Source organism: Nocardia sp. XZ_19_369 (assembly GCF_015355715.1).
GTDB lineage: Bacteria > Actinomycetota > Actinomycetes > Mycobacteriales > Mycobacteriaceae > Nocardia.
Window position 1 is genome coordinate 401069 of record NZ_JACVED010000004.1, and the last position, 114107, is coordinate 515175.

A 114107-nucleotide genomic window follows, 5' to 3' on the forward strand; every position below is an offset into this window, starting at 1 on the left:
TTGAACGCCATGAGCAGCAGATGATCCGGATCAGAGAGATGGACGAGCCCCGGTCCGTTGTTATGGATAACCGGGACACTTGGTATGCAGGCCCTCGTCCGGGCGACAAGTGCTGGCCGGCCGTCGTGGACATACTTCACGCCCAGGGTTGGGAGGCGGTCCCCTCGATCAGCGACTTGAACGACTGTTCGACTCGTATCGTCTCGTTGCTGAGCCACCCGAAGGAAAAGAGTTTCTCGACTCGAGGTCTTGTCGTCGGCTACGTCCAGTCCGGTAAGACCACAAATTTTACCGCAGTCATGGCGAAAGCGGCCGACCGGGGTTACAAGCTCTTTATTGTACTGGCTGGTATCCATAATGGCTTGCGACGCCAGACCCAGGCCAGGTTGATACAGCAGCTTGTCGAGCCGAATCCCAGTCGCTGGACCCAGATTACCGACCTGGACCGAGACTTCAGACCTACGGCCAATCCGGCAAGCTTCTTCGGCAAAGCAAACAAAACGCACGTGCTGTGTGTAGTTAAGAAGAACGCTCCAGTACTGCGGAAGCTGACTAAATGGCTGGAGAATGCCTCAGGCTATCTGATCGACTGTCCGGCACTGATCATTGATGATGAAGCAGACCAAGCTACTGTGGCGACGAAGTCGATCAACCCATTGATCAGGCAAATTCTTGACCGGCTGCCCAAGTCTGCGTACGTTGGCTATACTGCTTCGCCCTTCGCGAATCTACTTATCGACCCTTCCGTGAAGGATTTGTATCCGGAACATTTCATCGTCAGCTTGCCCAAGCCGAGTGGTCATTTTGGTACGGAGGTTCTCTTCGGCCGGTATGCGCTGGATGGCGAGGACCCTTCGGAGGTCGACGATGGGTTCGATATGATACGCATCATTCCAGATAAGGATGTCGAGTTCGTCAGACCTAAAACCAAGGCTGATGTAGACGGATTCGCACCTGAGTTGACTCAGACACTGACCAGCGCTTTGCAGTACTTTTGGATGACAACGGCGGCCCGTCGTGTTCGCGGGTCCGGAAACCCACATTCAACGATGTTGATCCATACCAGTGTTCGTACCTCGGTTCACAACAGCTTCCGAGGTCCGCTCGAAAATTTTCGCAGTGAACTTGCAATGAACCTGTACGACCCTAATATCAGGGACGATTTGAAGTTTCTCTGGGACAGCGAGACCAAGCGGGTGCTCGCAGAAGATTTCAGAGAGTCACCCGTCAGCTTTGACCAGCTGCTCCTCGAGCTCCCGGGCGTCTTGGCTGACTCCCGGGTTGTTATGGACAACTCGGAGAGTATTGACCGCCTGGACTATGAGAACGGCCCGGTGGTCGCCGTAGTCGTCGGCGGAAATACGTTGTCACGTGGTTTGACCCTCGAAGGCTTGTCGGTTAGCTATTTTGTGCGCGCTGTGTCGGCATATGACACTCTGTTGCAGATGGGTCGTTGGTTCGGCTATCGGAACGGATACGCTGATCTGCCGAGGATCTGGATGACGGCGGAGATCGAAGATTGGTTCCGGCACCTGGCGACTGTGGAGACAGAAATGCGCCGTGATATTGATATATATCTCACGGAAAATAAGTCTCCGCGTGAATTTGCTGTACGGATTCGTACGCATCCCGCCCTCAGGGTGACAGCCGCCGCTAAAATGAAAGACGCGGTGGTGGCGGCTTCCGCCTACGGAGGATTGCGAATCCAGACACACTACTTCCACACCAAATCGGATTGGTTGCTTGCGAACCAACGAGCCACCAGCCAGCTGGTTGTGGATGCTCTCAGGAGCGGGCAGAGAACAGAGGCGCATCCAAACAAAGGTCGCTACATATTCCACAACGTAGCCAGCGACTTCGTTCTTCGCTTTCTTCGTGACTATCAGTTCCATGAACGGTCGCTGGAGTGTGATTCAAAACTTATCGTTGACTATATCGAGAAACGAATACGAGTCGCTGGTTCGTTGCGTCAATGGAATGTGGCCATTGTCGGTAGGCCTGTCGGCGATCCTGATGAAAATTTCGAATTTACTGAAGGTGTAGCCGTGAGGCGCATTTCTCGCGCTCGTATGCGTACTTCGGAAGCCAACTTCGCAGACATAAAGACTCTGATGAGTCGACGTGACGCTGTAGTGGATATCAACGATGCTGATGTGGAAGATTGGGAAGAAAAGAAGATCGTAGCTGAGCGTGCAAAACGTCTCCCTAACACTGGCCTTGTTGTCCTTTATCCCATCGATAAGGCATCTCGACCCAGCAAGGGCAGGGAGGAATTCCGGTTGGCCCTCGATGCCGAAGAGCATGTGATCGGTGTCGGCTTGGTATTCCCACGTCCGGGCGAGCGAGATAGTGAAGTCGAAGGAGAGGTCAAATATATCTCTGCAGATCTGTCAGGTGTGGAGCGCGAAGAGGAGGACTACAGCGTTCTCGAAGCCGAGGATTCCGAATGACAGACGCGCTCCGAGACATCATCGACGAGCACTGGCGACTTCTGGAAGCGGAGACTGTCACCTCTGAGAGTGCTGTGCGGACATCCGAGCTACCGGTTGAGACAGTATGCGGCCCGCTGGTGGCCGCTGTGGATTTCGACGGTCGCCGCCACATCTTGGTTCCGGTGGACTCCCATCAGTCGGTCAGGAAAGGGTTGAACGGTCCGGCACTGCAGCTGAGAAAGCGAGCGCTGGAAACCGTGGAGTCGTATCAACAGTTCGCTGACCTCGGCTGTTTGCAGAAGGATCTGGATGAGGTGTTCACGTCACTGAGTGCGGAAATCCTGCAAGCTGTCGAGGTTTCGGCTGACAATCCGATCAAGGGGCTGTACCGGGTTCTGGACCAGTGGAAAGCGTTGTTCCAAGGAGTCGGTGTTCCCTTAGGGCCCCAAAAGCTTGCCGGCCTTTTCGGAGAACTCATTGTGCTGCAGCAGATGCTCGACATTGATCGTAGTGCTCATCGCCTGTGGCGAGGGCCGCTCGGTGGCCGCCACGACTTCGCATCCGGTGGGTCGGCCGTGGAGGTCAAAACCTCCATGATCACCGAGGGAAGGCGGGTGCGAATTCACGGCCTGGAGCAACTGGATCCACCTCCTGGCGGGGCTCTCGAGCTTGTTTGGTTGCGTCTGGAATCTACGTCCAGTAGAGGTGTCGGATTCCAGGATCTGGTAAACCAGGTGCTGAAGCAATGCGATGACGAGTATGCGGTACTCAGCTTGCTGGCTGCCGCAGGCTACCGTCCAGTTGATGCTGAACACTATCGGCAGTGCAGATTCGAGGTAGTCGAAGCGCGTTGGTATGGAGTCGATATCGCCTTTCCAAGGCTGACCAGAGGTGACCTCATCGCTGCGGGGGTCGTGATCCGAGTACAGGACGTCGAGTACACGGTCGAGTTGACTTCGGAACCACCTATCCCGTTGGACGAGCAGTCGGTCAGTCGGCATCTCCGTGCGATGATCGAGGAGTCGGCATGATCGCACCTGCATGGTTCTCCCAGCCGTACCCACCGGAGGGTGCCAGCGCCGCAGAGGGGATCAGGAACCAGCTGGGCAAACCTGAACTGGATCATCTCACGATTCTGGTCCGCGAGTCAGCTCAAAACAGTTGGGATGCACGGATATCCGACGATCGGACGGTCGACTATCGGATTGATCTTCGCACAATCAGCGCAGCGGACGCGCCTGCATGGCGAGAGCAATTCCTACGAGGGGTACCGGCTGAGGACCACCTTCCATTGCGAAAGGCTTTGACACAGCCAACAATCCGCGTCATGTCGATCTCCGACCGGGGCACCCGAGGACTCGGTGGACCGACTCGTGCGGATGTCATTTCCAGCACTCGCCGGGACTTCGTCACCTTTATGCGCAACATCGGTGAGCCACGAGACAGAGCACTGGGCGGTGGTACGTATGGATTCGGGAAGGGGATTCTTTACCTTGTCTCGCGCCCGGGCGTGATCCTGGTACATACGCGGTGCCAGGTAGATGGAGGATTCGAAACCCGACTCATGGGTGCCGCGCTATGGAAAAGCTATGACTTCACTCGGCTGGCAGATAATCGTCGATACACCGGACGGCACTGGTGGGGGGACACGACAGGCGATGTTGTAGAGCCATTGACTGGAGCGGCAGCGGAGTCGATGGCACGTGTACTCGGGCTTCAGGCATTCGGTGCATCGGAAACCGGCACGACGATCCTCGTGATCGACCCCAATCTGGAAGAACGAGAGCCCGCGCGTGCGGCAGGATATCTGGCAGACACCATCGCTTGGCACTTGTGGCCGAAGATGCTCGAGAACCGATCAGGGGTCCTGCCTATGCGGTTCGCCGTGACCTGTGACGGCATCAGTTACCCTGTGCCTGATCCCGCTGAAACTCGCCCGCTGAGCCTCTTCGTGGCCGCGTACCGGAAGCTGGCAGAGGTCGAGAGTAGAGAATTGTATTGTGGCAAGCCGAAGAAGCTGCTCGGCAAAATGGCGTTGGAAAAACGGGTTGTTCCGAAATTCGAGCATTCCGACGTAGCCGAGATGGTGGGTGTGTCGGGACTAACTCATCATGTTTGTCTCATGCGGCCGGCAGAGTTGGTAGTCAACTACTGGAGGGGCCCGAAGCCGCCCAGCGAGCTGGTGTCTTATGCCGGTGTCTTCCGAGCTGATGACGCGATGGACGAAATCTACGCAGCGGCTGAACCACCGACTCATGATGGTTGGAATCATCAGTCCCTCGAGCATCCGGACAGCACCTACGTGAGGACCACCTTCAAGCGGTTCGGTGAAGCGATCGAGGGCTTGCTCGACCTCCGCGGTGGCGTGGGGGTTGGCGCCGCGCAGGTATCACTTGGGGCTGCAAGCAGTAAGTTGTCCCCGCTGATAGGTGGTGCCTGGGGTATCGGCGCCGCTACCGATTACGGGCGCCCAGGTGACGTCCAGGCGCCGACTCCACGGCCGAGGCCCGGTCCGGCTCCGCGAGGGCGCGACGACGTTTCTGGGTCACCGGACGCTGAGGTCGGAAGCACGCCTGCGGGTCCCGGTGGATATGACGGCAAAGGAAGTGGCAATGCAACAGATGGGAGCCAGCCGTCAGCACCGCGGTACCGGCGGCCCAAGGTCGAGTACGTGGGTGACCCGTACCTCGATGAGTATTCGGGAGCGGCGGTTCTGATCCAGCCTTTTCGCTTACCCGTCCAGATCGTTCAACGCGTCAAAGCCGAAGTGGCTGTGGCCTTGACGACCGATGGGGGACGCGAGACAGATCCTCCTGCCGGCGCGGAGATGCCGGGCCTCGTCGGATGGGAGGACGACAGCGGCGTCCTGATTGCGTCTCCGACCTTCGTGATCGCCGGGGGCGACGGCAGGATATGGAAAGCGGTCGTTAAGCCCGCTGCCGACACTATGACTGATATTTCTCTCGGTGTAGAGGCGGTGAAGGGCTGATGGTGCAGCGTGCACTTCCGTATCGCACTCCGTCGGAGGCGGTTGTGACGGCCAAGAATTGGTTCTTGGTCATCGACGACGGAGAGATCCCGTTGCCTGAAGCGTTGCCGCACTGGGATTATCAGACGGACCTCACGCTACGGCGAGAGGTGCAGATCGATCTCGATCGTGCTCTCGCGGAGTCCCGTTTGGCTCCGGGGACGGAGCTCGCCCTCGCCGCTGTATGGACTGCCACCGGATCGAAGCTCAAGGGTACGGCGGCCAGGACAACCGTGCGCCAGTCCGGTTCGATAACGCTCGAAACACATTTGCCTGGCTCGGATCTCGGCGGTGTGCTGGTGTTGGATACAGCGCTTGTTCTGGCAAAGCGTCGGGTCGGTGCAGATCGTCCGGTCGCCGCGCGGCGCGCTGGTTCAGTGCTGTGGGGCGACCGTCGTCAAATGCGATTGCAAGGGGATGCGCCTCAGTTTCCCATGGCCGTCATCGATTTTGCCAAGACAAATTACTCCGAGGGCGCTGCTTGGCATCTGGATATCGGCACCAATCTGGAAGCAGCAACAATGGGCTCCCTCCTGCTACTTGTCAACGAGAGTAAGAACATAGCGGCAGAAGCCCTGAAAAATGCAGGAAACCCACGACTCCAAGACAAGATCGTGCTGTCGATGATCTACGGTGACATTGCCAGGGTGATGGTTGAGCATGCCTTGAGCCTTCCAGACTTCAACGATGACATGACGGTCCACGATGAAACGCTGGGCGCGACATTGCTCGAGCTGTTCGGGCGGCTGTTTCCGGATAGATCGATCGAGGATGTGCGCCTGCGCGCCCAACAGTCCCCAAGCCTGTTCGCGTCCGAGTTGCAGTCTGCGGTCCGTATTTTTGAGGATGTCGAGTGAGCTTCCTTTATCCGCGGCTACTCAGAGTTCCTGCCAGGGAGCTGGCAAAGCAGTACAGAGAACTCTCAGCGGCCGAGTTGGCCGGCAGCTGGACGACAAGTGATGAGTCGGCTGTCTATGTTGCTACCGGCGGGGATCGGGTGCCTGCCGCGAAGCTCGCTGACCTACGCGAACTGGTGGTCGATCTGGCACACAGTTCAGGATTCCCCAATGAACCTTCCGCACAACAAAAATCGTCGTTCGACCTTGCACTTGCCGTTCTGCTGCATTCTGAGATGGGGATCGATCCCGCTGAAGCCGCTGCAGGAGATATTTGGGCATTCCTCGCCTTGATCGTCCTGCCAGACGTCGCCCATTGGCGGTATCCGAACCCGCCCGGGGACCGGGTCCGCGGCACCGACCTGACACGCCACGTCTTCGGTCGGCTGTGGTGGCGCGCCTACCTGATATATGCACCTGAGGATGAGGAACCGTATGCGGCCTTGACCGTTTTGGGCGAGGCAGCGTTCGACCAGATTTATGCTCGCCGCACTGCCCTGGGCGGCAGTCCACATCTAGTCAAGTCGATCCTGCGGGTGTGGAACAGTCTTGACTTCCAAGACTTCTCGCGCGGTGTGACCGGCGTTTCCGAACGTGCGGTTCTTCAGGACTTCCTCAAGCGGTTGTTGCGGCTGGCACCGTTTGTCATCTTCGAAGCGGTAGAAGAACAGGCGCTGGTCACGGAGCTTCGAGCCGTTGCCGAGGAAGCACTCTCGGCAATGTTGGTGAACGCGGGAATGCCGCAAGAAGAGGCAGTGGTTCGGGTAGCTCATGTCTTGACGGACGCCGGAAGCGCCCCTCAGATCTCGCCGCTACCAGATTCCGTCCGTACTATGCGTCGTCGACGAGACAGTTCTGTCTCCAGGTCCATGTTCTCGCTTGATCCAGTCGCATCGACCGAGCACGCGGCAGCCGCAGAACCGCAACCGATCTGGCAGCAAGTTGTGCCGGAGGTCGAACCGCTTCAGTCGTATAAGGCATACGAAGGGCAGTCGTTCGGAGATCCACGAGAGCTCGGATTGAGGGCCCTCGCTGACGCCGTCACCGAAGTAGTGTCAGTGGAAGGCCCTGTCCGAGCGGAGCGTGTATATCGGCTGATCACCCGCCTGAACGGTGGCAGGCTACGGGACAACGCCCGGACTGCACTTGTCGAAGCGACCAAGTACGCGAAGCGCGAGAACATGATCGACGCGGAGAACCACTTGGGCCGCAACGGCTTCGCAGGCGCCACGTTGAGGCTCCCCGATCATCCGATCTGTGTCCTCCGTGAGCGTGGGCCACGGGAACTTGACGAGATACCGGAGCGTGAGATCGCGGCAGCTGTCCGTATGTTGCAGGAAGCCGAGCCAGATGTTGAGCTGGATGAGGTCATCAAACGTGTATCACTCTTGTTCGGATACGAGCGATGCACCCAAAACGTCTTTGAGGCAATAGCCGAGTCCACGGCACGATACCCGACCTGATGGCGGGCGGCACACGACATGCTGGCGCGGTGACTAGGCGCGGCCGCCGCCCTACGACGTTTGGAAAATTTGACCAAGCTGTTTCGGACCATGTTCGCACGAGGTCGCCTGCAGTTGTTCACAATCGCAGTTCGACCTGCGATCGAGTAATCAGCGTCGAACTTCCGTGACCTTTACGGGACGGTTTTCACGGCGGGAGAGTTCACAGGCCTCGGCTACGTAGAAGGCTTCGAGGGCATCCGTTGGGCTGCACGGGTTTTCGAGATCTCCGTTGACTACGGAGACGAAGGCGACCAGTTCGTCGGTGTATGCCCGACGGAAGCGGTCCATGAACCCCGGGTAGGCAGGGAAGGTGGAGGGGATGTAGTCGGGTTCGACTGAGGTCAGGGGGGAGCGGTCGTCCAGGCCGACGATGGCGTTGCCTTTGGAGCCCAGGGCTTCCAGTCGGACGTCGTAACCTGCTCCGTTGTAGCGGGTCAACGAGACGGTGGCGAGGGAGTCGTCGTCCAGGCGCAAGAGCACTGCGGCGGTGTCGACGTCTCCTGCTTCGGTGAAGAAGGGTTCGCCGCGGTTGGAGCCGGTGGCGTAGACGGAGACGATTTCACGGCCGGTTACCCAGCGGATGATGTCGAAGTCGTGGACTCCGCAGTCGCGGAAGATGCCGCCGGAGCGGGGGATGTAGTCGGCGGGGGGTGGGGTGGGGTCGAGGGTGGTGGCTCGGAGGGTGTGGAGCCAGCCGAGGGAGCCGGAGGTGATGGCGGTGCGGGCGGCTTGGTAGCCGGCGTCGAAGCGGCGTTGGAAGCCGATTTGTACTGGGGTGGGGGAGTTTTGGATGTGGTCTAGGACTGCGAGGGTGCCTTCGATGTCGGCGGCTACTGGTTTCTCGCAGAAGACGGGGATGCCTGCGTCTACGGCGCGGCAGATTAGTTCGGGGTGGGAGTCGGTGGCGGTGGCGATGATGAGGCCGTCGAGGTCGGCGGCGAAGAGGGTGTCGAGGTCGGGGGTGAATTCGAGGCCGAGCTTGGTGGCGGTGGTGCGGGCTCGGTCGGGGTCGGCGTCGGCGACGAGGACGTTGGCTACGTTGGGGAGGTTTTTGAGAGTTTCGGCGTGGGAGGTGCCGATGCGGCCGGTGCCTGCGAGGCCGAGGGTGACGGCTTTGTGGGATGTCATCGACTTTCCTCCTGGTGAAATCTCGACGTGCGGTGCGGAAATGCCTGGGGCAGTGAAAGTTTCAGTGAGTGGGGGCGCTCGTGGTCGCGCGGACGACGAGGGAAGGCTGTAGGCGGCGCCGGACCGGGGCGGTGCGGTCGGCGCGCAGGCGTTCTGCGAGGGCTTCGATTGCGAGACGGCCCATTTGGAAGCGGGGCTGATCGATCGTGGTGAGGGAGACGTGGCGGAGTGCGGCCAGGGAGGTGTTGTCGTAGCCGACTATGGAGACGTCGTCGGGGACACGCAGCCCAGCTTCTTCCAGTGCGGACATGGCGCCGACGGCGTTGAAGTCGTTGCCGCAGACCAGGGCGGTGGGGAAGTTGTCGCGGGTGAAGAGGTTGAGCAGTTTCTGGACGGCGGCCAGGCCCGCGGAGTCGGTGTGCTCGCTCGGGATGACCATCGGTTCGAGGCCGTGCCGTTCCATCGCGGCGCGATAGCCCCTGCGGCGGGGAGCCGCGGTGAACGCGGTGCCGCCGTCCAAATGCACGATGCGTCGATGGCCTAGGGAGGCAAGGTGATCGACGGCGAGCGCGGCACCTGTTTCGCCGTCGTCGTTGATGGTGTCGACGTCCGTGATGGCGGTGCTGCGTGACACCAGGACCAGCGGAGCCTGTTGTGCCGCATCGCGAATGGCGGCGGCGGGCAGGATGGGGGAGAGCAGGATGATGCCGCCGGGGCGGAAGGCGAGCAGGCTTTCCAGCGCGGTGCGTTCGCGGGCGGCGCTGCGGCGGCCGGTGTTGAGGATCAGCTCTAGGCCGGATTCCTGTGCGGCGGTGTCCATTCCCTCGACGACGTCGGCGAAGAAGGCGTTGCGCAGGTCGGAGACCATGACGCCGACGATGTTCGAGGTTCGGCTGGCCAGCGAGCGCGCCATGATGTGCGGCTGGTAGCCGAGGTCTTTCGCGGCCTCCAGCACGGCGCGGCGCCGATGGTCGCTGACCTTCGGTGAATTGCGCATGACGAGGGAGACGAGAGCGCGCGAGACGCCGGCGCGTTCGGCGACGTCTTCCATGGTGGGTCGCGCCATGTCGCCTCCGTTCCGCGTTCGATGAGCCGTGCCGTGTCGGACGTTACAAGGTCGGCGCGCGCTAATCAATAGAGCGCTCTAATCTGACAATCTTCATTGGTGAGTTGCCGGCGTATCTGCTGGAAGCGCGGATATTACCTGGTAGTAGCGATATTCTGGACAACGCGGAACCTCTTGACACACTATGACCCACGTTACATAGTTGGAGCGCTCCAATCGCTTGGAGCGCTCCAACTCGACATCGAAGGTCGGAGAAGTCCTGATGACCGAACCGCTCTACCCGCTGCGCATCGCGGCCGCCCCCATCTCCTGGGGAGTGTGCGAAGTTCCCGGCTGGGGTCATGTGCTCGACGCGCGCACCGTGCTCTCGGAGATGGCCGCACTCGGCTTGTCCGCGACCGAACTGGGCCCGCCCGGCTATCTTCCGCGTGACCCGGACGAGTTACGGTCGCTGCTCGAAACATTCGGCATCGCCGCGGTGGGCGGGTTCCTGGCGCAGGTGCTGCACGCGGAGCCGGAGCAGGCGATCGCGGCGGCGAAGGAGACCGCCACGCTGTTCGCGGCGACCGGCGCCGACGTGCTGGTGCTCGCCGCCGCGACCGGTCTCGGTGGCTACGACGCACGCCCGCAACTCAGCGAGTCCGAGTGGCGCACGCTCATCGACACCGCCGCCGCGATCCGCGACGTCGCCGCCGAGTGCGGGCTGCGCACGGTGCTGCATCCACACGTCGGCACGCATGTGGAGACCGAGCCCGAAGTCGAACGCTTCCTTGCCGATTCCGATCTCGACATCTGCCTCGACACCGGTCACCTGTTGATCGGCGGCACCGACCCGGTGCAGCTCGCACAGCGACACGCCGGTCGCATCGGGCACATTCACTTGAAGGACGTCCGCAGCGCGGTCGCCGACGAGGTACGCGGCGGCACAGTGGAATACAGCGAGGCCGTACGGCGCGGCCTGTATGCCCCGTTGGGAGAGGGCGACGTCGACATCGCCGCGCTGGTGAGCAGCATGCACGCCGCCGGATACCGGGGCTGGTATGTCATGGAGCAGGACACCGCCCTGCAGCCGACCGACTCGGCGGAGCTGCCGAGCCGGGATACCGAACGCAGCCTGCGGCACCTCGCGGGCCTCGTGGCCGCACGAATCTAGTGGGGAAGTGATGACAACGATGTCTCTACGACTCGGCCGAGGATGGCAGCGATCGCGCCGCGTGCTGCCATGGCTCGCCGCCGCCACGGTGCTGGCCGCCTGTAGCGGGCCGGGCGCCGACGTGCCCGCCCCGACCAACTCGCCGGTGGCCGCAGGAAAATTGAACTCCGTCGCGGTGGTCACGCACGGCAGCCCCGGCGACGCGTTCTGGAACGTCGTCAAGAACGGCGCGGAGGCGGCGGGCAAGGATCTCGGCGTCCGGGTGGAGTACAACTCGGCCGGTGATCCCGGTCAGCAAGCCAAGCTGATCGACAACGCGGTGGCGCAGGGCGTGGACGGGCTCGTCGTCTCGATGGCCAACCCGGACGCGTTGCGCCCCTCGATCGAAAAGGCCGTCACCGCAGGCATTCCGGTGGTGACCATCAACTCCGGCGAGAACGAGAGCGTCAAGTACGGCGCCATCGGCCATGTGGGACAAAGCGAGTCGCTGGCCGGCCAGGCGGCGGGCAAGCGGCTGGCCGATGCCAAGAAGACCAAGCTGCTCTGCGTGATCCACGAGGCGGGCAATATCGGCGCTACCCAGCGGTGCGACGGCGCGACCAAGGCCTTCGGCAACGGCACGACGCTGCAGGTCGACATCAACAACCCGACCGACGCGCAGTCCCGGATCAAGGGCGCGCTGGAGGCCGACAAGACCATCGACGCGGTGCTGACGCTGAATTCGCAGGTCGCGGCGCGTGCGGTGGACGGGGTGAAGGAATCGCAGTCCGGCGCGACGGTCGCGACGTTCGACCTCAATACCGATGTGGTCGAGGCCATCCGCGCGGGCAAGCTGCTGTTCGCCGTCGACCAGCAGCAGTACGAGCAGGGCTATCTGCCCGTGGTGCTGCTGCAGGCCTACCGGACGAATTTGAACACCGTCGGTGGTGGCGCACCGGTGCAGACGGGTCCGGCCTTCGTCGACAAGGACAACGTCGATGCCGTCGCCGCGCTCGTGGCACAGGGCACCCGCTGAGGTCAGGGAGTAGATGAAATGACTGTTGCCACAAAAGCATCCGAGGCCGCACCGGCCGCGCAACCGCAGGGGCCGACGCTGATGCAGCGGCTGATCGTCCGGCCGGAGATCGGTGCCGCGCTCGGCGCGCTGCTCGTGTTCGTGTTCTTCTCGATCATCACCGAGCGGTTCCTGAGCCCGCTGGGCATCGCCACCTGGCTGGACGACTCGTCCACCCTCGGCATCATGGCGGTCGCGGTGGCGCTGTTGATGATCGGCGGTGAATTCGATCTGTCGGCCGGCGTGATGACCGCGTCGACCGCGCTGGTCACCGCGCTGCTCGCGGTACATGCGGGCTGGAACGTCTGGTTCGCGTTGCTCGCCTCGCTGATATTGGCGTTGCTGGTCGGCGCGTTCAACGGGTGGCTCGTGATGCGCACCGGCTTGCCGAGTTTCATCGTCACGCTCGGTACTTTCCTTGCGCTGCAAGGCCTGAACCTCGGCGTGACCCGACTGGTCACCGGAACCGTTCAGGTGTCCGGGATTCGGAGCGCCGAGGGCTACAACTCGGCAGGCTGGGTCTTCGCCTCGACGTTGAACATCGGTGACGCCCGCATCCAAGCCTCGGTCATCTGGTGGATCGTACTGACCGCGATCGCCGCGATCGTGTTGGTGCGCACCAAGTTCGGCAACTGGATCTTCGCGGTCGGCGGCTCGCTGACCAACGCGCGGGCCGTCGGCGTCCCCGCGGACCGGACGAAGATCGTGCTCTTCATGACCACCGCGTTCGCCGGCTGGGTGGTCGGCTCCTGCGGCATCCTGCGTTTCGCCAGCGTGCAGGCGAACCAAGGGGTGGGTTTGGAGCTGCACTACATCATCGCCGCTGTCGTCGGCGGTTGCCTGCTCACCGGCGGGTTCGGCTCGGCGATCGGTGCCGCCATCGGCGCCCTCATCTTCGGCATGGCACGCCAGGGAATTGTGTTCGCGCGCTGGGACAGTGACTGGTTCATGCTGTTCCTCGGCGTGCTGCTGCTGGCGGCGGTGTTGGTCAACAACAGATTCCAGAAGCGAGCCGAAAGGGTACGCCGATGAGTGCACCAGCACAGTCGACGAGTGGGGCGACCCCGCTCATCGAGGCCGTTGATATCGGCAAGAGTTACGGCGGCGTCGTGGCGCTGGAGGACGTGTCGACCGTGGTCAACGCGGGGCAGGTCACCTGCATCCTCGGCGACAACGGCGCTGGCAAGTCCACGCTCATCAAGATCCTGGCGGGGGTGCACCAGCACGACCGCGGCGAGTTGCGCATCGACGGACAACCGGTCCGGATGTCTTCGCCGCGAATGGCTTTGGATCACGGCATCGCGACGGTCTACCAGGATCTCGCGGTGGTGCCACTGATGAGCGTCTGGCGCAACTTCGTGCTGGGTTCGGAGCCGACCACCGGCTTCCTGCGCCTGCTCGACCGTCGCAAGGGCCGCGAGATCGCCCGGCAAGGGTTGGCGGACATGGGCATCGAGATCCGCGATATGGAGCAGCCGGTCGGCACACTGTCCGGCGGGCAGCGCCAATGCGTGGCCATCGCGCGGGCGGTGCACTACGGCGCCAAGGTGCTGATCCTGGACGAACCCACTGCCGCACTCGGCGTGAAGCAGGCCGGGGTGGTGCTGAAATATGTTGTCCAAGCGCGTGATCGCGGCCTCGGCGTCATCCTGATCACGCACAATCCGCACCACGCCTTCCCGGTCGGTGACCGTTTCCTGCTGCTGAAACGCGGCACGATGCTCGGCTCGTACGAGAAGGACGAGATCGACCTGTCGGAGCTCACGAGGCAGATGGCGGGCGGCGCCGAACTGGATGCGCTGCAGCACGAACTGCAGCGGGTCGTGTCGTGAACAGCGCACCGCGGCGAAAGGTGTTGCCGTGACCGGTTTGGAAGCGTTGACCATCGGACGCGTCGGCGTGGACCTGTACCCGCAGCAGAGCGGCGTCGGCCTGGCCGAGGTCGAATCCTTCGCGAAGTTCCTGGGCGGCACCGCGACCAACGTCGCGGTCGCCGCCGCGCGACTGGGCCGCCGCAGCGCCGTACTGACCAAAGTCGGCCCGGACGGCTTCGGCGACTACGTGCGAACGGCCCTGGCGGACTTCGGTGTCTCGGCGGACTACGTGGGCACGGCGCCGGAACTCCTGACGCCCGTGGTCTTCTGCGAGCTGAAGCCCCCGGCCGACCCGCCGCTGCTGTTCTACCGCGCGCCCATCGCGCCGGACCTCACCCTCACCGAGGACGAGGTGCCGTGGGAGGTGGTGGATTCGGTTCCGCTGCTGTGGGTTACCGGCACCGGCGTGAGCGCGGAGCCAGGACGCAGCACCCAGCGCCGCATCCTCGAACGACGGAATCGCCGCGGGCACACCGTGCTCGACCTCGACTACCGGCCGATGTTCTGGCCGGATGTCGACACCGCCAGAGCCGAGATCGGCTGGATGGTCGACCACGTCAATGTGGTCGTCGGCAACCGCGCCGAGGTCCAAGTCGCCGTGGGGACAGCCGATCCCGACGAGGCCGCCGACCGCCTGCTCGCGCGAGGGGTCCGGCTCGCGGTGATCAAGCGCGGCGCCGAGGGCGTGCTCGTGGCCACCGAATACGAACGGTGGACGGTGCCGCCGTGCCGCGTCGAGGTGGTCTGCGGCCTCGGCGCGGGCGACGGTTTCGGCGGTGCGCTGATCCACGGCCTGCTCGCGGACTGGGATCCACACCGCATCGCCACCTACGCCAATGCCGCGGGCGCCCTGGTGGCGTCTCGGCTGGCCTGCGCGGACGCCATGCCGACGGATTCGGAGATCGAGGACCTGCTGTGCCGCTGAGGCGGCGCACGAGACAGAAATGGAGAACCTACGGTGCATTTGACCGACGAACGCTGGCGTGAGCTGCTGCGCGTCCGCGCGACGGACCCGGCGGCGGTCGAACGGGCTTATGCGAAACGAGTCCGCCGCCCGAACCTGCTGGCGGACAAAGACACTCTGTTCCTGGTCGCCGCGGACCACCCGGCCCGCGGCGCCCTCGGCGTCGGCTCGGACCTGACCGCCATGGCGGACCGGCGGACGTTGCTGGAGCGGCTGCTGATCGCGCTGGCCCACCCGGACGTCGACGGCGTGCTCGGCTCGCCGGACGTGGTCGAGGAGCTGCTGCTGTTGGATGCGTTGGACGACAAGGTCGTCATCGGATCCATGAACCGGGGCGGGCTTGCCGGCGCCGAGTGGGAGATCGACGACCGTTTCACCGGGTACGACGCCGACTCGCTCGCCCGGTTCCGCCTCGACGGCGGCAAAATGCTGCTGCGCCTTGTCGATTCGGACGCGGGCACGGTGCCGACCTTGCAGGCGTGCGCACAGGCGGTCTCCGAACTCGCGGCGAACGGGCTCATGGCCATGGTCGAGCCGTTGCCGTACCACCGCGACGAATCCGGCGCCCTGGTGATGGCCAAGGACGCGCCTGCCCTGTCCCGGGCGATCACCGTAGCCTCCGGCCTCGGCGTCACCTCCGCCTACACCTGGCTGAAGATCCCTGCCCCGCAGGATATTTCGGTCCTCGACGCGACGACGCTGCCGGTCGTCGTCCTGGGCGGAGCCCCCTCCGGCGACCCGATCGCCGACCTCGCGTTCTGGGACGGCGCCCTCGGCCACGACGTGGTGCGCGGCCTGGTCGTCGGCCGGACCCTGCTGTATCCGCCCGACGGCGACGTGGGCGCAGCCGTCGACGCAGCCGCCAAGATGCTGAAGGAGACGCGATGAATACGGATATGAATCGAGGCGGGGATTGCGATGAGGCTGCATAGACCGGCTGGAACCCTCAGCGAGGGCAACGATCCGATCCGGCTGACCCCGGACGACGCCGGATGGACCTACACGGGTCTGCGGGTGCTGCGCCTGGCCGCCGGGGAGACCCGAAAGCTGGAGACCGGCGAGTACGAAGCGTTCGTCTTGCCGCTGGCCGGCGCGTGCACCGTCCGTGTCGACGGCATGACGTTCGAATTGACCGGCCGGGAATCGGTTTTCACCAGGGTGACCGACTTCGCGTACATCCCCCGCGACGCCGAGGTCGAACTGACCGCCGACGCGGCGGTGGAGCTCGCCCTGCCCATGGCGCGCTGCGCCAACCGTCTCGACCCGAAATATGGCCCCGCGGAACAGGTCCCGATCGATATCCGCGGCGCGGGCCGGGCCACCCGTCAGGTCACCAACTTCGGGGTCCCCGGCATCTGGGACCACGCCGACAAACTCAACGCCTGCGAGCTGATCACCCCGGACGGCAACTGGTCGTCCTATCCGCCGCACAAGCACGACGAGGCGAGCGACTGCGAGGTAGTGAACGAGGAGATCTACTACTTCCGCATTGCCGGACGGGACGGCGCCACTCCGTCACGTGACGGATTCGGAATCCACCGGACCTACACCTCGGACGGCGAGCTGGACGAGAACGTCGTGGTCCGCGACGGCGATGTCTTCCTCGTCCCGCGCGGCTACCACGGCCCCTGCATCGCGGCTCCGGGCTACCCGATGTACTACCTGAACGTGCTCGCCGGCCCCGCCCCGGAGCGCTCGATGGCCTTCTGCGACGACCCGGTACACAGCTGGGTACGCGGCACCTGGGACACCGAAGTCCGCGATCCGCGCTGCCCGATCACCAACCACGAAGGACGGCTCGGATGAAACTGACTGCGGCACAGGCGCTGGTGGCCTGGCTGGTCGCCCAACGCTCCGAAACCCTCGACGGTCGCGAAGTGCCGTTGTTCCCGGCCGTTTTCGGCATCTTTGGGCACGGCAACGTGCTCGGCCTCGGCACCGCGCTGCACGAGCGCAGGGATGAAATCCCGGTCTGGCGTGGGCACACCGAGCAGGGCATGGCCCTGGCGGCCGTCGGTTATGCCAAGGCGACCCATCGGCGGCAGATCGGCGTGGCCACCTCGTCGATCGGGCCCGGTGCGCTGAACATGGTGACCGCCGCCGGTGTCGCGCACGCCAATCGCCTTCCGCTGCTGCTGCTTCCGGGTGACACCTTCACTACCCGCGCCCCCGACCCGGTGCTCCAGCAGGTCGAGCACTTCGGCGACGCCACCGCCACGGTCAACGACGCCTTCCGTGCGGTGAGCCGGTACTTCGATCGGATCACCCGCCCAGAGCAGTTGATTTCCACGCTGCCCCAGGCGGTTCGGGTGCTCACCGACCCGGCCGAGGCCGGTCCGGTAACCCTCGCACTACCCCAGGACGTCCAGGCCGAGACCTACGACTTCCCCGACGCCCTGTTCGAACCGACCGTGCATCGCATCCTGCGCCCGCGCGCCGACGAGCGCTCGCTGGCCGACGCCGCCGCGGCGCTGCGTCACTCCGCGCGGCCGCTGCTGGTGCTCGGCGGCGGTGTCCGCTACTCGGGTGCGGGCCGTACGGCGCTCGAATTCGCTGAGCGCCATGGGATTCCGCTCGTGGACACGACAGCGGGCCGGACCCTCGTGCCGCACGACCATCCGCGCTACGCCGGCCCGCTCGGCGTCACCGGCTCGACCTCGGCGAACAAGATGGCCGCCGAAGCCGACCTGGTCCTCGCCGTCGGCACCCGCCTGCAGGATTTCACCACGGCCTCGTGGACGCTCTTCGCACCCGACGTCCGCCTCGTCACGATCAACACCGCACGGTTCGACGCCGTCAAGCACGGCGCGCTCGCGGTAGTCGGCGACGCGGCCGCGACGGTCCGCGATCTGGCCGATCACCTGGGGGAATGGCGCGTCGAACCCGAATGGTCCGCCCGCGCCGCGGCTCAGCGCGGCACCTGGGACGCCCACATCGATAAGCTGCGTGCTCACACTCCGGGCACACCCAGTTACGCCCAAGTCGTGGGCATCGTCAACGAGCTCAGCGGACCGAACGACTACGTCATGACCGCCTCGGGCGGCATGCCCGGCGAGCTCGTCGGCGGTTGGCGCGCCACCGGCGGCGCGCCGAGCATGGACGTGGAATACGGCTTCTCCTGCATGGGTTACGAACTCGCCGGCGCCTGGGGTGCGGCCATGGCGCACACCGACGGCCTGGTCACCACCATGCTCGGCGACGGCTCCTACCTCATGCTGAACTCCGAACTGTTCTCCGCGGCCTTCGCCGGGCACCCGTTCGTCGCGGTCGTCTGCGACAACGACGGTTACGCGGTGATCGCCCGTCTTCAGGAGGGGCAAGGCGGCGCACCGTTCAACAATTTCTACGCCGACTGCCGCAGCGCCCACGACGAGCCGCCGCGGGTGGACTTCGCCGCGCACGCTCGGGCGCTGGGCTGTGCCGTCTTCACCGCCGCCGACCTGTCCGAGTTCCGCGACGCCTACGCCGGCGCGCGGGAGGCCGCGGTCCGCGAATCCCGCCCGGCCGTCCTGGTGATCCGCACCCAGCCGTCGTCCTGGACCGAAGCCGGCGCCTGGTGGGAGGTCGGTGTCCCCGAACATCTGTCCGGTCGCGCCGCCTATGCCGCGGCGAAACCGCGTCAGGTGCGCTATCTGCAACCGTGAACCGGGGACGAACGTGGGGGCTGCGCGACGGGGCGGAAAGTCGTAGGATGACTTAGCGGCGCAGTGCTGCGCTGGTAGTGATGGCCCTTGCGGCACAAGGTAACTGGACGTGGGCCGGCATCGGCGACCACTTGCGTCGAGAAGGGGAAAAGCCTGTGCGGACCGAGGCGATCAGAGCGGGTCGGTGACCCTCAACCGGGTCGACCACACAGCGTTGGCGCTGTGGGCGGCCGCATGCGCCGAGCATGTGCTGCCGCTGTTCGAGCGCGACCGGCTGCAGGACCGGCGACCGGCCGCGGCGATCGAGGCCGCCCGAGCGTGGGTGCGCGGTGACCTGACGATGCCGGAAGCGCGCCGAGCTGCCTTCGCCGCCCATGACGCGGCCCGTGAGACCACCGGACCCGCTGCTTTCGCCGCGCGAGCGGCCGGGCACGCCGCGGCGACCGCCCATGTCGCGGGCCACGCGGTGCATGCGGCGAACTATGCGATGCAGGCGGTGCAGGCCGATTCGTCGGAGGGGGACGACGAACGCGCCTGGCAGCAAGCTCAGGTTCCCGAACGTCTGTTTCGGGTGGTTTTCCCGGATCGGGGCCTGTCAGAGCATGGGAGGTGAAGGCAACAACCCCACGTCAGCGTTGTATTGCTCACAGTTGACGGGGGAAGATGTGGAGAAATTCGTCGGATCATGGCATCGTTGATCTACGAGACCAGGGCATTCCATTTGCCAGAATCTGGCTCGTCTACAGAAAGTATGAAATGGCTCAGGGCATTGTGAAGTGGTTCAACAGCGAGAAGGGCTTCGGCTTCATCGCGCAAGACGGCGGAGGCCCCGACGTCTTCGTGCATTACTCGGCCGTTAGCGGCGCGGGTTTCCGGTCCCTCGATGAGGGGCAGCGCGTGGAGTTCGAAATCGGCCAGGGCCAGAAGGGCCCGCAGGCGCAGGACGTTCGCGTTCTCTGATTCGCTCCCAAGCTTTCGAAAGGCCCCACACCGGCATGGTGCGGGGCCTTTCCCCATTTCGGGGGACTTCTCAGGCCTTGCTGAACTGCACATGGGTGACCGCGGGGGAGCGGACCGCCGAGCTGACCCGGTAGCCGAGCAGCGTGCCGAGGTCGTCGTAGAGTCGCTCGCCGCCGCCGAGCAGGATCGGCACGACAGCCAGGTGCAGCTCGTCGACCAGACCGGCCTGCAGGAACTGACGCACGGCCGATGACCCGCCGCCCAGCCGAACATCCTTGCCGTCGGCTGCCTCGACTGCCTGCTTCAGTACTTCTTCCGGGGTGTCGTTCACGAAGTGGAACGTGGTCCCGCCTGTCATCGGCAGCGAAGGCCGCGGGTGATGAGTCATCACGAAGGTGTCGTGGTGGTAGGGCGGGTTGTCGCCCCACCAGCCCTTCCACTCCTCGTCCGGCCACGCGCCGCGGATCGGGCCGAACATGTTGCGGCCCATGATGGTTGCGCCGATGCCGACATCGCCGGTGGCGACGAATTCGTCGTCGACACCTGCCTCGCCACCCTCGGTGCCCGACAGCTGGTGCCAGGTCCTGGTGGTGAACATCCACTCGTGCAGGGACTCGCCGCCTTCGCCGAGGGGATTGTCCGGGCTCTGATTCGGCCCTGCGACGTAGCCGTCCAGTGAGATCGCCAGGTTGTGCACGCGGAGCTTCGGCATGGTGATGTCTTTCTCTCTACTGATTGCAGTTTGCAATCGCTTGTGCACAGGCTAAGGGCAACTGGTTGTATATTGCAAGCAGTAGTTCGAATTGATTTCGCGAGAAGGAGCGGTGGATGCGCGATGAGGGACGCTCGGGCTGCCCGATCAACGCGACGATCGAAGTGATCGGCGATCGGTGGACCCTGCTGGTGCTGCGGGACGTGATGTTCGGCAACCGGCGCTATTTCCGGGAACTGCTGGCCGGCTCGGAGGAAGGCATCGCCTCGAACATCCTGGCCGACAGGCTAAAGAAGCTGGTCGCGGCGGGCATGCTCAGTCGCGCGGACAGCAGGCCTGGTCAGAAGGTGGAGTACCGGCTGACCGAGCCTGCTATCCAGCTGGTGCCGATCATGGCGCAACTCGGGGCCTGGGGGTTGCGGCACCGGCCGACCACCAAGCGACTGCGGGTGCGGGCGGAGTTATTGGCGGAGGGCGGGCCGGAGCTGTGGGCGGAGTTCATGGCTGAACTTCGGGAGTCCCACTTGGGGATCCCCCGCCCGGACCAGGACCGGCCGACCGCCACGCACCGGCTCGCCCAGGCATACGCGGCGGCCGTCGCCGACTCGTGAGCGGTTACTGCTGCGCCTCGGCGCGGAAGAACTCCGCGGTGAGGCTACGGGCGCGGTCGAGGTCCGGGTCCGCAGTCTTCGGGAAAGCATCTGCCGCCAGGGCGAATTCGGCCTCGATGAACGCGGCGATCGGCACTGGCACTGTCCCGCTGCCCATTTCGCGGGTGCGCGACTTGAGCTCGGTCAACTCCGCCACTGCCGCAACGAGTTCGGCGGGCAGCTCGCACTCGTCCATCAGGGTCGGCAGGTGCATCGGCGCCACCGCCGCGCCCGGATGTTCGCGCAGCCAGCGCAATGCCATGGCCGGGCGCAGCGAGTAGAAGACCTTCTTCAGTGATCGGTTGCGGTCGAACAACTCCCACTGCTTGGCACCCAGGTGCAGGTAGTGCCGGGCCACCCGGTCGCGGTCGGCGACCTCATCGGCCAAGGCGCGCAGGTCATCTCGGAACCGGGTATCGCCGCGGTACACGATCGGCGACATCAGCCACTCGATGAGCACGGCATTGCCCGCGACCAGCAGGCGCAGTGCCTTGGCCAGGTCCCAGCCGTTCACGTCGAGCAGACCGGTCAGCGGCGTCTCGATGACGTCGCGGGTGCGCCAGGGCGAGAGGTAGGTATCCAGGCTCGCGACGTAGACGAACCGGCAGTCGTAGTCGGAATCCGGCGACGGGAAACCCCAGGCGCGGCTGCCGCTTTCGATGGCGAGCCGGACCGAGACGCGCTGCTCGCGCTCGACTCGGTCCAGCTCGAAGTCGATGGACCCGACCACCGTCGGGTCCATCGAAGCGGGGATCGCGCGTAGGGCCATGCCGCCGATGCTAGGCGGCCGATGATCACGACCGCATCTGGTTTTCGGCTATCCGTGCAGCTCGCGGGCGGCTGACGGCGGCGATGGTCAGCGCGATGAGGACCAGCGCGCCGCCGAGCCACATCGCGGAGGTGACGCCGAACGCGTCCGCTGTGCGCCCACCCACGAACGCACCGAGGGCGATGGCGGCGTTGAAGACACCCGCGTTGAGCGATGAGGCCGCCTCGCGTGCGTTAGGTGCCGCGGCGAACGCCCAATTCTGCGAGGTGACCGACACCCCACCGTAGGACAGGCCCCACACCACCATCAGCACGACCGCGAGCCACAGCGAACCGCCGAGCGCCGGTATCAACAGCACGGTGACCGCCAGCGGTATCCCGATCGTGATCAGCGTCCGGCGTGGGCTGCGCACGCCCGCGGCGCCCGAGCCGAAATTGCCGAGGACACCGGCGATTCCGTACACCAGGAGCAGGGTGCCGATGGCGCTCGCGCCGATGCCGGTCACCTTCTCCAGCAGCGGGCGGATGTAGGTGTAAGCGGCGAAGTGGCCGGTCACCAGGAACGCGACGACCAGCAATGCCGTGCGTAACTGCGGTTCTCGCGTCAATCGCAGGGTGTCCCGAAGCGGAACTGCCTGCGTGGCAGCCAATCTCGGCAACAACACGGCGATCGCGAGCAGCAAGGCCACCGCGAGCCCGGCGGTGACGAGGAACGCCGCGCGCCATCCGGCGAGTGCGCCGATATAGGTCCCGGCGGGGACGCCGATCACCGAGGCCACCGCCACGCCGCTGTACACGAGCGCGGTAGCGGTACCGACCGACTTCGGCGGAACCAGGCGCGCCGCCATGCTCGCCGCGATCGCCCACACCCCGCCGATCCCCACCCCGACCAGCACCCTGGCCCCCATCATGACCGCGAAGTTCGGCGCCCACGCCGCGCCGACATTGCCCACCGTCAGCACCGTGAGTAGTGCGCAGAGCACGAGCCTGCGGTCGGTGCGGCCGAGCGCGGCGGTGATCAGCGGTGCGGACAGCGCGGCGACCAGGCCGGTGGCCGTCAGCGAAAGCCCCGCCGCACCCTCGCTGACCCGCAATGTCGCGCTGATCGGAGTGAGCAACCCGACCGGGAGCATCTCCGAGGTGACGACCGTGAACGTGGCCCCGGTCACGGCAGCGACGCCGAGCCAGCCGCGCAGTGCCGAATCGCGCCCTGCCGGTGCCGGACTCGCGATTTCTTCAACCTGTGTCATGACTCCAGCCAACTGATCATGCCGGGCGGAAACAACGGCGAAGGTCTCATCGTTCTATGAGCTGGACTAATCGACGGTGGAGAGGGAAGCCGATGAGCGAGGCGCGGTCATGAGTGAGCGCAGCGAACGAATCGTGTGCCAGTGCGCGCCGCGGATGACGGAGCCGAGCGCTAGCGAGGCGCGGTCATGAGTGAGCGCAGCGAACGAATCGTGTGCCAGTGCGCGCCGCGCATGACGGAGCCGAGCGCTAGCGAGGCGCAGTCATGAGCGGCTTGGAGGTGCGCGAGCTGGAGGCTTTCCTGGTGCTGGCGGAGGAATTGCACTTCGGGCGAGCGGGCGAACGGCTGTACGTCTCGCAGGGCCGGGTCAGTCAACTGCTGCGCGCGCTGGAGCACCGGGTGGGCGCGCGGTTGATCGAGCGCACCAGTCGCAAGGTCACGCTCACCCCGCTCGGCGCGGATTTCCTCGCCGACCTGCAGCCCGCGTATGCCGCGCTGCGTGCGACGGTGGACGGTGTCCGAGCCACCGCTCGCGGCATGGAGGGTGTGCTGCGCATCGGATTTCAAGGCTCGACCAGCGAGAATCTGACGGACGCTCTCGCGCTGTTCGCGCGCAGATTCCCGCATTGCGGCACCGAGGTGATCGAGATTCCGCTGGCCGACCCGTTCGGTCCGGTGCAGCGCGGCGAGGTGGATATCGCGGTGGTGCTGCTGCCGATGGGGGAGAGCGATCTCGTTCTCGGACAGGTGTTTTCGGAGCAGCCGCAGATGCTGGCGGTGCACAACGAACATCCGCTGGCGGCGCGGGCCAGCTTGTCGCCGGAAGATCTCGCCGAGTTCGCGTTGATCGGTGTGCGCGGGCCCGCACCGCAGTACTGGCGGCGCGCGCAGTCGCTGGATGTCACGCCGGGCGGTCGGCCGGTGCCGGCCGGTCCGGGCGTCGGCACCCTGCGGGAGGGGATCGAGTTGGTGGCGGCCGGTCAGGGCGCGATGCTGCTGTGCCATCCGACCGCCGTGTACCACGACCGGCCGGAGGTGCGCTTCGTGCCGGTGGCCGGGTTGGCGCACTCCCGGCTCGGCCTGGTCTGGCATCGCAACCGGGAAACCACCCGGGTGCGGGCATTTTCCCGGGCTGTCGCAGCGGCAGGCTGAGCGGCATTGCGGTGGCGGCGAACGGTATTGCGCGCCAGGTTTATCCAGGACTGATTCGGCAGCTGGATGCTGTTGTTCGGCGAGGCGCATACGACTGCTTGTAGTGAGAGCAATCGAGGAATTCGAGCACTTGTTACGCCGTATTCTGCAGCCGTCTTACTTGTCTGGAATGTCTGAATTCTGAGGCCCCTCTTATTCGGGTCCCATCGATTTCTCAGAAGATTGTCATGTTTACCGCCGTGGCCCTTCCCGTGCCTCGGTATCGACGCATACGACGTGGTCAAGCCCCTGGTTCTCCGGGCATCAACCCCAAATGGTCACCTGACCAGGTGTTCTTCGTGATGTGACTGTAACCTGCATCACTAAACAGCGAAAATTGGTAACCGACTTTGTCGAGACGTCGATGTCCCTTGTGTCAGCCAGTACAACTGGATGGTCTTTCAACGAAGAGGTATTTAAATGATCCCCGTTATCATCGACACCGGTAGCGCTGCCCTCGGCGGTTTCCTGGACACCTTCGGTGCCGCTCTCCACGGAATCGTCAACACCCTGTGGACGGGATCCTTCGGCGGCCGCTGAATCAACGTGATGGTCGAGTGATCGACCGGGTCTCGCGCTCATGAGCGCGATTCCGGAGAGGGCCCCGCACCCGAGTGGTGCGGGGCCCTCCTCGTTTGTCAGTGGGCCTGCGCGGTGACGTCCAACCGGGCGATCTCGGCTGCGACCCGGGCCGGATGGGTCAACTGTGGGTAGTGGCCGGTGCCCTCGATGACGATCGGTTCGCGCGGCACCGCTACCGAGAGGGGGTCGTCGGCGCCGACGACGATCCGCACCGGCACGGTGATCCCCGCGAGCAGTTCCGTCAACTCGTGTCGCCGAGCGGGTGCGCCGGCCCGCCGGAGCGCGGCGACCGTACGAGCTGCCACCCCTGGCCGCCGCAAGTTGACGGCCGCATCTGTCGCCGCGCCGACGGGGATACCCAGCCGAGCTGCCAAGGCGGCGGCCGACATTCGCCGCAACGCCACCGCGGTCAGCGGAGAACGCAGCAGCCAGCCGGTCGGCGGCTGTAGAAACGCGGGCGACACCAGGACAACGCCGGCGATGCGCTCCGGATGCGCCGCCGCGTACCGAAGCACCGGACCGCAGCCGAGCGAATGGCCGACCAGCACCGGACGACCGCGCACGGAACTCATCAATCGCGGTAGCACCTCATCGATGTCGCCCGGTGCCGACCGCCCGAGACCGGGCAGGTCGGCGACCAGGCTCGGTGCTTCGAGCGCCGTTCGCACCGCCGACCAGGAATCGCTGTCGACCGGCAGTCCGTGCAACAGCACATACTCGGGATTCTCCAGATCCCCGGAAACCCAAGTGCCGTCGACGAATCCGGCGGTCGGATCGGCCTCGGCGGCACCGAACCGGCTCGACACCAGATGATCGGCCCAAGCGCGCAGCACGGTCTCGGTGTGCGGCATGGTGATTCCGGCCCGCCGTGCGACCTCTTCCGCGGCCGTGGTGTCGTAGCGGTCGTCGGCGATGAACGGCAGTGACTCGGGATCGGCGCCGGTGAGCGCCCGCGGCAGCTTCTGGATGACACTGACCGGAATCGAGAAGCGCGGCGCGCGCACACCCAGATGTCGCGCGAGCAGCCGAATCAGGTCCGGCAGCACCGGGGTTCGGGGATCGAGCACCGTGAAGGATCGGCCCACCGTGTCGTCCTGACTCGGCAGGGCGGTCAGGAAGGTCGCGAAGTAGTCCAGATCGACTATCGGAAGGAAGGTTTCGCGACCGCCGGGGATCGCCGCGAGTCTGCCGTGCCACAGATCCGCGACAATGCTTGCGAGCCCGACGTATTGGCCGGGGCCGAGCACGCTGCTCGGGTTGGCGATGGTGAGCGGAATGCCGCGCTCGGCCGCCCGCCGTCGCAGCATCGGGTCCGACTCGACCTTGGAGGCCTCGTAGGCCCCACGCTCGTAGCGATGTTCGCCGGAATCCTCGACGGTGATGCGATAGCCGGTGATGTGGACGACGCGCCGCAGGGCGGGCAGTTCCGCCGCCCAGTCGAGCACGTTGAGCGCACCGGTCACGTTCACCGCGTATGCGTCGTCCTTGTCGAGGCCGAAAGCGAAACGCGCCGCGCAGTTGTAGACGTCGTGGATGCCGGAGGTGTCGAGTTCGGCAGGCAGGCCTAGATCTTTCGCGGTGATGTCACAGGGGACGACGCGAAGCCGGGTCTGGTCGACAGCGCGTGACTCCAGCCATGCGGCGAGTCTTTTCTCGCTTCCCGGCCGCAGCGCGGCCGTGACGGTCCCACCTTGCGTCAGCAGCTGTTCGACTACGGTGCGGCCGATGAACCCGGCGGCGCCGACAACGATGCTGGCGGTCATAGATCTCTCCTTAATAGACCGGTCTACATATTCTGTAGACCTGCGAAAACCTTTGGTTTAACGCCGGATCAGAGCATCGTGCGAATCGTCCGCGCCACCCGCTCGAGCGGCTCGCGGCTGCGCTGCGCCCGAGCCAAGAGCAGAGCGCCCTCGATCATGGCGAGGATCGCCGCGGCCAGGTCCGCCGCATCCGAGCGGCCGTCGGCCTGCAATCGAATGCGCAGCGCCTGCTCCCATGCTCTGTACGCAGCGGCGCATTCGGCTTGGATCGTGTCGTTCGCCGCGGAGACGTCGAGGGTGACCGTGGCGACCGGGCAACCCTGGTGCCAGTCGGAGGCTTCCAGCCGATCGCCGAAAGCGGCGAGCAAGCTGGTCGCCGCGGCCGCGGTGTCACCGGGTGCGACCGCGTCGATCAGCGCGGTGATCTCGTTGCCCGACTGGGCGACGGCCGCCGCGACGAGCTGGTCCTTGCCGCCGGGGAAGTGGAAGTACAGCGAGCCGCGCGGTGCGCCGCTGGTCTCGATGATCTGGTTGAGGCCGGCGCCGAAGTATCCGTGCTTCTCCACCAATCCGCGCGTGGCGTCGATCAGCTTGCCGCGCGTCTCGGTTCCTTTGGCACCCATGCCGGTAACAGTAGACCGGTCTGCATAATTTGACCAATGGGTCATACTGACGACGGCCGCCTTACCAGGGGGTAGCACATGCCGAAACGACGCCCACTAAGCTGATCGGCGGTAATTGCCGACCCCTTTCCCCAGGAGTACTCCACAGTGAGCCAAGCAGGCCGTCCTGTTGTCCTGATCGCCGACAAGCTTGCCCAGTCGACCGTCGACGCGCTCGGTGACGGAGTCGAGGTTCGGTGGGTCGACGGCCCTGACCGCCCGGCTCTACTCGCCGCGGTCCCCGAAGCCGACGCACTACTCGTGCGCTCCGCGACCACGGTGGACGCCGAGGTGCTTGAGGCGGGCAAGAACCTGAAGATCGTCGCGCGCGCCGGCGTCGGCCTCGACAATGTCGACGTGCCCGCGGCTACCGAGCGCGGTGTCATGGTCGTCAACGCGCCGACCTCGAACATCCACACCGCCGCCGAGCACGCCGTCACGCTGCTGCTCGCCGCCGCGCGCCAGATCCCGGCCGCCGACGCGACGCTGCGTGAGCACACCTGGCAGCGCAGCAAGTTCAACGGCGTCGAGATCTTCGACAAGACCGTCGGCGTGGTCGGCCTCGGCCGCATCGGCCAGCTGTTCGCAGCCCGGCTTGCCGCCTTCGAGACCAAGATCGTCGCGTACGACCCCTACGTGTCGCCGGCCCGCGCCGCCCAGCTCGGCATCGAGCTGCTGAGCCTGGACGAGCTGCTCGAGCGCGCCGACCTGATCTCGGTGCACCTGCCGAAGACCCCGGAGACCAAGGGCATCATCGGCAAGGAAGCCATCGCCAAGACCAAGCCCGGCGTCATCATCGTCAACGCGGCGCGTGGCGGCCTGGTCGACGAGCAGGCGCTCGCCGATGCCATCAAGTCCGGCCACGTGCGGGCCGCCGGCCTCGACGTGTTCGAGACCGAGCCGTGCACCGACAGCCCGCTGTTCGACCTCCCGCAGGTCGTGGTGACCCCGCACCTCGGCGCGTCCACCTCCGAGGCGCAGGACCGGGCGGGCACCGATGTCGCCAAGTCCGTATTGCTCGCGCTCGCCGGGGAATTCGTGCCCGGTGCGGTGAACGTCACCGGCGGCAGCGTCGGCGAAGAGGTCGCGCCGTGGCTCGACATCGTGCGTAAGCAGGGCGCGCTGCTCGGCGCGCTGTCCGACGAACTGCCGGTCAGCGTCGAGGTGCAGGTGCGTGGCGAGCTCGCCGCGCAAGACGTTGCGGTGCTGGAACTTTCGGCGCTGCGCGGCATCTTCTCCGCACTGGTCGAAGACCAGGTGACCTTCGTCAACGCGCCGACCCTGGCCAAGGAGCGCGGCATCACCGCACAGGTGAACACCGTGTCGGAGAGCCCGAGCCACCGCAGCGTCGTCGACCTGCGCGCCGTGTTCGGCGACGGCCGCACCCTGAACGTGGCGGGCACGCTGACCGAGCCGCAGCAGGTGCAGAAGATCGTCAACATCAACGGCCGCAACTACGACATGCGCGCCGAGGGCCTGAACGTGGCCGTGCTGAACTACGAGGACAAGCCGGGTGCGCTCGGCAAGATCGGCACCAAGCTCGGCGAGGCCGGGATCGACATTCTCGCCGCACAGCTGAGCCAGGACGTCGACAAGGAAGGCGCGACGGTGATGCTGCGCGTCAACCGTGAGGTGCCCGCCGACGTGGAGTCCGCGATCGCCGAATCCGTCGGTGCCGCAAAGGTCGTCGTCGTCGACCTGTTCTGATCGAATGCCCGGACGCCGCGCACCGATCGGCACCGCGCGCACGACATCGTGCGCGGGAGTCGAAAAGGTGCGCGGCACTGGGAAATAGGGGCACTGAGCGCGGCCGGCCACGGTGCGGCCGGCGATATTGAACGGAGCGTTGTTGCAATGAAGCTTGCTGTCATCCCCGGCGACGGCATCGGACCCGAGGTCATCGCCGAGGCGCTCAAGGTGCTCGACGTGGTCCAGCCCGGTGTCGAGCGGACCGAGTACGACCTCGGCGCCAAGCGGTACCACGCGACCGGTGAGATTCTGCCGGACTCGGTGCTGCCGGAGTTGCAGCAGCACGACGCGATCCTGCTCGGCGCGATCGGCGATCCGTCGGTGCCGAGCGGCGTGCTCGAGCGCGGGCTGCTGCTGCGCACCAGGTTCGCGCTGGATCATCACGTGAATCTGCGGCCGTCCAAGCTGTTTCCGGGCGTGACCAGTCCGTTGGCGGGCACCCCCGACATCGATTTCGTCGTCGTCCGCGAGGGCACCGAGGGGCCCTACACCGGCACCGGCGGCGCGATCCGCGTGCAGACTCCGCACGAGGTGGCGACCGAGGTCAGCACCAACACCCGCTTCGGCATCGAGCGCGTGGTGCGCTACGCCTTCGCCAAGGCGCAGGCCCGCCGCAAGCACCTCACGCTGGTGCACAAGACCAATGTGCTCACCTTCGCCGGCTCGCTGTGGCAGCGCACCGTCGATGAGGTCGCGGCCGAATTCCCTGACGTGGCAACGGCTTACCAGCACATCGATGCCGCGACCATTCACATGGTGAACGACCCGGGCCGGTTCGACGTGATCGTCACCGACAATCTGTTCGGCGACATCATCACCGACCTCGCCGCCGCGGTCAGCGGTGGCATCGGCCTGGCCGCCAGCGGCAACATCGATGCCTCCGGCACCAACCCGAGCATGTTCGAGCCGGTGCACGGCAGCGCCCCCGACATCGCGGGGCAGTCCAAGGCCGACCCCACCGCCGCGATCCTCTCGGTGTCGTTGCTGCTCAACCATCTCGGCAATACCGAAGCGGCCGCCCGCATCGAATCCGCCGTCGCCAAGGACCTCGCCGCGCGCGCGGGCTCGGCCTCGACGGTCGAGATCGGCGACCGCATCGCCGCCATCGTCTGAGCGAAATCCCCTCAGGCCCTGTGCCGGAGCACTTCCGGTGCGGGACCTTTCGGGTACGTGTGAAACGCACGTGGCGTGGTAACCAGGGATTGAGTCCATGACGTTGCCGCACCAGGCCGCCCCGTCGAGGGACTACCTGGTGAAACGGAGGTTTCGGTGAACGGACGGCGCGGGAAGCAGCGGCCCCAGGTCGGCCCGTATGCCGGGCTGGACCTGCGCGACGTGCCCGGCGGCGGCAAGGGTTTCGAGCTCGAGGACGGCTGGCTGGTCGAGGTGAATGCCGGCGCTCGGCACAACCACGTGACGCAGCGGCTCGGCCGGTTCATCGACGCCGGCGCCGTCGGTGCTGCCGTGCATCTCTGCGTCGGGAGTGGCTGGGAGGTCAGCACGCGCAGCGGGGTGCGCAAGCCCGACATCATCGTGATTCCCCGTGAGGTCGCCCGGGCCGCGGTGGTCGCGGACGTGCCCAAGCGAGTTCCCGGATCCGAGGTGCGGCTGGCCGTCGAGGTCATCGCGCCGGGCAGCGGGACCGAACGCACCGACCGGGTGCGGAAGGTGCGTGAGTACGCGGCGGTCGGCATTCCGCAGTATTGGATCGTCGAGCATCAGCCCGATGTGCTGGTGCATCGGATGGTGTTGGGCGACGGCGGCTATGGCGCCGATCCCGTTGTCGGTTCCGGCAGTATCTTCGATGCGGTCGTCGACGCCGACAAGCCGTTCCGGGTCACCTTCGATCCCGCTGCGCTGCTTGCGGTTTGAAACCGACCGGGATCAACCCGTGCCGCGGTGGCGGCTCGGGCGGTGACTGATACCGACCGCGCGGCGGACGAACGCGACTGTCTCCGGGGCGATCTCGTCGAGGGGGCAGCCCGTATCGATGCGTTCGATGGCCCGCGCCAGTGCGCCGTCGATCAAATCGGCGGTCAGTTCGGGGTTCGGGTTGCCGAGCGCGGTCAGTGCCGACCGCAGCGGGGTGGCCAGTTCGCGGTGTGCGTCGGCCAGGTCGCGTCGGGCGGTCTCGTCGCGGGGGAGGATGCTACCGAGCACGGCGATGCGGTGCGCGCCGGATGCGGCCAGCGCCAAGGTGGTTCGCACGTAGGCCTCGACTTGGCCCGCGGCGGTCTCGGCCCGTTCGACCGTATCGCGCAGGCGCACGCCCCATTCCGTCAGCGCGTCCGCCACGATCCGGAACAGGATTTCGTCGCCGGAGCGGAAGTATTTATAGACGCTGCTGCGCGCCAGCCCGGCGGCCGCGCCGACCGTGGCGGGCGTCACCGCCTGCGGTCCGTTCTCTAGCAGCACCTCCCGGGCGGCGTCGAGCAGCGCGCGTTCCTGGTTCGCCCGGTGTTCGGCGACGGTCGGTGCGGCGATCCTCGGCATCGGGCTCCTGGTCCTGATAGCGACGGAATGTTTCCATACTACTCCTTGGCGACAAGGTGTCGCTAAATGCGACAGGGGCGGGGGTTGCGATGTAATCAGCAACGGCGCGCGAGGCTGCGCGATGTGTCGTGTTCAGTGGGCTGAATGGTGCATTTGTACTAAAAGTGTTGTGGCCTAGTCGTTCCCGACCTTCCACAGTGATGGTCGTCGCATCGGCCCGCGGGTCGCTGGCCCGGATCGGGCGTCAATCCGTCAGGGCTGGACGGTTATTGGGTGCGGCCGGTCGGTACCAAGGGGACGGCGGCTACCGCCAGCACGGCGGCCACCAGGTAGGCGGCCGCGAAACCGCTTGTGCTGATGAGCGCGCCGAACGCCGGCGGGACCGCGGCCATCGCCAGATTCTGGCCGGTGTTCTGGATGCCGAGGCCGCGGCCGCTCCAGTAGGGACCGGCGATCTCGGCGACGGCGGTGAAGGCCAGCCCGTTGTCGGAGACCGTGATCACCGAGGCGACGACGAGCAACGGGATTGCGGCCCACCACATGTGGGTCGCCGCCGCCAGTGCCAACGCGGCCATCGACAGCACGGCGGCGATCGCGACGGTGCGCAACGGGCCCAACCGGCTGCCGACGCGGTCGGACCAGGCACCCGCACCGATTCGTCCTGCGGCACCCAGGATTTGGGTCACGGTGACCAGAATGCCTGCGGCGGCCAACGACCAGCCCACGTCGCGGTGCAGCCACAACAGTGCGAAAGTCCACACGGTGCCCTGCGGTATGACCAGCAGCACAGAGACCGCGTGGATGCGCCACAGTGTCGAATCGCCGCGATAAGGATTGGCGCGCAACGCCGCATCGGTGCCGGCACCCGCGGGGCGCGGTGGATCGATGATGCCGATCAGGCAGCCCACCGCGGCGACGCCTGCCATCACCGCCGGCACCAAAATCGCCGCGGGCACACCGTATGTGGCCGCGACGGCGGGCACGGTCAGCGCGCCGACGGCGACGCCGAGCGGCTGGGCGGTCTGCCGAATTCCCATGGCCAGGCCCCGCCGATGCGGTGGGAACCAGCCGACGATGACGCGACCGCTCGCGCCGTTGGTGCTCGCGGCACCGATGCCGCCCAGGAACAGCAGTGCGCCCAAAGCGATGTCGTGCGTGGTGGTCGACGCGGCGACGCCGGCGATCAACATCAGCAGCGGACCGCCGATCAGCACTTTGCGCTCACCGATCCGATCGACCACGTACCCCCATGCGATCAATGTGCAGACCAATCCCAGTGTGGGCATTGCCACCAGCAGCCCCGTGGTGGCCAGCGGCATGCCCCGATCGGTCAGCGCGGGCAGCAGGAAGGGGACACCGTGCACGAAGACCGCGCTGGCGGCCTGCGCGAAGACGCCGAGGCCGAGCATGGACCACCGTCGGGTCTCCTGGATCTGCGGGACGGTAGCCATCGGCCTCACCTCGTGTCTCATTATTTGGGAACCAAGTCCCATTCAGTGAACGGCGAGACTTACGTTACACCGGCCGGGCAAGTGGATTACGGGCAGTGGATGTCGGCCTGCGCACAGCTGGCTCAACCCGCCGGTGCGCGGCCGTGCGTACCGCTCGGTTGGGCGCGTTCGGGCAGGTGGAAGCCGGTCGATAGACTGCCCGGCATGCGTCTAGGTCGAGTAGCCAGTCCCGATGGGGTCGCGTTCGTCAGCATCGAGGGGGACGGAAGCGACAGCATCGCGAAGGAAATCGCGGAACACCCGTTCGGTACGCCGACGTTCACCGGGCGGAGCTGGCCGCTGGCCGATGTGCGCCTGCTCGCGCCCATCCTGGCGAGCAAGGTAGTGTGTATCGGCAAGAACTACGCGGCGCACGCGGCCGAAATGGGCGGGCCCGCACCGGAAGATCCGGTGATCTTCCTCAAGCCGAACACCTCGATCGTCGGGCCGAACGCCCCGATCATCCTGCCGCCCAGCTCCTCTCAGGTCGACTACGAGGGCGAGCTCGCCGTCGTCATCGGCCGCCCGTGCAAGGACGTGCCCGCCGCCCGCGCGCTGGACGTGGTGCTCGGCTACACCGTCGCCAACGATGTGACCGCGCGTGATCAGCAGCGCCACGACGGCCAATGGACCAGGGGCAAGGGCTACGACACCTTCTGCCCGCTCGGCCCGTGGATCGAAACCTCCTTGGACCCCTCGGATCTGGAGATCGTCACCGAGCTCGACGGCGAAGTCCGCCAGCGCAGCCGCACTTCGCTTCTACTGCACGACATTCCGAAGCTCATCGAATGGATCAGCACGGTGATGACGCTGCTGCCCGGTGACGTCATCCTCACCGGCACGCCCGAGGGCGTCGGTCCGGTCCAGGCCGGCCAGCAAGTGTCCGTGACCGTGGAGGGCATCGGCACCCTCATCAATCCCGTTGCCGCCAAGCACCGCTAGTGACTGCTTGCCGGTCACTGGTAATGGTCAGCTAGTCGAAAGAGAGCCATGACTGAAGTACGGGTCCGCTTCTGCCCGTCGCCGACCGGGACGCCGCACGTCGGCCTGATCCGGACGGCGCTGTTCAACTGGGCCTACGCCCGGCACCACGGTGGAAAGTTCGTGTTCCGCATCGAAGACACCGATGCGGCACGGGATTCCGAGGACTCCTACCGCGCGCTGCTCGACGCGATGCGCTGGCTCGGCCTCACCTGGGACGAGGGCCCGGAGGTCGGCGGCCCCTACGAGCCGTACCGCCAGTCGCTGCGCAAGGACCTGCACCTCGATGTGGTCCGGCGGCTGCTCGAGGCGGGGGAGGCCTACGAATCCTTCTCCACCCCTGAGGAAGTCGAGGCGCGTCATCGCGCGGCCGGCCGTGACCCGAAACTCGGCTACGACAACTACGATCGCGAGCTCACCGCGCAGCAGATCGAGGCGTACCGAGATGCCGGGCGCCCCGCGGTGATTCGCCTCCGCATGCCCGACGAGGATCTCAGCTGGCACGATCTGGTGCGCGGCGAGACCACCTTCAAAGCGGGCACCGTGCCGGACTTCGCGCTCACCCGCGGCACCGGCGATCCGTTGTACACGCTGGTCAACCCGGTCGACGACGCCTTGATGAAGATCACTCACGTGTTGCGCGGCGAGGACCTGCTCTCCTCGACACCGCGCCAGCTCGCGCTCTACGGTGCCCTGCGCCGGATCGGCGTGGCCGACTTCACGCCGGAGTTCGGTCACCTGCCGTTCGTCATGGGACAGGGCAACAAGAAGTTGTCCAAGCGCGATCCCGAGTCGAATCTGTTCGTCCATCGGGACCGCGGATTCATCCCGGAAGGTTTGCTGAATTACCTGGCACTTCTCGGCTGGAGCATCGCAGACGACCACGACCTGTTCACCATGGCGGAGATGGTTGCTGCGTTCGACATATCGAAAGTAAATTCGAATCCGGCCAGATTTGATCAGAAGAAGGCGGATGCGCTCAACGCTGAGCACATCAGATTGCTGGAACCCGCTGATTTCGGCAACCGACTGCGCGAGTACCTGACCCAACATGGTCATATCGGCGCCGAAATCGATGAGAAGATCTTCGCCGCGGCGGCCGAACTCGTGCAGACCCGGATCGTCGTCTTGTCCGATGCTTGGGAACTGTTGCGTTTCCTGTTGGCGCCCGCCGAACAATTTGCGATCGACCCCGCCGCGGGAGCCAAGAATCTCGGCGCCGACGCAACCCCGGTATTGCAAGCTGCTATTACTGCGTTGGAGCCACTCGCGCAGTGGTCGACATCCGCTATAGAAGAAGCGCTGAAAACCGCGCTGATCGATGAACTGGGCCTCAAACCGCGCAAGGCATTCGCGCCCGTGCGCGTCGCGGTGACCGGATCACACATCAGCCCGCCACTGTACGAGTCGCTCGAACTGCTCGGCCGCGAAGCAAGCCTCGCGCGGCTGCGCTCCGCACTGGAGTGGTCGGCAACTGCCTGAAAACGGCGAAACAGGCCGAAAACATGGCTTTGACCAGGCGATTTGTAGTTAACCCGTAGCCGTTTGGTACTCTTCTTCTCGGCTCGGAACAAGGCCTCGCAGTCACCCAGACGCGAGGCTGAAAGACCTGGTCATTGGGGTATGGTGTAATTGGCAACACAGCTGATTCTGGTTCAGCCATTCTAGGTTCGAGTCCTGGTACCCCAGCGGAGAGATTGTTGTCGAGATCGGTTGCGCGGCCGAAATCAGTACAGCAGCTGGCGATTTGGTCGCCACGCTCCGGCCAGCTAAGCTAGCCGAGCCTCCTGATCGAAAGATCAACCAAAGGTGCTCCTCGTGCAAACGAGAAGCAGTCCTGGCCCCGTCGTCTAGCGGCCTAGGACGCCGCCCTCTCAAGGCGGTAGCGCGGGTTCGAATCCCGTCGGGGCTACACAGATGCAAGGCCTATGCCCATGGGGCATGGGCCTTGTCTGTTTCGCAATGTCTTTTGGGGGTGCAACCCCCAAACCCCGCCCGGCGGGCTTCGCCGCCCCCGGACCCCCGGCCGAGAGGCTTCGCCCTCGGCGCGCATGGGGGTTGGTGAGGTGGGGATCTTTCGTTTCGATGGCAGGGCAGGGAACCCCAGGTACAGCGAAGGCCCTCCGGTCGGTGACCGGAGGGCCTTTTTCGGCTGCGGGAGGTTATCCGCTCTTGCGGCGGAATTCGCGCTTGTGGCTGGCGCTGCCGTGGGTGGCGTTGGCGCCCTTGGAACGGCCGTCGAGGTGGTCGGCGGTGCGGGCGTTGTGCTGGTTTTTGCGGTCGAGCGCCTCTTTGAACTTGCGCTTCAGCTCGTCGGCGCTGGTGCCCTCGGTGTTGCTCGAGCTCGGGGAACTATCCGGTTCCGTCATCGCCGTCTCCTCGTGGTGGCGGCCGGGTGCCGCGGAACAGGTCCAGCGGGTTTCGGCCGATTGGTGTCGAACGGTTCGACGTTAGTCGCCGGAGGGGGGCGATGTCAGGTCGATATCGGGGCGCGTCGGGGGGCTGTGCCGCAACGCATAGGCGGGTCAGTCGAGGTATTGGGCGGTGGTGCCGCCGAGGGGGAGCTGGGGGAGGCCGAGCTTGCGGTGATCCCAGCTGCGAATGCGGTGTGCGACGACGCGGATGGCGGTGCGCTTGTGCAGCATGGCCTCGACCATCGGACGGACGTCTTCGCTGTAGGGGCCGGTGTAGCGCTCCCACACACTGACACCGACGGCGAAGAGCTTGTCGGGGTCGTCGACGATCTCGGCGTGACCCTCGAGGGAGACGCCGCGCAACTGGTCGTAGGTCTGGCCGGCCTCGATCATGCAGGTGATGCGCGGATCGCGACGTAGGTTGACGGCTTTCTGCGATTTGGCCTTGGTTTCGAACCACAGCTCGCCATCGATGAGCGCATACCACATGGCGGTCAGGTGCGGGGTGCCCTTGGGGCCGATGGTCGCCAGGGTGGCGATGCGGCTGCGCTCCAGGAACTCGGTGATCTCGGTGTCGGACATGACGATCTGTGCCCGTTGGTTGACTCCCATGGACTCACTCTAGAAGGTCATTTCTAGAACGTGTTATAGGCGCTTGTGTAGTGCTTCGGCGGCGGCGACCAGGTCGGCGGCCCAGCGTGCGCCGGGCCTGCGGCCCATGCGGTCGATCGGGCCGGAGGCCGAGACGGCGGCGATCACAGTGCCGCCGGCGTCGCGCACGGGGGCGGAAACGCTGGCCACGCCAGAGGCGCGTTCGGCCGCGCTCTGTGCCCAGCCGCGCTTGCGCACTTCGGTCAGCGCGCGTTCGCCGAAGACGGCGTCGGCGAGGATGGTGCGTTGCAGGTCGGGATCGGCCCAGGCGAGCAGCACTTTGGCGGCGGAGCCTGCGGTGAGCGGCAGTCGCGCGCCGACGGGGACGGTGTCGCGGAGTCCGACGGGCGGTTCCAGCGCTGCGACGCAGATGCGCGCATTGCCGTCCAGGCGGTACAGCTGGACGCTTTCGCCGGTGATCTCGCGCAACCGGGGCAGGATCGCCGACGCGGCCTCCAGCAGCGGATCGGTGGCGCCTGCGGCGAGCTCGGCGAGGGCGGGGCCGGGGCGCCACATTCCGGTGTTGTCGCGGGCCAGCAGCCGGTGCACTTCCAGGCCGACGGCCAGGCGATGAGCGGTGGCGCGGGGCAGGCCGGTACGGGCGCACAGCTCGTTGAGACCGCAGGGGTGCTCGGCGACGGCGTACAACACCGCCACTGCTTTGTCGAGGACGCCGATGCCGCTATGCTGTCTCATAGAACGATACTAGCGTCTCGGATGTTGGGAAATCCACTGCTGGGTGTTCCCCGCGCGGAATCTCCAACGGGGCATCCGACCTCGCATATCCGAAAACTTGTGCAGCCGCCCCCGCGCGCCCAGCCCGGACCGCGACCGGATGCTCGTCGAAAGGTGATCGAGAAATGGCACAGCCACGCACCATGGCCGAAAAGGTGTGGGAGCAGCACGTCGTAGCCCGCGGTTCGGGCGAGGGCGTCGGGCGCGAACCCGACCTGATCTACATCGACCTGCATCTCGTGCACGAGGTGACCAGCCCGCAGGCCTTCGACGGCCTCCGCGCGGCGGGCAGGCCGGTCCGGCGGCCCGATCTGACCATCGCGACCGAGGACCACAATGTCCCGACCGCCGACATCGATAAGCCCATCGCGGACCCGATTTCGCGCACCCAGGTGGACACACTGCGCCGCAACTGCGCGGAATTCGGTGTGCGCCTGCATCCGATGGGCGATCTGGACCAGGGCATCGTGCACGTCGTCGGCCCCCAGCTCGGCCTCACCCAGCCGGGAATGACGGTGGTGTGCGGGGACAGTCACACCTCGACGCACGGCGCGTTCGGTGCGCTGGCGATGGGTATCGGCACCTCCGAGGTCGAACATGTCCTTGCTACCCAGACACTCTCGCTGAGCCCGTTCAAGACGATGGCGATCACCGTGGACGGCACGTTGACCCCCGGTGTGACGAGCAAGGACCTGATTCTGGCTGTGATCGCCAAAATCGGCACCGGCGGCGGCCAGGGCTACGTGCTGGAGTACCGCGGCGAGGCGATTCGGGCCATGTCGATGGAGGCGCGAATGACCATCTGCAACATGTCCATCGAAGCGGGCGCCAGAGCCGGCATGATCGCCCCGGACGAAACGACCTATGAATTCCTCGAAGGACGCCCGCACGCGCCGCAGGGAGCCGACTGGACGGCAGCAGTGGCCGCCTGGGAAGCGCTGAAGACCGACGAGGGCGCGGTGTTCGACGCCGAGGTGCACATCGACGCGAGCGAGCTGACCCCGTTCGTCACCTGGGGCACCAACCCCGGACAGGGCGCGCCCCTTGGCGAATCGGTGCCGGACCCCGCCCAGATCGCCGATGAGACGGCGCGCGAGTCCGCCGCGAAAGCGCTGCGGTACATGGATTTGGAGCCGGGCACTCCGCTTCGGCAGGTCTCGGTCGACACCGTATTCGTCGGATCGTGCACCAACGGACGCATCGAGGATTTGCGTGCGGTGGCCGGTATTTTAAAGGGACGCAAGGTCGCCGACTCGGTACGAATGTTGGTTGTACCGGGGTCGATGCGGGTTCGCGCACAGGCTGAATTAGAAGGACTGGGCGAGATTTTCACCGCGGCGGGCGCCGAATGGCGGCAGGCGGGCTGCTCAATGTGCCTGGGAATGAATCCGGATCAGCTCGAACCGGGCCAGCGCTGCGCCTCGACGTCGAACCGGAACTTCGAGGGCCGGCAGGGCAAAGGTGGCCGTACGCACCTGGTTTCCCCGCTCGTAGCGGCCGCGACGGCGGTTCGCGGAACCCTGTCCTCGCCTGCGGATCTGGACTGACCGGACGCGATACCCCTACCGACTCAGGAGAATCAATGGAAGCCTTCACCGTGCACAAGGGGATCGGCGTGCCGTTCCGCCGTTCCAATGTCGATACCGATCAGATCATCCCGGCTGTGTACCTGAAGCGGGTGACCCGCACTGGATTCGAGGACGGACTCTTCGCCGCGTGGCGTAACGATCCGGACTTCATTCTGAACAACGAGCCGTACAACCGGGGAAGTGTGCTGGTAGCGGGCCCGGATTTCGGCACAGGATCGTCGCGTGAGCACGCCGTTTGGGCGCTGTCGGACTACGGCTTTCGGGTGGTGATCTCGTCCCGGTTCGCCGACATCTTCCGTGGCAATGCCGGTAAGGGCGGGCTGTTGGCCGCTCAGATGTCACAGAACGATGTCGAAATGCTCTGGAAGTTGCTCGAGGAACAGCCCGGACTCGAATTGGTTGTGGACCTCGAGGCGCGCACGGTGACCGCCGGAACCGCCGTGTTGCCGTTCGATATTGATGACTACACACGGTGGCGTCTGCTCGAAGGATTGGACGACATCGGGCTCACCCTGCGCCGCAGCGACACCATCGCCCAGTTCGAAAACGCAAGGCCAGCATGGAAACCCACTACCCTCCCGGCACGTATTTCGCAGTCCTAAACACCCCGGGGTGTTAGCTGGATGGCAAGGGGGCCGATAGCTGGACGTGTGCTAAACCACATGAATTTTGGCGTGGCACATAGACTCTTGCCCAAAGTGGGTTTACCGTGGTACCTAGTCGGTCCGACGACGGGCCATTAGTCTGCGGAGGATTCAATGAACAAGGCGGAACTGATCGACGTTCTGACCGAAAAGTTGGGTACTGATAGGCGCACGGCCACCGCGGCAGTCGAGCATGTGGTCGACACCATCGTGCGCGCGGTGCACAAGGGTCAGAGCGTCACAATCACCGGATTCGGTGTGTTCGAACAGCGCAAGCGTGCGGCTCGAGTTGCCAGGAACCCGCGCACCGGCGAAACCGTCAAGGTGAAGCCCACTTCGGTGCCTGCGTTCCGTCCGGGCGCTCAGTTCAAGGCCGTGATCGCGGGTAAGCAGAAGCTCGCCCAGAGCGGTCCCGCCGTCAAGCGCGGCGTGAATGCGCCGGTGGCGGCGAAGAAGGCGGCTGCCAAGAAGACGGCGGCCAAGAAGACCGCCGCCAAGAAGGCCACCCCCACGAAGGGCCCGGCCAAGACCACGGCGAAGAAGGCCGCCAAGAAGGCGCCCGCAAAGACCGCTGCTCGCAAGACGACCGCGGCCAAGGCGCCCGCCAAGAAGACGGCTGCCAAGAAGACGGCCGTGAAGAAGGCGCCTGCCAAGAAGGTCACCGCCGCCAAGAAGGCGCCGGCCAAGAAGGTCACCGCGGCCAAGAAGACGGTCGCCAAGAAGGCTCCGGCCAAGAAGTCGGCCGCCAAGAAGGCGCCCGCTCGCGGTCGCCGCTAGATACTGCGCCAGTACGGTATTGGCGCCGGGTGACCGGTCGTGCGGCCGAATCACCCGCTGTACCGATCGAACACGGCCCCGGAGGATGCCTCCGGGGCCGTTTCGGTTGTCTGGGGCTGTCTTTCAGGGGGCTGTTCCGGTGCTGCCGGGGGCGGCGGTCAGGACTTCACGACGTCGGAGTTCAGCGAGCGGTCCAGATGGTCGGCGGCGACCAGCTTGCGGTCGACGAACGAGAGCACCCACACACTGCCCTTGCGGTTGCGTGCGGACGGCAGCGCGATGCCGTCGCGCTCGGCCCACCAGCGCAGCAGATCCGGAATCACCTTGCCCTGACTGCACACAACGGGCACCTCGGTGTCCGAGACCAGTGCGACGACCCGCTGCCGCGCCTCGTCCTGCGCTGCGGCATAACCGGTTTCGGACAGCAGCGGTTCGAGCGTGATCTCGGCGCCGAGCTTCTCGGCCAGCGGTGTCACCGTCTGCACGCAGCGCACCGGATCGGCCGAATAGATCTCAGATGCCCCGAACGCCAGTAGATTCGAGACCAGAGCCCCTGCTTGGGCTTGGCCCGACCGATCCAGTGGGCGCAACGGGTCGGGACCGGAGAAGCGGTCTCGCCGACCGGCTTTCGCGTGCCGCACCAACAGCAGCGTGCGGGTTTCCGGTGGCAGCCGGGTGAACGCGCGCAGCACCTGCCGATCCATCGGGTAGGACAGCTGGTCCATCACCCGATCCAGCGGATACCAATTCAGTACGTCCACTTCATCATTGGCGGTGAACTCGCCGCCCGCCACCTCCGCCGCCCAGTAGTCGACCCGCTTCAGCTTGCGGTGCCCGGGCACCGGATAGGTGACGTGCCCGAGGTAGCGGCCCAGCTTGCAGTCCAGACCGGTCTCCTCGCGGACCTCGCGGACCGCGGCGAGCACCGGCGTCTCACCGGGATCGAGCTTGCCCTTGGGCAGCGACCAATCCTGGTACTTCGGCCGGTGCACCACGGCGATCTCCACGCCGCCGTTCGGCGCTCGCCGCCACAGCACCGCGCCCGCAGCGTGAATGTTGGCGGTAACACGGGGATCCCAGAAGGGGCCCCCTTCCATCTCGTACCCCGTAGCACCACTCACTGTTGTTCTGGCCTCCGCAGCCGCATGAGGAATTCTTGGTGGTCACGCACTTTGACATCGTCGTCGCCTGCGTGTTCGGGCCACGCGAGCCAATTGCCATCCGAGCTGAGTACCCAGCAGCGGGTGTTGGGATGCAGGGCGGAGTCGAAGACCTGCCCGAGTTGCTCGGTCAGTCGCGGATCCTTCACCTGCGCCATCACTTCCACGCGCCGGTCCAGGTTGCGGTGCATCATGTCGGCACTGCCGATCCAGTACTGATCCTGGGCCTGGAAGTGCATGACGCGCGAATGTTCGAGGAAGCGGCCGAGGATCGAGCGGACCTCGATGTTCTCGCTCATCCCCGGCACACCGGGGCGCAGCCCGCAGATACCGCGCACCACGATCTGCACCGGCACACCGGCCAGCGAGGCCCGATACAGCGCGTCGATGATCTCCTCGTCGACGATCGCATTGGCCTTCAACCGGATTCGGGCGTCCTTGCCCTCGGCGGCCAGCTCGGTCTCCCGCTGGATCCGCTCGATGATCCCGGCGCGCACGCCGTGCGGCGCGACAAGCAGGTTGCGGTAGTTCTCTTTTCGCGAGTAACCGGTCAGCGAATTGAACAGGTCGGTCAGGTCGGCACCGATTTCCGGTGCGGCGGTGAGCAATCCGACGTCCTCGTAGAGCCGCGCGGTCTTCGGGTTGTAGTTGCCGGTGCCGATGTGGCAGTAGCGACGGATGGTCGCGCCCTCGCGGCGCACCACCAGACAGGTCTTGCAGTGCGTCTTCAAGCCGATCAGGCCGTAGACCACGTGCACGCCGGCCTGCTCCAGCTGGCGCGCCCATTTGATGTTGGCCTGCTCGTCGAAGCGCGCCTTGATCTCGACCAGCGCGACCACCTGCTTGCCCGCCTCGGCGGCGTCGATGAGCGCGTTGACGATCGGGGAGTCACCGGAGGTGCGGTAGAGCGTCTGCTTGATGGCGAGCACCTGCGGGTCCGCGGCGGCCTGTTCGATGAACCGCTGCACGCTGGTGGAGAACGAGTCGTACGGGTGGTGCACCAGCACGTCGCCCTCGCGCAGTGCCGCGAACACGTTGCGCGGCGTCTCCCGCTCACCGAACGCGGGCGGGGTGGCGGGCACATAGGGCGCGTCTTTGAGGTTCGGCCGGTCCACGCCGTACACCTGCCAGAGGCAGGACAGGTCGAGCAGGCCGGGCACCTGGATGACGTCGCCGGGATCGACATCCAGTTCACGCAACAACAATTCGAGCATGTGCTCGGTCATGTCATCGGAGACCTCCAGCCGCACCGGCGAACCGAAGCGGCGGCGCGCGAGTTCGCGTTCCAGCGCCTGCAGCAGGTCCTCGTCGCGGTCCTCGTCCACCTCGAAGTCGGCGTTGCGGGTGATCCGGAACGAGTGCTGCTCAACCACTTCCATGCCGGGGAACAGCAGATCGAGGTGCGCCGCGATCAGCTCCTCCATCGGCAGGAAGGCGGCGATGGTCGAACCGGCGTCGGTGCGGCGCACCCGGACGAACCGATCTACGTTGTCCGGCACCTTGACTCGGGCGAAGTGCTCGCCGCCGGTGGCGGAATCCTTCACCGTCACCGCGAGATTCAGACTCAATCCGCTGATGTAGGGGAACGGGTGCGCCGGGTCCACCGCGAGCGGGGTCAGCACCGGGAACACCTGATCCTGGAAGTGGCCCGAGAGGCGTTGGCGCTCATCGTCGTTCAGGTCGGTCCAGTCGATGATCGCGATGCCCTCGGCGGTGAGCGCGGGCAGCACGTCGTCCAGGAACACGCGCGCGTGGCGCACGGCGATCTCCTGCGCGCGGGCGGCGATCAGCTCCAGTTGCTCGCCGGGCGAGCGGCCGTCCGCGGAACGCACCAGCAGACCGGTCTCGGCGCGGCGCTTGAGGCCCGCGACGCGCACCATGTAGAACTCGTCGAGATTCGACGCGAAGATGGCGAGGAATTTGGCGCGCTCCAGCAGGGGCAGCGACGCGTCCTCGGCCAGGGCCAGCACCCGGGCGTTGAAATCGAGCCAGCTCAGCTCGCGGTTGAGGTAGCGATCACGTGGCAACTGCGCGATCGTCGCGTCGGTCGGCACCGGACTCGCCGCAGGCGGCGGGGTAGGAAGCAACTTCTGTTTGACAACTTCCGTATCGCTCATGGCCGTACCTCGCTGGCGCTAGGCTCTGACAGGCGCGATAGACGCCGGCAGACGGTTAGCTCGCTTCGCTCACTCACGCCAACGATCATCCCCTACAAACCGGGCAGTGTGGAGCCCGACACTGTGATTGACGTCAGCATCACCTCACTCTGGCGATCTCCTAGCACACCCGGCGAACCGGCAGGTGAACACGATCCGGCCAGCCGATGTCGTGCAGCGCCACCCGGGTCGCACAGCCCGCGCCGAGCTCAATGGCCAGGTCCAGGTCGTCGGCCGTGTCCACATCCAGTCGCAACCCGGGCCACTCGCCGGCCAGATCGACCGCACCCGCCGCTCTGTGTTTGCCCGCCGAACCAGGGCCGAAACGGGGTTCGAGGGCGGCAATGGGGTCGCGGACAAGTAGCGCTGCGGTGCCGGTGCCCGCGTGATCGACCACGATCGAGCGCAGCCCGCGCGGGGCGACCGTCAGCACGTCGGCCAGTTCCTCCGGGCGCAGCGCGGGCAGGTCCGCCTGCAACGCGAGCAGATCGACCGGGCCGTACCGGTGCCGCAGCCCCGTCGCGGCGTCGGCGAGCGCGTTGTTCAACCCGTCCCGACCGGCGGTGCGTGGCTCCGGGTGCACCGCGGCGCCCATCGACAGGGCCAGATCGGCCACCGCCGGATCCGGCGTGACCACGGTGATCGAAACGATCTCCGGCACGGCCGCGGTAGCAGCGATGGTGTCGGCGAGCATGGCGAGGACCAGCCGGGCCCGGTGTTCCGGGCGCAGCCGGTCGGCCAGTCGGCTCTTGGCCTGATCGAGGCTCTTCACCGCGATCACGGCATGCACGGCGTGCGGGCGCATGCGTCCAATCCTTCCATGGCATATTGGGCAGATGACGAGGGCGGCAGTACTGGGCGCGGGATCTTGGGGGACCGCGTTCGCAAAGGTCTTGGCGGACGCGGGAACCGATGTCACCATCTGGGCGCGACGCCCCGAGGTCGCCGAAATACTGCACACCCAACATCGCAATCCGTCCTACCTCACCGATATTCCTTTGCCCCCGCTGAAAGCCACCCACGACCCCGCCGTGGCCCTCGACGCGGCCGACATCGTGGTTCTCGCGGTGCCGTCCCAATCCCTGCGCGTGAATCTCGAGCAGTGGAAAGGGCTGATCCCCGCGGAGGCGTCGCTGCTCAGCCTCGCCAAAGGCATCGAGAACGGCACGCTGCTGCGGATGAGTCAGGTGATCGCCGAGGTCAGCGGGGCCGACGCGAGCCGGGTCGCCGTGCTGTCCGGCCCGAACCTGGCCCGCGAGATCGCCGTCGGCCAGCCCGCGGCGACCGTGATCGCCTGCTCCGACGCCGACCGAGCCGTCGCGCTGCAGCACGCCAGCGCCACCGGATACTTCCGCCCCTACACCAACACCGACGTGATCGGCTGTGAAATCGGCGGCGCGTGTAAGAACGTGATCGCCCTCGCCTGCGGCATCGCCTCCGGAATGGGCTTGGGCGACAACACCGTCGCCAGCATCATCACCCGCGGCCTCGCCGAGATCATCCGCCTCGGCGTCGCCCTCGGCGCCGAACCCGCCACCCTCTCCGGCCTGGCCGGCGTCGGCGACCTCGTCGCCACCTGCACCTCACCCCTGTCGCGCAACCGCTCCTTCGGCCACGCCCTCGGCGCAGGCGGCTCCATGGAAACCGCCCAGGAAGCAACGCACGGCCAAGTCGCCGAAGGCGTCAAGTCCTGCACTTCCATCCGCGCCCTCGCCATCAAGCACGACGTCGACATGCCCCTCACCACCGCCGTGAACCAGGTCTGCCACGAAGGTATGGCCGTGCGGGAAGCCGTCGGCAATCTGCTCGGGCGACGGATCAAGCCGGAGTAGGCCACCCGCCCCTTGCAGTGTGGCCCGGGTCGGGCATCGTCTTCCACTGGTGAGTGTGGGCCGTACGGTGTTATGACGGGCGCGCACCACATTTGCTGTGGACACGGCGCGCCCGTGTAGCCTGCTCGGTTGTCGATGCAGGCTGAAACCGAGCGCGGATCAAGGCGGAAACACATGCGGGTAGCGGTGCTGTTTGGCGGGACGAACAGTGAGCGGGATGTCTCGATCGCGACGGCGGGTCAGGTATTCCGTGCGCTACGCGACCGTGGCCACGACGTCTCCGCCTTCGACACCACGGCGGGCAAGCTGAAGCCCAGCGACGAGGACCGGCTCATGGAGGCCACGGTGCCCGTCGAGCCGCCGGATCTCAGCATCATCCCCGGTGAAGATGTCACCATGCAGCTGCTCAGCGAGCCGGGTGGGTTGCGTTCCGTCGACGTCGTGTTCCTCGCGCTGCACGGCGGCACCGGTGAAAACGGCACGATCCAAGGGCTGCTCGATCTGGCGGGCGTGCCCTACACCGGAAGCGGCGTGCTGGCCAGCGCGGTGGCGATGGACAAGGACGTCTCCAAGCGGCTGTTCCGGCTCGCGGGTGTGCCGACGCCGGACTGGTACATGGTCGGTCCCGAGGCTGAATTCGACGATCAGCTCGGCTGTCCGGTGGTCGTGAAGCCGAACAAGCAGGGCTCCACGGTCGGATTGACGGTCGTCAAGGATCCCGCGTTGTTCGCCGACGCCGTGCGAGTAGCGCGCCTGCACGATGAAGAGGTGATGGTCGAGAAGTTCGTTCCCGGACGCGAATTCGTCATCGGGGTGCTCGGCGGCGAAGCGCTCGCGGTGGGCGAGATCATTCCGCAGGGCAGCGAGATCTTCGACTACCGCAACAAGTACCAGGTCGACGGCGCGGTGGAGATTTTCCCGGCCCAGATCTCCGATGCCCAAGCCGATGAGATGCGCAGCCTTGCTGTGCAGGCGCACAACGCGCTCAAGCTGGGCAACTACAGCCGCGTCGACTTCCGGGTGGACAGCGAAGGCCGCATGTGGTGCCTCGAGGCGAACACGCTGCCCGGGATGACCGCGACCAGCCTGCTCCCGCAGTCGGCGGCGGTTGTCGGCATCGATTTCGCCGAGCTGTGCGAGAAGATCTGTGAGAACGCGCTGACCAAGCGCTGATCAGCGGATCCTTACTCCGGTCGTTCGCGACTGATCCATGGGACGTGGTGCGGATGCCGTCATGTCCCGTTGGGTCAATTGGGGAGGGGGCCTGGGTCTAGGGGGGTGGCGGGGAGGTTGGCGGTGATGGTGTCGGAGACCGCTTGGAGGGGGGTGGGGCCGGAGCCGTCGGGGATGGTGAGGGCGATGTAGGTTTCGCGGTCGACCGCGAACCAGGTGCTTGCCTTGGCGGTTTGGTCGCGGGCCTCGAACCACTGGACGTTGTTCACGATCTGCAGGGCCGAGGCGCGGTTGAATTCGAGGGGGCGGTCCAGGCCGCAGCGCAGCACGATCGGGTCGCCGCCGTCGGTGCGCTGCCAGGCGCGGGTGGCCGGTGGGGAGGGTTCCACGAGGGTGGATTTGGTGAAGTCGCCGAGTTCGGTGGGCAGGGCGGGGAGCAGGGTGGTGCAGGCGGGGCCGGTGGCGGCGGGTGCGGGGACCGGGCCGAGGACCAGCGGTTCGCGTTCGACGGGGGCGCGGCGGGCGAGGATCGCGGCTACCAGGACGCCGACCACCAGGACGACCGGCAAGGCCACGGCGGTGGCGATGAGGGCGGGGGAGTACTGGCGGGCGCTCGCGGGCGAGTCGGCGGTGCTGCCATCAGGTTTCGCTGCGGCGGGCTCCGCGTCGACGGCGTCCGGTGAATCGGCTGCGGCTGCCGTGGTGGCATCGGTGGCCGGGGACTCAGCGGCGGTGTCCGACGAAGCGACAGGCTGGGCATCGGTGGTGCCCGGCTGATTCGCGGCAGGCCCATGGCCAGCGGCGGTGGGCTTGCCCGTCTCCTTCGCCGAATCGCGGTCCGACGATTCCGCCGCCATGCTCACCGATCCTTCCTGTCGCGCTGAATGGGCGGTCGGAGCCGCGGGAGGTGCGGCGGCGCGGTGACCGGCCCGGTAGTAGTCGATTGCCCTGAAAAGGGTACCTTCGGGTCGATTCCAGTCGGCAGCGCGTCGGAAAGGACCGGTCATCAGCGAGCACACGGGGCCGAGGACGGTGCGTGAACTGGGGGAGTTCGCGCTGATCGACCGGATCAACCGCGGCCGGGTGCAGGCGCCGGGGGTGCTGCTCGGGCCCGGTGACGACGCCGCGATGGTGGCCGCGCCCGACGGGCGGTTCGTGGTCACCACCGACATGCTCGTGCAGGACCGGCATTTCCGGCTCGACTGGTCGAGTCCGGTGGATATCGGCCGCAAGGCGATCGCGCAGAACGCGGCCGACGTGGTCGCGATGGGCGCGTGGCCGAGCGCGTTCGTGGTGGCGCTGGGCTGCCCGGCCGACACTGCGCTGGACGTGATCGATGGCCTGACCGAGGGGATGTGGGCGGAGGCGGCCCGTGCGGGCGCGTCGATCGCGGGCGGTGACCTGGTCCGCAGCCGAGACCTGGTCATCTCGGTGACCGCGTTCGGTGACCTGCGCGAGCGGGCGGCCATCACGAGAGCCGGTGCGCGCGTGGGGGACACGGTCGCCGTTGCGGGCCGTCTGGGTTGGTCGGCCGCCGGCCTCGCGATACTGACGACAGGTGCCGAAGCCGACGACTTCGCCGAAGCGCTTGCCGCACATCGTGTCCCACAGCCACCGTATGCGGCGGTGCTCGAAACGCTCAGCGACAGCTTGAACTCGCTCACCGACGTATCCGACGGCCTACTCGCCGATCTCGGCCATATCGCCACCGCCTCCGGCGTCGCCATAGACCTGGATTCGTCCGCATTGCACGACCCCGAACTCGAAAACCTCGCCACGCACCTGGATGCTGATGCGGCGCAATGGATTCTGTCCGGCGGCGAGGACCACGCGTTCGTCGGCACCTGGTCGGCAGGGTCCGAGCTGCCCACCGGATGGGCGCCGATCGGCCGAGTGTCGGCCGGTCACGGCGTCACGGTGGACGGCGTACCCCCCTCGGGCAGCGCCGGGTGGGAATCGTTCAGTGGGGCGGACTCGGCGTCCGGGAGCGAACCACGATAAGTTGTGCGGTCATGGGCGCGAAACCACTGTCGGAAATCATGGATCCGGGATGGGCGAAGGCACTCGAATCGGTGGCGGATCGGATTTCCGCCATGGGCGAGTTTCTGCGCGAAGAGAACGCGGCGGGCCGCGGCTACCTACCATCCGGTGAGAACGTGCTGCGCGCCTTCCAGCGTCCGTTCGAGGCGGTGCGCGTGCTGGTCGTCGGCCAGGACCCGTACCCGACGCCCGGCCATGCGATGGGACTGAGTTTCTCTGTGGCACCGGATGTTTCGCCGGTCCCGCGCAGCCTGGCCAACATCTTCGCCGAGTACACCAAAGATCTCGGCCACCCGACGCCGTCCTGCGGTGACCTGAGCCCCTGGTCCGATCAGGGCGTGCTGATGCTGAACAGGGTGCTGACGGTGACCCCCGGCCAGCCCGCATCGCATCGTGGCAAGGGCTGGGAGGCGGTGACCGAGCAGGCGATTCGCGCGCTGGTCGCCCGCGACGAGCCGCTGGTCGCCATCCTCTGGGGTCGGGACGCGGCGACGCTCAAGCCGACCCTGGTCGGGGCCGAGGTGCCCTACATCGAGTCCGCGCATCCGTCGCCGCTGTCGGCCTCGCGTGGCTTCTTCGGTTCGCGCCCGTTCTCCCGAGTGAACGAACTACTCGACGAACTGGGTGCCGAACCCGTTGACTGGCGCCTGCCTTGAGCAGGCGTCTGTGTGTGATCTACCTAGATTGAAATTCGAGTGAGGAGCTTTTCCATGCCCAACACCACCGTTCGCGGCGCACTGCGCGGCACCACCGCCACCCTGATCATCTGTGCCGCCCTCGCGGGTGGCGCCGCGACCGCGAGTGCGGCGGGCCTGCCGCTGGAGCAGGCCACCGAGACCACGTCCGCCCCCGCGGACACCGCCTCGACGCAGATCGGCGAGGAATTCACCTCCAACGGCTCCTCCACCATCTCCTCCTCGGTCAACGCCAAGGTCGCCTGCCTGCTGCAGCGCACGCTGAGCGCGTCGGGCAAGTGGGACTGCTGAGTTAGCGAGGCTCGCCCGCGAACCGTAACCGGTTCTATGCGATCCTCGATTCGTGAGTAAAGCTAACAAACTTCTCGAGCCCGCACCATTGCGGCTGCGCGGCTCGGGTGGGATCGAGCTGGTCGCGGACCAGTTCGGCCCGGCCGACGGTCCGCTCGTCGTCTTTCTGCATGGCGGCGGGCAGACCAGGCACTCGTGGAAACAGACCGGCGCGAAGCTGGGTGCGGCGGGCATGCGCGTCGTCACGCTGGACGCGCGCGGACACGGCGACAGCGCATGGTCCGACGCCGCCGACTATCGCCGCGACACCATGGTGGCCGACCTGCTGCTCGTGCTCGAACAGCTCGGTGCGCCCGCCGTGGTGGTGGGGGCGAGCATGGGCGGCATCACCGGCCTGCTCGCCACCGCCGAACCCGCGGGCACGGCGATCAGCGCGCTGGTGCTCGTCGACATCGTGACCAGACCGGAGCAGGCCGGTGTCGCGCGGGTGATCGACTTTCTCGGCAAGCACCGCAACGGCTTCGACAGCCTCGAGCAGGTGGCCGACGCCGTCGCCGAGTACCTGCCGCACCGGCCGCGGCCGAAGAACACCGACGGCCTGCTGCGCAATCTGCGCCAGCGCGATGGCCGCTGGTACTGGCACTGGGACCCGGACATGCTGTCCCAGCGCGTCGAGGATCCGTCGGAGATGACCGACCAGCTGGAAGCCGCGGCACGCAAGCTGACGATCCCGGTGCTGCTGGTGCGCGGCATGCAGTCGGATGTGGTGAGTCCCGAAGGGGCAGCGGCGTTTCAGGAGCTGGTGCCGCACGCGCAGCTGGTCGAGATCGGCGGCGCGGCGCACACCGCGGCCGGCGACGACAACGACTCCTTCACCGACGCGGTCGCCAAGTTCGTCCTGCAAACGAGCGAATGAGCTAGCTGTAGTTGGGCTTTCGCTTCGCCACGAACGCGTCGACCCCTTCGCGACCGGTCGCGCCGTTGGCCGCGGCGGCGATCGCATCACGCTCGCGATCCAGCTGATCGCTCAGGGCCGACGAAGTGGACTGTGCCAGTAGGGTTTTGATGCTCGCGTAGGTGGATCGTGGTCCGGCGGCGAGGGTTCGGGCCAGCTGCAGTGCCTCGGCCTGTACTTCGTCGTCGGCGACCAGCCTGCTGAGGATGCCGAGCCGCACCGCCTCGTCGGCATCCAAAACCGCGTCGGTGAGTAGGATTTCACGGGCCCGGGCCAGCCCGACGATGCGCGGCAGCGTCCACGACATGCCGCCGTCGGGGCTCAGGCCGATGCCCGGGTAGGCGGGGCGCAGCTTGGTGCTCGGCCCGCCGAGCGCGATGTCGGCGGCGCAGACCAGGCTCATGCCCGCGCCCGCCGCCCAGCCGTGCACGCCGACGACCACCGGCACGGTCGTCGCGTCGAGCGCGCGCACGAAATGGTGCAGATCCGTTGCCAGACTGTAGATGTGGGCGGCCCGGTCGGTCGCTGCCGCGAAGCCGCGCACGTTGCCGCCCGCGCAGAAGTTGGCGCCCGTACCGGTCAACAGGACGGCGCCGACATCGCTGCCGAGCGACCGCAGGGCGGCCGTGCCCGCGACGATTCCGCCGAAGTCCATGGACGTGCCGTTGGCCGCGGTCGCGATGGTGATCTGCAGAACGCCGTCGGCGGTGCTCACGTACCCGGCTTGCTCGGTGGAGGTCATGGTCAGCACCTTATCGCGTGCGCGCGAGTGGGCTGTCTCACCGCTCGGCGCCGGGCGGGCGCACCATCCGGACCTCGATGGCAGGCGTGAACGCTTCGACCCGCCGGGTGCCGTCCAGCGCGAAACCGTGTTTGCGGTAGAAGGACTGGGCGCGCGGGTTCTCCTCGAAGACCCACAGCGAGCAGGCCGCCGAGGGGTCGACCGCGGCGCGCAGCAGATCGTGCGCGACGCCGGTGCCGTACCAGGACGCTCGGACGTACAGCGCGTTCAGTTGGAGCGGGGTCACCGGCGGATCGTCGAGACTTTCGCCCGCCGTCACGAAGCCGATCACTCGATCATCGGCGAGTGCCACCCACGTACGTCCGGGGTAGGCGACCCGCTGCCGCTCCCACTGCTCGGCGCGGCGCTCGACATCGAACGCGTCGAGCACATGCGCGGGCACCAGGCCGGGGTACGCCTCCCGCCAGCAGGCGATGTGGCATTCGGCCAGGCGGTAGGTGTGCTCGGCGGCGAGCGGCAGGATGCACCACTCGGGGTCGGTCATACCCGGCATTTTCACCCATCGATGACTACGCCCCGGACCACCCTTGCGGGTGCCGGGGCGTGCGTCGGTCTCTTACCGGTTCAGCCGAGGCTGAATCAGCCGCGAACGACCTTGCCTGCCTTGAGGCAGGAGGTGCACACGTTCATGCGACGGGTGTTACCCGGCGCAACCTGGGCGCGAACGGTCTGGATGTTCGGGTTCCAGCGACGGTTGGTGCGCCGGTGCGAGTGCGAGACCGACTTCCCGAAGCCGGGGCCCTTGGCGCAGACGTCGCAGACGGCAGCCATAGTCGCGAACTCCTTCATGTCATGTGGAGGACCGCCGCCCGCGGGCAGCATGTCCGGAAACAATGTATTGACGTACCCCTGCCGACTGACATCGGCCAGCGCAAACCGGCAACGGCCACGCGAGGCAACCCTGCAAGGGTAGCGGGACGGCCCCCGATCCACCAAACCGGGTCGCTTTCCGACGTTGCCGGAACACGAGGTGGGTACCACCAGTATGTCGGTACCGCCCGCTAACCTTGCGGGCGGTGCAGGTCTGACAAAGAAGGGGTGACGGTGCCCGGAGCGCGGGATGTGATGGACGGCACGGCGTTGCTGCGCTGGGGCCGCGCCTGCCTCGACGGCCTGGAGAACCGCCGCGAGGAGATCAACGCCCTCAATGTCTTCCCCATCCCGGACGCCGACACCGGCACCAACCTGCTCGCCACGATGCGCGCCGCGATGGATGCGGCCGCGAAGGCTTCGGCGACAGTCGCCGCGAGAGATGCGGCAGTCGCGAACGCATCCGCTCCGGCCGCCGCGAGCCCGGCACGCGATGTCGACGCTGCGAGGTCGGCACGCGATGTCGACACGGCGATGCCCGCTGCTGACGGATTCGCCGCAATGTCGGCGGATGATGTCGACGCTGCGGCCCAAGACCGCGGAATGTCGGCCCACGACGTTGCCGCCGCGATGGCGCGCGGCGCGACGCTCGGTGCCCGCGGCAACTCGGGCATCATCCTGTCGCAGGTTCTGCGCGGTATCGCCGAGGCGGTCCGGCACGAGCCGCTGACTGCCAATACCCTGCGGAATGCGCTGCGCCGCGGCTCGGCCTTGGTCCGCGAAGCGCTGAGCGAACCGATCGAAGGCACCATCCTCACCGTCCTCGACTACGCGGCCGCCAGCGCCGCGGACTGCCCGGACACCTCGCTCGCGGAGGTTGCGGTGGCGGCGGCCGACGGTGCCGCCAAGGCGCTCGGCGACACCCCGTCCCAGCTCGGCGTGCTGCGCGAGGCGGGCGTCGTCGACGCGGGCGCGCGCGGGCTGGTGGTGCTGCTGGACTGCCTCGTCTCGGTCACCCTCGGCGAGTTCCCGACCCGGCCGGAGTACACCCCGCGCGACCCCGTCCCGGCGCAAGTGGTCGAAAACGCCGAGGTATCCGGCTCGCCCGCACCGCAGTACGAGGTGATGTACCTGCTGGCCGACACCGACCAGGACCAGCTGGCCCGGCTGCGCGCCCGCCTCACCGAGCTCGGCGACTCGGTGGTGGTCGTCGGCGACGGAGACAGTTCCTGGTCCGCCCACGTGCACTGCGCCGACGCGGGCGCCGCGGTGGAAGCGGGCCTCGCCGCCGGGAAGCTCAGCGGCATCCGCATCGAGAGCTTCGCGCCCGCCAAACACGACATGACACCCGGCCACCTGGTCACCCACACCACGATGGACTCCGCCAAGGAGACCGACGGCCCCGCCGACCGCGGCATCCTGGCGGTCGCGGCCGGTGACGGCGCGGCCGAGCTGTTCGAGGACGCCGGCGCGGTGGTGCTCGCGGGCGACGGCGCGGTGACGGCCGCGGCCCTGCTCGCCGCGATCCGGGCGATGCCGAACCGCGAGGTGCTCGTGCTGCCCAACGGCGCGCTACCCGCCCACGATCTGGTCGCGGTCGGTGTCGCCGCCCGTGACGCGCACCGTGACGTGTTGCTGCTGCCGAGCGCGTCCATGGTGCAGGGACTCGCGGCGCTGGCCGTGCACGATCGCGGCCGGATCGCCGTCGACGATGCCTTCGCCATGTCCGAGGCGGCCGCGACCACCCGGTGGGGGTCGCTGCGCGCGGCGCAGGAGCGGGCGCTCACCATGGTGGGCACCTGCGAAGCGGGCGACGGACTCGGCCTGGTCGGCCACGACGTGGTGGTGATCGACCACGATGTGCGCGCGGCGGGCCTGACCCTGCTGGACCGGATGCTCGCCTTCGGTGGCGAACTGGTCACCCTGTTGATGGGCGCGGCGGCACCGGACGGTCTCGCCGGCGAACTCGCCGCACACATCGGCGAAAGCTTTCCCGGCGTGGAGGTCACCGTGTATTCCGGTGGGCAGCACGGGGATCTGGTGCAGATCGGAGTGGAGTAGATGGCGACCCTGAGTGATCGGCTCGACCATGTCCTCGGCGTGAAGGCGGCGGGTTCGCTGGTCGACGCGTTCGACATGCACACGGTGGAGGACCTGCTCCGGCACTACCCGCTGCGCTACGCCACCCAGGGCCAGCCGCTGACCGAGGAAGAGCCGGAAGACGGTACGCACATCACCGTGATCGGCCGGATCACCAAGGCCGAGCTGCGGCCGATGCGCAATCGCCGCGGTTCGCTGCTGAAGGTGGTGCTGGACACCGGTTCCGGCACCGGTCGCGGCGTCGACGTCACCTTCTTCAACGGTGACAAGGTGAAATATGTTGTCCGCGAAGGGCTTCGCGCGATGATGTCGGGCACGGTGAACTACTGGCGGCCCGGCCAGTGGAACCTGAGCCATCCGGGCTACCTGATCCTGCCCGAAGCCGACGACGAGTCGGTGGGCACGGTGAAGACCGTGCGCGGCGGCGGTGACCTGCGCGGCCTCGCGCAGAGCGCGAAAGGCGCTGAGGGCGTGGACACCTCGTTCATGGAGCGGGAGTTCATCCCGGTGTACCCGGCCACCGCGAAGGTGCAGAGCTGGGACGTGCTGGCCTGCGTCCGGCAGGTGCTCGATCAGCTCGATCCCATCGATGACCCGCTGCCCGACGACATCAGGAACGAGCGTTCGCTGATGAAGATCTCGGACGCGCTGCGCCTGATCCACCTACCGGAGCGCAAGACCGATATCGACCAGGCGCAGGAGCGGCTGCGTTTCGACGAGGCGCTGGCCTTGCAGCTGGTGCTCGCCGAACGGCGCCACGAGGTGTCCGGCCGGGCCGCGCGCCCGTGTCCGCCGCGCGCCGACGGCATCGCCGCCGAGTTCGAGCAGCGGCTGCCGTTCGAGCTGACCGAGGGCCAGAAAAAGGTGGTCTCGGAGATCTCCGCGGACATGTCGCGCAGCCATCCGATGCACCGGTTGCTCCAGGGTGAGGTCGGCTCGGGTAAGACGATCGTCGCGTTGGAGGCGATGCTGCAGATCGTGGACGCGGGCCAGCAGTGCGCGTTGCTCGCGCCGACGGAAGTGCTTGCCGCCCAGCACTATCGGTCCCTGCGCGGGATGCTCGGCGACCTCGGCAACGCCGGTGAACTCGGTGCGGGTGAGAAATCGACCAAGGTCGTGCTGGTCACCGGCTCGATGTCGACCGCGACCAAGAAGGCCGCGCTGCTGGCGGCGATGACCGGCGAGGCGGGCATCGTGATCGGCACGCACGCGTTGATCCAGGACAACGTCGAGTTCTTCGACCTCGGCATGGTGGTCGTCGACGAACAGCACCGTTTCGGCGTCGAGCAGCGGGATGCGTTGCGCGCCAAGGCGAAATCCGGTGCCAGCCCGCACCTGCTGGTGATGACCGCGACGCCGATCCCGCGCACCATCGCGATGACCACCCTCGGTGATCTGGAGACCTCGACGCTCACCGAACTGCCGCGGGGTCGTTCGCCGATCACCTCCAAAGTTGTTCCGCGCAGGCAACATCCGAACTGGGTCGACCGCGCCTGGGAGCGCATCGTCGAGGAGGTCAAGGCCGGTCGGCAGGCCTATGTGGTGTGCTCACGCATCGGCGACGACGAGGCGGAAGGCTCCGGCAAGTCCCGCAACGGCAAGAAGGCGGCGGAGCCGGAAAAGGAAGGCCCGACCACGCAGGCCGCGCTGGACGTCTTCGAGATGCTGCGCACCGGTCCGCTGGCCGAGCTGCGCGTCGGCCTGCTGCACGGGCGGCTGCCCGCGGATGAAAAAGACCAGGTGATGCGCGCTTTCAACGACGGCTCCGTCGACGTGCTCGTCTGCACGACCGTCGTCGAGGTCGGCGTGGACGTGCCGAACGCGACCGTCATGGTGATCGTGGACGCCGACCGCTTCGGCGTCAGCCAGCTGCATCAGCTGCGCGGGCGCATCGGGCGAGGCAAGCACCCCGGATTGTGCCTGCTGGTCACCGATTCCGCGCCCAACGGCTCGGCCATGGCGCGACTGGACGCCGTCGCCGCCACGACCGACGGCTTCGAACTCGCCGTGCTCGACCTGCGCACCCGTCGCGAGGGTGACGTGCTCGGCTCGGCCCAGTCCGGCACCGCTCGCTCGCTTCGCCTGCTCTCGCTGCTCGACGACCTCGAAGTCATCACCGCCGCACAGGATCTCGCCCGCGAGGTGGTCGAGGCCGACCCGGGTCTGAAGAAGCACCCGGGTTTGGCGAGCATGATGCACGCCGCCGTCGACGCCGAGCGCTTGGAGTACCTGGCCAAGTCGTAACCCGATCTACCGCGCCGCGACGGCGGTGATCTGGGTGAGCGAGCAGCGCCACCCCTGCTCGGTCTCGACGAAGACGTCGGTCGTCCACTCGTCGGCGTCGAACCGTTCGCCTTGGTAGTGGGCGGTATTGGTGGCCCGCACCGTCAGCACCGCGACCTTCCCGTAGTGCTTGATCGAGGCCTCGCTTGCCCGCTGCATCGCCGAGTGGGTCAGGGCACCGGACTCGACGAACGCGAGGAATTCCGCGGCGGAGGTGATCCCGTTCTCGGAGACCATGGTCCAGTCGTCGGTCATGTAGTCGGCGATCCTGGCCGCGTCGTTGGCGACGATCGCGGCCATCCACTGGTCGAGCAGGCCCACCAGCAGCACGTCGATCGAGCCGTCAGCGGTGGAAGAACGTGTCGTTGCCATACTTCGCACGGTAGACCTGATGTCGGGCTGCGGGCTTGGACGAATGGAACCCTGCGGGCCGGGCGCGAACACTGCCGCTACCCGGCCCGCAGTCACGCTAAGCGGCAACAGGTATCGCCGCTGCTTCCTCGCCGCGCGAGTTGGCGGTACGCAACCCGATGAACGCGGCGCTGAGCGTGATGAACCCGCCGATCAACAGCGCGAGCTGGAAGCCGGAGGTCATCGCCTCCAACGGTGCGTCGCCCGCGGTCAACTGGCTCGCGGTGTGCGAGGTGGCGATCGCGGTCAGCACGGCCAACCCGAGCGCGCCGCCGATCTGCTGGCCCGTATTGAGCAGTGCCGCGGCGAGTCCGGCCTGCTCGGCGGGCACGCCCGCGTTGGCGGCGGTGGTGTTCGCGACGAACACCACGCCGAGTCCGACGGACATGAACACCATCGGGGGCAGCACGTCGACCAGGTACGAACCGTCGGTGGGGATGCGCGACAGCCAGATCAGCCCGACCCCGGAGATCACCGAGCCGACGACGATGAGCGGCCGAGTCCCGGTCTTGGCGATGAACTTCGCGGTCAGGCCGGCGGCGGCACCGATGGTGAGGCTGATCGGCAGATAGGCGCTGCCCGCCTGGAACTCCCCGTAGCCCAGCACTTCCTGCATGTAGAGCGTGACGAAGAAGAACATCGCGAGCATGCCCGCGGCCAGGGTCAGGTGGGTCAGGTTGGCTGCTGCGAGCCCTTTGACTCGGAAGATCGACAGGGGGACAAGCGGATCCGCGGTCCGTCGCTCATTGAGCACGAAGCCGACCAGCAGCAGGACCGCCACGCCGAGTTGCAGTATCGTCCGCACGTCGCCCCACCCGTGCTGCGGCGCCTGCACCAAGCCGTAGACCAACAGCATCAGACCGCCGGTCGCCAGGGCAGTACCGAAAACGTCGAAGCCACCGCGTATTTCGTTGCGCCGGTCGTCGGGCACCAGAAACGGCACCACGGCCAGCACCAGTAGGCACACGGGTGTGTTGACATAGAAGACCCAGCGCCAGCCGGGGCCTTCGGTCAGCACGCCGCCGAGGAAAACCCCTGCGGCGGAGGCGAGTCCGGCGGTGCCGCCCCACACGCTCAGCGCGGTGGTGCGATCGGTGCCCTCCCGGAAGTTGGTGGTGAGGATCGACAGTGCCGCGGGCAGCATCAACGCGGCGCCGACGCCCTGGGCGAAGCGGGCGCCGATCAGCAGCTCGCTGGACTCGGCCAGGCCACCGATGGCCGAGGCGGTGCCGACCAGGATCGTCCCGGCGATCAGCACGCGGCGCCGGCCGAGCAGGTCGGCCAGCCGCCCGCCGAGCAGCATCAGCCCGCCGTAGGTCAGCAGGTAGCCACTGGTGATCCACTGCAGCGTCGAGACCGACAGACCCAGCTCGTGCTGGATGGTGGGTAGCGCGACATTGACGATCGAACCGTCGACGAAGTCGAGGAACGCGACCAGGCACAGCAGGGTCAGCATGAGCTTGCCGCGGCGGGTGGCCAGGAACGACGGTGATTCGGTGAGTGCACTCACTCCGATGTCCTCTCTCGGGTGCGGACGAGTTTTCATCCGTTGCCATCCGAGAGCCGCCGCCCAGGTCGGTACGTGACATGGGGAGAGCCGGATCACATTTTTCGCGCGGGCGTCACTTTTCCCCGTGCTGTCTCGCTCCTAGTAGCGACACCGGTTTGAGGAGCGACGATGATCGAAATCGTGGACGAGGATGCGACCAGTGTGTTCGCCGACCACCGAGAACTGCTGTTCTCGGTCGTCTACAACATGCTCGGCAGTGTCGCCGACACCGAAGACGTGCTGCAGGACACCTGGCTGGCCTGGGTAGCGCGCCTTCGCGCGGACCGCCCCGAGATCGAGCACCCGCGCGCCTATCTCGTGCGTATCGCGGTCAACCACGCTTTGGCCAGGCGCGCCGCGATCAGCCGTCGGCGGGAAACCTACGTCGGCCCGTGGCTACCGGAGCCGCTGGTCTCCGACGCACCGACGGCCCAGGACAGCGCCGAGCCCGCGCTGCGCGCCGAGTCCGTCTCGATGGCGATGCTGGTGGTGCTGGAGACGCTCACGCCGCTCGAGCGCGCGGTGTTCGTGCTGCACGACGTGTTCGGCTATCCGCACGCCGACATCGCCGACATGCTCGGTCGCAACACCGCGGCCGTCCGGCAACTCGCGCACCGGGCGCGCGAACACGTGCATGCCCGCCGACCGCGCCACCAGGCCGACCCGCGGGTGCAGCGGGAGGTGACCGAGAAGTTCCTCGCCGCCCAGCTCGGCGGCGATATGGCGGGGCTGCTGGAACTGCTGGCGCCGGACGTGACGTTCTGGTCCGATGGCGGCGGCAAGCAGCGGGCGGCGCTGCGCCCGATCCACGGCATGGACAAGGTCGCCCGGCTGATCACGAGTCCGATTGTGCTGGGCCATGTGCCGAACCTGCGCATTCGGCACCGGTGGGTCAACGGCGACCCGTCGGCGGTGGTCTTCTCCGGTGACGCGCTGTTCGCGGTCGTCGTGCTCGACATCGATCCGGGCACCGAGCAGATCCGCGGCATCTACGCGGTGGCCAACCCGGACAAGCTCGCCCGGATCGCGGGCGATCAGCGTCCGACGCGCGGATAGGGCAGGTCGGTGCTGGTGAGCTCGTTGACGGCGAGGGGGCTGCCGATGTGCGGGAAGGCGCGCTGCGGGCACGACGGACGCTCGCAGACCTTGCACCCCGCGCCGATCTGCACCGCCACGGCGGGGTCGTCGAGCTGGAGACCGGACGAATAGACCAGGCGCTCAGCGTATTCGATGTCGCAACCGAGGCCGATCGCGAAGTTCTTTGTCGCGGTGCCGAATCCGTGCGGCGCGGTCATCGCGGTGCGCGCGATCCACAGGTAGCGCCGCCCGTCCGGCATCTCCGCGACCTGGGTGAGGATGCGGCCGGGATGCGCGAACGCCTCGTGCACCACCCAGAGCGGGCAGCTGCCGCCGACCCGGGAGAAGTGGAAGGCGGTGGCGGACTGGCGTTTCGAGATATTGCCCGCGCGGTCAGTGCGGACGAAGAAGAACGGCACCCCGCGCTGGCCTTGGCGTTGCAGCGTGCTGAGCCGGTGGCAGATGGTCTCGAAGCCGACCTCGAAGCGCAGCGCGAGCAGGTCGATGTCGTAGTGCAGTTCTTCGGCCGAGCGCAGGAAGCGGCCATACGGCAGCACCAGTGCGCCCGCGAAGTAGTTGGCCAGCCCGATCCGCGCCAGCGTGCGGGATTCGCCGGTGAGCGAGGGTGTTTCGGCGAGCACGCCGTCCAGCTCGGTGCTGTACAGCAGGAACCCGAGGGTGGTCGCGATCTGGAAGGCGCGCTGCCCCGGGCGCAAGCGCCTCGCCAAAGTCAGTGTGCGACTGTCGGGGTCGTATTGCCGCTTCGGGATGGACGGATCCGCGCCGTCGCCGCGCACGAGCACGGTGACCCCGGCCCGCTCCTCGGCCACCCTGGCGAGCTGGCGGTCCAGCGAGCCGATGGTCAGGCCGGACTGCTCGAACAGGTGCTCGGCGGCGAGGTCGAGCTGCGGGATGTGATTGTGGTGGTCGTAGAAGAAGTCCCGGACGTCCTCGTAGGGCATGGGCATGCCCGGCGCGCCGGTGGGCGCGGACACCCGGGCGGAGAGCAGGTCGAGCTGGTCGGTCGCGGCGCGCAGGCGGCGGTGCATCGCGACGACGATCCTGGCGACCTCGGGCTGTCTGGTCGCCAGTTCCTCCACCTCGGTCAGCGGCGCGGCGTGCCCGCCCGCGGCGTCGATCAGCACCTCGTGCAGATCGGAGACGAGGCGCGCGTCGGAGTCCGCGGCGAAGAACTGGACGTCTAGATCGAAGGTGGAGTTGAGTTTCAGCAGGACCGGGATGGTGAGCGGTCGCTGATCGCGTTCGAGCTGGTTGAGATAGCTGGGCGACAGATCCAGCGACTTCGCGAGAGCCGCCTGGGTGAGTCTGCGTTCTTCGCGCAACCGTCGGAGCCGGGCGCCCGCATACATCTTCCGCACCTGCAAGATCGTAGCCCCGGACCTTCGCAATCATCGCAATATCCACACTTCTTTTCCGCAGAAATATGCTGCTGCGAGGTATTTTGCGCGAGATGTCGGCTGCGTAGCGTGCGAAGAGAGGTTCTTTCACCACCCCTTGGAGGACGCATTGAAGACACACATCGTACGCGCCCGCCCCGCCGACGCCGATTTCCCGCGCGCGGAACATCTGGCTACCAAGATCGCCGAGGTAGCCGCCGACCCGGTCGAGGTCCCGGCGGCGGTCGCCGAGATGGTCGTGAACCGGATCATCGACAACGCGGCGGTCGCGGCCGCGTCGCTGACCCGCCGCCCGGTGGCCAGTGCCCGGGCGCAGGCGCTCGCGCAGCCCTATCGGCCCGGCCCGGGTCGGTCGGGCGCGACGGTGTTCGGCCTGCCCGCGCCGCGCTGGGTATCGCCGGAATGGGCCGCCTGGGCCAACGGAGTCGCGGTGCGCGAGCTCGACTTTCACGACACCTTCCTGGCGGCGGAGTACTCGCATCCGGGCGACAACATCCCGCCGATCCTCGCGGTAGCCCAGCACCTCGGTCGCAGCGGTGGTGACCTGATCCGTGGTCTGGCAACGGGTTACGAGATCCAGATCGACCTGGTGCGCGGAATTTGCCTGCACGAGCACAAGATCGACCATGTCGCGCACCTCGGGCCGTCGGCCGCCGCGGGCATCGGCACGCTGCTCAGGCTCGACACCGAGACGATCTACCAGGCGATCGGGCAGGCGCTGCACACCACCACCGCGACCAGGCAGTCGCGCAAGGGCGAGATCTCCAGCTGGAAGGCCTACGCGCCCGCGTTCGCCGGGAAGATGGCGGTCGAGGCGGTGGACCGGGCCATGCGCGGCGAGGGCGCGCCCGCACCGATCTGGGAGGGCGCCGACGGGGTGATCGCCTGGCTGCTCGGCGGGGCCGACGCGGAATACTATGTGCCACTGCCGGGTCCGGGCGAGGCGAAGCACGCGATCCTGGACAGCTACACCAAGGAACACTCGGCCGAGTACCAGAGCCAGGCGCCGATCGACCTGGCCCGCCGGATGCGTTCGCGCATAGGTGATCTCGACCAGATCGCCTCGATCGTGCTGCACACCAGCCACCACACGCACGTGGTGATCGGCACCGGATCGGGCGACCCGCAGAAGTTCGACCCGCACGCCAGCCGCGAAACCCTGGACCACTCCGTGCCTTACATCTTCGCGGTCGCGCTACAGGACGGAACCTGGCACCACGAGCGGTCCTACGCGCCGGAGCGCGCGCAGCGACCGGACACCGTCGCGCTGTGGCACAAGATCTCCACCACCGAGGATCCGGAGTGGACGCGGCGCTATCACGCCACCGATCCGAACGAAAAGGCGTTCGGCACACGGGCGGTGGTGACGCTGCGGAGCGGGGAGACCATCGTGGACGAGCTCGCCGTCGCCGACGCGCACCCGCTCGGCGCGCAACCGTTCGCGCGGGAGCAGTATCTCGCCAAGTTCCGCACCCTCGCCGAGGGCGTGCTCGACCCGGCCGAGCAGGAGCGTTTCCTCGACGCCGCCCAGCGCACCCCGGAACTTGCTGCGGGCGAACTGGATCAGCTCACGTTCACCGTGTCGAACGCCGTGCTGGACCGTGCGCCCAGGACTCCGGAAGGGATCTTCTGATGCGCGGCGTCGAGCTACTCGCCGTCCCAGACCAGCGCCTGCGCGGCGATCACCGCGACGCCGTTGAAGGTCACCGAGGGGGAGCCGTGCAGCCGGTAGCCCTCATCGAGCAGGCCGCTGATCCGCGCACAGAACGAGGCGTCGTCGACGCCGGTGATCAAGCGGTAGCGCAGGGGACGATCGTTCATGTCGCCAGCCTAGAACGGTGGCACCGATGACGGGACTGCTGGCGGCCGCGACGAGCGCGGCGGACAAGCGGGCGGCGTTCCGGGCCGGGTTGGCGTCGGGGCGGATCCAACGGTTGCCCGGCGCGTTCAATCCATTGGTGGCCAAGCTGGTTCAGGAAGTCGGCTTCGAGGGGGTCTACGTCTCGGGCGCGGTGATGTCGGCCGAGCTCGCCCTGCCCGATATCGGCTTGACCACGCTCACCGAGATCACCGCGCGGGGGCAGCAGATCGCGCGGGTCACCGACCTGCCGGTGCTGATCGACGCCGACACCGGGTTCGGCGAGCCGATGAACGCGGCGCGCACGGTGACCCTCCTGGAGGACGCGGGCCTGGCCGGCTGCCATCTCGAAGACCAGGTGAACCCGAAACGCTGCGGCCATCTCGACGGCAAGGCGGTGGTGCCCGTCGCCGAGATGGTCCGCCGCCTGCGCGCCGCCGTGTCGGCGCGGCGTGACCCGAACTTCGTGCTCTGCGCCAGGACCGATGCCCGCGGTACCGAGGGGTTGGCGGCGGCCATCGATCGGGCCAAGGCCTACGCCGACGCGGGCGCGGATCTCATCTTCACCGAGGCCCTGACCGACGCCGCGGAGTTTGCGAAATTCCGCGCCGCCGTGGATGTTCCGCTGCTCGCCAACATGACCGAGTTCGGCAAATCCGAGCTGCTCTCGGCGCAGACCTTGGCGGATCTCGGCTACAACGCCGTGATCTACCCGGTGACGACGCTGCGGCTGGCCATGTACGCCGTGGAACACGGACTGCGCGAGATCGCCTCGACCGGAACTCAATCCGGCCTCGTCCCGGCGATGCAGCACCGGTCACGGCTCTACGAACTCCTGAAGTACCAGCAGTACAACGACTTCGATTCCGGAATCTTCACGTACACCCCTAGCGAGTGAGCGACATGACCGAGATCAAGAAGGGTCTGGCCGGGGTGGTGGTCGATACCACGACCATCTCCAAGGTGGTGCCCGAGACCAACTCACTGACCTATCGTGGCTACGCGGTGCAGGATCTCGCGGCCCACTGCTCCTTCGAAGAGGTCGCCTACCTGCTCTGGTACGGCGAACTGCCCGACGCGGCCCAGCTGGCGCTGCTGTGTCAGCGGGAGCGGGCGCAGCGCCGGGTCGACCGATCCATCCTGTCGCTGATCGAGAAGATGCCCACCTCCTGTCACCCGATGGACGTGGTCCGGACCGTGGTGAGTTTCCTCGGTGCCGAGGACCCGGAGGAGGAGCTGGGTACCGCCCCGGCACCGCGTGCCTTGCGGGCCAAGGCCTTACGGCTGACCTCAGCGCTACCGACGATCATCGCCGCCGATATGCGCCGTCGGCGCGGCCTCGATCCCATTGCGCCGCACTCACATCTGGGTTTCGCGGAGAACTTCTTGAACATGTGCTTCGGCACGGTGCCCGACCCGCGCATCGTCCGGGCCTTCGAGATCTCGCTGATCCTCTACGCGGAGCACAGTTTCAACGCCTCGACCTTCGCGGCGCGGGTGGTCACCTCGACGCAGTCGGACATGTACAGCGCGATCACCGCCGCCATCGGTGCGCTGAAGGGGCCGCTGCACGGCGGCGCGAACGAGGCCGTCATGCACGCCATGCTGGCGATCGGTGAACCGGAGCTGGCCGCAGAATGGTTGCGCGCCAAGCTCGAAGGCAAGCAGAAGGTGATGGGGTTCGGGCATCGCGTCTACAAGAACGGCGACTCCAGGGTGCCGACCATGCGCGCCGCGCTGGCGGAGGTCGCCGAGGTGACCGGTGGGCAACGGTGGTTGCGGATGTACACCGAACTGGAGCGGGCGATGGCCGAGGCCACGGGTATCAAGCCGAATCTCGACTTCCCGGCGGGCCCCGCCTACTACCTGATGGGCTTCGATATCGCGATGTTCACGCCCATCTTCGTGATGAGCCGGATCACCGGGTGGACCGCGCATATCGCGGAGCAGGCGGCCTCGAACGCGTTGATTCGGCCGCTCTCGGAGTACGTCGGGGTGCCGCAACGCGAGCTCGCCGGGCTCCATTGAGACTGGGTCTTCCTAACCGAGCACTTGCTTGGTTGAATCGGGGAGGCGGTGCGGACAACGCGGTTCGGCCGCCCCCGGCATCAGAAAGTGAGCCAAACCCATGCCAAGCCCCGATGAACTCGTCCGCGACATGTGCCGCAGCTGGTCCGACCCGGATCCGGACCGCATTGCGTCCTTCTTCGCCGAAGACGCTGTCTACCACAACATCCCGATGGAACCGGTGGTCGGCCGCGCCGCCATCCGCGAGTTCATCGCGGGCTTCCTCACCACCTTCGAGGCCATCGACTTCGAGATCCACCACCAGATCGCCTCGGGCAACCTGGTCATGAACGAACGCACCGACACCCTCCGCAGCGCGGGCCAGGCCATCCCCCTCCCGGTCACCGGCGTCTTCGAGGTAGCAGGCGACGCCATCGTCGCCTGGCGCGACTACTTCGACATGGGCGTCATCAACCGCGCCTTCAACCTGGCGGGTTGAACTCGGTCGAACCGGTCGGACCGTTCTGGAAAATTCCTGGTAGCTACCCGGAACCGACGGGAGAGTTCGCGCGTCGAAGGTGGTTAGGGGCGATTCATGGAGTGGTTGACGACGGGTGAAAAGGGGTTGGTATGGACCGATGTCCGGGGTGTCATACGGCGTGGCGGCGAGGGATGAGTTCCAGGTCGCGGCAGCAACCGGTCAAGCGGGCCGAGGAACCGTGTGAGCGGTACACGTCACGGCGGCGGCAGCGGCTGCGGCCGGAGACCGAATTCGAGTGAGGTGGTGGGTCGGTGCCTCCCGTGGGTGGGAGGCACCGACCGTCAGCGGGCGGCGTTTTCCGGAAGTAGGTGCGCGAGTAGCAGTTTGATCAGCAGGAGCGGAGCGAACCAGGCTACGACGTGCGGGATAATGAGCATACTGGTGGTGATGGTGAGTGCGGCGGCGGTGGCGCCGAAGGCGATGGGGCGGCGTAGCTCGCGCGGGGCGGCCGTGACCAGGGCGGCCCCGGTGAGGGCGGAGGCGTAAATGACGGTGGCGGCGAGCCAGGTGAAGCCGGGGACCACCAGGGCGAGCAGGAACGGCTGGACGTGGATGGCGACGAAGGCGAGGTGGTGCAGGCTGGTTCGATCCGGACGGTGATACCAGCGCTTCGCCGAATCGGTGGCGTTGACGACCGCGCCGCCGAACATGTCGAAGGCGACCAGCGTGACGACGGCGACGCTCAGCCAGGACAACTGGGCGTGCAGCGCCAAGCCGAAAGCCAGTGCGGCGCCGCCGAATGCCGCGCCGAAGCCGGTGACGACCTCACCACGTGTGGCATTCGGGGCGATCAATCGATCCGTGAGATTCATCGACGGATTCCTTCCACGCAGATCTGTACCATCGGGTCGGCCAGTTCGCGCAGGGACACCTGCGGATCGACCAATGCCTGGACGAGACACCCCTCGATGGCGCCGACGACGACTGCGGCATGTGGTTCGCCGATGTCGGGTCGCAACTCACCGTCGGCCCGTGCCTGCCGCAGCAGATCCGCGACGGCCGAGCGGTATTCGCGATACACCGTCGCCATATCGAGCGGTGGATTCGACGCCCAGACGTCCAGCAGGACGCGCGCATGGTCGGGGTGCGCGGCGAGCATCTCGACCGTCCCGCGGATCAGCCTGGTCAGCCGATCCAGTGCGGTGCCGTCGCCGAGCTCGGCCAGCACCTGTCCGCTGCTCTCGGCATAGCTCTGGAAAACCCCGGCCAGCAACGCATCTCGGCTGTCGAAGTACAGATACACGCTGCCCTTGGCGATGCCCGCCTCGGCGGCGACGTCCTCGATACGCGAGGTGGCGAAGCCCTTGCGGGCGAACACGCGCACGGCGGCCTCGAGAATCTCCGCTCGGCGGGCGACCCGGTCGACTTTCTTCGGCATGATTCGATTATGAATGACCAGTCAGTCATAAACAAGTGTGCAGTTCAGCCCTCTCCGCGAACACGAAGGGGGCTGAACTTCACAAAGCCGGAGCGATCAGCGCACAGCCGTCGCAGCGGCCACCATGTTCCGCAGTGACGCCGCCACCTCGGCCTGCCCACGGGTCTTCAGCCCGCAGTCCGGATTGACCCACAGCCGTTCGGCGGGAACGGCTTTCAGCGCCGCACGCAAGGACGTGGTGATCTCCTCGACGCTGGGCACCCTGGGCGAGTGGATGTCGTACACGCCCGGCCCGACACCCAGGTCGAAGCCCGCCGCGTTGAGGTCGTCGAGCACCTCCATCCGGGAGCGCGCCGCCTCGATCGAGGTCACGTCGGCGTCCAGTCCGGCGATCGCGTCGATCACCTCGCCGAACTCCGAGTAGCAGAGGTGGGTGTGCACCTGGGTGGCGTCCGAGACGCCGGAGGTGGCGATCCGGAACGCCTGCACCGACCAGTCGAGGTAGGCCTGCTGGTCGATCTTGCGCAGCGGCAGCAACTCCCGCAGCGCCGGCTCGTCCACCTGGATGATGCGGATACCCGCGGCCTGCAGGTCCACCGTCTCGTCCCGGATGGCCAGCGCGACCTGCCGTGCCGAATCGCCGAGCGGCTGGTCGTCGCGCACGAACGACCAGGCGAGGATGGTGACCGGCCCGGTGAGCATGCCCTTCACCGGCTTGTCGGTGAGCGACTGCGCGTAGCTGATCCAGTCGACGGTCATCGGCGCGGGCCGGGTCACGTCGCCGAACAGGATCGGCGGTCGCACGCAGCGCGAACCGTAGGACTGCACCCAGCCCTGCTCGGTGGCGGCGAAGCCGTCGAGCTGTTCGGCGAAGTACTGCACCATGTCGTTGCGCTCCGGCTCGCCGTGCACCAGCACGTCGAGGCCCAGCTTCTCCTGCAGCGCAATGACATCGGCGACCTCGGCGCGCATCCGGCGGATGTACTCGGCCTCGTCGATCTCGCCCTTGCGGAACGCGGCCCTGGCCAACCGGATCGCCGAGGTCTGCGGGTACGAGCCGATGGTCGTGGTCGGCAGCGGCGGCAGGTGCAGCCGTTCCTGTTGCAGCGCACGGCGTTCCTCGGCGGGCGCACGCCTGCTGGCGTCCGGGCCGAGCGCCGCCAACCTGGCCCGCACCTGGGCGTCGTTCAGCCGGGGGTCGGACTGCCGCGTCGCCAATGCCGCACGCACGTCGGCCAATTCGGCGCTGATCGCCTCGGTGCCCTCGGTCAGCGCGGTCGCCAGCAGCCGAACCTCGGCCACCTTCTCCGTGCCGAACGCCAGCCAGGATCGCAGCCGGTCGTCCAGCCCGGTCTCCGCGGCGAGCGTGTACGGCACGTGCAGCAGCGAGCACGAGGTCGAGACCGCCACCGACGCAGCGCTACCCAGCAGGGTGCCCAGGGTGGACAGTGCCTGGTCGAGATCGGCTCGCCAGACGTTGCGGCCGTCGACCACGCCGGCCACCAGCAGCTTGCCCGCCAGGGCCGGAACGCCCACCACATCGGAAACGCCGGTGCCTGCGGTGAAGTCGAGCGCGATGCCCTCGATGTCGGTGCCAGCCAGCGCGGTCAGTGCCGCGTCGGGATGGCCGAAGTAGGTCGCCACCAGGATCGCGGGGCGCTGCGACGACGCGGACAGGTCGGTGTAAGTGCTACGGACCAGGTCGATTTCGTCGTGGGTGAGGTCGGTGACCAGCGCAGGCTCATCGATCTGCACCCAGCCGACCCCTGCCTCGGCCAGCAGCCGGAGCAACTCGCGATACAGCGGGACGAGTTCGGTGAGCCGGTCCAACGGCGCACCGCCGGTGGCCTTGGCCAGTTTCAGGAAGGTGATCGGCCCGACCACCACCGGGCGCGCGTTCGCGCCGAGCTCGGCCGCCTCGCGCACCTCGTCCAGCAGCTTCGCCGGGTTCAGCGAAAACACGGTGTCCTGGCCGATTTCCGGCACCAGATAGTGGTAGTTGGTGTCGAACCACTTGGTCATCTCCAGCGGTTCCACCGTGTCGGTGCCGCGGGCGGCGGCGAAGTACCGGTCCAGTGGCTCGGCGATCCCGGCGACCCGCTGCGGCAGTGCGCCGAGCAGCTGGGCGGTGTCGAGCACCTGGTCGTAGTACGAGAAGGTGCCCACCGGGATCGAATCCAGGCCTGCCGCTTGTAATTCGGTGAGCTGGGCGTGGCGCAGCTCGCGCGCGACGGCGTGCAACCGGTCGGCGTCGATCTTGCCCGCCCAGTAGGCCTCGGTGGCCCGCTTGAGCTCGCGCCGCGGTCCGACCCTAGGTAGCCCGAGAACCGTTGCGGTGAACGGTGTCTGATTTACAACAGTCACGTTGTCTCTCCAGTGCTGGTGCCATTCGCGAGCGCAGCGAGCGATCATGCACGCAGCGCCCTTTGGCGAACGACGAAGTCGTAAGCCAACGCCATACGGGTTGCGCGGCTACCTCGATACGCCAGGAGATTCGACAGAACTAGAGCCCGACATATCAGTACTGGTAGAACCGCGCGCCCAGATCCACGAGGCGGTGGCCGCCGGATACGGCGTATCCGACACGGCTGGCAGGTCTTCGGACTCACAGGCACCGGCCTCGCGGCCGACCTACTGGCCGTCGCTTCCCGGGCATCGTGCCCAGTGCGTGTGACGGCGGTCGTTCCTGCTCACCGCTGCGGGACAGTCCCGGATTCCCACCGGGTTCCCTCTCGCCCGGCCACCCTTTCGGGGCGGTCGAACTCGACTCCGCTGCGCGACGACGGGGCTCCATCTCGTACGCGCCGCAGTGAACCAGCTGCACCTACGAGCATAGGGCGCGCGGCGCGGTGGTGGGCGGCCGGGCGGGGGAGCGGCGTCTTCGATCATTTGCCCATCACTGTTTGGTCATTTGACCAAGTCTGTGAGGAAGCCCACGGAACTCGGGTGTAGCCCCTCTTTCCGGAATGCGTTTAAGGTTGTCCCCTCGGGGGGAGGGCTCCCGCGTGGGGAAACGATTGCAGGAGTACGCGTGGTGACTGAACGGTCGGTATCGATCGTCATTCCAACCTACATCGGGACGGCCGACGGCCTGGATCTACTCGATGTCCAACTGGGCGCCTTGACGCGTCAAGATTATAGGGGGGAATTCGATGTCGTCATAGCCGACAACGGATCCCCGATCGATGTGAAACTCCATATCGAAACTCATCCGCTGCAAGGCCGCCTCGAACTACGCTATGTGGACGCGTCGGGGACCTCCGGTGCGGCATTTGCCCGTAATGTCGGCGCGACGCAAGCCGCCGGCACGATCCTGTTGTTCTGCGATCACGACGACCAGGCCCATTCCAATTGGATCAGCCGGATGGTCGCGTTCCTGGACGAGGGGTACGACCTGATTTGCTCTGCGGTCGAAGGTGATTCGCTCAACGCGGCCAATCCGCGCCACGTCGCCAACATCCCGACCCCCGACAAATTCCAGCCGACCGGCGTTTATGCACCTGTGATCATCGGGACCAGCATGGCGTGCCGGGCGGAGGTGTATCGGAAGCTGGGCGGCCAGGACACCAGCTACGCCGCCAACGAGGATCTCGAATTCGGCTGGCGGGCCCATCGCGAGGGATACCGTCTCGGATATCTGCCGGAGGCGCTCGTCGCCTATCGATACCGGCAGGGCTTCCGTCCCGGATATCGGCAGGGACGCAGCCGGGGCATCGGCCTCGCCCGGCTGAATGCGGAATTCCCGAACAATGGGTTGCCGGAAATTCACCTGCCGGAAGTCTTGTTACGCATGATTCGTCTGCCATTCACCCGTGGATTGGTTGCCGAGGAGCGCGGACTGATGATCGGCCTCGCCGTCGGTCAGTTCCGCGGCGGGCTCCGCCATCGCACGATGCACTGGATCTGACAGTGTGACGCGCGGATGAACGCATCTTCGCAACGCCGCCGGACGGCGTTGTGAAGATGCTTGCGAAGGGCCCTTCCGTGTCTGTGAGGCGGGTGGGTCCGGGTACCTTAGGCCAATGTTCACGAAAGTCTTGGTTGCCAATCGGGGCGAGATCGCCATCAGGGCCTTCCGCGCGGCCTACGAGCTCGGCGTTGGGACGGTGGCCGTCTTCCCGTACGAGGACCGCAACTCGGTCCATCGCACGAAGGCGGCCGAGTCCTACCAGATCGGTGAACAGGGGCACCCCGTCCGGGCGTACCTCTCGATCGACGCGATCGTCGACGCGGCCAAGTCGGCGGGCGCCGACGCCGTCTACCCGGGCTACGGCTTCCTGTCCGAGAACCCGGACCTGGCGGCGGCCTGCGCCCGCGAGGGCATCACCTTCATCGGCCCGTCCGCCGAGGTGCTCGAGCTCGCGGGCAACAAGGCGCGGGCCATCGCGGCGGCCAAGGCGGCCGGGCTGCCGGTGCTGCGGTCCAGCGCGCCGTCCGCCGACGTGGACGAGTTGCTCGCCGCGGCAGAGGAATTGGACTACCCGATCTTCGTCAAGGCGGTAGCGGGCGGCGGCGGGCGCGGCATGCGCCGGGTCGCCGACGCCGCGCACCTGCGCGAGTCCATCGAGGCCGCGTCGCGCGAGGCCGAGTCGGCGTTCGGCGACCCCACCGTCTTCCTCGAGCAGGCCGTGGTGAACCCGCGCCACATCGAGGTGCAGATCCTCGCCGACCAGCAGGGCAATGTGATGCACCTGTTCGAACGCGACTGTTCGGTGCAGCGCAGGCACCAGAAGGTGATCGAGCTCGCGCCCGCGCCGAACCTGGATCCCGCACTGCGCGACCGCATCTGCGCCGACGCGGTGGCCTTCGCCAAGGAGATCGGCTACAGCTGCGCGGGCACCGTCGAGTTCCTGCTCGACGAGCGCGGCAACCACGTGTTCATCGAGATGAACCCGCGCATCCAGGTCGAGCACACGGTGACCGAGGAGATCACCGACGTGGACCTGGTGCAGGCGCAGCTGCGCATCGCGGCGGGCGAGACCCTCGAACAGCTCGGCCTCAGCCAGGAGACCGTCAGCATCCGCGGCGCCGCGATGCAGTGCCGGATCACCACCGAGGACCCGGCCAACGGCTTCCGCCCCGACACCGGCCGGATCACCGCCTACCGGACCCCGGGCGGCGCGGGCATCCGGCTCGACGGCGGCGCCAACCTCGGCGCGGAGATCGGCGCCTACTTCGACTCGATGCTGGTGAAGCTCACCTGCCGCGGCCGCGATTTCGGCGCCGCGGTGTCGCGAGCCCAGCGTGCGCTCGCCGAGTTCCGAATTCGCGGCGTCACCACCAACATTCCGTTCCTGCTCGCGGTGCTCGACGACCCGGACTTCCAGGCGGGCCGGGTCACAACCTCGTTCATCGACGAGCGCCCGCAGCTGCTCAACCAGCGTGGTTCGGCCGACCGCGGCACCAAGATCCTCACCTATCTGGCCGACATCACCGTCAACAAGCCGCACGGCGAACGGCCGACCACGGTGTACCCGCACGACAAGCTGCCCCCGATCGACCTGACCGTCGCGCCGCCGGACGGCTCCCGGCAGCGCCTGCTCCGCCTCGGCCCGGACGGGTTCGCGCAGGATCTGCGCGCGCAGAAGGCGGTCGGCGTCACCGACACCACCTTCCGGGACGCGCACCAGTCCCTGCTGGCCACCCGGGTGCGCACCAACGGCCTGCTCGGCGTCGCCGGGCACGTGGCCAGGCTGACCCCGGAGCTGCTGTCCATCGAGGCCTGGGGCGGCGCGACTTACGATGTGGCGCTGCGCTTTCTGTACGAGGACCCGTGGGAGCGCCTCGCCGCGCTGCGCGAGGCGGTGCCGAACATCTGCCTGCAGATGCTGCTGCGCGGTCGCAACACCGTCGGCTACACGCCCTACCCGGAGCAGGTGACTCGCGCGTTCGTCTCCGAGGCGACCGCCACCGGCATCGACATCTTCCGCATCTTCGACGCGCTCAACAATGTCGACCAGATGCGCCCGGCCATCGACGCGGTGCGCGAAACCGGCACGGCCATAGCGGAAGTCGCGATGAGCTACACCGGCGACCTGTCCAACCCGGACGAAACGCTCTACACGCTGGACTACTACCTCGAGCTGGCCGAGCAGATGGTGGACGCGGGCGCGCACGTGCTCGCCATCAAGGACATGGCCGGGCTGCTCCGCGCCCCCGCGGCCGCCACCCTGGTCACCGCGCTGCGCAGCAACTTCGACCTGCCGGTGCACGTGCACACCCACGACACCCCCGGCGGTCAGCTGGCCACCTACCTGGCTGCCTGGCAGGCGGGCGCCGACGCGGTGGACGGTGCGAGCGCCGCGATGGCCGGAACCACCAGCCAGCCTGCGCTTTCCGCGATCGTCGCGGCCGCCGCGCACAGCGAGTACGACACCGGCCTGAACCTGCAGCACGTGTGCGACCTGGAGCCGTACTGGGAAGCGCTGCGAAAGGTGTACGCGCCCTTCGAGTCCGGGCTGCCCGCCCCGACCGGGCGGGTCTACACCCACGAGATCCCCGGCGGTCAGCTGTCGAACCTGCGCCAGCAGGCCATCGCCCTCGGCCTCGGCGATCGGTTCGAGGAAGTGGAAGCGAAATACGCTGCGGCGGACCGATTGCTGGGCCGTCTGGTGAAGGTGACCCCGTCGTCCAAGGTGGTCGGCGACCTGGCGCTGGCCTTGGTCGGCACCGGCGTCGACATCGAGGACTTCGCCGCCGACCCCGGCCGCTACGACATCCCCGACTCCGTAATCGGTTTCCTGCGTGGCGAACTCGGCACCCCGGCGGGTGGCTGGCCGGAACCGTTCCGCAGCCGCGCGCTGGCCGGGCGCGGCGAGGCGAAGCCGGAGACCCCGCTCACCGCCGAGGACGAAGCCGGGCTCGCGGGCACCTCGGCCGAGCGCCGCGCGACGCTGAACCGGCTGCTCTTCCCCGGCCCCACGGCCGAATTCAACGCGCACCGGGAAAAATACGGCGACACCATGGGCCTGTCGGCGAACCAGTTCTTCTACGGGCTGCGCCAAGGCGATGAACACCGGGTGCAGCTGGAGAAGGGCGTCACCCTGCTCATCGGCCTGGAGGCGATCTCCGAGCCGGACGAGCGCGGCATCCGCACGGTCATGTGCATCCTGAACGGCCAGTTGCGCCCCGTCGCTATCCGCGACCGGTCGATCGCCAGTGAGGTCCCGGCCGCGGAGAAGGCCGACAAGGGCAACGCGGGTCATATCGCCGCGCCGTTCGCCGGTGTGGTGACCCTGGCGGTGTCGGAAGGCGACGCGATCGCGGCCGGAGACACCGTCGGCACCATCGAGGCGATGAAGATGGAGGCCGCGATCACCGCGCCGCGAGCCGGCACCGTCGGCCGGGTCGCGATCGGTCCGGTGCAGCAGGTCGAGGGTGGCGATCTGCTGATCGAGCTGGCCGTGCGCGAGTCCGCGGGCGAATGACCAGGATCGTCGCCGGAACGGCGGGCGGGCGGCGGCTGCGGGTGCCGCCGGCCGGCACCCGTCCGACCTCCGACCGGGTGCGCGAGGCGCTGTTCAGCGCGCTCGACGCGCGCATCGACTTCGACGGCGTCCGGGTACTCGACCTCTACGCGGGGTCGGGCGCGCTCGGGCTGGAGGCGTTGTCCCGTGGCGCCGCGCACGCACTGCTGGTCGAGTCCGATCGCAAGGCGGCTGCGGTGCTGCGCGGCAATATCGCCGACCTCGGGCTGCCCGGCGCCGAACTGCGCGTCGGCACGGTGGCGAGCGTGCTGCAACTGAGTGGTGCGGGCGAATTCGATCTGGTGCTGTCCGACCCGCCCTACGCCGTAGACACCGACGCCGTGCTCGCCGATCTGCGGGCGCTGGCCGCTGGTTGGCTGCGACCGGACGCGCTCGTCGTGGTCGAGCGATCCAGCCGATCGCCGGAAATCGAATGGCCCGTGGGTTATTCGGCGATGAAGCCGCGCAAGTACGGCGAAACGCGCATCGAGATGGCGACTTTCGACTAGCGATGTGGTCTTGTGCACCCTCTGTGGTGCCCGCCGGTCCCGCACGATAGCGTCTGACCATGGCAGGAGCATTGTGCCCCGGGTCCTTCGACCCCGTGACCCACGGTCACATCGACGTCTTCAACCGGGCCGCGGCCCAGTTCGACGAGGTTGTTGTCACCGTCATGATCAACAAGAACAAGCAGGGCATGTTCAGCGTCGACGAGCGCATGGAGATGCTGCGCGAGGCGACCGCTCACCTGCCCAATGTCCGCGTGGAGTCGTGGTACGGCCTGCTGGTGGACTTCGCCAAGCAGCAGGGTGTCACGGCCATCGTGAAGGGCCTGCGCGACGCGACCGACTTCGGTTACGAGCTGCAGATGGCCCAGATGAACCGGAAGCTCTCCGGCGTGGACACCTTCTTCATCGCCACCAACCCCACCTTCAGCTTCCTGTCCAGCTCGCTGGTCAAGGAGGTGGCGTCCTTCGGCGGCGACGTCGTCGACATGCTGCCCCCGTCGGTACACAAGCGTCTGCTCGACCGCCTGGCCGAACGCAAAGGCTGAGAACGCAAATCAGCCCCGGTCCGAAAACCTTGGGACCGGGGCTGATTCCCCTCACTCGAGGAGGTTCAGAAGACCAAACCTCGTAGTGCCAGGAAGCGCATGCCGCCGACGGCCGCGGTGATGCCGAGGATGGCGGTGGCCTCTGCCGGTCCGCCGATGGTAGGCGCCCAGACGTCCAGGGCGGCCAGGCACGCGGTGGTGATGGCGAGTCCGACCAGTGCCAGCCCGCCGCCTTCCCACTGTGCGGTGAACCAGCCGACTCGGCCGCTCGCGTGGAAGGTGAGTTGGCGGTGCAGCTCGTTGGCGATCACGGTGCTGACGATCGAGCCGACCACGTTCGCGAGCAGCGGCCCGACGCCGTGCATCGCGAAGAACAGCAGCACGTAGGCGATATTGCTGGACCCACCGACCAGGGCGAAGCGGATCAGCTGGGCGAAGGCCCGGTCGCCGCGGAGGTACGCCATCGCCTGCTCGAACCGCGCCGACGCCGGAGCCGTCTGCAACGCAGGGTATGGGCCTACCCACGGCATGAAGTAGCTGGTGGTGCTAACTCCCGCCGATCTCTGTAGATCCAGAACAGTCATGGGCTTTCCGATCGAACATGAGCCTTGTTCCCGCAGTCCCGGTGGGGCCTGCGCTCGTCCGAAGACCTTGTCGATCTTCGTATCGACGATAACACGAAGCGGAGACAGATCCTCCACTTGATTTGTGTGGCGTGCAAGACACTGCGACGACACACCGGAGGGTGACTCGGCACAGGCCGTGATGAGGGGCACACTGGGGCTCGGCGGACAGTTCGCCGAAGAGTCGTAGGAGAGTGGGGTCAGTCAGCATGTATCGCGTATTCGAAGCCCTCGACGAGCTGGTCGCCATCGTCGAGGAGGCGCGCGGCATCCCGCCGACCCGCAGCTGCATCGTGCCGCGCGGTGACGTGCTCGAACTGCTCGACGACGTGCGTGACGCACTGCCGGGCGAGCTCGACGATGCCCAGGACGTGCTCGACATCCGGGACAAGATCGTCTCGGACGCCCGATCGGCCGCCGAGGTGACCGTCACCAGCGCCAACGAACAGGCCGCGCACACCATCGGCTCGGCCCGTGAGGAGGCCGACCGCATCCTCGCCGACGCCAAGGCGCACGCCGACCGGATGGTCGCCGAGGCCAGCGCGCACGCCGATCACCTCGTGGCCACCGCCCAGGCCGAGGCCGACCGCGTCGTCGCCGACGGCAACGCCGAATTCGAGGCCGTCACCGCCCGCGCCCGCCTGGAATCCGAGCGAATGATCGACGCGGGCAAGGCTTCCTACGATCGTTCGGTTGCCGAGGGCGAGGCCGAGCGGGACCGCCTGGTCGCGCAGACCGAGGTGGTGCGCGCCGCGCACGCCGAATCCGCGCGGGTGATCGACGCGGCACACGCCGAGTCCGACCGGATGCGCGAGGAATGCGACGTCTACGTCGACTCCAAGCTCGCCGACTTCGAGGAGACCCTGAGCAACACCCTGCGCACCGTCGGCCGCGGCCGCCACCAGCTCCGCTCCGGGGCGGGCGCACCCGACTACGCCGCCGACTACCGCCGCTAGAGCCGGTTTGAGGTCGGCGGGACCCCTCGCGTATCGTGGTGTGGTTGCCCATTCCCCCGATAGTGAAGTGAGTTCGTGATGCCCGCCGGTTCCGGTTCTGCCCCGCGTAAGGACTCGGCCACGCGCCGAGAGCCCGACGCGGCCTTCGTGCTGGACGTCCGCAGCCTCGGCCGCAGGGCCGGGACGATGCGCGAGCTCCATCGCACGCTCACCACCGTCGAGCGGATCGGGCTCGACCTCGTCGGCGTCCCGGTCGGCGCCGAGGTCGTGCTCGATCTGCAGCTGCAGGCGGTTTCCGAAGGTGTGCTGGTCACCGGAACGGTGTCCGCGCCGATCGAGGGCGAGTGCTCACGCTGCCTCGAGCCGTTCACCGACAGCGTGAACATCTACCTCACGGAGTTGTTCGCCTACCCGGACAGCACCACCGAGCAGACCACCGACGACGACGATTCCTACCGCATGATCGACGACACGATCGACCTCGAACCGGTGATCATCGACGCGATCGGCATCGAGCTGCCGCTGCAGCCGCTGTGCACGCAGGACTGCGCGGGGCTGTGCGCGGAATGTGGCGTGCGGATGGCGATTGCGGGTTCTGAGCACTCGCATGAGATACTTGACCCTCGCTGGGCCGGGTTGGCGAAATTTGCCACCGCATCGCCCGGCAACGGCAGCCCCGACGAGGGTGCGGCCACCGCAGCAGACCAGTCAGCCGAAATGGCAAGCAATATGACAGAGGAGAAGTAGTCGTGGCCGTTCCCAAGCGCCGGATGTCCCGTTCCAACACCAGGTCGCGGCGCAGCCAGTGGAAGGCCACCGCGCCGACCCTGATCACCTGCCCGAACCGCGCCTGTGGTGAGAAGACCCTGCCGCACATCGCGTGCCCGTCCTGTGGCACGTACAAGGGCCGTCAGGTCACGGCGGCTGTCTAACAGTTCAACCTGTCGTATCGACGTGAGCGATGAACCCGATTCGTCCGGTGGACACGCGAGCCTGCTCGCCGCGCTCGGCGTCGAGGTGCAGCCGGAGCTGCTGCGCCTGGCGCTGACGCACCGGTCGTACGCATATGAAAACGGCGGGCTGCCGACCAATGAGCGCCTGGAGTTCCTCGGCGACTCCGTCCTCGGACTGAGCATCACCGAGCGGCTCTACCACGAGCACCCGGACAAATCCGAGGGCGAACTGGCGAAGCTGCGCGCGAGCGTGGTGAACATGCACGCGCTCGCCGAGGTGGCGCGCCAGCTCGGCGAGGGCGGCCTCGGCGTGCACCTGCTGCTCGGTAAGGGCGAAGAGCTCACCGGCGGCAGGGACAAGCCGAGCATCCTCGCCGACGGCATGGAGTCGCTGCTCGGCGCGGTACACCTGGAGCACGGCATCGACGTCGCGCGCGAGGTGGTGCTGCGGCTGTTCGCCGACCTGCTCGAGCGCGGTCCCCGGATGGGAGCCGGCCTCGACTGGAAGACCAGCCTGCAGGAGCTCACCGCCGAGCGTGGCCTCGGCGTGCCCAGCTACGAGATCACCTCGACGGGCCCCGATCACGACAAGGAATTCACCGCGACCACCGTGATCGGCGGCCGGGCCTACGGGCAGGGCGTCGGCCGCTCCAAGAAGGAAGCCGAGCAGAAGGCCGCGGGCACCGCCTACCAGGCGCTGACCGCCGAAGCCTGACGTGCCCGAACTCCCCGAGGTAGAGGTCGTCCGGCGCGGCGTCGCCGAACACGTGGTCGGTCGCGTCATCGAGTCGGTCGCGATCACCCATCCCCGCTCGGTGCGCCGGCACCTCGAGGGCGCCGCCGATCTCGCCGCCCGGTTGACCGGTTTGAAGGTCGCGTCCGCCGAGCGGCGCGGGAAATATCTCTGGCTCACCTTCGACGAGCCGGACACCTCGCTCGTCGTGCATCTCGGCATGAGCGGCCAAATGCTCGTGCAGCCCGCGGACGCGCCGCTGGAGAAGCACGCGCACATCCGTGCCACCCTCGGCGACGGCACCCAGCTGCGCTTCGTCGACCAGCGCACCTTCGGCGGCTGGGCGCTCGCACCGCTGGTCGAGGTGGACGGCACCCTGGTGCCGGAACCGGTGGCGCACATCGCCCGCGACCCGCTGGATCCTCGCTTCGACCCCGAAGCCGTGGTGGCCGCGGTGCGCGCCAAACAGACCGAGATCAAACGCGTTCTGCTCGATCAGAGCGTGATCTCCGGCATCGGCAACATCTATGCCGACGAATCGTTGTGGCGCGCGAAGATCCACGGCAGCCGGCTCGCCTCGGGCCTGTCCCGTCCTGCCGTACGCGCTCTGCTCGCCGACGTCGGCGCGGTGATGGGGGAAGCGCTCGCCGCGGGCGGCACGTCGTTCGACGCGCTGTACGTGAACGTCAACGGCCAGTCCGGCTATTTCGAACGCTCCCTTGCCGTCTACGGCCGCGAGGACGAACCGTGCCGTCGCTGCGGAGCGCCTGTTCAGCGGGAAAAATTCATGAATCGTTCCTCGTTTTCTTGCCCGCGGTGCCAACCGAAGCCTCGCGGTCGTTAGCGGGCGCGAGTTACCTTTCTTGTAGGCGGTTCGGGAAGTCGGTCCGGCCGTGGAGGAAGGACACATGCGCAAGCTCACCTACTACGTAGCCTCGACGATCGACGGTTACATCGCCACCGATGACGGATCGGTCGATTTCTTCCCGGTCGGCGGCGACCACGGGCCTGCGATCGCGGCGCAATATCCGGAGACGTTGCCCACCAAGGTGCGTGAGTCGCTCGGTATCGACAAGCGCAACCGGTACTTCGATACCGTGCTGATGGGACGCAAGACCCACGACTTCGGGGTGCGCACCGGGACGTCGAGCCCGTACTCGCATCTGAAGCAGTACGTGGTGTCGACAACATTGCCGGAGAATCCGGATCCCGACGTCGAGCTGATCGCGAGTGACCCGCTGAGCAAGGTGCGCGAGCTCAAGCGCACCGAGGGGCTCGGGATCTGGTTGTGTGGCGGCGGGGAGCTCGCCCAGGAATTGCTGCCCGAGATCGACCAGATCTTCCTCAAGCTGTACCCGGTCCTGCTCGGCCGCGGCCGGTCGCTGTTCGGCTCCGGCCCCAGGCTGCCCGATGCGGCCAAGTTCCGGGTGATCACCAGTCGGGTGTTCGAGGACGGAGTGGCCTTCATGAAGTACTGCAGGATTCGATAACCGCTGTGGCGGCAGACGATTCGAGCACAACGGACCCGGCGGCCACGCCGGGCCCGGTGGAGGTACTGCGGGAGATCGGCTTCTGGCTGGAACGCTCGCGGGCCGAGACGTACCGGGTCAAGGCGTACCGCCGGGCCGCCGATATCGTCGCGGAGCTGCCCGATGAGGAGCGCGAAAGCCACCGCGCGGCGCACAGCTGGCGCGAGATCGCCGGGATCGGGCCGAAGACCGCCGCCGTCATCGAGGAGGCGTACGCAGGCCGGGTGCCGCAGTACCTGCTCGACCTGCGCAACGCGGCACAGCCGATCGGCGCCCCCGGCAAACCGCTGCGCACCCAACTGCGCGGCGACCTGCACACCCATTCGGACTGGTCCGACGGCGGTAGCCCGATCGCGGAGATGATGGGTGTCGCGGCGGCGCTGGGGCACGAATACTGTGCGCTGACCGATCATTCGCCGCGCCTGACCGTTGCGAACGGGCTGTCCGCCGACCGGCTGCGCAAGCAACTCGACGTGGTCGCCGAGCTCAACGATCGCTTGGCGCCGTTTCGCATCCTCACCGGCATCGAGGTCGACATCCTCGACGACGGCACCCTCGACCAGCAGGCCGATCTGCTCGCCGAACTCGACATCGTGGTGGCCAGCGTGCACTCGCACCTGCGCGCGGACAGCGCGACGATGACCAAGCGGATGGTCTACGCGGTGGCCAACCCCAACGTCGACGTGCTCGGCCACTGCACGGGCCGGCTCGTCACCGGTGGCCGCGGTACCCGGCCCGAGTCGAGCTTCGACGCGGAGATGGTGTTCGAGGCGTGCCGGAGCTACGGCACCGCCGTCGAGATCAATTGCAGGCCGGAACGCCGCGACCCGCCGTCCCGGCTGATCCAGCTCGCGATCGAGATGGGCTGCTACTTCTCCATCGACACCGACGCGCACGCCCCAGGCCAGTTGGATTGGCAGGGCTATGGTTGCGAGCGCGCCGTCGCGAATGGTGTTGCGGCCGAGCGGGTCATCAACACCTGGCCGCTGGCCGACCTGCTCGCCTGGACCGAGGTGCACGAGGCCTGATGGCCGTCCGGTTAACTGTTGCCGAATAGTCGTGCCGGGCCGGAGATCTGCCGCGATCGCCGCTGAGAATGGTTGCCAGACAGAGTAGGTGGGGGTGGGCGGGCCGTTGGGCGAGTTTCCGGTCGAAATCGTGCTGGCCGTCGTCGGTATCGCGGTGCCGATCGGCGCGTTCCTGTACGAGTTCGTGCTCGTCGGGCGCAAGCGGCTCGGCTACCGCGTGCAGATGGACACGCCCGTCACCGGTGAGGTCGCCTCGGTGTTTCCCGGCGTGCTGCCGCAGCTGCGTCCCTCGCTGGACGGTGCGAGTCCGGATCTGAAGGATCTCTCGGTTGTCTTGGTGCGCATCGAGAACAGCGGCGCGACCGACATCGACACCCACGATTACAAGGCGCCCGATCCCGCGCGGATCGGCCTGCACCTACGGTTCCCGCAGCGTCTGGTCATCGGCATGGCGGTGACCGAGCTCAGCGATCCCGGGCTGGCCGACAATCTGGATCGCGACTCCGGCATCGCGGTGCGCGAGGACATGGCCGGGCACATCGGTGTCATCGATCTGCCCAAGGTGCCGCTGGATCGCGGTGAGCACTACAAGATCCTGGCCATCCTGCAGCGCTCCGAGGGCACGGGGGAGTACCCGGTGCCGGTGCTGACCGGCGGCATCAAAGGCGGGCGTATCCAGGAAACCCGAAGCCGCACGGGCATTCCCCGAATGATGTTGGGGCTGACCATCTTTCTGGTGCTGGTGATCATCGTCCAATTGATCGTCAACGCACTGGAGCCCACGCCGACGCCGCTGGAATGTGCCGAGGGCAAGCTCACCGTGGTCGGATCGTCGGCCTTCGCGCCGGTCGTCCGAGCAGCCGCCGAACAGTACGGTACGCGTTGCACCGGAGCGCAATTCGCGTTCGCCTTCGAAGGCACCGAACGCGGGCTGGACCGGCTGGCCGAGGAGGGCAAGGACAACGCGGGACTGCTGGCCATCAGCGACGGACCGAAGGGCAGCGGATACCCAGCCCTGGTGCACCGCCCGCTGGCGCTGTCGCTGTTCAGCATGATCGTCAACAAGGGGGTCGGCGTACCGAGCCTCACCGAGGCGCAGATCCGGGACCTCTATCAAGGCCGGATCGGCAACTGGCGTGAGGTGGGCGGGCCGGATCTGCCGGTGGTGCTGGTGAATCGGATCCAGGGCTCCGGTTCTCGAAATACGTTCGAGCGCAGGCTACTCGGCGGAAGTCAACCCGATCGTCCGCATGTGAGTTGCATCGCCATCAAGGGCACGGTGCTGTCCGCCGCGACGCACTGCGAGGTTCAGGTGACCAAGGACATGCAGAAGGCGGTCGGCGAAATCCCCGGCGCCATCGGCTATTCGGAGTACTCCGAGGCGGTGGCGGCCGAACTGGCGACCGTCGCGATCAACGGCGTCACCGCGGGTCGCGACGCGGCCATCGCTCGCACGTACCCGTTCTGGGGCGTGGAATACGCCTACAGCCACGGCGAGCTGCCCGGTGACTCGCTGGCGGCGGCCTTCCTGCACTACCTGGTCGATCAGGCCGGCAAGGACGTGCTCCGGGCACACGGCAATGCGCCGTGCGGCGAGCTGCCCGATCCGGCCAGGTGCCTGCCCGATTCGTGACCGCGTGTCACATTTCCGACGGCTGCCTCGTCCCATTGGTGTAGGAGAGCACACCGACGAAAGGACGACACCGTGTCACGGATGAAGCTCGCAGAGGTTGCGCCGGAGTTGTACCAGGCGTGGTTCGCCGCCGAGGGCGCGATTCGCCGCGGCCCGCTGGACCCGGTGGTCCGCGAGCTGGTCAAGATTCGCGCCTCGCAGATCAACGGCTGCGTGTACTGCATCGACCTGCACACCACCGACGCCCGCCTGGCCGGGGAAACTGAAAAGCGCATCTTCCAGCTCGATGCCTGGCGTGAGTCGGCGCTCTACACCGACGCCGAGCGCGCCGCCCTCGCCTACGCCGAAGCGGTCACCAAGCTCGGCGAGCACGGGGTGAGCGACGCGGTGTGGGCCGACGTGGAGAAGCATTTCGACGAAGGGGCCAGGGCCGGATTGGTGGGGGTGACCGCGATGATCAACCTGTGGAACAGGATCGGGGTGCCGCTGCGGATGCAGCCCGACGCCGGCTGACGCCGGTTGCTCGGCCTCAGTCCGTCGGCGGCAGGAACGGCCGCGTGAAGTAGTCCTCGACCGGCAGCGGCCCGGTGTACCGCCGGCACGGGCAGCGCACCCACTGCCACGTCGCGGGCGCGACCGACCGCCGTTCCTCCGCGTGGCACTCCCCGGCCTGCGGATCGTGGATGGCGAGGTCGTGGCCGCAGCCGCACTTCGCGGCGCTGCGCCGCGCCTTGCCGCCCACCGCCCCGAGGTGGCCGTACCGTCCGAGGGCCCAGCCGAGGCCGAGGATGCCTGCGCCGACGGCCAGGGTAAGGGGATCGAACATGGATTAATTGTATGTATACGTATGCGCGGTTACCGGCGGAAGGCCCCGTTCTGTCGGTGGTATCGGCGAAGATGGCCTCATGACGGAACTATCGCTGCGTGAGCTGAACCGAACCCTGCTGGTGCGTCAGATGTTGGCGCAGCGGGTCGCGATGACACCGTTGGAGTTGGTCCGGCATCTGGTCGCGGTGCAGGGGCAGGAACCGAACTGGCCCTATGTCGGGCTGTGGACCCGGCTCGCGGAGTTCCGGCACGACGACCTGGCCGCGTTGCTGCGTGAGCGAAAGCTGGTGCGCTCCGCCATGATTCGCCGCACGGTGCACCTCGCCGACGCGGACGACTTTCGCTGGCTGCGCCCCACGGTGCGCCCGGTGGTGCACGCGGCGCTGCAGGCGCCCTACTACCGCGACGAGATCGAAGGCCTGGATCTGGACGAGCTGGCCGCCGCGGGACGGGAGCTGCTCTCGGGCAGTATCCGGTCCCGGTCCGACCTCGGACAGCTACTCGGCGAGCGTTTTCCGGGCCGAAACCCGCGCAGGCTGGCCGAGTCGGTGGAGCTGTTGGTGCCCATGGTGCACAGCCCGGTGACCGGCGCCTGGGGCAAGTGGCGCAACCGCTCGGTTACCGTCGCGCTTGCCGACGAATGGATCGGTGCGCCGATGGCGACGACGCCGCAGGCGGAGACCATGATTCTGCGCTATCTGGCCGCGTTCGGGCCCGCCACCGTCGCCGACATGCAGGCGTGGGCCGGGGTCACCCGGCTGGCCGAGGTGGTCGACGAGATGCGCACCCGCCTACGCGTTTTCACCGACGACCAGCACCGGGTGCTGTTCGACCTGCCGGACGCGCCGCTGGCCGACCCGAATCTGCCGGTGCCGGTGCGCTTCCTGCCCGCGTTCGACAACGCGCTGCTCGGCCACAAGGACCGGCGCAGGATCATCAGCGAGGAAGACCGGCAGCGCATCGCCAAGGAGGCTTCGGGCGGCGTGCCGATGTACCTGGTCGACGGGTTCGTGCACGGTCGGTGGGTCTTGGACGACACCACTATTCGGGTCACGCCGTGGCATCCGCTGTCGGCCGCCGACGAGGAGGCGCTGCGCGCCGAGGCCGAGCGGCTGCTGCCGTTCGTGGTGCCGGGGCAGGACGGGAAGATCGTGATCGAGGGCTGAGCTTGCTGTCCACCCCGGTGGACATGTTGGGTGCGATCGGCAAAGGCGGCTCCCACCTGCCGATCTCGGCAATCGATCAGCAACGTATCCGACTGCATGGTTTGAGAGTGCCGTGGTGAGGTACATCACTGGCGGCCCCCCTGGTCGAGAAATCGGCGACCAGGCCAACCAAGCCCTGTGGACGGCGGTGCGGCTGAGCTTCACCTCCGCTGAGGCGGCCACCAGTTCGAGTTCGGCGCCCGGTGCTCCGAAGCACTGGGTGGATGCGAGAGCTAACGGTTGTGCCTCTTGGAAGGAGGGTCGATGAGCGCGCGTAGCGAGCGAAAAACGAACCCAGCCGCCATCAATGTCCTGGCGGAGTCGAGCACCGGTGAGGTGCGGTCATGAGTCAGCGAAGCGATCGAATCCGCGATGCGGTAGCCCTGGCGAATGATGGTGCCGAGCGCGGTGGCGTGAGCCACTTGCCGACGTCGGCGCAGACGGTGTCCTCCGATCTGCTGTCGATCGACCACGCCGGAACCCGATTCCGTATCGCGATGGTTGTCCCCCCGTACTTCGACGTGCCGCCCAAGGCCTACGGAGGCGTGGAAGCCGTCGTCGCGGATCTGGTCGACTCGCTGGTGGCCAGAGGCCACGACGTGACCCTGCTCGGCGCGGGCAAACCGGGCACCAAGGCGAAATTCGTTCCGCTGTGGGACCGCATCTGCCCCGAGCGGCTCGGCGAACCCTTCCCCGAGGTGCTACACGCGCTGCGCGCCCGACGGGCGATCGAGAAACTCGCTGCGGACGGCGCCATCGATCTCGTACACGAGCACACTTTCGCGGGCCCGCTGAACGCCCCCGCGTATAGGGAACTTGATTTGCCGACCGTGGTCACGGTGCACGGCCCGGTCGAGGGCGAATGCTATGAGTACTACCGGGAAATGGGCGACGATGTCTCGCTCGTCGCGATCAGCGACCGGCAGCAGGAGCTGGCCCCCGATTTGAATTGGGCTGGGCGAGTGCATAATGCTCTGCATCCTGAGGAGTGGCCGTTCCGTGCCGACAAGGACGACTACGCGCTGTTCCTCGGCCGCTTCAGCGAGTGCAAGGCGCCGCATCTGGCGCTGGAGGCCGCGCACGCCGCGGGCATCCCGCTCGTGTTGGCGGGTAAGTGCAGCGAACCGCCCGAGCTCAAATACTTCGAAGAGCAGGTACGTCCTTTGCTGACCGACCAGGATCACGTATTCGGCCTCGCCGATGCCGCCGCGAAGCGGAAACTGTTGGCGGGAGCCAAATGTCTGCTGTTCCCGATCCGTTGGGAGGAACCCTTCGGCATGGTGATGATCGAGTCCATGGTGTGCGGCACACCGGTCGTCGCGCTACGCGGCGGCGCGGTAGCCGAGGTGATCGTCGATGGGGTCACCGGCCGCATCTGTGACGACCCCGCCGAACTCACCGCCGCCATCGCCGAGGTGCAGACAATGGATCCGTCGGCGTGCCGCAAGCACGTCGAGGAGAATTTCGGTTCGGATACGCTCGGGCGCGGCTACGAGCAGGTCTATCGCAAGCTGATGCGGCCGCGGAAACGGATCGACTACCGATGGCGCAAGGACGAGATGGTGCCGGTGCCCGTCGCGGCGAGCGGACTCGCGTGACGGCGGATCCGACCGCCGCGCTCAGCCCCGCTCCACTGAACTCCGGTGAGCCGACGGGTTTCGGTGGAGCGGGTTCGGTCACGCTGGTCGAGGGCGGCACCTTCTGTCTGTCGAACCGGCTCGGCGATGTCGAGCCGGGCCGCCCGCACGGGCTCTTCTTCCGGGACGCGCGCGTCGTGTCCCGATGGGAACTGCTGGTGGACGGCCATCTGCCCGAACCGCTTTCGGTGCTCAGCCCGGAGGCGTTCGCCGCGCGGTTCGTGCTGCGAAGACCGCCGACGGCCGGGCTGGCCGATAGCACGTTGCTGGTGGTACGCGAGCGGATCGTCGCCGACGGCATGCACGAGGTGCTCACCCTGGAGAACATGGGGCGCGAGCCGACGGCGGTCACCCTCGAGCTGCATGTCGACGCCGATTTCGTGGACCTCTTCGCGGTCAAGGAGGGCCGCGCCGGACACGGCAGAGCCGAGGTGACGGTGGCCGAGGGGGAGCTCCTGTTCCACGATCGCGCCGATCGCATGCGCGGGCTCTCGGTCTCCGCGAGCGTCGAACCCACCGTATTGCCCGGCACTTTGGTGTGGAAGGTCGTGGTCCCCGTCGGCGCGAGCTGGCAGACCGAGATCACCGCCCAGCCCACCTTGGGCAACCAGCGGTTCCAGGTGTCGCTGGCCCCCGGCGAGCACTACGGAGTCAGCGCGCCCGGGCGCAAGATCGAGGCCTGGCGGCACACCGCCACCGACATCGCCGCCTCGCATCCGGAACTGACCCAGGTGCTCCGACGCACCGAAAGTGACCTGGGCGCCTTGCAGATTCACGACGATTCCGGCGACAGCAGGCCGTTCGTCGCGGCGGGCGCGCCCTGGTTCATGACCCTGTTCGGCCGCGACAGCCTGCTGACCGCCTGGATGGCGCTGCCGCTCGAGGTCGACCTGGCGCTCGGGACGCTGCAGCAGCTCGCCGAACTGCAAGGGCAGACGGTGAATCCGCTCACGGAGGAGGAGCCGGGGCGGATCATGCACGAGATGCGCCGCGGTCCGGCCGGTGGGCTGGTGCTCGGCGGCAACATCTATTACGGAACCGTCGACGCCACACCGCTTTTCGTGATGCTGCTGGCCGAGTGTTATCGCTGGGGCGCGGATGCGGAGGCGATCCGGCAGCTGCTGCCCGCCGCCGACGCGGCACTCAGCTGGATCGAGGACTACGGCGACCGGGACGGCGACGGGTTCGTCGAGTATCGGCGGGCCACCGACCGCGGCCTGGTCAACCAGGGGTGGAAGGACAGCTGGGACGGCATCAACGATCTGCAGGGCCATATCACCGAGGCGCCGATCGCGTTGTGCGAGGTGCAGGGGTATGTGCACGCCGCGCTGCTGGCCCGCGCCGAGCTGGCCGAGGCCTTCGACGATCCGCGCCGGGCGGCGGAGCTGCGTGATCAGGCGGCGGAGCTGCGCGGCAAGTTCGCCGAGCAGTTCTGGCTGCCCGAACGCGGCTGGTACGCCGTCGCGCTCGACAAGGGCAAGCGCCGGGTCGACGCACTGACAAGCAATACGGCGCACTGTCTTTGGTCCGGCATCGCCAGCGACGCGCACGCCGCCGAATTGGTGCGGCGGCTGTCGGGCCCGGAGATGGACAGCGGTTTCGGGTTGCGCACGCTGTCCACGAAGATGGGTGCCTACAACCCGATGAGCTACCACTGCGGCTCGGTCTGGCCGCACGACACCGCCATCGCGGTGGCCGGTCTGCTGCGCTACCGTCACGTGCCGGGCGCGGTCGACCTGGCGACCCGGCTGGCGACCGGATTGCTCGACGCGGCAACGGCTTTCGACGGCAGACTACCCGAGCTCTACTGCGGCTTCCCGCGCTCGCGGTTCCCGACCCCGGTGCCCTACCCGACGTCCTGCTCACCGCAGGCCTGGGCGAGTGCCGCACCGCTGCTGCTGGTGCGCTCGTTCCTCGGTCTCGACCCCGACGTGCCGAACCGCACCATCACCGTGCGGCCGCTGGTGCCGCCGGAGTGGGGCCGAATCACGTTGGCCGCGTTGCGCCTCGGTCCGATCACCATCGATCTCGAGGTGGAGGGCGCCCAGGTGACCGCCGCGCGACTACCCGACGATTGGCAACTGGTCACCCGATGAATTCCCGATCTTGGTATGAACTACCCCGCATCGGGGTACCCCCCGGGTGTAAGCATTTCAGGCTGATAGACAACGCAGGCTGGAGGTGCACGATGCAGACATCGCGGGATATGCGGGACCTGTGGAGTACACAGCACCGCGACTGCACTATCGAGCCCATGGATCTGGACATGGAGCTCGCCCAGTTCGTCCGCAGTACCCACGCCGGCCACGGCCCCGACTGCTGCCAATACCTGGCAGCCGCGGCCTACTACTTCGACCACGCCGAAGTCGGCTGAGCCCTGAGGTTCTCGCGCCCACCGGCGCTGCTCGGCCCAGCTCGCTCAGGCCACCCCTGAGCCAGCTGGGTCGAACCGGTTCTCGCGGCCGTCCATTTGCGTTGTCCGGCCGTAGGATCGAGGGGTGGCTATCGCTCAGTTGAGTTTGATCACCCTGAACTGCTCGGACAAGGAGGAGCTCGCGGTGTTCTGGGCCGCCCTCCTCGATGGTGAGATTGTTTATCGCACATCGGAATTGGCCGTGGTACACACCGAGCGCGGGTCGCTGTGTGCGCTGACGGTACCGGACTACCAGCCGCCGAGTTGGCCCGCAGGCGAGACGCCGAGCCACATCCATCTCGATCTGCGGGTGGATGACCTGGACGACGCGCAGGCCGAGGCTGTCCGGTTGGGGGCGCGGATTGCGGATGTGCAACCGGGACCGGAGCTTTGGCGGGTGCTGTTCGACCCGGCCGGTCACCCGTTCTGCCTGACCGCCCGTGCGCCGCTACTTCCCCTCGGACCTCGCCCGAACATCCAAGAAGAGGGCTGAATTCGCGTGTGACGGCGGCAAATCTCGAGTGGGCGCGCCGTGATGTCCCGTTTGGCGGGGTAGCTGATGATCGTCGGGACATAGTGGCGGCGAACGTCGAGTGGGCGCGCCGTGATGTCCCGTTTGGCGGGGTAGCTGATGATCGACGGGACTTGGTGGCGGCGAACGTCGAGTGGGCGCGCCATGGTGTCCCGTTTGGCGGGGTAGCTGATGATCGACGGGACTTGGTGGCGGCGAACGTCGAGTGGGCGCGCCATGGTGTCCCGTTCGGCGGGGTAGCTGATGATCGACGGGACTTGGTGGCGGTGAACAGCGAGTGGGCCCGCGTGTGCCCCGGCGGTCAGGCTGAATGCGAAAAGGCCGGTGACTACGTGTCACCGGCCTTCTCGCTCGTCAGGTCAGGCGCGGAACGGGTAGCGCTGGTCGAGGTCCAGATTCAGCTCGACCACATTGACGCGGGGTTCGCCGAGGAAGCCGAGGGTACGGCCGGACGTGTGCGCGTCTACCAGTTGGCGCACGTCGTCCTCAGAGATGTTGCGAGCCTTGGCGATTCGCGCGATCTGGAGGTCCGCGTACCTGGGTGAGATGTGCGGGTCCAGTCCGCTGCCGCTGGCGGTGACCGCGTCGGTGGGGACCGGGGTATCGACGGTGGCGTCGCCGAAGATCGGGACGATCCGGCCGGCCGCGTAATCCGCACCGGGCTCGGCGCATTCGACCCGCACACCCTTGTACGTCGCCAGGAACGGCGTAGCCGGGCACGCCTCGTTGACGCTCACCACCTGTGTGGGATGGGAGACCTCACCGTCGGCGTCACGCGGCCCGATCACCGAGAGCACCGCCCCGACACCATCTTTCGTGCAGAACGGCCGGGCGCCGTCGACCCCCTCACGGTCGCCGACCTCCTTGCTGCGTGCGCACACGGTGGACAGCAGGCTCAGCTTCGCCTTGTCCGGGTCAGCGTCGAGGGTGTCCATAATGCTCTCCGGACCGAGGTTCGACGCGGAGGTGGACATCGGGTCGTACCCGTGCTCGCCCGCCGCGGACGGACGGCTCTGGAAGTACTGCACCAGCGCCTTGCCGTCGGCGTCGGTGAACGACTGCCCGATCAGGCTGGAACCGACGAGCTTGCCGTCGACGGAGAGCAACGACCCGTCCGACTTGTCGTGCAACCCGGGCAGCTGCGCAACCGCGAAAACCGCCAGGGGATAGATGATTCCGGTGATCGCGGTGAGCACGAGCAGCGCACGCAACGCGGCCAGGTGCTGCCGGACCCAAGTGGAGAGGCGCATGTCAGGACATCCCAGGGAGGAGTTGGACGACGAGGTCGATGAGCTTGATGCCGATGAACGGCGCGATGATGCCGCCGAGCCCGTAGATGGTCAGGTTGCGGCTCAACAACTTCGACGCGTTGCTCGGCGTGTAGTTCACCCCGCGCAGCGAGAGCGGGATCAGCGCCACGATGATGATCGCGTTGAAGATGACCGCGGACAGGATCGCCGACTGCGGGCTGTGCAGCCGCATGATGTTCAGCGCGTCCAGGCCGGGGAACAGCGCGATGAACAACGCGGGCAGGATCGCGAAGTACTTGGCGATGTCGTTGGCGATGGAGAACGTGGTCAGCGCGCCGCGGGTGATGAGCAACTGCTTGCCGATCTCGACGATCTCGATCAGCTTGGTCGGATCGGAGTCCAGATCGACCATGTTGCCCGCTTCTTTGGCGGCCGAGGTGCCGGTGTTCATGGCGACACCCACATCGGCCTGGGCCAGGGCGGGCGCGTCGTTGGTGCCGTCGCCGGTCATCGCGACCAGCCGCCCGCCGTCCTGCTCCTGCTTGATCAACGCCAGCTTGTCCTCCGGCGTCGCCTCGGCGAGGAAGTCGTCCACGCCCGCCTCGTCGGCGATCGCCTTGGCGGTCAACGGGTTGTCGCCGGTGATCATGACGGTGCGGATGCCCATCCGGCGCATCTCGTCGAAGCGTTCCCGCATGCCCTGCTTGACGACGTCCTTGAGATGGATGACGCCGAGCAGCCGGGCGGTGCCGTCCCTGAGCTCGCCGACGACCAGCGGTGTGCCACCGGAGGCGGACACGCCGTCGACGATCACGCCGGCCTCGCTGGGCACGGTGCCGCCTTGTGCGCGAACCCATTCGATGACCGCACTGGCCGCGCCCTTGCGCAGCTGGTGCCCGTCGGCCAGGTCGACGCCCGACATGCGGGTCTGCGCGGTGAACTCCACCCAGGTCGCGCCGGTCAGTTCGCCGGGCGTGCGCTCGCGCTTGTTGTACGCCTGCTTGGCGTAGACGACGATCGAGCGGCCTTCCGGCGTCTCGTCGGCGAGGCTGGACAGCTGCGCCGCATCGGCCAGTTCGTCGGCCGAAATGCCCGGCACCGGAACGAACTCCGCGGCCTGCCGGTTGCCGAGGGTGATGGTGCCGGTCTTGTCCAGCAGCAGCGTGTTCACATCGCCGGCCGCCTCGACCGCGCGGCCGGACATGGCGAGCACATTGCGCTGCACCAGCCGGTCCATGCCCGCGATGCCGATGGCCGAGAGCAGCGCGCCGATGGTGGTCGGGATCAGGCAGACCAGCAGCGAGACCATGACGATGCCGGTGATGCCGTTGCCGTCCAGCGCCGAAGTGTCCGGCACGCCAGGGTTGTTCGCCTTCGAGAAGATCGCCAGCGGCTGCAGGGTCACCACCGCGAAGACGAAGATGATGGTGAGCGAGGCGAGCAGGATGTTCAGCGCGATCTCGTTGGGCGTCTTCTGCCTGCTCGCGCCCTCGACCAGGGCGATCATCTTGTCGATGAAGCTCTTGCCCGGCTCCTGGGTGATCTGGACGACGATCCGATCGGACAGCACGGTGGTGCCGCCGGTGACCGCGGAACGGTCGCCGCCGGATTCCCGGATCACCGGCGCGGATTCACCGGTGATCGCCGATTCGTCCACCGACGCAATGCCTTCCACCACGTCACCGTCGCCGGGGATGACCTGCCCCGCCTCGACGACGACGTGGTCGCCGCGCTGCAGTTCCGGTGCGGCGACGCCTTCCTCGACGATCGGCCCGCCGGGTGTCCAGTCCACCAAACGTCGTGCGACGGTGTCGGTCTTGGCTTTACGCAGTGTGTCGGCCTGTGCCTTGCCGCGGCCCTCGGCCACCGCTTCGGCGAGATTGGCGAAGATGACGGTGAGCCAGAGCCACACCACGATCGCCCAGGCGAAGAAGGTGGGGTCGGCGATCGCGAGCACGGTCGCCCAGACCGCGCCGATCTCGACAATGAACATCACCGGGTTGCGCCACATGGTGCGCGGGTCGAGCTTGCGTACCGCGTCGGGCAGCGAGGTGAGCAGCATCGTCGGATCGAGCGCTCCGCGCGCGACGCGCTTGTGTTCCAGCTGCTTCTTCGACTCGGCAAACTCGTCTGGAGCGCTGGTGATTTCGGTCGTTGGTGTGGTCATTTCAGTGGATTCCTTCAGCGAGCGGCCCGAGCGCGAGTGCGGGCAGGAAGGTGAGCGCGACCAGGATCACCGTCACACCGACGACCATGCCGATGAACTGTGGCCGGTGCGTCGGCAGCGTGCCGATCGACTCGGGAGTATTGCCCTGCTTGGCCAGCGACCCGGCGAGCGCGAGCACGAAGATGATCGGCAGGAACCGGCCGAAGACCATGGCCAGACCCAGTGCGGTGTTGTACCACTCGGTGTTGCCGGTGAGGCCGGCGAACGCGGAGCCGTTGTTGTTCGCCGCGGACGTGAAGGCGTACAACACTTCCGAGAGTCCGTGCGGGCCGGAGTTCAGCATGCCCGCGCGTTGACCGGGCAGCGCCATCGCGATCGCGGTGCCTACCAACACGATCAGCGGACTGACCAGGAAATACGAAGCGGCGAGCTTGATTTCGCGTGGCGTGATCTTCTTGCCGAGGTATTCCGGTGTGCGCCCGACCATCAGGCCCGCGATGAAGACGGTGATCATCGCGAGGATCAGCATGCCGTAGAGCCCGGAGCCCACGCCGCCCGGCGCGACCTCGCCGAGTTGCATGTTGAACATCGTCATCATGCCGCCGAGGCTGGTGTAGGAGTCGTGGAACGAGTCGACCGCACCGGTGGACGTCAGCGTGGTCGCGCCGGAGAACGTCGCCGAATTCGCCACGCCGAACCGGGTTTCCACGCCCTCCATGGACGCGCCGATGGCGGTGGGCACGGTGCCGTGGTGGGCCAGCTGGAAGATATTGCTCAGCGTTACGCTGATGATCGCGATCGTGCCCATCACCGCGACGATGGCAACGCCCTGCTTCTTGCTGCCGACCATCCGGCCGAACGTGCGCGGCAGCGAGAAGCTGATCATCAGGATGAGGAAGATCTCGAGCCAGTTCGTCCAGGTGGTGGGGTTCTCGAACGGGTGCGCGGAGTTCGCGTTGTAGAAGCCGCCGCCGTTGGTGCCGAGCTCCTTGATGACCTCCTGGCTGGCCACCGGCCCGCCGGGCATGGTCTGCTCGGTGCCGTTCAGCGTCTGCGCGACCTGATCGTGCAGGTGGAAGTTCTGGATCACGCCACCGGCGACCAGCACGATCGCGAACACGAAGGCGATCGGCAGCAGGATGCGCAGGGTGCCGCGCACCAGGTCCACCCAGAAGTTGCCGAGGTCGCCGGTGTGCCTGCGGGCGAAGCCGCGCACCAGCGCGACCGCGACGGCCATGCCGACGGCCGCGGAGACGAAGTTCTGCACCGCGAGCCCGGCCATCTGCACCAGGTGCCCCTGGGTGGACTCACCGGAGTAGTTCTGCCAGTTCGTGTTCGTCACGAAGCTGACGGCGGTGTTCCAGGCCAGCGCGGGCGTCATCTCGGTGCCCGGGTCGTTCAGGTGCAGCGGCAGCCTGCCCTGCAGCAGCTGCAAGAAGAAGAGGAACAGAATGCTGACCGCGGAGAACGCCAGCACGCTGCGGGCGTAGACGCCCCAGGTTTGCTCAACCTCCGGTTGTACGCCGATGGCCTTGTAGATCACGCGCTCCGCGCGGGCGTGCTTGGTGTTGTTGTAGACCCGGTACATGTAGTCGCCGAGCGGTACATGGACCAGGGCGAGCGCGATGATCAGGGACGCCGCGAAGGCGATCCCCGCCGTTGTCGTGTTCACCTAGAACCTCTCGGGAAAAAGCAGCGCCACGACCATGTAGACCGCGACGGCGATGGCGAGAACCAGACCGATCAGGTTCGCTATCACAGCTTTTCCACCCCGCGCTGGATCAGGCCCAGCAGGGCGAAGATCGCCACGGTGAGCACCGTGAACACCACGACAGACATGTTGACCAACCTCCATCAAGCGCTCGTGTTGTGGAGCGCGCCTTGGCGAGTCAAGTCTTCGATCAGGCGCGTGCCGAGGTTCCTTACGACTCCTTTGCGCGCGAAACGGTTGCCTTTGCGTTTCGTTTACACCCCGGCCGGGGATAGCTGAAAGGATGCCGTCAAAGAATGCGGCGATGGCGTCAACACACCGTAAAGATCGGTCCGATCTCCCTGCGTGGCGGTAGTAGTGGAGAGCCGGCCAGGCGGACCCCTCCAGCGCAACCGGTTGTCCGCATTGGTCGCAAGAGAGGAACGTCATGTCGGCTGTCACCGTCGCCGTCATCATCGGGTTCGTGTGTTGTGCGCTGTTGATCCGCGCGCTGGGCGCCCGCCGCGACGAGCGGCACGTGCCCGGCCTGGTCGTGGACGGCGACCGGGCCCGCGTCGGAGAACCCGGTGCCTTCGATGTCCGGTGATCGGACGCAGCGCGCCGTCCTGTCCCGCGGGTGCGCCGCGCCGGGGCCGCGACACGCAATGATGGACGAGTGAAACGCGGCCAACTACGCATCTACCTCGGCGCCGCGCCGGGAGTCGGTAAGACCTACGCCATGCTCGGCGAGGCACACCGGCGGCTCGAGCGCGGCCGCGACGTGGTGGCTGCGGTGGTCGAGACGCACGGCCGAGCGAAGACCGCCGGACTGTTGCAGGGGATCGAGCGGATACCGCCCAAGATGCTCGAGTATCGCGGCACGCTGCTGCCCGAGCTCGATCTGGCGGCGGTGCTGCGGCGCGCGCCCGCGGTGGCGCTGGTCGATGAGCTCGCGCACACCAATGTGCCCGGCAGCAAGCACGAAAAGCGTTGGCAGGACGTCGAAGAGCTGCTCGCCGCGGGGATCGATGTGGTCTCCACGGTCAACGTGCAGCACCTGGAGAGCCTCAACGATGTGGTCGAGCAGATCACCGGCATTCAGCAGCAGGAGACCGTGCCGGACGCGGTGGTGCGCGGCGCGGATCAGGTCGAGCTCGTCGACATCACCCCGGAAGCGTTGCGCCGCAGGCTATCTCACGGCAACGTCTACGCCGCCGACAAGGTAGACGCGGCGCTGCGCAACTACTTCCGGCCCGGGAATCTCACCGCACTAAGAGAATTGGCGCTGCTGTGGCTCGCCGACCAGGTCGACGCGGCCCTCGCGAAGTACCGGGCCGACCACAAGATCACCGATCTGTGGGAGGCGCGTGAGCGGGTGGTCGTCGCGGTGACCGGCGGCCCGGAGTCGGAGACGGTGGTGCGCCGCGCCAGCCGCATCGCGACCAAGGCCAGTGCCGAGCTGGTGCTGGTGCACGTCGTGCGCGGTGACGGGCTGGCCGGTGTCTCCACCGAACGGCTGGCTCGGCTGCGCGAACTGGCCGCCAGCCTGGATGCCTCGCTGCACACGGTCACCGGTGACAATGTGCCCGCCACGCTGCTGGAATTCGCGCGCGAGGTGAACGCGACCCAACTGGTCCTCGGTACCTCCCGGCGGTCCCGGTGGGCGCGCATGGTCGACGAGGGCATCGGGTCGGCGGTGGTGCAGCAGTCGGGCAAGATCGACGTGCACATGGTCACCCACGAGGAAGCCCACCGTGGTCTGCGCCGGGGTTCGCTGATGCCGCGCCAGCCGATCCGGGCCTGGCTCGCCGCGGTGCTCGTGCCGCTGGCGGTGTGCGGAATCTGTGCCGTGTTCCTGGACGGCTACCTCCAGCTCGGCGGGCTCAGCGCGGTGTTCTTCATCGGCGTCGTCGCCGTCGCGCTGCTGGGCGGCGTTGTCCCCGCGGCCTTTTCGGCGCTGCTGTCCGGGCTGCTGCTGAACTGGTTCTTCGCCGTGCCGCGCTACAGCCTGACCATCGCCGAGCCGGACAGCTTCGTCACGGTGGTGGTGTTGCTGTTCGTCGCGGTCGCGGTGGCGGCGCTGGTCGATACAGCGGCCAAGCAGACCCGCCAGGCTCGGCGGGCCTCGCAGGAGGCCGAGCTGTTGACCTTGTTCGCCGGTGCCGTGCTGCACGGCGCGGATCTGCCCAATCTGCTCGAACAGGTCCGTGAGACCTACGGGTTGCGCGCGGTGAGCATGCTGTGCGGTGAGCAGGTGATCGCCGCGGTGGGCCCGAATCCGCCGCAGCGCGCCGCCGACGCCGAAACCGCCATTCAGGCGGGCGACGCGTCCAGTTGGTTGCTACTGGCCGGGCGCCCGCTGGCCTCGGCCGATCGGCCGGTGCTCAATGCCGTCGCCAACCAGGCGGCCGGGCTGGTACGCCAATCTCGACTCGCCGAGGAAGCCAGCGCCGCCGCGGCCCTGCTCGAGGCCGACCGGTTGCGCCGCGCGCTGCTGTCCGCGGTCAGCCACGACCTGCGCACGCCGCTGGCCGGGGCCAAGGCCGCCGTGTCCAGCCTGCGCAGCGACGACATCGAGTTCTCCGCCGAGGACACCACCGAACTGCTGGAAACCATCGAGGAATCGGTGGACCAGCTCACCGCGCTGGTCGGCAACCTGCTCGACTCGTCCCGGCTGGCCGTCGGGGTGGTGAAGCCACAACTGCAACGGGTGTACATGGACGAGGTGGTGCACCGGGCTCTGGTCAGCGTCGGGATGGGCGCGCGTGGGCTGCGGCGCGCGGCGATGGATCGGGTGAAGGTGGAGGTCGGCGATGTCTCGGTGCGCGCCGACGCCGGGTTGCTGGAACGCGTGGTGGCCAACCTGATCGACAACGCCCTGCGGCACGCGCCGCGCGACACACCGGTGCGGGTGACCGCCGAACGCGACGGCGCCCGCGTGTCGATCGCGGTGGTGGACGTCGGTCCCGGCGTACCGCCGGGCACCGAGGAACAGCTTTTCGAGCCGTTCCAGCGGCTCGGCGACCGCGACAACAGCACCGGCGTCGGACTCGGCCTGTCGGTGGTGCGCGGTTTCGTCGAGGCGATGGGCGGCACCGTGCACGCCGAACCGACCCCCGGCACAGGATTGACCATGATCGTGGACCTGCCTGCCGACGAAACGGAAGCGAGCAGCTGATGATGGATACATCGACAGTCGGAGCCGCGCATAACCGGACCACACAGGAAGCCGTGATGACCGAGAAAAAACAGGAAGCCCCGGCGATCAAGGTGCTGGTGGTCGACGACGAACCACAGATCGTGCGTGCGTTGCGGATCAACCTGTCGGTCCGCGGTTACGAGGTGATCACCGCGGAGACCGGCGCGGGCGCGCTGCGGGCCGCCGCCGACAAACACCCCGATGTGGTGATCCTCGACCTCGGCCTGCCCGACATCGACGGCATCGAGGTGCTGGCCGGCTTGCGCGGCTGGACCTCCGCGCCGGTGATCGTGCTGTCCGCGCGCACCGACTCGGCGGACAAGGTCGAGGCGCTCGATGCCGGCGCCGACGACTACGTCACCAAACCGTTCGGGATGGACGAGCTGCTGGCCCGGCTGCGGGCCGCGGTCCGGCGCGGGGCCGCCGACACCGACTCCTCCGATCCGGTGGTGGTGACCTCGTCCTTCACCGTCGATCTCGCCGCCAAGAAGGTGACCAAGAACGACGAGACCGTGCATCTCACGCCCACCGAGTGGGGGATGCTCGAGATGCTGGTGCGCAACAAGGGGAAGCTGGTGGGCCGCAAGGAGTTGCTGCGTGAGGTGTGGGGGCCGGCGTATGCGACCGAAACGCACTATCTGCGAGTGTATTTGGCGCAGTTGCGGCGCAAGCTCGAGGATGATCCTTCGCATCCCAAGCATCTGCTGACCGAGGCGGGGATGGGATACCGGTTCCAGGAGTAGTTGTCGCGCGGACCGCCGGAATGCGGGACCGGGCTTGTCGCGTTGCCAGGCGTGAGCGAACTCCGACGACAATGGCAGGATCGAACCCATGGTTGAACAGACATCCGCACAGGCACCGACCGAGCTATGGGTCGAGCGCACCGGCACGCGGGCTTACACCGGGCGCAGTTCGCGCGGCGGCGAGGTGCTGATCGCTTCGCAGGGCGTGCCCGGAGCCTTCACCCCCGGTGAGTTGCTGAAGATCGCGCTGGCCGGTTGCTCGGGGCTGAGCGCGGATTTCTCGCTCTCCCGCAAACTCGGCGATTCCTTCGACGCGACCATTCGGGTGTCCGGTGACGCGGATCGGGAGAACGAGCTCTATCCGCAGTTGGAAGAGACGTTCGAGCTCGACCTGAGCGAATTGGATCAGGAGGCGCGGGAGCGGTTGCTGGTTACCGTGCAGCGCGCGATCGACAAGGCGTGCACCGTCGGCCGGACTTTGCAGGCGGGGACGAAGGTGACTTTGTCCTTCGACGTCGAAGCCTGATGGGCGAATCCGACGAGCTCGTCCGGCTGAGCGCCTGGGTGCACGGCCGCGTCCAAGGGGTGGGTTTCCGCTGGTGGACGCGGTCGCGCGCGTTGGAACTCGGGCTGACCGGGCATGCGACCAACGCACGCGACGGGCGGGTGCACGTGGTCGGGGAGGGGCGGCGCGACGACTGCGCGCGGTTGCTCGAACTGCTACGTTCCGGAGATACACCTGGTCGGGTGACCTTGGTTGTGGAAAGCTGGGAGCCCGCGCGGGGTGATATGACCGGATTCGAGGAGCGGTAGTGGTGGGCCGGGATAGGACGAGGACTCGACAGTGAGCACGCACAATCCTGGCGACGAGCGTCCGGGGAATCAGCCGGACGAGTCCGCGGCGCAGCCGTCGGGGGCGCACGAGGCGACCCCTACCGGGCCGAGTGAATCCGACCCGAATCTGGCCGGCCTCGGTGCCGCACCCGGGCAGCCGGCGCCCATCCCCGGCCAGCCAACCGACCTTCCGGAATCGCCCGCACCGCCACGGCCGGGCAGCGTGCAGCGCCAGGAGCCCGGCGTCACCCAACCGCGCCCGCCGACGGTGGCCGAGGCGCGGGCCAGGGACAAGGCGCGTAAGCGGGCCGCCGAAGCGCAGCGGACTGCCGCCGCGGCGGATGACGCGAAGAAGCGCACGCGTAAGCGGGTGATGATCGGCGGTGTCGCGATCGTCGGCGTCGCCGCGCTGGTCGGCGGCGGTTACCTCGCCTACCGCGCGATCTCCGCGCCGGACAAGGTCACCGCGTCGTGTGTGAAGGTCGAGAACGGTCAGGAGATCGTGGTCGAGGACCGCTACTGCGGCGACGGACGTCCCGGTTTCGTCGGTGGCGTCAGTCCTGGCCTGATCATCCTCGGTGGCGGGCCGCAGTATCGCTACCACTACGGCGGCACATCGACCATCGGCCAGCCGCCCACGGGTGGCACCACCGTGAAACCCAAGAGTGCCGAGATAAAGACGAAGAGCGGCACCACCATTCAGCGCGGCGGGCTCGGCAGCAAGAGCACCGGCGGAGGATCGTAGTGCGGCGGATACGCAGTACGCCCCGGCCGGATTGGCAGCAGATCACCGAGAGCCAGGGCCTCGTCTACGGTGTGCCCGGTCGCGACGCCAGCGGTCAGCCGCGGCCGTATTGGGACGAGTCGGTGCACTACGAGTTCGAGATGGACGAGATCCTCGCGCTCGAAGCCGATGTCGAGCTGCTGCATTCGATGTGCCTCAACGCCGTCGAACATGTCGTGCTCACCGAGCGGTTCAAGGATTTCGGTCTGCCCGAATGGAGTTGGGCGCCGATCACCGAATCCTGGCGGCGCAACGACCCTTACGTGTACGGGCGGTTCGACCTGCGCTATGACGCGCGTCGTCCGGCGAAACTGCTGGAGTACAACGCGGATACGCCGACCTCGCTGCTCGAGGCGGCAATCGTGCAGTGGCACTGGCTGACCGCGCTCTATCCCGGCGGCGATCAATGGAATTCGTTGCACGAGAAGCTCGTCGAGCGCTGGACCGAGCTGCGCGACACCCTGCCGACCGCTCAGCTGCACTTCAGCTGGTCCGGGGCCGACGCCACCGGCGAGGACAACGTCACCACCGCCTACATGCAGGAGACCGCGGCCGAGGCCGGGTTCGACACCATCGCGCTGCCGATCGAAGAGGTCGGATTCGACACGGAGCTGGAGCGTTTCGTCGATCTGGCCGAGGCGCCGATCGAGGCGATCTTCAAGCTCTACCCGTGGGAATGGGCCCTCGACGACGACTTCGGCAAGCGGGTCGTCGGCAGTCTGCCACAGACCATGTGGATCGAACCGCTGTGGAAGACGTTGCTCAGCAACAAGGCGATCCTCGCGATCCTGTGGGAGATGTACCCCGGGCATCCGAATCTGTTGCCCGCCTACCTCGATCAGCCCAACGAGCTCACCGAATACATCCGCAAGCCGAAGCTCGGTCGCGAGGGCGCCAACATGACCATCGTCGGCGCCGGTCTGGAAACCGCCACCGGCGGCATCTACGGCGAAGAGGGCTACGTCTACCAATTGCTGGATCCGCTACCGGAATTCGACGACATGCGCCCCGTGCTGGGTGCCTGGATGGTCGGCGACACCGCGGCGGGGCTCGGCATCCGGGAGACCGCCGGACTCATCACCGACGACGGCTCGGCCTTCGTCCCGCACCGCATCGTCACAACCACTCCGGAAGGATCATGATGACCGCAGTCGCCCTCGAATCGGGGTACTGGAGCTCGCTCGGCGAGGGCGTGGGAGCCATCATTCTCTACGCCCTCATCGGTCTGGTCCTGATGCTCGTCGGGTTCTACGCCATCGACCTGACCACCCCCGGCCACCTGCGCGGGCTCGTCATCGAGGGCAAGCCCAACGCGATCATCGTCACCGCCGCGGGCATGATCAGCATGGCCTTCATCGTCGTCCTCGCCATCCTGGCGGTCGGCAGCGGCGGCAAACTCTCCGAAGGCCTCATCGCCGCCCTCGTCTACGGCCTCGTCGGCATCATCGCCCAGGTGATCTCGGTCCGCGTCATCGAAAAAGTCCTCGGCATCGACATCGGCACCGCCCTGCACGCCGACACCTACACCACCGAAGTCCTGGTAGTAGCCGCCGCCCACTTCGCCCTCGGCCTCGTAGTAGCCTTCGCCATCCTCTGACCCCCCGCGAGCGGCACACCACGGCTGACCACCGCCGTGAGTGGCACACCACGGTGTGCGCCACTCGACGTTTGCCATCGTCATGTGCCACTCACGGGCGTGGGTGGTCAGTGTGTGCTGGGTTGGGTTGCCGGGGTTGCAAGGGTGAGAGCGGTGGCTGCTAGGGCCAGTGCTGCGCTGGTCCATAGGGCGGATGTGGTTGTGCCCGTTGTGCTGATGGCCAGGCCTGCGGTGGCTGGGCCTAGGGCGGCACCGATGTTGAGGGCGGCGGTGGCGAAGGCGCCGCTCAGGTGTGGGGCGGTTGGGGTTGCGGTGGTGACGATGCGGCCGATCACTGTGGAGCCGACGGCGAAAGAGGTGGCACCGCTGATTGTTGCCATGATCAGGAGGCCGGGGAGGTAGTTGGCGATCAGGGCGGTTGTGGTCCAGATGATCAGTAGGGCAACTGATCCCGTCGAGAGAATGATGTGGGCGGATCGGTCGGCGTAGTGGCCGGCGAGTGTAACGCCGAGGAAAGATCCGATTCCGAAGAGGGCAAGCATTATCGGCACCCATCCGGGGCCTGCTTCGCTGATGTTGGTGGTGATCACCGCGAGGTAGGTGAAGGCGGCGAAGGTCGCTGCGTTCACCACGGCGCCGAGTACCAGCATGATTCGCACGCGCGGCAGACTCAGCGTGCGCCACTCTTCCCACAGGGAACTTCCGTCGGTCGCTTCCGCTTTCCCGGTTTCCGTTCGAACCAGCGACCAAGTGCCGACCAGGGCGGGCACACTCACGACGACGACTGCCCAGAAGGCCGATCGCCAGCCGAGTGCCTGACCAAGGAAAGCGCCCGCGGGGACGCCGGCAATGCAGGCGAGTGTCACTCCGGACAGGATGATGGAGGTCGCTCGACCGACCCGGTGCGGGCCGGCGAGGGCGGGGAGCGCGGCGAGTGCGACCGCGAGGAATCCGGCGTTCGCTACCGCCGCGACCACGCGGGTGGCGAGCAGCACGCCGAAGGTGGTGGTGAGTGCGCCGACGACGTGCGCGGCGATGAACAACGACAAGCATCCGGTCAGCGCGTACCGGGCAGGCCAACGACCGGCGACCATCGCCATCAGTGGCGCGCCGACGATCATTCCGACGGCGAACAGCGACGTCAGTAACCCGGCCGAGCCGAGCGAAACTCCGACATCCGCCGCGACGGGCTCGAGCAGCCCCGACAACATGAATTCCGATGTCCCCTGCGCGAACACGGCGACACCCAAGACGAAAATGACAACAGGCATACAAAGACTCCCAGACTCTGTTCGACACCACGCCGCCCTCCGGCGCAAAGCGGCAACGGAGGGAGGCAGAGCAGAAATCGCCCCGATGGGACGACGCTCAGGGCCGAACGACCGGGTAGGCAGGTCGATTCGCGCACGGCGAGGGGACGCCACCTGGTCGTTCGACAGGTGGCTAGAGTCTGGACGCCTCGGGAGAAGTCACGCCCGGCACCATAGCAACGGCACCGTGGGTGACGGCAAGGGAATTAGTGGCCGCGGGCGATCCACTCGGCGAGGGAAGGCTTTTCGGTGCCGATGGTGGTGGTGTCGCCGTGGCCGGTGTGCACGGTGGTTTCGTCGGGGAGGGTGAGCAGGCGGTCGCGGATCGAGGCGATGATGGTGTCGAAGTCGGAGTAGGAGCGGCCGGTGGCGCCGGGGCCGCCGGAGAACAGGGTGTCGCCGGTGAAGAGGGCGGCGGCTTCGCGCAGGTGCAGGGAGACCGAGCCGGGGGAGTGGCCGGGGGTGTGCAGGATGTCGATGTCGGTGTCGCCCACGGTGATTCGGGGGGTGTCGGCCAGTGAGCGGTAGTCGACGTCGGGGTGCGTCATCCGCCAGAGCGGGTCGTCGGCGGGGTGCAGCAGGATGGGAGCGTCGAGCCGGGTGCTCAATTCCGGTGCGACGGTGACGTGGTCGTTGTGGCCGTGCGTGCACAGGATGGCGACGACGTTGCGGGTGCCGACGGCCTCGGCGATGGCGTCCGCATTGTGCGCGGCGTCGACGACGAGGACGTCGTGCTCGTCGCCGATGAGCCAGACGTTGTTGTCCACGTCCCAGGTGCCGCCGTCGAGGGAGAAGGTGCCGGAGGTGACGACGCGTTCGATGTTCGTCACAGGACCACCACCGAACGGAGCACATCGCCGGTGTGCATCGCGGCGAACGCCGCCTCTACCTGGTCGAGTGAAATACGTTCGGTGACAAAGCGTTCCAGCGGCAGGCGGCCCTGCAGGTGCAGGTCGACCAGGGTCGGGAAGTCGCGTTCGGGCAGGCAGTCGCCGTACCAGGAGGACTTCAGCGCGCCGCCGCGGGAGAACAGGTCGATCAGCGGCATGTCCAGGGTCATGTCCGGCGTGGGGACGCCGACCAGGACGACGGTGCCGGCCAGATCGCGGGCGTAGAACGCCTGCTTCCAGGTTTCCGGGCGGCCGACCGCCTCGATGACGACGTCGGCGCCGAAGCCGTCGGTGTACTCCTGGATCTTCTCGACCACGTCCTCGGTGGTCGCGTCGACGGTGTGGGTCGCGCCGAAATCGGTGGCCCAGTCCAGCTTCTGCTTGTCCCGATCGACCGCGATGATGGTCTTCGCGCCGGCCAGCCGCGCGCCGGCGATGGCGGCGTCGCCGACACCGCCGCAGCCGATCACCGCGACGGTGTCGCCGCGGGACACGTTGCCGGTGTTCATCGCGGCACCGATGCCTGCCATCACGCCGCAGCCGAGCAGGCCGGCGACCGCCGGGTCGGCGGCGGGATCGACCTTGGTGCACTGTCCTTCGTGCACCAGCGTCTTGTCGACGAAGGCGCCGATGCCGAGCGCGGGGCTCAGTTCGGTGCCGTCGGTGAGGGTCATCTTCTTGCTCGCGTTGTGGCTCGCGAAGCAGTACCAGGGACGGCCGCGCTTGCAGGCCCGACACTCGCCGCAGACGGCCCGCCAGTTCAGGACCACGTAATCGCCGACCTCGACGTGGGTGACCGCGTCGCCGACGGTTTCGACGATGCCCGCGGCCTCGTGTCCGAGCAGGAACGGGAACTCGTCGTTGATGCCGCCCTCACGGTAATGCAGGTCGGTGTGGCAGACGCCGCACGCCTGCACCCGCACCACCACGTCGTGCGGGCCGGGATCGGGGATCACCACGTCGACGATCTCGACCGGCGTGCCCTTGCTGCGGGCGATGACACCGCGCACGGTTTCCGACACCTATGCCTCCTAGGAGATTTCGTCGACGCGGAACCGGTGCGCCCGCGAGCTGAGCACCGTCCATACTGCCGCGCTCGGCAGGGCGGCACCACCGCCGGGTGGCATCGAGCGGCCGAGGGTTGACATTCCATAGTGGAGGATTCATGCTTGAAGATATTCCACTGTGGAGGGTGGAACCGTCGATAAGGAAATTCGGTATGGACATATCGCCCGGTACCCGCGCCTCGAACGCCGAACGTGAGAAGGTGGTGCGCTTGCTCACCAGGCACCTGGAGGACGGCCGGATCGACCTCGCCGAGTACGACGAGCGCGCCGCGAAGGTGTACGCGACCACGACCACGGACGATCTGCAGCTGGTGCTGTCGGATCTGCCCAAGCTGCCGAAAGAGACTGCGGCGAAGGCGGACTCGGGGTCTCGCATCCCGATCTGGCAGAAGATCGAAGGCAGCAGCTGGCTCGGTGTCAGTGTGCTCGTCCTGCTGATCTGGGGTGCTATCTCGCTGAGCGTTGGCGAGTTCACCTACCCGTGGCCGATCTGGGTGATCGGGCCGTGGGGTGCGGTTCTGGTGTTCCGCATGCTGACCGGGTTCGAGTCGGGTCGCTGCTCGCGCTACCTGCGTTGAGCACGGCCGCTTGGATCGAGGTGCTCACCTCAGTTGAGCGGGGTCACCTGAGGTGAGCATGATCGCCGGAGCTGAGCCAGCTCGCCTGCGTTGTTCGTGATCGCCCAGGCTGAGTCTGGCTGGCCGCGTTGAGCATGGTCGGCCCGCCTGGGCGCGGTCGCCTGAACTGAGCCTGGTCAGCTGACGAGGGCCGTCGGCGTGTGGCACCTGTTGCAGCGGCTAGTTCACCCTCGGTGCCGGAACCTCGGAGGTGGCGGCAGCTGTCGGAGCTGCGCGAAGAGCGATCCGGCCTACGGCCAGCGTGGCGTAGCGCTGTGCGATTGCGCGTGCCGACCGGTGCCCGCGGAATTCGGTGGCGGGCTCGACCTGCGGTGGCGGCGCGCGGGGGGCTCGTCGTACTCGGCGGGCGACTGATCCGCCCAGCGGGAGTATTCGTCGCGCTGCCGTGACGGCGGCTCGGGCTGCGCCTGCCGCTGACGGGGCATGGAGCGCTCGGGCCAGGACGGCTCGGCTTCCGGCGCGGGTCGTTGCCGGGACGGCGAAAGCGGCTCGTATCGCGGGGCTGCCGGGTAGTCGTCCGGAAGGGGCGAACTGCCTCTGCGTTGCAGCGGCAGGGGATTGTCCGGTTCCCTGCGCCGCGAATGGTGTTGGGGCTGAGCAGCTTCCCTGCGATACGGCCGCTCCGTCGCGAGCGAAGGGTTCTCCAGCTGTGCCTGGATCGCGTCGAGTCGCTCCCGCCGCGCCCGGGCGGCGGCCGGGTCCTCGTACGGCGACCGCGCGGGAGCGGAGTCGTGTTGCGGCCATTCGGTGTCCGGCTGCGCGTGCTGAGACCGTTTGGAGTTGCGCCGTTCGAGTGGGGGACGTGCGGTCTCGTCCCGGGTGGGCCAGTGCGGTGCGGGGTCGTCATACGACGCTGCGGGATTCTCGTACGCTGCGGGATTCTCGTAAGCCGGTGCGGGATTCTCGTAGGGCAATGCGGGGTTGCTGTAGGGCAGTGCGGAATTGCCGTAGGACGGCGCGGGATCCTCTTGCCACGGTCCCGCAGCCTCGTACGGAGGTGCCGCGTGCGCGAAGTCTTCACGCGGCGAATATGTCGGTGCGGCGGAATGCCACTGTGCACGTGCGGGTTCGGGTTCCTCGTAAGGTGACCGGGCAGGTTGGATATCTGCGTGCGGCGGATATGCGGCGACCCCGGAATTCCACTGTGCGCGCACTGGTTCCGCCTCCTCGTACAGCGGCCGGGCGGGCTCGACGTTTTCGCGTGGAGTAGGTGCCGAGGAACGCCACGGTGTGGGTTCCGCGCTGGACGTGGGCGCAATGTCGCCATACGGTGCGCTTGCCTCGGCCTGCCAACGCGCGTGGGCGGGCTCCGGATCCCGTTGTGGCCAGCCGGGTCCGGCGTCCTCACCCCGAGATCTCGCGGGTGCGAGAGCGTCTCGCCGGGTGCGCGCCGGTACGTCCGGCCCGACGGAGTCTTCGTCGAATACGGGCGCGGCATCGCGGTACTCGCGACTAGACGGCGGCTCGTTGCGGTGCGCCCGCGCGGAAACGGGCACGTCGCGCCGGGGCGCCGGTTGGGGGAGACCGGGCTGCAGGACCGGGAGTTCCCGGGTTTCCTGAGTGGCGCTGACACCCTTCTCGCGATAGGTAGCCGGAATATCGTGCGCGCGCAGCCAGGCACCGGGATCGTGCCTACCGTGCCGATCCAGTTGCGGGACAACCTCTTCGAGCAGTTCCAGGATATCGCCTTCGTCGTCACCGAGGGCGGCCCGGATCTCGGAAAAGGTATCGGGGTGGAAGATCCACATCCATTCGTAGGCGGGATAGGTGCCGCCCAGATCATGACCGTGGAAGATCAGGTCACCGGACCGGGCGATCTTGGCGCGCATCGACCAGCCCTCGGATTCGACCAGGAACTCCCGGTTTTCGGCGCGGTCCTTGCCCGCCACGGCACGACTCTTCGCCCCCGCCCGACCGTGCGCCCCCGCACGGCCCTTCACCCCAGCACGACCTGTCGCCCCCGCAGGATCTCTGGTCGCTACACGATCTTTGGCGCGCCCCCCGCGCATCTCCGCCCGCCCCGTACGCCTTTCGGCCCGCACCCCCTGAGGTCCGTCCTCATCCTCATCGAGATAGTCGGTCAACTTGACCTCGAACCAGGCCGCCCCCAGCCCGGCGGCCAACAGCGTGCCCGCGATGGCGACCTCAACCCACTTGTCCGCCAGCAGCGCGCTCTTGCTGTTCTCACACGCGTAGAGGAACAGCAGGCTACCGAGCAGCAGCAGCGCGATGCGGGCAAGCCGGAACGCCGTACTGGTCCCGGCTGGGGCTGGCATCCTCTGGCGCTCCAAACATTCCCGCTGGCGAATCAGACTGGATCGTATGCGGCGACGTCGCCGTGTGGCAGGGCGTGCGGCGAGTCGGTCGGTCTATTGGTGTAAAGGTTCCGCTGAGGTCGAACAAGATGCCCGCATTCGTTACCTGCGGGCGGCACGCGTGTCGTCTGCGCGCGCTATGGTCCCGCATGTGGTGGGCGCGTCGGTCGCGGCATCGGATCCGGTGCGGTAGACACTAGGGACGACGCGTCCGGCAAACTTCGGGCACATTGAAATACGGGATATCGCGGGATGACTCGATAACCTACGTGTGTCGCCGAACCGCCGCGCGGCCACGGGGGCCGTCCCGCGTCCTGCGTGCCCGGCGCTCGATGGATACCATGACTGGTCGCTCGCCTCTGTTGATCAGGCAGAACGGGCGTGCGCGATGGCCCGGCAACGGGCAGCTTGCGGAACCGACGAAAACGGAAAGGTCGTCGAACTTGCATCTCAAGAGCCTGACGTTGAAGGGCTTCAAGTCCTTCGCGTCCGCGACGACGCTGCGCTTGGAGCCGGGGATCACCTGCGTGGTCGGTCCGAACGGCTCCGGCAAGTCCAATGTGGTCGACGCGTTGACCTGGGTCATGGGCGAGCAGGGCGCGAAGGCGCTGCGCGGCGGCAAGATGCAGGACGTGATCTTCGCGGGCACCGCGGGCCGCGCGCCGCTCGGCCGCGCCGAGGTCACCCTCACCATCGACAACTCCGACGGCGCACTGCCCATCGACTACGCCGAGGTGTCCATCACGCGGCGGATGTTCCGCGACGGCGCCGGCGAATACGAGATCAACGGCAGCTCCTGCCGGCTGATGGATGTGCAGGAGCTGCTCAGCGACTCCGGCATCGGCCGCGAGATGCACGTCATCGTCGGACAGGGTCAGCTCTCGGCCATTCTGGAGTCGCGCCCGGAGGACCGGCGCGCGTTCATCGAAGAGGCCGCGGGCGTGCTCAAGCATCGCAAGCGCAAAGAGAAGGCCGTTCGTAAGCTCGAGGCCATGCAGGCCAACCTGGCCCGCCTCACCGACCTCACCACCGAACTGCGCCGCCAGCTCAAACCGCTCGGCAGGCAGGCCGAGGTGGCCCGGCGGGCGCAGACCGTGCAGGCCGACCTGCGCGATGCGCGCCTGCGCCTGGCCGCCGACGACCTGGTGACCCGGCGCGGGGAACTGGAGAGCCAGCAGAGCAAGGAAGCCTACGCGCGCGAGCAGCACATCAACGTGCAGAGCGAACTCGACGCCGCCAATGCCGCACTGGCGCAGCAGGAATTCCAGCTGTCCCGGCTGACGCCGAGTGCCGAGGCCGCCGCCCAGATCTGGTTCCAGCTGTCCGCGCTGGCCGAGCGGGTCAACGCGACCATCCGGATTGCACAGGACCGCGCCCGGCATCTCGACACCGAGACGCCGGTCGGCAGCGGCCGTGACCCGGAGCAGCTGGAGGCCGAAGCCGAGCGGGTGGAGGCCGAGGAGGCCGAGCTGCGCGAGGCGGTCGAGATCGCGACCGAGACGCTGGAGGCGGCCCGCGACGCGCTGGCCGAACGCGAGCACTCCGCCAAGGCCGCCGAGCAGGCGCACCTGGCCGCGGTGCGGGCCATCGCGGACCGGCGCGAAGGTGTCGCCCGGCTGGTCGGCAAGGTCGACACACTGCGCACTAGGGCCCAGTCCTACGACGGCGAGATCGCCCGGTTGACGACGGCGATCGCCGACGCCAGGAACCGCGGCGAGGCCGCACAGACCGAATTCGACGCGGTACAGGCCGAACTCAGCGAGCTGGACGCCGGCGAGGCCGGCCTGGACGCGCAGCACGAGCACGCGGTGCAGGCGCTCGCACTGGCCGACCAGCGGGTCACCGAACTGCGCGAACAGGACCGCGAGGCGAGCAAGCGGGTCGCGTCCTTGACGGCGCGGATCGAGGCGCTCGGCATGGGTCTGGCCCGCCGTGACGGTGCCGCCTGGCTGGTGGAGCATCGGTCGCAGGGTCTGCTCGGGCCGCTGTCCGGATTGCTGCGGGTGCACGGCGGATTCGAAGCCGCGGTCGCCGCCGCGCTCGGTCCGCTCGCGGACGCCGTCGCGGCGGACACCGGCGAGTCGGCGCACGACGCCATCCGCGCGTTGAAGGACGCCGATGGTGGGCGCGCCGCACTGGTATTCGGTGCCGATGGTGTTTCGCGTCCGCAGCTCGGCCCGCTGCCGGGTGCGGCGCGCTGGCTCACCGACGTGGTCGAGTGCCCGGACAGCGTGCGCGGCGCGATCACGGCATTGACCGCCGGTATCGCGGTCGCCGACGACCTGGCCACCGCCAGGTCGGTGGTCGCGTCCCGACCGGACGTGCGCGTGGTCACCCGCGACGGCGACCTCACCGGATCCGGTTGGCTGCTCGGCGGATCCGATCGCGCACCGAGTCAGCTGGAGATCCAGGCCGACATCGACAACGCCAAGGCTGATCTCGTCGCGGCACAGCGACGAGCCGAAGAGCTCGAGGCGGCGCTGTCTGGCGCGCTCGCCGAACAGGCCGATCGCAAGGACGCCGTCGACCAGGCGCTGCTCGCCCTGCACGAATCCGACCAGTCGCTGGTCGCCATCTACGACCGGCTCGGCAGGCTCGGCCACGCCGCCCGCACCGCGCAGGCCGACAGCGAGCGGCTGCTCGCACAACGCACGGAGACCGAGACGGCCCGGGAGGAAGCGCTCACCTCGCTCGCCGAGATCGAGGACCGGCTGCGCAATGCCGAGCTCGAACAAACCGAGATCGACTCCGATGGCGCCACCGCGGGCACCGAGTCCGCGGGCCGCGAACGCGAGGAGGCGGCGGCCGCGCTGGCCGAGGCGCGGTCGATGGAGGTGGAGGCGCGTCTTTCCGTGCGCACCGCCGAGGAACGCGCGGAATCGGTTCGCGGCAAGGCGGATTCGCTGCGCCGGGCGGCGCGCGCCGAACGCGAGACGCGGGCTCGCGCCGAACGTGCCCAGGCCTCGCGCAAGAAAGCCGCCGAGGTCGCCGCCGCGGTCGCGGAATCCGGGGCCAAGATCGCCGCGGAACTGGAAAAGGTGGTCGCCGAGGCCGGTACCCGGCGCGACGATCTGGTCCGCCGTCGTGGCGAAGCCGCCGCCCAGGTCGAGCAGGTCAAGGAGCGGGTGCGCGCGCTGTCCACCCAGCTGGCCCAGCTCACCGACGCGGTGCACCGCGATGAAGTGGCGAAAGCCCAAGCGGCGCTGCGCATCGAGCAGCTCGAGACGACCATCTCCGAGCAGTTCGGCATCGCCCTCAACGATCTGATCGCCGAGTACGGCCCCGACGTGCCGCTGCCGCCGTCGGACCTGGAGTGGCAGGAGTACGAGCAGGCCAAGGAGCGCGGCGAACAGGTCACCGCGCCCGCGCCGATGCCGTACGACCGGCCCACCCAGGAACGTCGCGCCAAACGCGCCGAGAAAGACCTTGCCACCCTCGGCAAGGTGAATCCGCTTGCGCTGGAAGAATTCGCGGCGCTCGAGGAGCGCTACAACTTCCTGGCCACCCAGCTCGAAGACGTCAAGAACGCGCGCAAGGACCTGCTCGAGGTGGTCGCCGAGGTGGACGCCCGGATTCTGCAGGTGTTCACCGAGGCGTGGGAGGACGTCGAGCGGGAGTTCGTAGGCGTGTTCTCCAAGCTGTTCCCCGGCGGTGAGGGCAGGCTGCTGCTCACCGACCCGTCCGACATGCTCACCACCGGCATCGAGGTGGAGGCCAGGCCACCCGGCAAGAAGGTCAAGCGGCTGTCGCTGCTCTCCGGTGGCGAGAAGTCGCTCACCGCGGTTGCATTGCTGGTGGCCATCTTCCGTGCCCGCCCGTCTCCGTTCTATGTGATGGACGAGGTCGAGGCCGCGCTCGACGACACCAACCTGCGCCGCCTCATCGGGCTGTTCGAGCAGCTGCGGGAGAAGAGCCAGCTGATCGTCATCACCCACCAGAAGCCGACCATGGAGATCGCCGACGCGCTCTACGGCGTCAGCATGCGTGGTGACGGCATCACCCAGGTGATCTCGCAGCGGATGCGCGGGGAGAACCTCGCGCCGGTGGGCGCTGCGTAGACCACCCCCCGACCTCTCCTGCTCGGCGGCCTGGTGTCAGCGCAGTGCGCTCACGCTGTCCAGGAGGGATTTGATCTGGGCGGCACCGGTTTCGGCGAGCCAGGTGTCGAATGTGCGCAGGCCGGGGTGGATTTCGCGGGTGGCCGCGATGTCGGCGTGCCAGCCGCCGGTGGCGCGCACGAGACGCCAGGTGTCCGCGATCATCTCGCCGAGCTCGGCCGCGGCTGATTCGTCGAGCTCCTGGTAGCGGACCGGGTGGCCGGTCGCCGCGGCGATCGCTGCGGCGGCGTCCGGTGGGGTGAGGGCATCGCCCGCGAGCTCCAGGGTTCGGCCGTGGAAGCGGTCGGGGTCGGCGAAGGCCAGCGCGGCGATGTCGGCGATGTCGGCCAGGGCAATGACTTTCAGCGGTCGGTCCGCCGGGAAGAGGTGCCGGTGGACGCCGTCGACGATGCCGTCTATCGGCATACCGCGCATGAGGTAGTTCTCCATGAAGCGGACCGGGCGCAGCAGGGTGTAGCGGGTGCCGGAGGCGGCGACGGCCTCTTCGATGCGAGTCTTGCCGTCCGCACCCCATGCGTCGTCGGAGTTGAACGAGGCGATACCGGTGAACACGATCTGCTCGACCCCGGCCCGGCGCGCCGCGTCCACCAGGGCGATGCCGCGCTGCGCCTCGCGGTCGACGTCCCAGCCCTGCGGGTCGTAGACGGCGGGCGGCACCGCGAGAAGTGCTGTGACACCGGCGAGTGCGGCGGACAGTGTGTCGGGAGCGTCGAAGTCGCCGACGGCGAGCTCCGCGCCGGCGGCGGCCAGGGACTGGGCGGCGGGGGCGTGCGGGTCGCGGACCAGCGCCCGCACCGCCGTGCCGTCGGCCAGCAGCCTGCGGGCGGTCGCGCCGCCCTGCTTGCCGGTGGCTCCGGTGACCAGGACGAGGTTGTGCTGAGGGGACATGCGTGCCTTCTCTGTCGATAGAATCGGGTCGGGCGACCCGCATTTCGGACCATACGGGCGCTGGGACCCGGTTCGCCAGGTCATGCAAGGGAAGGCCGTAACGAAATGAGTTCTCCGGTCACGGCGACATCGAGTCCCGCCGCGTCGAGTCGTGCGGCGTGGAGTCCCGCCGCGCCGAGTATTGCCGCGCTGAGGTCAGCCGTGTCGCGTCCTGCGGCATCGAGTACTCCCGCTCCGAGCCCTGCCGCGCGGGCCGACGCCAGACGTAACCGCGCGCTCGTATTGGCGGCCGCGCAGCGGGCATTTGCCGAACACGGCCCGTCGGTGTCGCTGGCCGAGGTGGCCCGGCGGGCCGGCGTCGGAGCGGGCACCGTCTATCGGCACTTTCCGACGAAATTCGATCTGCTGGAAGCGGTTATGCAGCAGCGGGTCGACCGGCTGGCGAAGCTGGCCGCCGCCTACCTCGATGCGCCGGATCCGGGCGCCGCCTTCTTCGAGTTCTGCACCGAGGTGGTGGTGTCGACACCGGGCAATGAGGCGCTCTGCGACATGGTGCAATCCGACGACGGCTGGCCGCGGGCCTTGCTGATGAGTGCGGGGGAGCGTTTCCATCGGGCGCTGGGGGCGCTACTGCTGGCCGCACAGCGGCAAGGCACGGTTCGCGGGGATATCGAGGTGCCCGAGGTG

104 protein-coding genes, 2 tRNA genes and 1 riboswitch (2 of these 107 running past the window's edge) are annotated in these 114107 nt (G+C 67.3%); of the genes, 68 read left to right on the top strand and 38 right to left on the bottom strand.

Annotated elements, in window-relative coordinates; translation table 11 throughout:
* The 5 genes from IBX18_RS17150 to IBX18_RS17170 all read left to right on the top strand — a co-directional run.
* Window positions 1–2450: the 3' portion of a Z1 domain-containing protein gene (locus IBX18_RS17150; RefSeq protein ID WP_194834630.1), read on the top strand. Its footprint begins 124 nt before the window's first position; the window shows 2450 of its 2574 coding nt (coding positions 125–2574); its start codon lies off the left edge, out of view; it ends in the stop codon at window positions 2448–2450.
* Window positions 2447–3463, top strand: coding sequence for a PD-(D/E)XK motif protein (locus IBX18_RS17155; protein ID WP_194834631.1), 1017 nt, complete (start codon window positions 2447–2449; stop codon window positions 3461–3463). The genes IBX18_RS17150 and IBX18_RS17155 overlap by 4 nt, the downstream gene beginning before the upstream one ends.
* Before the next feature lie 296 nt (window positions 3464–3759).
* A complete protein-coding gene (locus IBX18_RS17160; RefSeq protein ID WP_194834632.1) occupies window positions 3760–5421 on the top strand; it encodes a hypothetical protein in 1662 nt (553 codons plus the stop codon).
* Window positions 5422–5465: 44 nt separating this feature from the next.
* Window positions 5466–6317, top strand: a complete 852-nt coding sequence (locus tag IBX18_RS42100; RefSeq protein ID WP_228541267.1) for a hypothetical protein — start codon at window positions 5466–5468, stop codon at window positions 6315–6317.
* Window positions 6314–7819, top strand: coding sequence for a DUF6339 family protein (locus IBX18_RS17170; RefSeq protein WP_194834633.1), 1506 nt, complete (start codon window positions 6314–6316; stop codon window positions 7817–7819). Before IBX18_RS42100 ends, IBX18_RS17170 begins: the two co-directional genes overlap by 4 nt.
* A 150-nt stretch (window positions 7820–7969) precedes the next feature.
* On the opposite strand, the gene IBX18_RS17175 is transcribed toward IBX18_RS17170, so the two are convergent.
* Both IBX18_RS17175 and IBX18_RS17180 read right to left on the bottom strand, forming a co-directional pair.
* Window positions 7970–8989 carry a Gfo/Idh/MocA family oxidoreductase gene (locus IBX18_RS17175; protein ID WP_194834634.1) on the bottom strand — a complete coding sequence of 340 codons (1020 nt, stop codon included), beginning with the start codon at window positions 8987–8989 and terminating at the stop codon, window positions 7970–7972.
* A 61-nt stretch (window positions 8990–9050) separates the two neighbouring features.
* Window positions 9051–10055: a LacI family DNA-binding transcriptional regulator gene (locus tag IBX18_RS17180; protein WP_194834635.1), complete on the bottom strand. Its 1005-nt coding sequence runs from the start codon at window positions 10053–10055 to the stop codon at window positions 9051–9053.
* Between the two features lie 262 nt (window positions 10056–10317).
* On the opposite strand from IBX18_RS17180, the gene IBX18_RS17185 reads away from it, so the two are divergent.
* The 10 genes from IBX18_RS17185 (at window position 10318) to IBX18_RS17230 (ending at window position 19704) form a co-directional block, all read left to right on the top strand.
* On the top strand, window positions 10318–11208 hold the full coding sequence (locus IBX18_RS17185; protein WP_194834636.1) for a TIM barrel protein: 891 nt from the start codon (window positions 10318–10320) through the stop codon (window positions 11206–11208).
* 10 nt (window positions 11209–11218) lie between these two features.
* Window positions 11219–12223, top strand: a complete 1005-nt coding sequence (locus tag IBX18_RS17190; RefSeq protein ID WP_228541268.1) for a sugar ABC transporter substrate-binding protein — start codon at window positions 11219–11221, stop codon at window positions 12221–12223.
* 18 nt (window positions 12224–12241) lie between these two features.
* Window positions 12242–13294: an ABC transporter permease gene (locus tag IBX18_RS17195; RefSeq protein WP_228541269.1), complete on the top strand. Its 1053-nt coding sequence runs from the start codon at window positions 12242–12244 to the stop codon at window positions 13292–13294.
* On the top strand, window positions 13291–14094 hold the full coding sequence (locus IBX18_RS17200; RefSeq protein WP_194834637.1) for an ATP-binding cassette domain-containing protein: 804 nt from the start codon (window positions 13291–13293) through the stop codon (window positions 14092–14094). The genes IBX18_RS17195 and IBX18_RS17200 overlap by 4 nt, the downstream gene beginning before the upstream one ends.
* A 28-nt stretch (window positions 14095–14122) precedes the next feature.
* Entirely contained in the window at window positions 14123–15061 is a 939-nt protein-coding gene (iolC, locus tag IBX18_RS17205; protein ID WP_194834638.1) for a 5-dehydro-2-deoxygluconokinase, read from the top strand.
* Between the two features lie 33 nt (window positions 15062–15094).
* Window positions 15095–15988 (top strand): aldolase, encoded by an 894-nt coding sequence (locus IBX18_RS17210; protein WP_194834639.1) that lies wholly within the window; start codon window positions 15095–15097, stop codon window positions 15986–15988.
* 30 nt (window positions 15989–16018) lie between these two features.
* Window positions 16019–16906, top strand: coding sequence for a 5-deoxy-glucuronate isomerase (iolB, locus tag IBX18_RS17215; protein ID WP_194834640.1), 888 nt, complete (start codon window positions 16019–16021; stop codon window positions 16904–16906).
* On the top strand, window positions 16903–18744 hold the full coding sequence (gene iolD / locus IBX18_RS17220) for a 3D-(3,5/4)-trihydroxycyclohexane-1,2-dione acylhydrolase (decyclizing) (RefSeq protein ID WP_194834641.1): 1842 nt from the start codon (window positions 16903–16905) through the stop codon (window positions 18742–18744). Before iolB ends, iolD begins: the two co-directional genes overlap by 4 nt.
* Window positions 18745–18928: 184 nt before the next feature.
* A complete protein-coding gene (locus IBX18_RS17225; RefSeq protein WP_194834642.1) occupies window positions 18929–19357 on the top strand; it encodes a putative immunity protein in 429 nt (142 codons plus the stop codon).
* A gap of 143 nt (window positions 19358–19500) precedes the next feature.
* On the top strand, window positions 19501–19704 hold the full coding sequence (locus tag IBX18_RS17230) for a cold-shock protein (RefSeq protein ID WP_054814460.1): 204 nt from the start codon (window positions 19501–19503) through the stop codon (window positions 19702–19704).
* Between the two features lie 70 nt (window positions 19705–19774).
* Here the strand turns inward: IBX18_RS17230 and IBX18_RS17235 are convergent, their stop codons facing one another.
* Window positions 19775–20416: a dihydrofolate reductase family protein gene (locus IBX18_RS17235; protein WP_194834643.1), complete on the bottom strand. Its 642-nt coding sequence runs from the start codon at window positions 20414–20416 to the stop codon at window positions 19775–19777.
* 116 nt (window positions 20417–20532) lie between these two features.
* Here IBX18_RS17235 and IBX18_RS17240 point away from each other — a divergent pair, with 116 nt between their 5' ends.
* On the top strand, window positions 20533–21027 hold the full coding sequence (locus tag IBX18_RS17240; RefSeq protein ID WP_194834644.1) for a helix-turn-helix domain-containing protein: 495 nt from the start codon (window positions 20533–20535) through the stop codon (window positions 21025–21027).
* 4 nt (window positions 21028–21031) lie between these two features.
* Here IBX18_RS17240 and IBX18_RS17245 read toward each other — a convergent pair whose 3' ends face one another.
* Together IBX18_RS17245 and IBX18_RS17250 are read right to left on the bottom strand one after the other, a co-directional pair.
* Window positions 21032–21835 (bottom strand): nucleotidyltransferase domain-containing protein, encoded by an 804-nt coding sequence (locus tag IBX18_RS17245; RefSeq protein WP_194834645.1) that lies wholly within the window; start codon window positions 21833–21835, stop codon window positions 21032–21034.
* A gap of 25 nt (window positions 21836–21860) precedes the next feature.
* Complete coding sequence (locus IBX18_RS17250) at window positions 21861–23084, bottom strand: MFS transporter (RefSeq protein WP_194834646.1); 1224 nt, start codon at window positions 23082–23084, stop codon at window positions 21861–21863.
* A gap of 263 nt (window positions 23085–23347) precedes the next feature.
* Between IBX18_RS17250 and IBX18_RS17255 the strand changes: the two genes are divergently transcribed.
* The gene (locus tag IBX18_RS17255) at window positions 23348–24235 is read left to right on the top strand and encodes a LysR family transcriptional regulator (RefSeq protein WP_194834647.1); all 888 of its coding nucleotides are present in this window, start codon (window positions 23348–23350) and stop codon (window positions 24233–24235) included.
* Window positions 24236–24912: 677 nt separating this feature from the next.
* Here IBX18_RS17255 and IBX18_RS17260 read toward each other — a convergent pair.
* Complete coding sequence (locus tag IBX18_RS17260; RefSeq protein ID WP_194834648.1) at window positions 24913–26619, bottom strand: alpha/beta fold hydrolase; 1707 nt, start codon at window positions 26617–26619, stop codon at window positions 24913–24915.
* A gap of 68 nt (window positions 26620–26687) precedes the next feature.
* On the bottom strand, window positions 26688–27242 hold the full coding sequence (locus IBX18_RS17265; protein WP_194834649.1) for a TetR/AcrR family transcriptional regulator: 555 nt from the start codon (window positions 27240–27242) through the stop codon (window positions 26688–26690).
* 147 nt (window positions 27243–27389) lie between these two features.
* Here IBX18_RS17265 and serA point away from each other — a divergent pair, with 147 nt between their 5' ends.
* From serA to IBX18_RS17280, 3 genes are all read left to right on the top strand, one after another.
* Window positions 27390–28988: a phosphoglycerate dehydrogenase gene (gene serA / locus IBX18_RS17270; RefSeq protein ID WP_194834650.1), complete on the top strand. Its 1599-nt coding sequence runs from the start codon at window positions 27390–27392 to the stop codon at window positions 28986–28988.
* Window positions 28989–29135: 147 nt separating this feature from the next.
* A complete protein-coding gene (locus IBX18_RS17275; protein WP_194834651.1) occupies window positions 29136–30143 on the top strand; it encodes a 3-isopropylmalate dehydrogenase in 1008 nt (335 codons plus the stop codon).
* A 156-nt stretch (window positions 30144–30299) separates the two neighbouring features.
* On the top strand, window positions 30300–30902 hold the full coding sequence (locus tag IBX18_RS17280) for a Uma2 family endonuclease (protein ID WP_306796297.1): 603 nt from the start codon (window positions 30300–30302) through the stop codon (window positions 30900–30902).
* Between the two features lie 12 nt (window positions 30903–30914).
* Here IBX18_RS17280 and IBX18_RS17285 read toward each other — a convergent pair whose 3' ends face one another.
* Both IBX18_RS17285 and IBX18_RS17290 read right to left on the bottom strand, forming a co-directional pair.
* Window positions 30915–31523: a TetR/AcrR family transcriptional regulator gene (locus tag IBX18_RS17285; protein WP_194834652.1), complete on the bottom strand. Its 609-nt coding sequence runs from the start codon at window positions 31521–31523 to the stop codon at window positions 30915–30917.
* Between the two features lie 266 nt (window positions 31524–31789).
* Window positions 31790–32974, bottom strand: a complete 1185-nt coding sequence (locus IBX18_RS17290; RefSeq protein ID WP_194834653.1) for an MFS transporter — start codon at window positions 32972–32974, stop codon at window positions 31790–31792.
* A 204-nt stretch (window positions 32975–33178) separates the two neighbouring features.
* Here IBX18_RS17290 and IBX18_RS17295 point away from each other — a divergent pair, with 204 nt between their 5' ends.
* The 4 genes from IBX18_RS17295 to IBX18_RS17310 all read left to right on the top strand — a co-directional run bounded on the left by IBX18_RS17295 (window position 33179) and on the right by IBX18_RS17310 (window position 35906).
* Complete coding sequence (locus tag IBX18_RS17295) at window positions 33179–33955, top strand: fumarylacetoacetate hydrolase family protein (RefSeq protein WP_194834654.1); 777 nt, start codon at window positions 33179–33181, stop codon at window positions 33953–33955.
* A 48-nt stretch (window positions 33956–34003) separates the two neighbouring features.
* Window positions 34004–35476: a glutamate--tRNA ligase gene (gene gltX / locus IBX18_RS17300; RefSeq protein WP_194834655.1), complete on the top strand. Its 1473-nt coding sequence runs from the start codon at window positions 34004–34006 to the stop codon at window positions 35474–35476.
* Between the two features lie 135 nt (window positions 35477–35611).
* Window positions 35612–35683: transfer RNA gene (locus IBX18_RS17305), tRNA-Gln, on the top strand.
* A 150-nt stretch (window positions 35684–35833) separates the two neighbouring features.
* Window positions 35834–35906, top strand: a tRNA-Glu gene (locus IBX18_RS17310).
* A gap of 250 nt (window positions 35907–36156) precedes the next feature.
* Here the strand turns inward: IBX18_RS17310 and IBX18_RS17315 are convergent.
* The 3 genes from IBX18_RS17315 to IBX18_RS17325 form a co-directional block, all read right to left on the bottom strand.
* Window positions 36157–36363 (bottom strand): DUF5302 domain-containing protein, encoded by a 207-nt coding sequence (locus tag IBX18_RS17315; protein WP_107658473.1) that lies wholly within the window; start codon window positions 36361–36363, stop codon window positions 36157–36159.
* 156 nt (window positions 36364–36519) lie between these two features.
* The gene (locus IBX18_RS17320; RefSeq protein ID WP_194834656.1) at window positions 36520–37020 is read right to left on the bottom strand and encodes a pyridoxamine 5'-phosphate oxidase family protein; all 501 of its coding nucleotides are present in this window, start codon (window positions 37018–37020) and stop codon (window positions 36520–36522) included.
* A 33-nt stretch (window positions 37021–37053) separates the two neighbouring features.
* Window positions 37054–37755: an IclR family transcriptional regulator gene (locus tag IBX18_RS17325; RefSeq protein WP_194834657.1), complete on the bottom strand. Its 702-nt coding sequence runs from the start codon at window positions 37753–37755 to the stop codon at window positions 37054–37056.
* Window positions 37756–37919: 164 nt separating this feature from the next.
* On the opposite strand from IBX18_RS17325, the gene leuC reads away from it, so the two are divergent.
* The 3 genes from leuC (at window position 37920) to IBX18_RS17340 (ending at window position 40804) form a co-directional block, all read left to right on the top strand.
* Entirely contained in the window at window positions 37920–39341 is a 1422-nt protein-coding gene (gene leuC / locus IBX18_RS17330) for a 3-isopropylmalate dehydratase large subunit (protein ID WP_194834658.1), read from the top strand.
* Window positions 39342–39376: 35 nt separating this feature from the next.
* Window positions 39377–39985, top strand: a complete 609-nt coding sequence (gene leuD, locus IBX18_RS17335; protein WP_107658469.1) for a 3-isopropylmalate dehydratase small subunit — start codon at window positions 39377–39379, stop codon at window positions 39983–39985.
* A 156-nt stretch (window positions 39986–40141) separates the two neighbouring features.
* On the top strand, window positions 40142–40804 hold the full coding sequence (locus IBX18_RS17340; RefSeq protein ID WP_107658468.1) for an HU family DNA-binding protein: 663 nt from the start codon (window positions 40142–40144) through the stop codon (window positions 40802–40804).
* Between the two features lie 158 nt (window positions 40805–40962).
* On the opposite strand, the gene IBX18_RS17345 is transcribed toward IBX18_RS17340, so the two are convergent.
* The 3 genes from IBX18_RS17345 to cofC form a co-directional block, all read right to left on the bottom strand.
* The gene (locus IBX18_RS17345) at window positions 40963–41901 is read right to left on the bottom strand and encodes an NUDIX hydrolase (RefSeq protein WP_194834659.1); all 939 of its coding nucleotides are present in this window, start codon (window positions 41899–41901) and stop codon (window positions 40963–40965) included.
* Window positions 41902–41921: 20 nt separating this feature from the next.
* Window positions 41922–44081, bottom strand: a complete 2160-nt coding sequence (locus IBX18_RS17350) for an RNA degradosome polyphosphate kinase (protein ID WP_194834660.1) — start codon at window positions 44079–44081, stop codon at window positions 41922–41924.
* Window positions 44082–44241: 160 nt separating this feature from the next.
* The gene (cofC, locus tag IBX18_RS17355; protein WP_194834661.1) at window positions 44242–44925 is read right to left on the bottom strand and encodes a 2-phospho-L-lactate guanylyltransferase; all 684 of its coding nucleotides are present in this window, start codon (window positions 44923–44925) and stop codon (window positions 44242–44244) included.
* A gap of 31 nt (window positions 44926–44956) precedes the next feature.
* Between cofC and IBX18_RS17360 the strand changes: the two genes are divergently transcribed.
* Window positions 44957–45952, top strand: coding sequence for an NAD(P)H-dependent glycerol-3-phosphate dehydrogenase (locus IBX18_RS17360; RefSeq protein WP_194834662.1), 996 nt, complete (start codon window positions 44957–44959; stop codon window positions 45950–45952).
* Window positions 45953–46126: 174 nt separating this feature from the next.
* Window positions 46127–47125, top strand: coding sequence for a D-alanine--D-alanine ligase (locus tag IBX18_RS17365; protein WP_194834663.1), 999 nt, complete (start codon window positions 46127–46129; stop codon window positions 47123–47125).
* Between the two features lie 74 nt (window positions 47126–47199).
* On the opposite strand, the gene IBX18_RS17370 is transcribed toward IBX18_RS17365, so the two are convergent.
* Window positions 47200–47982: a DUF3515 family protein gene (locus tag IBX18_RS17370; RefSeq protein ID WP_228541270.1), complete on the bottom strand. Its 783-nt coding sequence runs from the start codon at window positions 47980–47982 to the stop codon at window positions 47200–47202.
* Between the two features lie 175 nt (window positions 47983–48157).
* Between IBX18_RS17370 and IBX18_RS17375 the strand changes: the two genes are divergently transcribed.
* Genes IBX18_RS17375 through IBX18_RS17390 form a run of 4 tightly spaced genes read left to right on the top strand, consistent with a single transcriptional unit; the run spans window position 48158 to window position 51067 of the window.
* Window positions 48158–49126, top strand: coding sequence for a thiamine-phosphate kinase (locus IBX18_RS17375; RefSeq protein WP_194834664.1), 969 nt, complete (start codon window positions 48158–48160; stop codon window positions 49124–49126).
* An 11-nt stretch (window positions 49127–49137) separates the two neighbouring features.
* A complete protein-coding gene (locus IBX18_RS17380; protein ID WP_107658461.1) occupies window positions 49138–49821 on the top strand; it encodes a uracil-DNA glycosylase in 684 nt (227 codons plus the stop codon).
* Between the two features lie 54 nt (window positions 49822–49875).
* On the top strand, window positions 49876–50151 hold the full coding sequence (locus IBX18_RS17385; protein ID WP_194834665.1) for a hypothetical protein: 276 nt from the start codon (window positions 49876–49878) through the stop codon (window positions 50149–50151).
* A 52-nt stretch (window positions 50152–50203) separates the two neighbouring features.
* Window positions 50204–51067 (top strand): alpha/beta fold hydrolase, encoded by an 864-nt coding sequence (locus tag IBX18_RS17390; protein WP_194834666.1) that lies wholly within the window; start codon window positions 50204–50206, stop codon window positions 51065–51067.
* A 1-nt stretch (window position 51068) separates the two neighbouring features.
* Here IBX18_RS17390 and IBX18_RS17395 read toward each other — a convergent pair whose 3' ends face one another.
* From IBX18_RS17395 to rpmB, 3 genes are all read right to left on the bottom strand, one after another.
* Complete coding sequence (locus IBX18_RS17395; RefSeq protein WP_194834667.1) at window positions 51069–51848, bottom strand: enoyl-CoA hydratase/isomerase family protein; 780 nt, start codon at window positions 51846–51848, stop codon at window positions 51069–51071.
* A gap of 37 nt (window positions 51849–51885) precedes the next feature.
* Window positions 51886–52392 (bottom strand): GNAT family N-acetyltransferase, encoded by a 507-nt coding sequence (locus IBX18_RS17400; RefSeq protein WP_194834668.1) that lies wholly within the window; start codon window positions 52390–52392, stop codon window positions 51886–51888.
* Between the two features lie 95 nt (window positions 52393–52487).
* Window positions 52488–52679, bottom strand: coding sequence for a 50S ribosomal protein L28 (rpmB, locus tag IBX18_RS17405; RefSeq protein ID WP_011210730.1), 192 nt, complete (start codon window positions 52677–52679; stop codon window positions 52488–52490).
* A 294-nt stretch (window positions 52680–52973) separates the two neighbouring features.
* Between rpmB and IBX18_RS17410 the strand changes: the two genes are divergently transcribed.
* Together IBX18_RS17410 and recG are read left to right on the top strand one after the other, a co-directional pair.
* On the top strand, window positions 52974–54779 hold the full coding sequence (locus IBX18_RS17410) for a DAK2 domain-containing protein (protein ID WP_228541360.1): 1806 nt from the start codon (window positions 52974–52976) through the stop codon (window positions 54777–54779).
* The gene (gene recG / locus IBX18_RS17415; RefSeq protein ID WP_194834669.1) at window positions 54780–57062 is read left to right on the top strand and encodes an ATP-dependent DNA helicase RecG; all 2283 of its coding nucleotides are present in this window, start codon (window positions 54780–54782) and stop codon (window positions 57060–57062) included. It abuts the gene before it with no gap.
* Between the two features lie 6 nt (window positions 57063–57068).
* On the opposite strand, the gene IBX18_RS17420 is transcribed toward recG, so the two are convergent.
* Both IBX18_RS17420 and IBX18_RS17425 read right to left on the bottom strand, forming a co-directional pair.
* Window positions 57069–57473 (bottom strand): nuclear transport factor 2 family protein, encoded by a 405-nt coding sequence (locus tag IBX18_RS17420; RefSeq protein WP_194834670.1) that lies wholly within the window; start codon window positions 57471–57473, stop codon window positions 57069–57071.
* A 97-nt stretch (window positions 57474–57570) separates the two neighbouring features.
* Window positions 57571–59022 (bottom strand): DHA2 family efflux MFS transporter permease subunit, encoded by a 1452-nt coding sequence (locus tag IBX18_RS17425; RefSeq protein WP_306796298.1) that lies wholly within the window; start codon window positions 59020–59022, stop codon window positions 57571–57573.
* A 168-nt stretch (window positions 59023–59190) separates the two neighbouring features.
* Here IBX18_RS17425 and sigJ point away from each other — a divergent pair, with 168 nt between their 5' ends.
* On the top strand, window positions 59191–60117 hold the full coding sequence (gene sigJ, locus IBX18_RS17430) for an RNA polymerase sigma factor SigJ (protein ID WP_194834672.1): 927 nt from the start codon (window positions 59191–59193) through the stop codon (window positions 60115–60117).
* Here the strand turns inward: sigJ and IBX18_RS17435 are convergent.
* Complete coding sequence (locus tag IBX18_RS17435; protein WP_194834673.1) at window positions 60096–61517, bottom strand: short-chain fatty acyl-CoA regulator family protein; 1422 nt, start codon at window positions 61515–61517, stop codon at window positions 60096–60098. The genes sigJ and IBX18_RS17435 overlap by 22 nt on opposite strands.
* A gap of 148 nt (window positions 61518–61665) precedes the next feature.
* On the opposite strand from IBX18_RS17435, the gene prpD reads away from it, so the two are divergent.
* Window positions 61666–63189 (top strand): 2-methylcitrate dehydratase PrpD, encoded by a 1524-nt coding sequence (gene prpD, locus IBX18_RS17440; protein ID WP_194834674.1) that lies wholly within the window; start codon window positions 61666–61668, stop codon window positions 63187–63189.
* Window positions 63190–63203: 14 nt separating this feature from the next.
* Here prpD and IBX18_RS17445 read toward each other — a convergent pair whose 3' ends face one another.
* Window positions 63204–63377: a DUF1737 domain-containing protein gene (locus IBX18_RS17445; protein ID WP_194834675.1), complete on the bottom strand. Its 174-nt coding sequence runs from the start codon at window positions 63375–63377 to the stop codon at window positions 63204–63206.
* A 26-nt stretch (window positions 63378–63403) separates the two neighbouring features.
* Between IBX18_RS17445 and prpB the strand changes: the two genes are divergently transcribed.
* From prpB to IBX18_RS17460, 3 genes are all read left to right on the top strand, one after another.
* Window positions 63404–64312, top strand: coding sequence for a methylisocitrate lyase (gene prpB / locus IBX18_RS17450; RefSeq protein WP_194834676.1), 909 nt, complete (start codon window positions 63404–63406; stop codon window positions 64310–64312).
* A 5-nt stretch (window positions 64313–64317) separates the two neighbouring features.
* The gene (locus tag IBX18_RS17455; protein ID WP_194834677.1) at window positions 64318–65442 is read left to right on the top strand and encodes a bifunctional 2-methylcitrate synthase/citrate synthase; all 1125 of its coding nucleotides are present in this window, start codon (window positions 64318–64320) and stop codon (window positions 65440–65442) included.
* A gap of 100 nt (window positions 65443–65542) precedes the next feature.
* Window positions 65543–65920: a nuclear transport factor 2 family protein gene (locus IBX18_RS17460; RefSeq protein ID WP_194834678.1), complete on the top strand. Its 378-nt coding sequence runs from the start codon at window positions 65543–65545 to the stop codon at window positions 65918–65920.
* Between the two features lie 323 nt (window positions 65921–66243).
* On the opposite strand, the gene IBX18_RS17465 is transcribed toward IBX18_RS17460, so the two are convergent.
* From IBX18_RS17465 to metE, 3 genes are all read right to left on the bottom strand, one after another.
* Window positions 66244–66774: a hypothetical protein gene (locus tag IBX18_RS17465; RefSeq protein WP_194834679.1), complete on the bottom strand. Its 531-nt coding sequence runs from the start codon at window positions 66772–66774 to the stop codon at window positions 66244–66246.
* The gene (locus IBX18_RS17470) at window positions 66771–67340 is read right to left on the bottom strand and encodes a TetR/AcrR family transcriptional regulator (RefSeq protein ID WP_194834680.1); all 570 of its coding nucleotides are present in this window, start codon (window positions 67338–67340) and stop codon (window positions 66771–66773) included. Before IBX18_RS17470 ends, IBX18_RS17465 begins: the two co-directional genes overlap by 4 nt.
* 96 nt (window positions 67341–67436) lie before the next feature.
* Window positions 67437–69752 (bottom strand): 5-methyltetrahydropteroyltriglutamate--homocysteine S-methyltransferase, encoded by a 2316-nt coding sequence (gene metE / locus IBX18_RS17475; RefSeq protein WP_194834681.1) that lies wholly within the window; start codon window positions 69750–69752, stop codon window positions 67437–67439.
* 181 nt (window positions 69753–69933) lie between these two features.
* Window positions 69934–70073, bottom strand: a riboswitch (cobalamin riboswitch).
* Window positions 70074–70371: 298 nt separating this feature from the next.
* Between metE and IBX18_RS17480 the strand changes: the two genes are divergently transcribed.
* From IBX18_RS17480 to coaD, 4 genes are all read left to right on the top strand, one after another.
* Window positions 70372–71247, top strand: coding sequence for a glycosyltransferase family 2 protein (locus tag IBX18_RS17480; RefSeq protein WP_194834682.1), 876 nt, complete (start codon window positions 70372–70374; stop codon window positions 71245–71247).
* Window positions 71248–71362: 115 nt separating this feature from the next.
* Window positions 71363–74767, top strand: coding sequence for a pyruvate carboxylase (locus IBX18_RS17485; protein WP_194834683.1), 3405 nt, complete (start codon window positions 71363–71365; stop codon window positions 74765–74767).
* Window positions 74764–75315, top strand: a complete 552-nt coding sequence (rsmD, locus tag IBX18_RS17490) for a 16S rRNA (guanine(966)-N(2))-methyltransferase RsmD (protein ID WP_194834684.1) — start codon at window positions 74764–74766, stop codon at window positions 75313–75315. Before IBX18_RS17485 ends, rsmD begins: the two co-directional genes overlap by 4 nt.
* Window positions 75316–75374: 59 nt before the next feature.
* A complete protein-coding gene (gene coaD / locus IBX18_RS17495; RefSeq protein ID WP_135232514.1) occupies window positions 75375–75860 on the top strand; it encodes a pantetheine-phosphate adenylyltransferase in 486 nt (161 codons plus the stop codon).
* Between the two features lie 65 nt (window positions 75861–75925).
* On the opposite strand, the gene IBX18_RS17500 is transcribed toward coaD, so the two are convergent.
* Entirely contained in the window at window positions 75926–76444 is a 519-nt protein-coding gene (locus tag IBX18_RS17500) for a GtrA family protein (RefSeq protein WP_147144379.1), read from the bottom strand.
* A 248-nt stretch (window positions 76445–76692) separates the two neighbouring features.
* On the opposite strand from IBX18_RS17500, the gene IBX18_RS17505 reads away from it, so the two are divergent.
* The 9 genes from IBX18_RS17505 (at window position 76693) to IBX18_RS17545 (ending at window position 83828) form a co-directional block, all read left to right on the top strand.
* Window positions 76693–77439: a DivIVA domain-containing protein gene (locus IBX18_RS17505; RefSeq protein ID WP_107658440.1), complete on the top strand. Its 747-nt coding sequence runs from the start codon at window positions 76693–76695 to the stop codon at window positions 77437–77439.
* 78 nt (window positions 77440–77517) lie between these two features.
* Window positions 77518–78186 carry a DUF177 domain-containing protein gene (locus IBX18_RS17510; RefSeq protein WP_194834685.1) on the top strand — a complete coding sequence of 223 codons (669 nt, stop codon included), beginning with the start codon at window positions 77518–77520 and terminating at the stop codon, window positions 78184–78186.
* Window positions 78187–78188: 2 nt separating this feature from the next.
* Window positions 78189–78371 (top strand): 50S ribosomal protein L32, encoded by a 183-nt coding sequence (gene rpmF, locus IBX18_RS17515; RefSeq protein WP_014987105.1) that lies wholly within the window; start codon window positions 78189–78191, stop codon window positions 78369–78371.
* A 22-nt stretch (window positions 78372–78393) separates the two neighbouring features.
* Window positions 78394–79107 (top strand): ribonuclease III, encoded by a 714-nt coding sequence (gene rnc / locus IBX18_RS17520; protein WP_234391158.1) that lies wholly within the window; start codon window positions 78394–78396, stop codon window positions 79105–79107.
* A 1-nt stretch (window position 79108) separates the two neighbouring features.
* Window positions 79109–79969, top strand: coding sequence for a bifunctional DNA-formamidopyrimidine glycosylase/DNA-(apurinic or apyrimidinic site) lyase (gene mutM / locus IBX18_RS17525; RefSeq protein ID WP_194834686.1), 861 nt, complete (start codon window positions 79109–79111; stop codon window positions 79967–79969).
* A 64-nt stretch (window positions 79970–80033) separates the two neighbouring features.
* On the top strand, window positions 80034–80615 hold the full coding sequence (locus IBX18_RS17530) for a dihydrofolate reductase family protein (protein WP_194834687.1): 582 nt from the start codon (window positions 80034–80036) through the stop codon (window positions 80613–80615).
* Window positions 80616–80620: 5 nt separating this feature from the next.
* Window positions 80621–81682 carry a PHP domain-containing protein gene (locus tag IBX18_RS17535; RefSeq protein ID WP_194834688.1) on the top strand — a complete coding sequence of 354 codons (1062 nt, stop codon included), beginning with the start codon at window positions 80621–80623 and terminating at the stop codon, window positions 81680–81682.
* Window positions 81683–81776: 94 nt separating this feature from the next.
* A complete protein-coding gene (locus IBX18_RS17540) occupies window positions 81777–83315 on the top strand; it encodes a PstS family phosphate ABC transporter substrate-binding protein (protein ID WP_306796299.1) in 1539 nt (512 codons plus the stop codon).
* Window positions 83316–83396: 81 nt separating this feature from the next.
* Window positions 83397–83828, top strand: a complete 432-nt coding sequence (locus IBX18_RS17545) for a carboxymuconolactone decarboxylase family protein (protein ID WP_194834689.1) — start codon at window positions 83397–83399, stop codon at window positions 83826–83828.
* Window positions 83829–83844: 16 nt separating this feature from the next.
* On the opposite strand, the gene IBX18_RS17550 is transcribed toward IBX18_RS17545, so the two are convergent.
* Window positions 83845–84141: a hypothetical protein gene (locus IBX18_RS17550; protein WP_107658429.1), complete on the bottom strand. Its 297-nt coding sequence runs from the start codon at window positions 84139–84141 to the stop codon at window positions 83845–83847.
* A 79-nt stretch (window positions 84142–84220) separates the two neighbouring features.
* Here IBX18_RS17550 and IBX18_RS17555 point away from each other — a divergent pair, with 79 nt between their 5' ends.
* The 4 genes from IBX18_RS17555 to IBX18_RS17570 all read left to right on the top strand — a co-directional run bounded on the left by IBX18_RS17555 (window position 84221) and on the right by IBX18_RS17570 (window position 89891).
* On the top strand, window positions 84221–85309 hold the full coding sequence (locus tag IBX18_RS17555) for a winged helix DNA-binding domain-containing protein (RefSeq protein ID WP_194834690.1): 1089 nt from the start codon (window positions 84221–84223) through the stop codon (window positions 85307–85309).
* Between the two features lie 536 nt (window positions 85310–85845).
* A complete protein-coding gene (locus IBX18_RS17560) occupies window positions 85846–86946 on the top strand; it encodes a glycosyltransferase family 4 protein (protein ID WP_194834937.1) in 1101 nt (366 codons plus the stop codon).
* Entirely contained in the window at window positions 86943–89081 is a 2139-nt protein-coding gene (locus tag IBX18_RS17565; protein WP_373889198.1) for a glycogen debranching N-terminal domain-containing protein, read from the top strand. The genes IBX18_RS17560 and IBX18_RS17565 overlap by 4 nt, the downstream gene beginning before the upstream one ends.
* 402 nt (window positions 89082–89483) lie before the next feature.
* Window positions 89484–89891 carry a VOC family protein gene (locus IBX18_RS17570; protein ID WP_194834692.1) on the top strand — a complete coding sequence of 136 codons (408 nt, stop codon included), beginning with the start codon at window positions 89484–89486 and terminating at the stop codon, window positions 89889–89891.
* Window positions 89892–90289: 398 nt separating this feature from the next.
* Here the strand turns inward: IBX18_RS17570 and IBX18_RS17575 are convergent, their stop codons facing one another.
* Genes IBX18_RS17575 through IBX18_RS42110 form a run of 5 tightly spaced genes read right to left on the bottom strand, consistent with a single transcriptional unit; the run spans window position 90290 to window position 95186 of the window.
* On the bottom strand, window positions 90290–91180 hold the full coding sequence (locus IBX18_RS17575; protein WP_194834693.1) for a potassium-transporting ATPase subunit C: 891 nt from the start codon (window positions 91178–91180) through the stop codon (window positions 90290–90292).
* A gap of 1 nt (window position 91181) precedes the next feature.
* Window positions 91182–93347: a potassium-transporting ATPase subunit KdpB gene (gene kdpB / locus IBX18_RS17580; protein WP_194834694.1), complete on the bottom strand. Its 2166-nt coding sequence runs from the start codon at window positions 93345–93347 to the stop codon at window positions 91182–91184.
* 1 nt (window position 93348) lies between these two features.
* A complete protein-coding gene (gene kdpA / locus IBX18_RS17585; RefSeq protein WP_194834695.1) occupies window positions 93349–95019 on the bottom strand; it encodes a potassium-transporting ATPase subunit KdpA in 1671 nt (556 codons plus the stop codon).
* Window positions 95020–95106, bottom strand: a complete 87-nt coding sequence (gene kdpF / locus IBX18_RS43425) for a K(+)-transporting ATPase subunit F (RefSeq protein ID WP_246181372.1) — start codon at window positions 95104–95106, stop codon at window positions 95020–95022.
* Window positions 95103–95186, bottom strand: a complete 84-nt coding sequence (locus IBX18_RS42110) for a potassium-transporting ATPase (RefSeq protein WP_067449012.1) — start codon at window positions 95184–95186, stop codon at window positions 95103–95105. Before IBX18_RS42110 ends, kdpF begins: the two co-directional genes overlap by 4 nt.
* A 299-nt stretch (window positions 95187–95485) precedes the next feature.
* Between IBX18_RS42110 and IBX18_RS17595 the strand changes: the two genes are divergently transcribed.
* The 8 genes from IBX18_RS17595 (at window position 95486) to IBX18_RS17630 (ending at window position 102194) form a co-directional block, all read left to right on the top strand.
* On the top strand, window positions 95486–95644 hold the full coding sequence (locus tag IBX18_RS17595; RefSeq protein ID WP_194834696.1) for a hypothetical protein: 159 nt from the start codon (window positions 95486–95488) through the stop codon (window positions 95642–95644).
* A 69-nt stretch (window positions 95645–95713) separates the two neighbouring features.
* Complete coding sequence (locus IBX18_RS17600) at window positions 95714–98215, top strand: sensor histidine kinase KdpD (RefSeq protein ID WP_194834697.1); 2502 nt, start codon at window positions 95714–95716, stop codon at window positions 98213–98215.
* A 56-nt stretch (window positions 98216–98271) separates the two neighbouring features.
* Entirely contained in the window at window positions 98272–98979 is a 708-nt protein-coding gene (locus IBX18_RS17605) for a response regulator (RefSeq protein ID WP_194834698.1), read from the top strand.
* An 88-nt stretch (window positions 98980–99067) separates the two neighbouring features.
* Window positions 99068–99505, top strand: coding sequence for an OsmC family protein (locus tag IBX18_RS17610; protein ID WP_194834699.1), 438 nt, complete (start codon window positions 99068–99070; stop codon window positions 99503–99505).
* Window positions 99505–99792: an acylphosphatase gene (locus IBX18_RS17615; protein ID WP_194834700.1), complete on the top strand. Its 288-nt coding sequence runs from the start codon at window positions 99505–99507 to the stop codon at window positions 99790–99792. Before IBX18_RS17610 ends, IBX18_RS17615 begins: the two co-directional genes overlap by 1 nt.
* Before the next feature lie 31 nt (window positions 99793–99823).
* Window positions 99824–100558: a hypothetical protein gene (locus IBX18_RS17620; protein WP_194834701.1), complete on the top strand. Its 735-nt coding sequence runs from the start codon at window positions 99824–99826 to the stop codon at window positions 100556–100558.
* Window positions 100558–101739, top strand: a complete 1182-nt coding sequence (locus IBX18_RS17625; protein WP_194834702.1) for a glutathionylspermidine synthase family protein — start codon at window positions 100558–100560, stop codon at window positions 101737–101739. The genes IBX18_RS17620 and IBX18_RS17625 overlap by 1 nt, the downstream gene beginning before the upstream one ends.
* Window positions 101739–102194, top strand: a complete 456-nt coding sequence (locus tag IBX18_RS17630; protein WP_194834938.1) for a DUF350 domain-containing protein — start codon at window positions 101739–101741, stop codon at window positions 102192–102194. The genes IBX18_RS17625 and IBX18_RS17630 overlap by 1 nt, the downstream gene beginning before the upstream one ends.
* 107 nt (window positions 102195–102301) lie before the next feature.
* Here IBX18_RS17630 and IBX18_RS17635 read toward each other — a convergent pair whose 3' ends face one another.
* The 3 genes from IBX18_RS17635 to IBX18_RS17645 form a co-directional block, all read right to left on the bottom strand.
* Entirely contained in the window at window positions 102302–103465 is a 1164-nt protein-coding gene (locus IBX18_RS17635; protein WP_194834703.1) for a Cmx/CmrA family chloramphenicol efflux MFS transporter, read from the bottom strand.
* A gap of 245 nt (window positions 103466–103710) precedes the next feature.
* Window positions 103711–104334 carry an MBL fold metallo-hydrolase gene (locus IBX18_RS17640; RefSeq protein ID WP_194834704.1) on the bottom strand — a complete coding sequence of 208 codons (624 nt, stop codon included), beginning with the start codon at window positions 104332–104334 and terminating at the stop codon, window positions 103711–103713.
* Window positions 104331–105416 (bottom strand): S-(hydroxymethyl)mycothiol dehydrogenase, encoded by a 1086-nt coding sequence (locus IBX18_RS17645; protein WP_194834705.1) that lies wholly within the window; start codon window positions 105414–105416, stop codon window positions 104331–104333. Before IBX18_RS17645 ends, IBX18_RS17640 begins: the two co-directional genes overlap by 4 nt.
* Before the next feature lie 197 nt (window positions 105417–105613).
* Between IBX18_RS17645 and IBX18_RS17650 the strand changes: the two genes are divergently transcribed.
* Window positions 105614–106039, top strand: coding sequence for a DUF1707 domain-containing protein (locus IBX18_RS17650; RefSeq protein ID WP_135232492.1), 426 nt, complete (start codon window positions 105614–105616; stop codon window positions 106037–106039).
* A 290-nt stretch (window positions 106040–106329) separates the two neighbouring features.
* Here the strand turns inward: IBX18_RS17650 and IBX18_RS17655 are convergent, their stop codons facing one another.
* The gene (locus tag IBX18_RS17655; RefSeq protein WP_194834706.1) at window positions 106330–108375 is read right to left on the bottom strand and encodes a hypothetical protein; all 2046 of its coding nucleotides are present in this window, start codon (window positions 108373–108375) and stop codon (window positions 106330–106332) included.
* 482 nt (window positions 108376–108857) lie between these two features.
* On the opposite strand from IBX18_RS17655, the gene smc reads away from it, so the two are divergent.
* Window positions 108858–112472: a chromosome segregation protein SMC gene (smc, locus tag IBX18_RS17660; protein WP_194834707.1), complete on the top strand. Its 3615-nt coding sequence runs from the start codon at window positions 108858–108860 to the stop codon at window positions 112470–112472.
* 36 nt (window positions 112473–112508) lie between these two features.
* On the opposite strand, the gene IBX18_RS17665 is transcribed toward smc, so the two are convergent.
* Window positions 112509–113420 carry an NmrA family NAD(P)-binding protein gene (locus IBX18_RS17665; RefSeq protein WP_194834708.1) on the bottom strand — a complete coding sequence of 304 codons (912 nt, stop codon included), beginning with the start codon at window positions 113418–113420 and terminating at the stop codon, window positions 112509–112511.
* 105 nt (window positions 113421–113525) lie between these two features.
* Here IBX18_RS17665 and IBX18_RS17670 point away from each other — a divergent pair, with 105 nt between their 5' ends.
* Window positions 113526–114107, top strand: the 5' portion of a protein-coding gene (locus tag IBX18_RS17670; protein WP_194834709.1) for a TetR/AcrR family transcriptional regulator. Its footprint extends 297 nt past the window's final position; only the first 582 of its 879 coding nucleotides appear in the window; it begins with the start codon at window positions 113526–113528; the stop codon falls past the right edge of the window.

Coding starts and splice junctions, on each gene's coding strand:
- IBX18_RS17155 (WP_194834631.1), top strand. CDS start 2,447: ATGACAGACGCGCTCCGAGACATCATCGACGAGCACTGGCGACTTCTG.
- IBX18_RS17160 (WP_194834632.1), top strand. CDS start 3,760: ATGTCGATCTCCGACCGGGGCACCCGAGGACTCGGTGGACCGACTCGT.
- IBX18_RS17175 (WP_194834634.1), bottom strand. CDS start 8,989: ATGACATCCCACAAAGCCGTCACCCTCGGCCTCGCAGGCACCGGCCGC.
- IBX18_RS17180 (WP_194834635.1), bottom strand. CDS start 10,055: ATGGCGCGACCCACCATGGAAGACGTCGCCGAACGCGCCGGCGTCTCG.
- IBX18_RS17185 (WP_194834636.1), top strand. CDS start 10,318: ATGACCGAACCGCTCTACCCGCTGCGCATCGCGGCCGCCCCCATCTCC.
- IBX18_RS17190 (WP_228541268.1), top strand. CDS start 11,219: ATGACAACGATGTCTCTACGACTCGGCCGAGGATGGCAGCGATCGCGC.
- IBX18_RS17195 (WP_228541269.1), top strand. CDS start 12,242: ATGACTGTTGCCACAAAAGCATCCGAGGCCGCACCGGCCGCGCAACCG.
- IBX18_RS17200 (WP_194834637.1), top strand. CDS start 13,291: ATGAGTGCACCAGCACAGTCGACGAGTGGGGCGACCCCGCTCATCGAG.
- iolB (WP_194834640.1), top strand. CDS start 16,019: ATGAGGCTGCATAGACCGGCTGGAACCCTCAGCGAGGGCAACGATCCG.
- iolD (WP_194834641.1), top strand. CDS start 16,903: ATGAAACTGACTGCGGCACAGGCGCTGGTGGCCTGGCTGGTCGCCCAA.
- IBX18_RS17230 (WP_054814460.1), top strand. CDS start 19,501: ATGGCTCAGGGCATTGTGAAGTGGTTCAACAGCGAGAAGGGCTTCGGC.
- IBX18_RS17235 (WP_194834643.1), bottom strand. CDS start 20,416: ATGCCGAAGCTCCGCGTGCACAACCTGGCGATCTCACTGGACGGCTAC.
- IBX18_RS17240 (WP_194834644.1), top strand. CDS start 20,533: ATGCGCGATGAGGGACGCTCGGGCTGCCCGATCAACGCGACGATCGAA.
- IBX18_RS17245 (WP_194834645.1), bottom strand. CDS start 21,835: ATGGCCCTACGCGCGATCCCCGCTTCGATGGACCCGACGGTGGTCGGG.
- IBX18_RS17250 (WP_194834646.1), bottom strand. CDS start 23,084: ATGACACAGGTTGAAGAAATCGCGAGTCCGGCACCGGCAGGGCGCGAT.
- IBX18_RS17255 (WP_194834647.1), top strand. CDS start 23,348: ATGAGCGGCTTGGAGGTGCGCGAGCTGGAGGCTTTCCTGGTGCTGGCG.
- IBX18_RS17260 (WP_194834648.1), bottom strand. CDS start 26,619: ATGACCGCCAGCATCGTTGTCGGCGCCGCCGGGTTCATCGGCCGCACC.
- IBX18_RS17265 (WP_194834649.1), bottom strand. CDS start 27,242: ATGGGTGCCAAAGGAACCGAGACGCGCGGCAAGCTGATCGACGCCACG.
- IBX18_RS17275 (WP_194834651.1), top strand. CDS start 29,136: ATGAAGCTTGCTGTCATCCCCGGCGACGGCATCGGACCCGAGGTCATC.
- IBX18_RS17285 (WP_194834652.1), bottom strand. CDS start 31,523: ATGCCGAGGATCGCCGCACCGACCGTCGCCGAACACCGGGCGAACCAG.
- IBX18_RS17290 (WP_194834653.1), bottom strand. CDS start 32,974: ATGGCTACCGTCCCGCAGATCCAGGAGACCCGACGGTGGTCCATGCTC.
- IBX18_RS17295 (WP_194834654.1), top strand. CDS start 33,179: ATGCGTCTAGGTCGAGTAGCCAGTCCCGATGGGGTCGCGTTCGTCAGC.
- gltX (WP_194834655.1), top strand. CDS start 34,004: ATGACTGAAGTACGGGTCCGCTTCTGCCCGTCGCCGACCGGGACGCCG.
- IBX18_RS17315 (WP_107658473.1), bottom strand. CDS start 36,363: ATGACGGAACCGGATAGTTCCCCGAGCTCGAGCAACACCGAGGGCACC.
- IBX18_RS17320 (WP_194834656.1), bottom strand. CDS start 37,020: ATGGGAGTCAACCAACGGGCACAGATCGTCATGTCCGACACCGAGATC.
- IBX18_RS17325 (WP_194834657.1), bottom strand. CDS start 37,755: ATGAGACAGCATAGCGGCATCGGCGTCCTCGACAAAGCAGTGGCGGTG.
- leuC (WP_194834658.1), top strand. CDS start 37,920: ATGGCACAGCCACGCACCATGGCCGAAAAGGTGTGGGAGCAGCACGTC.
- leuD (WP_107658469.1), top strand. CDS start 39,377: ATGGAAGCCTTCACCGTGCACAAGGGGATCGGCGTGCCGTTCCGCCGT.
- IBX18_RS17340 (WP_107658468.1), top strand. CDS start 40,142: ATGAACAAGGCGGAACTGATCGACGTTCTGACCGAAAAGTTGGGTACT.
- IBX18_RS17345 (WP_194834659.1), bottom strand. CDS start 41,901: ATGGAAGGGGGCCCCTTCTGGGATCCCCGTGTTACCGCCAACATTCAC.
- IBX18_RS17350 (WP_194834660.1), bottom strand. CDS start 44,081: ATGAGCGATACGGAAGTTGTCAAACAGAAGTTGCTTCCTACCCCGCCG.
- cofC (WP_194834661.1), bottom strand. CDS start 44,925: ATGCGCCCGCACGCCGTGCATGCCGTGATCGCGGTGAAGAGCCTCGAT.
- IBX18_RS17360 (WP_194834662.1), top strand. CDS start 44,957: ATGACGAGGGCGGCAGTACTGGGCGCGGGATCTTGGGGGACCGCGTTC.
- IBX18_RS17365 (WP_194834663.1), top strand. CDS start 46,127: ATGCGGGTAGCGGTGCTGTTTGGCGGGACGAACAGTGAGCGGGATGTC.
- IBX18_RS17370 (WP_228541270.1), bottom strand. CDS start 47,982: ATGGCGGCGGAATCGTCGGACCGCGATTCGGCGAAGGAGACGGGCAAG.
- IBX18_RS17380 (WP_107658461.1), top strand. CDS start 49,138: ATGGGCGCGAAACCACTGTCGGAAATCATGGATCCGGGATGGGCGAAG.
- IBX18_RS17385 (WP_194834665.1), top strand. CDS start 49,876: ATGCCCAACACCACCGTTCGCGGCGCACTGCGCGGCACCACCGCCACC.
- IBX18_RS17395 (WP_194834667.1), bottom strand. CDS start 51,848: ATGACCTCCACCGAGCAAGCCGGGTACGTGAGCACCGCCGACGGCGTT.
- IBX18_RS17400 (WP_194834668.1), bottom strand. CDS start 52,392: ATGACCGACCCCGAGTGGTGCATCCTGCCGCTCGCCGCCGAGCACACC.
- rpmB (WP_011210730.1), bottom strand. CDS start 52,679: ATGGCTGCCGTCTGCGACGTCTGCGCCAAGGGCCCCGGCTTCGGGAAG.
- IBX18_RS17410 (WP_228541360.1), top strand. CDS start 52,974: ATGGACGGCACGGCGTTGCTGCGCTGGGGCCGCGCCTGCCTCGACGGC.
- recG (WP_194834669.1), top strand. CDS start 54,780: ATGGCGACCCTGAGTGATCGGCTCGACCATGTCCTCGGCGTGAAGGCG.
- IBX18_RS17420 (WP_194834670.1), bottom strand. CDS start 57,473: ATGGCAACGACACGTTCTTCCACCGCTGACGGCTCGATCGACGTGCTG.
- sigJ (WP_194834672.1), top strand. CDS start 59,191: ATGATCGAAATCGTGGACGAGGATGCGACCAGTGTGTTCGCCGACCAC.
- IBX18_RS17445 (WP_194834675.1), bottom strand. CDS start 63,377: ATGAACGATCGTCCCCTGCGCTACCGCTTGATCACCGGCGTCGACGAC.
- prpB (WP_194834676.1), top strand. CDS start 63,404: ATGACGGGACTGCTGGCGGCCGCGACGAGCGCGGCGGACAAGCGGGCG.
- IBX18_RS17455 (WP_194834677.1), top strand. CDS start 64,318: ATGACCGAGATCAAGAAGGGTCTGGCCGGGGTGGTGGTCGATACCACG.
- IBX18_RS17460 (WP_194834678.1), top strand. CDS start 65,543: ATGCCAAGCCCCGATGAACTCGTCCGCGACATGTGCCGCAGCTGGTCC.
- IBX18_RS17465 (WP_194834679.1), bottom strand. CDS start 66,774: ATGAATCTCACGGATCGATTGATCGCCCCGAATGCCACACGTGGTGAG.
- IBX18_RS17470 (WP_194834680.1), bottom strand. CDS start 67,340: ATGCCGAAGAAAGTCGACCGGGTCGCCCGCCGAGCGGAGATTCTCGAG.
- metE (WP_194834681.1), bottom strand. CDS start 69,752: ATGATCGCTCGCTGCGCTCGCGAATGGCACCAGCACTGGAGAGACAAC.
- IBX18_RS17485 (WP_194834683.1), top strand. CDS start 71,363: ATGTTCACGAAAGTCTTGGTTGCCAATCGGGGCGAGATCGCCATCAGG.
- rsmD (WP_194834684.1), top strand. CDS start 74,764: ATGACCAGGATCGTCGCCGGAACGGCGGGCGGGCGGCGGCTGCGGGTG.
- coaD (WP_135232514.1), top strand. CDS start 75,375: ATGGCAGGAGCATTGTGCCCCGGGTCCTTCGACCCCGTGACCCACGGT.
- IBX18_RS17500 (WP_147144379.1), bottom strand. CDS start 76,444: ATGACTGTTCTGGATCTACAGAGATCGGCGGGAGTTAGCACCACCAGC.
- IBX18_RS17505 (WP_107658440.1), top strand. CDS start 76,693: ATGTATCGCGTATTCGAAGCCCTCGACGAGCTGGTCGCCATCGTCGAG.
- IBX18_RS17510 (WP_194834685.1), top strand. CDS start 77,518: ATGCCCGCCGGTTCCGGTTCTGCCCCGCGTAAGGACTCGGCCACGCGC.
- IBX18_RS17530 (WP_194834687.1), top strand. CDS start 80,034: ATGCGCAAGCTCACCTACTACGTAGCCTCGACGATCGACGGTTACATC.
- IBX18_RS17545 (WP_194834689.1), top strand. CDS start 83,397: ATGAAGCTCGCAGAGGTTGCGCCGGAGTTGTACCAGGCGTGGTTCGCC.
- IBX18_RS17550 (WP_107658429.1), bottom strand. CDS start 84,141: ATGTTCGATCCCCTTACCCTGGCCGTCGGCGCAGGCATCCTCGGCCTC.
- IBX18_RS17555 (WP_194834690.1), top strand. CDS start 84,221: ATGACGGAACTATCGCTGCGTGAGCTGAACCGAACCCTGCTGGTGCGT.
- IBX18_RS17560 (WP_194834937.1), top strand. CDS start 85,846: ATGGTTGTCCCCCCGTACTTCGACGTGCCGCCCAAGGCCTACGGAGGC.
- IBX18_RS17575 (WP_194834693.1), bottom strand. CDS start 91,180: ATGCGCCTCTCCACTTGGGTCCGGCAGCACCTGGCCGCGTTGCGTGCG.
- kdpB (WP_194834694.1), bottom strand. CDS start 93,347: ATGACCACACCAACGACCGAAATCACCAGCGCTCCAGACGAGTTTGCC.
- IBX18_RS42110 (WP_067449012.1), bottom strand. CDS start 95,186: ATGTCTGTCGTGGTGTTCACGGTGCTCACCGTGGCGATCTTCGCCCTG.
- IBX18_RS17595 (WP_194834696.1), top strand. CDS start 95,486: ATGTCGGCTGTCACCGTCGCCGTCATCATCGGGTTCGTGTGTTGTGCG.
- IBX18_RS17605 (WP_194834698.1), top strand. CDS start 98,272: ATGACCGAGAAAAAACAGGAAGCCCCGGCGATCAAGGTGCTGGTGGTC.
- IBX18_RS17610 (WP_194834699.1), top strand. CDS start 99,068: ATGGTTGAACAGACATCCGCACAGGCACCGACCGAGCTATGGGTCGAG.
- IBX18_RS17615 (WP_194834700.1), top strand. CDS start 99,505: ATGGGCGAATCCGACGAGCTCGTCCGGCTGAGCGCCTGGGTGCACGGC.
- IBX18_RS17630 (WP_194834938.1), top strand. CDS start 101,739: ATGACCGCAGTCGCCCTCGAATCGGGGTACTGGAGCTCGCTCGGCGAG.
- IBX18_RS17635 (WP_194834703.1), bottom strand. CDS start 103,465: ATGCCTGTTGTCATTTTCGTCTTGGGTGTCGCCGTGTTCGCGCAGGGG.
- IBX18_RS17650 (WP_135232492.1), top strand. CDS start 105,614: ATGGACATATCGCCCGGTACCCGCGCCTCGAACGCCGAACGTGAGAAG.
- IBX18_RS17655 (WP_194834706.1), bottom strand. CDS start 108,375: ATGCCAGCCCCAGCCGGGACCAGTACGGCGTTCCGGCTTGCCCGCATC.
- IBX18_RS17665 (WP_194834708.1), bottom strand. CDS start 113,420: ATGTCCCCTCAGCACAACCTCGTCCTGGTCACCGGAGCCACCGGCAAG.